General features: G+C 50.8%; 109 protein-coding genes and 1 pseudogene (1 of these 110 running past the window's edge). 94 read left to right on the plus strand and 16 right to left on the minus strand.

Features of this window, described 5'->3' with window-relative positions; translation table 11 throughout:
- From DG046_RS02690 to DG046_RS02710, 5 genes are all read left to right on the plus strand, one after another.
- Positions 1-209 (plus strand): transposase (locus DG046_RS02690; protein ID WP_199909569.1); only part of this gene is annotated, 209 nt, incomplete at its 5' end.
- A 214-nt stretch (positions 210-423) separates the two neighbouring features.
- Positions 424-1,128: an S-layer homology domain-containing protein gene (locus DG046_RS02695; RefSeq protein WP_108831048.1), complete on the plus strand. Its 705-nt coding sequence runs from the start codon at positions 424-426 to the stop codon at positions 1,126-1,128.
- 48 nt (positions 1,129-1,176) lie between these two features.
- The gene (locus DG046_RS02700) at positions 1,177-2,367 is read left to right on the plus strand and encodes an SHOCT domain-containing protein (RefSeq protein WP_108831049.1); all 1,191 of its coding nucleotides are present in this window, start codon (positions 1,177-1,179) and stop codon (positions 2,365-2,367) included.
- Positions 2,368-2,376: 9 nt separating this feature from the next.
- Entirely contained in the window at positions 2,377-3,831 is a 1,455-nt protein-coding gene (locus DG046_RS02705; RefSeq protein ID WP_108831050.1) for a PDDEXK family nuclease, read from the plus strand.
- Positions 3,832-3,924: 93 nt separating this feature from the next.
- Positions 3,925-4,170, plus strand: a complete 246-nt coding sequence (locus tag DG046_RS02710; RefSeq protein WP_108831051.1) for a hypothetical protein — start codon at positions 3,925-3,927, stop codon at positions 4,168-4,170.
- A 72-nt stretch (positions 4,171-4,242) separates the two neighbouring features.
- On the opposite strand, the gene DG046_RS02715 is transcribed toward DG046_RS02710, so the two are convergent.
- The 4 genes from DG046_RS02715 to DG046_RS02730 are packed head-to-tail and all read right to left on the minus strand — an operon-like array spanning position 4,243 to position 7,783.
- Positions 4,243-4,875, minus strand: coding sequence for a response regulator transcription factor (locus tag DG046_RS02715; protein ID WP_108831052.1), 633 nt, complete (start codon positions 4,873-4,875; stop codon positions 4,243-4,245).
- Complete coding sequence (locus tag DG046_RS02720) at positions 4,865-5,131, minus strand: sensor histidine kinase (protein ID WP_108831053.1); 267 nt, start codon at positions 5,129-5,131, stop codon at positions 4,865-4,867. Before DG046_RS02720 ends, DG046_RS02715 begins: the two co-directional genes overlap by 11 nt.
- On the minus strand, positions 5,107-6,126 hold the full coding sequence (locus tag DG046_RS02725) for an ATP-binding protein (protein ID WP_108831054.1): 1,020 nt from the start codon (positions 6,124-6,126) through the stop codon (positions 5,107-5,109). Before DG046_RS02725 ends, DG046_RS02720 begins: the two co-directional genes overlap by 25 nt.
- Positions 6,119-7,783 (minus strand): histidine kinase N-terminal 7TM domain-containing protein, encoded by a 1,665-nt coding sequence (locus DG046_RS02730; protein ID WP_108831055.1) that lies wholly within the window; start codon positions 7,781-7,783, stop codon positions 6,119-6,121. The genes DG046_RS02725 and DG046_RS02730 overlap by 8 nt, the downstream gene beginning before the upstream one ends.
- Positions 7,784-8,045: 262 nt before the next feature.
- On the opposite strand from DG046_RS02730, the gene DG046_RS02735 reads away from it, so the two are divergent.
- The 4 genes from DG046_RS02735 (at position 8,046) to DG046_RS02750 (ending at position 12,784) form a co-directional block, all read left to right on the plus strand.
- A complete protein-coding gene (locus DG046_RS02735; RefSeq protein ID WP_108831056.1) occupies positions 8,046-9,791 on the plus strand; it encodes an ABC transporter ATP-binding protein in 1,746 nt (581 codons plus the stop codon).
- On the plus strand, positions 9,788-11,509 hold the full coding sequence (locus DG046_RS02740; RefSeq protein WP_108831057.1) for an ABC transporter ATP-binding protein: 1,722 nt from the start codon (positions 9,788-9,790) through the stop codon (positions 11,507-11,509). The genes DG046_RS02735 and DG046_RS02740 overlap by 4 nt, the downstream gene beginning before the upstream one ends.
- 9 nt (positions 11,510-11,518) lie before the next feature.
- The gene (locus DG046_RS02745) at positions 11,519-12,508 is read left to right on the plus strand and encodes a helix-turn-helix domain-containing protein (RefSeq protein ID WP_108831058.1); all 990 of its coding nucleotides are present in this window, start codon (positions 11,519-11,521) and stop codon (positions 12,506-12,508) included.
- A 90-nt stretch (positions 12,509-12,598) separates the two neighbouring features.
- Positions 12,599-12,784: a hypothetical protein gene (locus DG046_RS02750; protein WP_108831059.1), complete on the plus strand. Its 186-nt coding sequence runs from the start codon at positions 12,599-12,601 to the stop codon at positions 12,782-12,784.
- A gap of 182 nt (positions 12,785-12,966) precedes the next feature.
- Here the strand turns inward: DG046_RS02750 and DG046_RS02755 are convergent, their stop codons facing one another.
- Entirely contained in the window at positions 12,967-13,896 is a 930-nt protein-coding gene (locus DG046_RS02755; RefSeq protein WP_108831060.1) for a DMT family transporter, read from the minus strand.
- Between the two features lie 289 nt (positions 13,897-14,185).
- Here DG046_RS02755 and DG046_RS02760 point away from each other — a divergent pair, with 289 nt between their 5' ends.
- The 33 genes from DG046_RS02760 to DG046_RS02925 all read left to right on the plus strand — a co-directional run bounded on the left by DG046_RS02760 (position 14,186) and on the right by DG046_RS02925 (position 53,531).
- Positions 14,186-15,277 carry an ABC transporter substrate-binding protein gene (locus tag DG046_RS02760; RefSeq protein WP_108831061.1) on the plus strand — a complete coding sequence of 364 codons (1,092 nt, stop codon included), beginning with the start codon at positions 14,186-14,188 and terminating at the stop codon, positions 15,275-15,277.
- A gap of 54 nt (positions 15,278-15,331) precedes the next feature.
- Positions 15,332-16,174 carry an ABC transporter permease gene (locus DG046_RS02765; RefSeq protein WP_108831062.1) on the plus strand — a complete coding sequence of 281 codons (843 nt, stop codon included), beginning with the start codon at positions 15,332-15,334 and terminating at the stop codon, positions 16,172-16,174.
- A complete protein-coding gene (locus DG046_RS02770; protein ID WP_108831063.1) occupies positions 16,171-16,950 on the plus strand; it encodes an ABC transporter permease in 780 nt (259 codons plus the stop codon). The genes DG046_RS02765 and DG046_RS02770 overlap by 4 nt, the downstream gene beginning before the upstream one ends.
- A gap of 1 nt (position 16,951) precedes the next feature.
- A complete protein-coding gene (locus tag DG046_RS02775; RefSeq protein ID WP_108831064.1) occupies positions 16,952-17,956 on the plus strand; it encodes an ABC transporter ATP-binding protein in 1,005 nt (334 codons plus the stop codon).
- A gap of 3 nt (positions 17,957-17,959) precedes the next feature.
- A complete protein-coding gene (locus tag DG046_RS02780) occupies positions 17,960-18,769 on the plus strand; it encodes a metallophosphoesterase (protein ID WP_108831065.1) in 810 nt (269 codons plus the stop codon).
- A gap of 65 nt (positions 18,770-18,834) precedes the next feature.
- On the plus strand, positions 18,835-19,128 hold the full coding sequence (gene rpsF, locus DG046_RS02785; RefSeq protein WP_417878203.1) for a 30S ribosomal protein S6: 294 nt from the start codon (positions 18,835-18,837) through the stop codon (positions 19,126-19,128).
- 20 nt (positions 19,129-19,148) lie between these two features.
- Positions 19,149-19,643: a single-stranded DNA-binding protein gene (locus tag DG046_RS02790; protein WP_108831067.1), complete on the plus strand. Its 495-nt coding sequence runs from the start codon at positions 19,149-19,151 to the stop codon at positions 19,641-19,643.
- Between the two features lie 21 nt (positions 19,644-19,664).
- Positions 19,665-19,889: a 30S ribosomal protein S18 gene (rpsR, locus tag DG046_RS02795; RefSeq protein ID WP_108831068.1), complete on the plus strand. Its 225-nt coding sequence runs from the start codon at positions 19,665-19,667 to the stop codon at positions 19,887-19,889.
- A 322-nt stretch (positions 19,890-20,211) separates the two neighbouring features.
- Positions 20,212-26,766, plus strand: coding sequence for an S-layer homology domain-containing protein (locus DG046_RS02800; RefSeq protein WP_108831069.1), 6,555 nt, complete (start codon positions 20,212-20,214; stop codon positions 26,764-26,766).
- A 143-nt stretch (positions 26,767-26,909) separates the two neighbouring features.
- A complete protein-coding gene (locus DG046_RS02805; protein WP_108831070.1) occupies positions 26,910-27,830 on the plus strand; it encodes a DUF2232 domain-containing protein in 921 nt (306 codons plus the stop codon).
- A 3-nt stretch (positions 27,831-27,833) separates the two neighbouring features.
- Positions 27,834-29,834: a DHH family phosphoesterase gene (locus tag DG046_RS02810; RefSeq protein WP_108831071.1), complete on the plus strand. Its 2,001-nt coding sequence runs from the start codon at positions 27,834-27,836 to the stop codon at positions 29,832-29,834.
- Complete coding sequence (gene rplI, locus DG046_RS02815) at positions 29,831-30,277, plus strand: 50S ribosomal protein L9 (RefSeq protein ID WP_108831072.1); 447 nt, start codon at positions 29,831-29,833, stop codon at positions 30,275-30,277. The genes DG046_RS02810 and rplI overlap by 4 nt, the downstream gene beginning before the upstream one ends.
- Positions 30,277-31,605 carry a replicative DNA helicase gene (dnaB, locus tag DG046_RS02820; protein ID WP_108831073.1) on the plus strand — a complete coding sequence of 443 codons (1,329 nt, stop codon included), beginning with the start codon at positions 30,277-30,279 and terminating at the stop codon, positions 31,603-31,605. Before rplI ends, dnaB begins: the two co-directional genes overlap by 1 nt.
- Positions 31,606-31,616: 11 nt before the next feature.
- A complete protein-coding gene (locus DG046_RS02825; protein WP_108831074.1) occupies positions 31,617-32,435 on the plus strand; it encodes an undecaprenyl-diphosphate phosphatase in 819 nt (272 codons plus the stop codon).
- Positions 32,436-32,640: 205 nt separating this feature from the next.
- Complete coding sequence (locus DG046_RS02830) at positions 32,641-33,423, plus strand: copper amine oxidase N-terminal domain-containing protein (protein WP_108831075.1); 783 nt, start codon at positions 32,641-32,643, stop codon at positions 33,421-33,423.
- A 297-nt stretch (positions 33,424-33,720) separates the two neighbouring features.
- The gene (locus DG046_RS02835; protein WP_108831076.1) at positions 33,721-33,945 is read left to right on the plus strand and encodes a FeoA family protein; all 225 of its coding nucleotides are present in this window, start codon (positions 33,721-33,723) and stop codon (positions 33,943-33,945) included.
- Between the two features lie 8 nt (positions 33,946-33,953).
- Positions 33,954-34,202 carry a FeoA family protein gene (locus DG046_RS02840; protein ID WP_108831077.1) on the plus strand — a complete coding sequence of 83 codons (249 nt, stop codon included), beginning with the start codon at positions 33,954-33,956 and terminating at the stop codon, positions 34,200-34,202.
- Positions 34,199-36,304: a ferrous iron transport protein B gene (gene feoB / locus DG046_RS02845; RefSeq protein WP_108831078.1), complete on the plus strand. Its 2,106-nt coding sequence runs from the start codon at positions 34,199-34,201 to the stop codon at positions 36,302-36,304. Before DG046_RS02840 ends, feoB begins: the two co-directional genes overlap by 4 nt.
- A gap of 9 nt (positions 36,305-36,313) precedes the next feature.
- Positions 36,314-36,463: a FeoB-associated Cys-rich membrane protein gene (locus DG046_RS02850; RefSeq protein WP_108831079.1), complete on the plus strand. Its 150-nt coding sequence runs from the start codon at positions 36,314-36,316 to the stop codon at positions 36,461-36,463.
- Between the two features lie 228 nt (positions 36,464-36,691).
- On the plus strand, positions 36,692-36,859 hold the full coding sequence (locus DG046_RS02855; protein WP_108831080.1) for a DUF362 domain-containing protein: 168 nt from the start codon (positions 36,692-36,694) through the stop codon (positions 36,857-36,859).
- Positions 36,860-37,159: 300 nt separating this feature from the next.
- On the plus strand, positions 37,160-38,449 hold the full coding sequence (gene serS / locus DG046_RS02860) for a serine--tRNA ligase (protein ID WP_108831081.1): 1,290 nt from the start codon (positions 37,160-37,162) through the stop codon (positions 38,447-38,449).
- A 170-nt stretch (positions 38,450-38,619) separates the two neighbouring features.
- Positions 38,620-39,309 (plus strand): hypothetical protein, encoded by a 690-nt coding sequence (locus tag DG046_RS02865; protein ID WP_108831082.1) that lies wholly within the window; start codon positions 38,620-38,622, stop codon positions 39,307-39,309.
- A 337-nt stretch (positions 39,310-39,646) separates the two neighbouring features.
- On the plus strand, positions 39,647-42,367 hold the full coding sequence (locus DG046_RS02870) for a cation-translocating P-type ATPase (protein ID WP_108831083.1): 2,721 nt from the start codon (positions 39,647-39,649) through the stop codon (positions 42,365-42,367).
- A gap of 472 nt (positions 42,368-42,839) precedes the next feature.
- Positions 42,840-43,382, plus strand: coding sequence for a type I restriction-modification system subunit M N-terminal domain-containing protein (locus tag DG046_RS02875; RefSeq protein WP_234411449.1), 543 nt, complete (start codon positions 42,840-42,842; stop codon positions 43,380-43,382).
- Between the two features lie 269 nt (positions 43,383-43,651).
- On the plus strand, positions 43,652-44,245 hold the full coding sequence (locus DG046_RS02880) for a TetR/AcrR family transcriptional regulator (protein ID WP_019133556.1): 594 nt from the start codon (positions 43,652-43,654) through the stop codon (positions 44,243-44,245).
- Positions 44,246-44,318: 73 nt separating this feature from the next.
- Positions 44,319-46,037 (plus strand): ABC transporter ATP-binding protein, encoded by a 1,719-nt coding sequence (locus DG046_RS02885; protein ID WP_108831084.1) that lies wholly within the window; start codon positions 44,319-44,321, stop codon positions 46,035-46,037.
- Complete coding sequence (locus DG046_RS02890; RefSeq protein ID WP_108831085.1) at positions 46,030-47,766, plus strand: ABC transporter ATP-binding protein; 1,737 nt, start codon at positions 46,030-46,032, stop codon at positions 47,764-47,766. The genes DG046_RS02885 and DG046_RS02890 overlap by 8 nt, the downstream gene beginning before the upstream one ends.
- Positions 47,767-47,831: 65 nt before the next feature.
- Positions 47,832-48,440 carry an MptD family putative ECF transporter S component gene (locus DG046_RS02895; protein ID WP_108831086.1) on the plus strand — a complete coding sequence of 203 codons (609 nt, stop codon included), beginning with the start codon at positions 47,832-47,834 and terminating at the stop codon, positions 48,438-48,440.
- Positions 48,441-48,777: 337 nt separating this feature from the next.
- Positions 48,778-49,794, plus strand: a complete 1,017-nt coding sequence (gene fni, locus DG046_RS02905; RefSeq protein ID WP_108831172.1) for a type 2 isopentenyl-diphosphate Delta-isomerase — start codon at positions 48,778-48,780, stop codon at positions 49,792-49,794.
- 9 nt (positions 49,795-49,803) lie between these two features.
- Positions 49,804-50,727, plus strand: a complete 924-nt coding sequence (gene trxB / locus DG046_RS02910) for a thioredoxin-disulfide reductase (RefSeq protein WP_108831087.1) — start codon at positions 49,804-49,806, stop codon at positions 50,725-50,727.
- A gap of 244 nt (positions 50,728-50,971) precedes the next feature.
- Positions 50,972-51,670, plus strand: a complete 699-nt coding sequence (locus tag DG046_RS02915; protein ID WP_108831088.1) for a DUF5058 family protein — start codon at positions 50,972-50,974, stop codon at positions 51,668-51,670.
- A gap of 11 nt (positions 51,671-51,681) precedes the next feature.
- Positions 51,682-52,353 carry a hypothetical protein gene (locus DG046_RS02920; RefSeq protein WP_108831089.1) on the plus strand — a complete coding sequence of 224 codons (672 nt, stop codon included), beginning with the start codon at positions 51,682-51,684 and terminating at the stop codon, positions 52,351-52,353.
- Positions 52,353-53,531 carry a M20 metallopeptidase family protein gene (locus tag DG046_RS02925; protein WP_108831090.1) on the plus strand — a complete coding sequence of 393 codons (1,179 nt, stop codon included), beginning with the start codon at positions 52,353-52,355 and terminating at the stop codon, positions 53,529-53,531. Before DG046_RS02920 ends, DG046_RS02925 begins: the two co-directional genes overlap by 1 nt.
- A 113-nt stretch (positions 53,532-53,644) precedes the next feature.
- Here the strand turns inward: DG046_RS02925 and DG046_RS02930 are convergent, their stop codons facing one another.
- Entirely contained in the window at positions 53,645-54,352 is a 708-nt protein-coding gene (locus DG046_RS02930; protein ID WP_108831091.1) for an endolytic transglycosylase MltG, read from the minus strand.
- Between the two features lie 83 nt (positions 54,353-54,435).
- On the opposite strand from DG046_RS02930, the gene DG046_RS02935 reads away from it, so the two are divergent.
- The 13 genes from DG046_RS02935 (at position 54,436) to yihA (ending at position 71,943) form a co-directional block, all read left to right on the plus strand.
- Positions 54,436-55,371 (plus strand): RluA family pseudouridine synthase, encoded by a 936-nt coding sequence (locus tag DG046_RS02935; RefSeq protein ID WP_108831092.1) that lies wholly within the window; start codon positions 54,436-54,438, stop codon positions 55,369-55,371.
- On the plus strand, positions 55,364-56,218 hold the full coding sequence (locus DG046_RS02940) for an ROK family protein (protein WP_108831093.1): 855 nt from the start codon (positions 55,364-55,366) through the stop codon (positions 56,216-56,218). Before DG046_RS02935 ends, DG046_RS02940 begins: the two co-directional genes overlap by 8 nt.
- A complete protein-coding gene (locus DG046_RS02945; protein WP_159082037.1) occupies positions 56,205-58,649 on the plus strand; it encodes a PD-(D/E)XK nuclease family protein in 2,445 nt (814 codons plus the stop codon). The genes DG046_RS02940 and DG046_RS02945 overlap by 14 nt, the downstream gene beginning before the upstream one ends.
- Entirely contained in the window at positions 58,639-61,452 is a 2,814-nt protein-coding gene (locus tag DG046_RS02950) for a UvrD-helicase domain-containing protein (RefSeq protein ID WP_159082038.1), read from the plus strand. The genes DG046_RS02945 and DG046_RS02950 overlap by 11 nt, the downstream gene beginning before the upstream one ends.
- A gap of 65 nt (positions 61,453-61,517) precedes the next feature.
- Entirely contained in the window at positions 61,518-64,088 is a 2,571-nt protein-coding gene (locus tag DG046_RS02955) for a heavy metal translocating P-type ATPase (protein WP_108831096.1), read from the plus strand.
- A gap of 40 nt (positions 64,089-64,128) precedes the next feature.
- A complete protein-coding gene (locus tag DG046_RS02960; protein WP_108831097.1) occupies positions 64,129-64,338 on the plus strand; it encodes a YdbC family protein in 210 nt (69 codons plus the stop codon).
- Positions 64,339-64,349: 11 nt separating this feature from the next.
- The gene (locus DG046_RS02965) at positions 64,350-65,264 is read left to right on the plus strand and encodes a lactate/malate family dehydrogenase (RefSeq protein ID WP_108831098.1); all 915 of its coding nucleotides are present in this window, start codon (positions 64,350-64,352) and stop codon (positions 65,262-65,264) included.
- Between the two features lie 5 nt (positions 65,265-65,269).
- A complete protein-coding gene (locus DG046_RS02970; RefSeq protein WP_108831099.1) occupies positions 65,270-65,653 on the plus strand; it encodes a hypothetical protein in 384 nt (127 codons plus the stop codon).
- A 110-nt stretch (positions 65,654-65,763) separates the two neighbouring features.
- Positions 65,764-67,098 (plus strand): trigger factor, encoded by a 1,335-nt coding sequence (tig, locus tag DG046_RS02975; protein ID WP_108831100.1) that lies wholly within the window; start codon positions 65,764-65,766, stop codon positions 67,096-67,098.
- Between the two features lie 34 nt (positions 67,099-67,132).
- On the plus strand, positions 67,133-67,717 hold the full coding sequence (clpP, locus tag DG046_RS02980) for an ATP-dependent Clp endopeptidase proteolytic subunit ClpP (RefSeq protein WP_108831101.1): 585 nt from the start codon (positions 67,133-67,135) through the stop codon (positions 67,715-67,717).
- An 11-nt stretch (positions 67,718-67,728) separates the two neighbouring features.
- Entirely contained in the window at positions 67,729-68,985 is a 1,257-nt protein-coding gene (clpX, locus tag DG046_RS02985) for an ATP-dependent Clp protease ATP-binding subunit ClpX (protein ID WP_108831102.1), read from the plus strand.
- 44 nt (positions 68,986-69,029) lie between these two features.
- Positions 69,030-71,360 carry an endopeptidase La gene (gene lon / locus DG046_RS02990; RefSeq protein WP_108831103.1) on the plus strand — a complete coding sequence of 777 codons (2,331 nt, stop codon included), beginning with the start codon at positions 69,030-69,032 and terminating at the stop codon, positions 71,358-71,360.
- Positions 71,341-71,943, plus strand: a complete 603-nt coding sequence (gene yihA / locus DG046_RS02995) for a ribosome biogenesis GTP-binding protein YihA/YsxC (protein ID WP_108831104.1) — start codon at positions 71,341-71,343, stop codon at positions 71,941-71,943. Before lon ends, yihA begins: the two co-directional genes overlap by 20 nt.
- Before the next feature lie 90 nt (positions 71,944-72,033).
- On the opposite strand, the gene rd is transcribed toward yihA, so the two are convergent.
- Positions 72,034-72,195 (minus strand): rubredoxin, encoded by a 162-nt coding sequence (rd, locus tag DG046_RS03000; protein WP_108831105.1) that lies wholly within the window; start codon positions 72,193-72,195, stop codon positions 72,034-72,036.
- A gap of 189 nt (positions 72,196-72,384) precedes the next feature.
- On the opposite strand from rd, the gene DG046_RS03005 reads away from it, so the two are divergent.
- The 13 genes and pseudogenes from DG046_RS03005 (at position 72,385) to DG046_RS03070 (ending at position 82,731) form a co-directional block, all read left to right on the plus strand.
- Positions 72,385-72,780, plus strand: a complete 396-nt coding sequence (locus DG046_RS03005; RefSeq protein ID WP_108831106.1) for an ATP-binding protein — start codon at positions 72,385-72,387, stop codon at positions 72,778-72,780.
- Between the two features lie 111 nt (positions 72,781-72,891).
- On the plus strand, positions 72,892-74,712 hold the full coding sequence (typA, locus tag DG046_RS03010; RefSeq protein ID WP_108831107.1) for a translational GTPase TypA: 1,821 nt from the start codon (positions 72,892-72,894) through the stop codon (positions 74,710-74,712).
- A gap of 13 nt (positions 74,713-74,725) precedes the next feature.
- On the plus strand, positions 74,726-75,190 hold the full coding sequence (locus DG046_RS03015; protein WP_108831108.1) for a YbaK/EbsC family protein: 465 nt from the start codon (positions 74,726-74,728) through the stop codon (positions 75,188-75,190).
- A gap of 71 nt (positions 75,191-75,261) precedes the next feature.
- Positions 75,262-75,543, plus strand: coding sequence for a hypothetical protein (locus DG046_RS03020; protein ID WP_108831109.1), 282 nt, complete (start codon positions 75,262-75,264; stop codon positions 75,541-75,543).
- 84 nt (positions 75,544-75,627) lie between these two features.
- Positions 75,628-76,200: a hypothetical protein gene (locus DG046_RS03025; RefSeq protein ID WP_108831110.1), complete on the plus strand. Its 573-nt coding sequence runs from the start codon at positions 75,628-75,630 to the stop codon at positions 76,198-76,200.
- The gene (locus DG046_RS03030) at positions 76,197-77,003 is read left to right on the plus strand and encodes a CvfB family protein (RefSeq protein ID WP_108831111.1); all 807 of its coding nucleotides are present in this window, start codon (positions 76,197-76,199) and stop codon (positions 77,001-77,003) included. The genes DG046_RS03025 and DG046_RS03030 overlap by 4 nt, the downstream gene beginning before the upstream one ends.
- Positions 77,003-78,277: a class I SAM-dependent RNA methyltransferase gene (locus tag DG046_RS03035; protein WP_108831112.1), complete on the plus strand. Its 1,275-nt coding sequence runs from the start codon at positions 77,003-77,005 to the stop codon at positions 78,275-78,277. The genes DG046_RS03030 and DG046_RS03035 overlap by 1 nt, the downstream gene beginning before the upstream one ends.
- 73 nt (positions 78,278-78,350) lie before the next feature.
- Entirely contained in the window at positions 78,351-78,920 is a 570-nt protein-coding gene (gene lepB / locus DG046_RS03040) for a signal peptidase I (RefSeq protein WP_108831113.1), read from the plus strand.
- Between the two features lie 72 nt (positions 78,921-78,992).
- Positions 78,993-79,283, plus strand: a complete 291-nt coding sequence (locus DG046_RS03045) for a hypothetical protein (RefSeq protein ID WP_002846220.1) — start codon at positions 78,993-78,995, stop codon at positions 79,281-79,283.
- Between the two features lie 357 nt (positions 79,284-79,640).
- Positions 79,641-80,589: pseudogene (locus tag DG046_RS09795) on the plus strand (IS3 family transposase); the annotation flags it as partial.
- A 398-nt stretch (positions 80,590-80,987) separates the two neighbouring features.
- Positions 80,988-81,467 carry a Csac_0668 family 2Fe-2S cluster-binding (seleno)protein gene (locus DG046_RS03055; RefSeq protein WP_108831115.1) on the plus strand — a complete coding sequence of 160 codons (480 nt, stop codon included), beginning with the start codon at positions 80,988-80,990 and terminating at the stop codon, positions 81,465-81,467.
- 283 nt (positions 81,468-81,750) lie between these two features.
- Positions 81,751-81,939 (plus strand): hypothetical protein, encoded by a 189-nt coding sequence (locus DG046_RS03065; RefSeq protein WP_108831116.1) that lies wholly within the window; start codon positions 81,751-81,753, stop codon positions 81,937-81,939.
- A 45-nt stretch (positions 81,940-81,984) separates the two neighbouring features.
- On the plus strand, positions 81,985-82,731 hold the full coding sequence (locus tag DG046_RS03070; protein ID WP_108831117.1) for a hypothetical protein: 747 nt from the start codon (positions 81,985-81,987) through the stop codon (positions 82,729-82,731).
- 95 nt (positions 82,732-82,826) lie between these two features.
- Here the strand turns inward: DG046_RS03070 and DG046_RS03075 are convergent, their stop codons facing one another.
- From DG046_RS03075 to nadA, 4 genes are read right to left on the minus strand one after another with little or no spacing between them, the layout of a single operon-like run.
- Positions 82,827-83,630 carry an aspartate dehydrogenase domain-containing protein gene (locus DG046_RS03075; protein WP_108831118.1) on the minus strand — a complete coding sequence of 268 codons (804 nt, stop codon included), beginning with the start codon at positions 83,628-83,630 and terminating at the stop codon, positions 82,827-82,829.
- Positions 83,627-84,163: a transcription repressor NadR gene (locus DG046_RS03080; protein ID WP_108831119.1), complete on the minus strand. Its 537-nt coding sequence runs from the start codon at positions 84,161-84,163 to the stop codon at positions 83,627-83,629. Before DG046_RS03080 ends, DG046_RS03075 begins: the two co-directional genes overlap by 4 nt.
- Positions 84,150-85,013: a carboxylating nicotinate-nucleotide diphosphorylase gene (gene nadC, locus DG046_RS03085; RefSeq protein WP_108831120.1), complete on the minus strand. Its 864-nt coding sequence runs from the start codon at positions 85,011-85,013 to the stop codon at positions 84,150-84,152. The genes DG046_RS03080 and nadC overlap by 14 nt, the downstream gene beginning before the upstream one ends.
- Positions 85,014-85,026: 13 nt before the next feature.
- Positions 85,027-85,926 (minus strand): quinolinate synthase NadA, encoded by a 900-nt coding sequence (nadA, locus tag DG046_RS03090; protein WP_108831121.1) that lies wholly within the window; start codon positions 85,924-85,926, stop codon positions 85,027-85,029.
- A gap of 151 nt (positions 85,927-86,077) precedes the next feature.
- Between nadA and DG046_RS03095 the strand changes: the two genes are divergently transcribed.
- The 7 genes from DG046_RS03095 (at position 86,078) to DG046_RS03125 (ending at position 91,101) form a co-directional block, all read left to right on the plus strand.
- Positions 86,078-86,398, plus strand: a complete 321-nt coding sequence (locus DG046_RS03095) for a rhodanese-like domain-containing protein (protein WP_108831122.1) — start codon at positions 86,078-86,080, stop codon at positions 86,396-86,398.
- Positions 86,399-86,478: 80 nt separating this feature from the next.
- Positions 86,479-86,658: a rubredoxin gene (locus DG046_RS03100; RefSeq protein WP_417878209.1), complete on the plus strand. Its 180-nt coding sequence runs from the start codon at positions 86,479-86,481 to the stop codon at positions 86,656-86,658.
- A gap of 40 nt (positions 86,659-86,698) precedes the next feature.
- A complete protein-coding gene (locus tag DG046_RS03105; RefSeq protein WP_108831123.1) occupies positions 86,699-87,658 on the plus strand; it encodes an NADH:flavin oxidoreductase in 960 nt (319 codons plus the stop codon).
- A 101-nt stretch (positions 87,659-87,759) separates the two neighbouring features.
- A complete protein-coding gene (locus DG046_RS03110; RefSeq protein WP_108831124.1) occupies positions 87,760-88,029 on the plus strand; it encodes an ACT domain-containing protein in 270 nt (89 codons plus the stop codon).
- 14 nt (positions 88,030-88,043) lie between these two features.
- Positions 88,044-89,399, plus strand: coding sequence for a PFL family protein (locus tag DG046_RS03115; RefSeq protein ID WP_108831125.1), 1,356 nt, complete (start codon positions 88,044-88,046; stop codon positions 89,397-89,399).
- A 14-nt stretch (positions 89,400-89,413) separates the two neighbouring features.
- Positions 89,414-90,466 carry an inorganic phosphate transporter gene (locus tag DG046_RS03120; protein WP_108831126.1) on the plus strand — a complete coding sequence of 351 codons (1,053 nt, stop codon included), beginning with the start codon at positions 89,414-89,416 and terminating at the stop codon, positions 90,464-90,466.
- 8 nt (positions 90,467-90,474) lie between these two features.
- Complete coding sequence (locus DG046_RS03125; RefSeq protein WP_108831127.1) at positions 90,475-91,101, plus strand: DUF47 domain-containing protein; 627 nt, start codon at positions 90,475-90,477, stop codon at positions 91,099-91,101.
- Positions 91,102-91,136: 35 nt separating this feature from the next.
- On the opposite strand, the gene DG046_RS03130 is transcribed toward DG046_RS03125, so the two are convergent.
- Positions 91,137-92,999, minus strand: a complete 1,863-nt coding sequence (locus DG046_RS03130; RefSeq protein WP_108831128.1) for an ATP-dependent helicase — start codon at positions 92,997-92,999, stop codon at positions 91,137-91,139.
- A 103-nt stretch (positions 93,000-93,102) separates the two neighbouring features.
- Between DG046_RS03130 and DG046_RS03135 the strand changes: the two genes are divergently transcribed.
- The 6 genes from DG046_RS03135 to DG046_RS03160 all read left to right on the plus strand — a co-directional run bounded on the left by DG046_RS03135 (position 93,103) and on the right by DG046_RS03160 (position 98,929).
- Entirely contained in the window at positions 93,103-93,642 is a 540-nt protein-coding gene (locus DG046_RS03135; protein WP_108831174.1) for a phosphatase PAP2 family protein, read from the plus strand.
- Positions 93,643-93,660: 18 nt separating this feature from the next.
- On the plus strand, positions 93,661-94,464 hold the full coding sequence (locus tag DG046_RS03140; protein WP_108831129.1) for a nitroreductase family protein: 804 nt from the start codon (positions 93,661-93,663) through the stop codon (positions 94,462-94,464).
- A gap of 122 nt (positions 94,465-94,586) precedes the next feature.
- Positions 94,587-96,653: a heavy metal translocating P-type ATPase gene (locus DG046_RS03145; protein ID WP_108831130.1), complete on the plus strand. Its 2,067-nt coding sequence runs from the start codon at positions 94,587-94,589 to the stop codon at positions 96,651-96,653.
- 29 nt (positions 96,654-96,682) lie between these two features.
- Positions 96,683-97,576: a tetratricopeptide repeat protein gene (locus tag DG046_RS03150; protein ID WP_108831131.1), complete on the plus strand. Its 894-nt coding sequence runs from the start codon at positions 96,683-96,685 to the stop codon at positions 97,574-97,576.
- Complete coding sequence (gene map / locus DG046_RS03155; RefSeq protein WP_108831132.1) at positions 97,573-98,325, plus strand: type I methionyl aminopeptidase; 753 nt, start codon at positions 97,573-97,575, stop codon at positions 98,323-98,325. The genes DG046_RS03150 and map overlap by 4 nt, the downstream gene beginning before the upstream one ends.
- Position 98,326: 1 nt before the next feature.
- Complete coding sequence (locus DG046_RS03160; protein ID WP_108831133.1) at positions 98,327-98,929, plus strand: peptidylprolyl isomerase; 603 nt, start codon at positions 98,327-98,329, stop codon at positions 98,927-98,929.
- A 53-nt stretch (positions 98,930-98,982) separates the two neighbouring features.
- Here the strand turns inward: DG046_RS03160 and DG046_RS03165 are convergent, their stop codons facing one another.
- The 3 genes from DG046_RS03165 to DG046_RS03175 are packed head-to-tail and all read right to left on the minus strand — an operon-like array spanning position 98,983 to position 102,178.
- Positions 98,983-99,855 carry a DMT family transporter gene (locus DG046_RS03165; RefSeq protein ID WP_108831134.1) on the minus strand — a complete coding sequence of 291 codons (873 nt, stop codon included), beginning with the start codon at positions 99,853-99,855 and terminating at the stop codon, positions 98,983-98,985.
- A gap of 12 nt (positions 99,856-99,867) precedes the next feature.
- Positions 99,868-101,469 (minus strand): hypothetical protein, encoded by a 1,602-nt coding sequence (locus DG046_RS03170; protein WP_108831135.1) that lies wholly within the window; start codon positions 101,467-101,469, stop codon positions 99,868-99,870.
- The gene (locus DG046_RS03175) at positions 101,456-102,178 is read right to left on the minus strand and encodes an ABC transporter ATP-binding protein (protein ID WP_108831136.1); all 723 of its coding nucleotides are present in this window, start codon (positions 102,176-102,178) and stop codon (positions 101,456-101,458) included. Before DG046_RS03175 ends, DG046_RS03170 begins: the two co-directional genes overlap by 14 nt.
- Positions 102,179-102,314: 136 nt before the next feature.
- Between DG046_RS03175 and DG046_RS03180 the strand changes: the two genes are divergently transcribed.
- The 9 genes from DG046_RS03180 to DG046_RS03220 all read left to right on the plus strand — a co-directional run bounded on the left by DG046_RS03180 (position 102,315) and on the right by DG046_RS03220 (position 110,305).
- Entirely contained in the window at positions 102,315-102,902 is a 588-nt protein-coding gene (locus DG046_RS03180; protein ID WP_108831137.1) for a thymidine kinase, read from the plus strand.
- Positions 102,899-103,819 carry a carbohydrate kinase family protein gene (locus DG046_RS03185; RefSeq protein WP_108831138.1) on the plus strand — a complete coding sequence of 307 codons (921 nt, stop codon included), beginning with the start codon at positions 102,899-102,901 and terminating at the stop codon, positions 103,817-103,819. Before DG046_RS03180 ends, DG046_RS03185 begins: the two co-directional genes overlap by 4 nt.
- Positions 103,806-104,735 carry a pseudouridine-5'-phosphate glycosidase gene (locus tag DG046_RS03190; protein ID WP_199909570.1) on the plus strand — a complete coding sequence of 310 codons (930 nt, stop codon included), beginning with the start codon at positions 103,806-103,808 and terminating at the stop codon, positions 104,733-104,735. The genes DG046_RS03185 and DG046_RS03190 overlap by 14 nt, the downstream gene beginning before the upstream one ends.
- Positions 104,736-104,854: 119 nt before the next feature.
- The gene (locus tag DG046_RS03195) at positions 104,855-105,394 is read left to right on the plus strand and encodes a helix-turn-helix domain-containing protein (RefSeq protein WP_108831139.1); all 540 of its coding nucleotides are present in this window, start codon (positions 104,855-104,857) and stop codon (positions 105,392-105,394) included.
- A 13-nt stretch (positions 105,395-105,407) separates the two neighbouring features.
- Positions 105,408-106,442 carry a spermidine/putrescine ABC transporter ATP-binding protein gene (gene potA, locus DG046_RS03200; RefSeq protein WP_108831140.1) on the plus strand — a complete coding sequence of 345 codons (1,035 nt, stop codon included), beginning with the start codon at positions 105,408-105,410 and terminating at the stop codon, positions 106,440-106,442.
- On the plus strand, positions 106,439-107,272 hold the full coding sequence (locus tag DG046_RS03205) for an ABC transporter permease (RefSeq protein ID WP_108831141.1): 834 nt from the start codon (positions 106,439-106,441) through the stop codon (positions 107,270-107,272). Before potA ends, DG046_RS03205 begins: the two co-directional genes overlap by 4 nt.
- Before the next feature lie 25 nt (positions 107,273-107,297).
- The gene (locus tag DG046_RS03210; protein ID WP_108831176.1) at positions 107,298-108,041 is read left to right on the plus strand and encodes an ABC transporter permease; all 744 of its coding nucleotides are present in this window, start codon (positions 107,298-107,300) and stop codon (positions 108,039-108,041) included.
- A gap of 1 nt (position 108,042) precedes the next feature.
- A complete protein-coding gene (locus tag DG046_RS03215; protein ID WP_108831142.1) occupies positions 108,043-109,080 on the plus strand; it encodes an ABC transporter substrate-binding protein in 1,038 nt (345 codons plus the stop codon).
- 31 nt (positions 109,081-109,111) lie between these two features.
- On the plus strand, positions 109,112-110,305 hold the full coding sequence (locus DG046_RS03220) for an NAD(P)/FAD-dependent oxidoreductase (RefSeq protein ID WP_159082039.1): 1,194 nt from the start codon (positions 109,112-109,114) through the stop codon (positions 110,303-110,305).
- A gap of 54 nt (positions 110,306-110,359) precedes the next feature.
- On the opposite strand, the gene DG046_RS03225 is transcribed toward DG046_RS03220, so the two are convergent.
- Positions 110,360-110,830, minus strand: coding sequence for a hypothetical protein (locus DG046_RS03225; protein ID WP_108831144.1), 471 nt, complete (start codon positions 110,828-110,830; stop codon positions 110,360-110,362).
- A gap of 124 nt (positions 110,831-110,954) precedes the next feature.
- Between DG046_RS03225 and DG046_RS03230 the strand changes: the two genes are divergently transcribed.
- From DG046_RS03230 to DG046_RS03245, 4 genes are all read left to right on the plus strand, one after another.
- A complete protein-coding gene (locus DG046_RS03230; RefSeq protein ID WP_108831145.1) occupies positions 110,955-111,983 on the plus strand; it encodes a hypothetical protein in 1,029 nt (342 codons plus the stop codon).
- A 110-nt stretch (positions 111,984-112,093) separates the two neighbouring features.
- A complete protein-coding gene (locus tag DG046_RS03235; protein WP_108831146.1) occupies positions 112,094-113,188 on the plus strand; it encodes a BMP family lipoprotein in 1,095 nt (364 codons plus the stop codon).
- A 100-nt stretch (positions 113,189-113,288) separates the two neighbouring features.
- On the plus strand, positions 113,289-114,818 hold the full coding sequence (locus DG046_RS03240) for an ABC transporter ATP-binding protein (RefSeq protein WP_108831147.1): 1,530 nt from the start codon (positions 113,289-113,291) through the stop codon (positions 114,816-114,818).
- Positions 114,811-115,343, plus strand: the start of a protein-coding gene (locus DG046_RS03245) for an ABC transporter permease (RefSeq protein WP_394800654.1). The gene runs 580 nt beyond the window's last position; the window shows 533 of its 1,113 coding nt (coding positions 1-533); it begins with the start codon at positions 114,811-114,813; its stop codon lies beyond the right edge, outside the window. The genes DG046_RS03240 and DG046_RS03245 overlap by 8 nt, the downstream gene beginning before the upstream one ends.

The following is a 115,343-nucleotide window of genomic DNA, read 5'->3' on the forward strand; positions in this document are numbered from 1 at the left end:
AAGGCGGACAAAGGGAGTGGCGCTACTGCTTACGGGCCTACACCAACTGGTTTGAGGAGATCACCAACAGCTTTGATTACCCGTGGAGTAACGGCTACGTGGAAGGAACGCACAACAAGATCAAGACGGTGAAGCGTGTGGCCTTTGGGATGCAAAACTTTCATCATTTCCGAACAAAACTGCTTTTTGTCTGTTCAAAAGATCGGTGATAGATGGCATTTGGGAAAACAAAAAGGAGCCTAGTTTTCACTAGACTCCCCAATGGTTGACATAGAACCCTTTTTTTGTGCCCTTTTTTCAAATGTCGTGGAAAATTTTTCGAAAAGCCCTTATGTCATACTTCCAGGTGATGGATGCTTTACAACGATAGACTAAACTAAAGCTATCAAGAGATTCAATTGATGAAGAAGAAAGGAGTCCTCTATGAAAAAGAGACGCATTGCCCTTCTCCTTGTGGCGGCCTTGATCTGCATGCCGTTCGTTTCAACGAATGTTTATGCCGGCCGGGGCAACATTATGCCCGATGGGGAAGAGTACCTGCCCTTTATCGACGTGGACGAGGATAGTTGGTACAGCTTCTACGTCCAATGCGCTTACCACGAGGGAATTATTAACGGGCGAACGAAAACCACCTTTGACCCCGAAGGCTACGTGACCATGGGGGAAGTGGCCACCATGGCGGCGAAACTGCACGATCGATTAATGGAACGATATACCGACTTTGAAGCGAATCGCACCTCGCCGTGGTACGGGCAATACCTGCGCTACTGTTACGACAACGGAATTTACAGAAATCCGAAAGTCGCACAAGGCCAAGTCACGCTCGATGCCTGCGAAAATTGGAAGGCACCGGCGAAGCGAAGGGACGTCGCGGGCATGTTTGCCTACGTGGATCAGCGGCCGGGGCGGGGGTTTTTAAATCCCGACGTGCCCTTAACGGACATTCCCGATGTGGACAGAAGCACGCCCCACCATCAAGAGATCCTGAGGATGTACCGCATGGGGGTGGCTGTCGGCGACGAATGGATGCGCTTTAACCCCGACGGAAAGATCCGCCGCAACGAAGCGGTGGCATTGGCCGTGCGCCTTTTGTATGACGACGCCAGAGTGGAACTGCCGAAAGGATAAGACGATCACCTGAAAGTAAGAGAGACATGAAAGAAAAAGGAGGACATCATGGGATTTGTTAAAGCATTTACCGGCGCTTTAGGCGGAAGCTTCGCCGATCAGTGGAAAGATTTTTACATGGTGCCAGAAGGCATTCCTGCCACGGCAGCGATTTTTGCCGCCGAAGCCAAGGGAATCAACCACGGCCGCGGCGAAAACACCAAGGGAAGCGACAACATTATTACCTCGGGCAGCAAGATCATCGTGCCCGAAGGGACGGCCCTCATTACCATGAAAGACGGCGCCATTACAGGCATTGTCGCCGAGCCCGGCGGATTCATCTACGAAACCGACGATCCAAACGCCCAAAGCATTTTCACCACGGAAGATCCCGTGGGCAGCCTGATTCAGTCCACCTGGGAAAAAATTCAATTCGGCGGCCAAGCCGGCGCCCAACAATTGGCCTTCTACGTCAATTTAAAGGAGATTCCCAACAATCGCTTCGGCACACAAAGTGAAATTTATTGGGATGACGCCTTTTTCGGCACCCAAGTCGGCGCAGTGACCCGAGGCACCTACACCTTGCAGATCGTGGATCCCTTGCTCTTCGTGAAAAATTTCGTGCCGCAAAAATTCTTGATCCAAAACGCGCCGGTCTTCGATTTCGGCGACATGGACAACGACGCGGCGGAACAGCTCTTTAACGAAGTGGTTGGCTCCCTCTCCGCCGCCTTCTCCAACTACACCAACGATCCCTCCAAGGGCAATCGCATGAGCCGCATTCAAGGGGATCAAATGGGCTTCGCCAAGAGCCTCACCGACGCCGTGGAAGAAGGCTATCAATGGAAGACGGGCCGCGGCCTGCAAATTGTGAAGACCGCCATCCTGGCCATGGAATACGACGAAGACACCAAGGCCATGATGAAAGATGTGAAGCGTGCCGATGCCCTCTCCGGGGCCCGAGGCAATTCCTTTATGCAACAATCCGTGGCCCGCGGCATGCAGGCGGCGGGAGAAAACGGCGGCGGCGCCAACATGGCCTTTATGGGCATGGGTATGGGCGCGGCAGGGAATGTTATGGGCGCGACACAGCAGCCGGTGAATCAACAGGCAGGCGTTCAAAATGCGGCCAACCAAGCTCCGCCGGCGCAGGACGCTGATCCCACGGAAAAGCTCATTCAAATGAAAAAATTGCTGGACGCCGGCGTCATTACCGAGGATGAATTCAACAAAATCAAATCCGAACTATTGGGACTTTAGAGGTGGATTATGGCTGATGAAAAGATGAACACCGCCCTTGCGGAAGAAGACAAAGCCAACGGCCAAATCAAATGCCCGAAATGCGGCGCCACGGACATTCAGACCAACACGAAAACCGGAAAGCTGCGCTGCAATTTCTGTCGCCACGAATTTGAACTGATTCGCGCGGCGGACGATGCGGCCATCGAGACCTTAAAGGGAAGCACCGTAAGCGGCGGCGCCAAAGACATCGACGCCGATGCCGAGGATGTCATCACCTTAAAATGCGAAAGCTGCGGCGCGGAAGTCGTCGTGGATACGGCCTCCTCCACTCAGGCCCGCTGCCACTGGTGCCGCAACACCCTTTCCATTAACGATGTCATTCCAAACGGCGCCGTGCCCGACGTGCTCCTGCCCTTCAGCATCTCCAAGGCAGAGGCCCAGAAGGAAATCGAGGCATTCGTCGGCGAGCGAAGAAAATTCGCCCATCCGAAATTTTCAAGGGAATTTACCACGGAAAATATCTGCGGCGTTTACCTTCCCTATATGCTGGTGGATGTGAACGGCCACATGAATCTGTCCGGGGAAGGCGAAATCGAAACCAACAGCTACATGGTCAAAGACGACGACGGGGAACACAGGGAATACGATGTGGACACCTACCACGTGGAGCGGGACTTCGACATTACCATCGACGATCTTCCCATCGAATCCAGCAGCGACAAATTGGATTACAAATCCAAGACCAAGACCACCAACATCATTAATTCCATTTTGCCCTTCGACACGGAAAATTGCGTGGCCTACAATGCCAATTACCTTCGGGGCTATACCTCGGAGAAGCGGGACACAAACATCGGAAGCTTGAAAGACATTACCGACGTGCAAAGCGCCGACGTAGCCCGCCTGGCCATTGTGGACACCTTAAAGGACTACGACCGGGGCGTGCACTGGAAACAGGAAGATTTCACCGTGAAAGGCGACGCGTGGAAGGCGGCCTATTTGCCCGTGTGGCTTTACAGCTACATGCAGATCAAGGGAAAGAAGCAGCTCCTCCACTACGTGGCCGTCAACGCCAGAACCAAAGAGACCATGGGAAGCGTGCCCATTAACTACGGCAAACTCTCTCTCGTCTCCCTTCTCGTGGAAATCGCGAGCTTCTTTGCCGCCGTCGTCCTGCGAATTATTTTAGCCATGGATTTCTTCGACGGCACGAAGATTCAAGAGGGCCGGGACATTGTCTGGTTCCTGCTTTTGGGCGGCTTTATCTACTTCTTCAGCATGGTAAAAAAATACAGAAATCAAGACGCCCGCCATACCTACGAATTCGAAACGAAGAGCGAAGTCTCCAATTTGGATTGCGTGGATGAGTTCCTGCACTCGGAACACGGCGTGACCACGAGCCGCATCGCGAAGGAAAACTACATGGACTTAAAAGGCGACGACGTGAAAAAGATCATGAAAGAGAAGAAGAAAAAGAAGTAAATCTCCCGTGCGACCAGAAAGAGATAAACCGCGTAGGCCGAAAGGAGAAAACCAAGAAAAAGACGCATTGCAGAAAACGCCGCGGCGGAAGTGATGGACCGGCTGAAGAAGATGAGCCTGTTGGATGAGGGTTATTACGCTACGGACGTTCTGCCCGAGACGGCAAATTACAACAATCACGGGGAGGAAGGCTTCCGCGTCACCCTGCGCAAAGACAATCCCGTGGATAAAAACCTCACCGATCACGTACGCCATTTCTTTATTAACAAAACCGGCACGGCGATTTTAGAATACGATCCGGTTACCGACGGCTACAAAGAAGTGCTGGGCGTCAATTAACCGGCGAAAGAGCTCGCAGAGGCGGGCTCTTTTTTTGCGGGCACAAAAAAACCGCGGAGGATATCCGCGGCTTCACTGTTCACTTTCGTCGATGACAAAGCCCGTAATGCGCGCCTGAATGGCCAGCTGGGTGCGGCTGGTAAAGCTCGTCTTGTCCATCAGGTGCATGACGTGGGTCTTCACCGTGTTCAGAGAGATCTCCAATTTGCTCGCGATCTCGTCGTTTCCGGCGCCGGTGGTCAAAAGGCGCAGCACCTGAATTTCCCGAGGCGTGAACTCCGTGGATTTCGCCAGGCCCAGTTGAATCACCGGGGTTTGTTCAGGATAAATGGATTCCCCGGCCAGGGTGCGGCCGATTACCTCGAGGATGCCGGCCTCCGAGGCTTCCTTGTACCAAAAACTGTCGATGCCTATGGCCTTTGCCCGATCCATCCAGGAAACTTCCGGCATGCTGGTGACGGCGACGATTTTTATCTCCGGCCTCAGCTTCTTTATTTTTTCCGCCGCGTCCAATCCGTTGGAGCCGTCTTGCATGAGAATGTCCATAATCACCAAATCCAAGTCCCCGTTCAGGACGTAGGTGTCGGCAAACATGGCCGTGTCCACGGAATACACCACCTCGTAATCGGGACTTTTGTCCAGAATAAGGCGAAAAAGCTCGCGGGAGACGAATTGATCGTCGACGATCATGAGTTTATACGTCACGAAAACCTCCTTTCGTCCAGGATAAATCCAATTCAAAGAACGACTCTCTTCGAACGGCCAGACTGCCGTCGTAATAGGCCAGGCGTTGGCGCATGTTTTTCAAGCCGCCCTTTTCCTCCACCGGGCCCGTGGGCAAGTCGCCGTCGTTTTTAATGCAGCAGGTAAATGTGGGCCCTTGATCTTTCAGCGTGATCCAAATCTTTTTGGCGTGGCCGTGGCGAATGGCGTTATTTAACGCCTCGTGGACCAATTCCACCAAGACCGCCTGATCTTCCTTGCTTTCGGGGACCTCGCCTTCCACCATGACGTGCACGCCGATGGCCCCGCCGTGGTAATAAACTTGTCCCAGGCCGAGGCAACTTTCACAGGCTCCTCCTTTTCGTCGAAAAGAAGAAGGCATTCCCCCCACAGGGTCTCCAACCGGCGGCGATCCTCCGGCGTCTTCTCCGCCTTTTCCAAATAGCGCCTGAAATAAATCAGTGCCTGGCCCAGGCGGTCGTGAATTTTTATTTTGGCCTGTAAAGTTTCCTTTAGCCTCGTGTATTCGCCGATTTTTTCCCGGTACACCTTTAATTCGGCGTTCATCCGCTGATTGGCCCGGGTAATTTTTTCGATTTCCTCGTACAGAGCCCACTCCAGGGTAATGTCGTAGGCCAAGGTTTCTTTCACCAAGCCGTGGTGGATGATTTTAATCTGCCACACCTTGGAATTGCTTTCGACGATCAAAGGCTCCCGCTGCAAAATTTTTGTCCGAGGCTTAATGCGATTGGCTTCGATGTCTCTGGCGCAGAGCAAGTCGTTGACGAGCTTTTTTCCGAAGACCTGATAGCTGATTTCCTGCATTTGGCGGTTCACCAACAGAGGCGTGCCGTCAAGTTTCGAAAAGCAAATCCCGTCGGGAAGATTGTCCACGCTTTCTTTTACGGAGTTTTCCCCCAGCTGTTCCTTTTTTAGGATGGAAAGTTTTCGCGCCAGGGCGCCTTCAAAAAGGAGCAAAAGCAGGAGATAGGCGATGAAGCCGAAAAGGGGCATGGACAGAAAATACGTGGCCACGTGCATGTGCCCGGTGCCCAGCTCCGCCACCACTTGGGCGGGAAGAAGTGCGGCCGCGACCAAGAGGGCGCTCAGAAGAACGAGGCCCGATACGCGCAAGGTGAGGATCGCCTCCACGGAAAGATCCAGGGCGATGAGAAGGATCACGAGGCTTGCGATAAATAACGGGGCGAGGCCGGCTGTGGAAAGATTAAGCATCGATCATCACCGCCTTACTGATGGAGAAGCGCCGAATGCAGAGCATCTCTTCAAATTCCTCCGTAAAGGCGACGCCTTTCGGGGGAAGCACCTCGAGGATTTCTCTTTTCAGGGAGATCTTCTCCTCGGTTTCCACGTAGATGGAAAGCAGAAGATCCTCGTCGTCTTCCTTAAAGTGAATAAATAGCGCCGAGAGAAAATGGAGATGGGCCTCCAAGATGATTTGAAAAGCGGCGTAAAGACTCAGACCGAGAGCGGCATCCACTACGCCCTCCACCGTCCAGGTGTCGGAGGTAATCACGCCTTTCAGCCGCAGGTAGTCCAGGGATTCGTCGAAGGCCAGGCGCACCTCGGAAAGGGTAAGGCTCTTTTTGTTCCTGGCAAGCAAAAATAAATTGGAGAAGCGCTTAATGTATACATTCAGTAGGCAGGCGCCCTTTAAGGCGTCTTCATAGGCCCCCTTCTCCTCGGGCAGCGCGGCCATAATGGTTTTCAGCTGAGCGAATTGGGGCTTGAGATGTTCGTTAATGGCGGCGCGAATCTCCTTCTGCTCTTCCACCTTGGCCATTTCTTCCCTTAATTTGTTATTGGCCATGAGCAATTCGTTTTCGTTGAGCATTTCCTCGTTGACGGAGAGAAGCTGTGCCTTCAGGCGGTTGAAATCCGTGAGATCCACAAACCAAAAACAGCTGCCCCCATGAATGGGCGAACTCTCGAGGAGCGTGTTTTCGTCCACGGCGATGGCGCGGCTTTCGGCCCGCATCACTGCATCGGCGCTGACCTCCGGGCCCTTGTTTGGCTTCACGACCATGTTCCCTTTTAAATCCATCATGCCCATATTCAGTGACGAGAGACTTAGAAACGTGTCGTAGCCGCGATTGGAAGCGATGAGCCGCGTAAAGACCAAGGATTCGATAAAGAGAATCACCGTGAGGCTGTTAAACTCCGCACTTTGAAAGGCGATCTTCACATAGTGAAAAGAGGGCGCATCCGCAATGTAGTACATGGTGTAGATAAAACAAAGGGCCAAAACCCCCACCGGGGCGGCGATGGATCGCAGGCGCTTTTGTGCCAAGGACCGCTTCGAGGTAATGATCAAAGTCAGGGCGGCGAGAAGGAGGATGTAGCCGTTGACGAGAAGATACGCCGGGCCGTACTGTTTAAAGCCCGAGGCGTGGGCGTAGGGAACGAAGACGAGGCCGTGGAGATCGTTGGTCAAAATCAAAAGAATCAACGATGCGGTGGGAATCCAAAAGAGATACCAGCGCCTGTCGATGGCCTCTCGCTCCGATTTGCCCACGTAGAGGGACGTGAAAAAGACCAAATGGACCGTGGTGAGAATGAAAAAGTAGTATATGTAGCGAATCCAATGAACGGCCGTGGAAGATACGATAAGGATTTCGTATTTCACCGTGCGCGTCGCCAAATAGCCGATAAGCAAAAGGGAGATCAGCTTAAATCGCCGGGCCACGTCGGCGCGGAGCACGCGATTTTCCATATTTTTCGCCCAGAGAAGAAAGACAAGGGCGTAGAGGAAAAACACCAAGGTCTTCCCCGTAAAAGGCAATGCATCACGGGCCTCTGCCAATTGAACGGCCGCGGCCGCGGCAATTAAAAGAATCGAGAAGATATAGGTCGTGATCTCTTTTCGGTACATGGGGAACTCCTTCTGAGGCGGCACGGGGGCCGCGCATCTTTTAAAACACTTTGGTTCTTTATTATTATATCAAGAAAAATCGCCCCATGGGCTTCATTTCCGCGGCAACTGGCCGGGCCGGCTTCGCATCGCCGGGCGTGCGTGGATTTCGTTATACGAAATGAATAATTTCGCTTTTATGAATAGACAGGGAGAAAGAAAATCGCTACACTGTGTTTAAAAGATAAAGGATAAACACTATCATTAATGAAAGGAGATCTGTTTGAACACCTATCGAAAATTATTTTCTTACATACCGGAGAAGCGAAGTAACGGCTTTTTATCGGCCGCCTTTTCCGTGATCGCCGTGTGCTGTCATTTATTCGGCTATTACTGTCTGTGGCTCGCCCTAAAGGCCATTTTCATTCAACAGGATTTCAGCGCGGGCAGCGATTACGCCCTTCGCGTGGTAGCGGCATTTGTCGCTTACGGGATTCTCTATTTTCTCGGCACATGGATGAGCCACTTGGCGGCCTTTCGCTTGGAGACCCGCCTGAGGGAAAAGGGCATCGATCATCTCTTGACGGCGTCCAATACTTTTTACGACAAAAACCAATCGGGGCGCGTGCGCAAAATCATCGACGACAATGTGGAGCAGACCCATATGGCCGTGGCCCATTTGATTCCCGATCAGACCGTGGCCATTTTAACGCCCATTCTTATGTTTGTCGTCATCGGCCTGGTGGATTTGCGGCTGGCTGGCTTTTTCGGCGTCATCGTCCTCTTGTCGGGCTTCCTCTGCTTCAAAATGATGGGGGAAAAAGAGTTTATGAGCGCCTATATGGAGCAGCTGGATCTGTTAAATGCCGAAGCCGTGGAATACGTGCGGGGCATGCAGGTGGTGAAGCTGTTTGCCGCGCCCATCGTGAGCTTTAAGCGCCTGTACGGTACCATCAACGATTACGCCGACATGGTTTATAACTACTCCATGTCCTGCCGCATTCCCTATGTCACCTTTCAGTGGTTATTGAATTTATTTATCGTGGCGCCTGTTTTCTACGCAGTCTACCGCGTAGGGGCGGGAGACGCCGGGGGCCTGTGGGCGGCAAAGGCCTTGTTCTTCGCGCTGTTTATGGGCATGTTCTTTGCCAACATTATGAAGATTATGTATGTGTCCATGTATCACGTGCAGGCCAATCGCGCCGTGGATACATTGGAGGTCCTGTTTAAAGAGATGGAGGAAAAGAAAATGGTCTTCGGAAAGGAAAGAGACTTCGGCGACGGATCCATTTCCTTTAGCCATGTGGACTTTTCTTATGAGGACGAAAAAATTCTCTCCGACTTCTCCCTCCACTTGAATGCGGGAAAAGTTTACGCCTTTGTCGGTCCTTCCGGCGGCGGCAAATCCACCATCGCCAAGCTCGTCTCCGGGCTCTATCCGGTGAATAAAGGCGCAGTGATCATCGGCGAGAAGCCCATAAACGCCTACGACAAAGAAGCGGTCATGGAAACGGTGGGCATGGTGTTTCAACAGGCGAAGCTTTTTGAGGGCCTGTCCATTTACGATAATGTGAAACTTGCAGGCCCCGAGGCATCCCCGGAAGAAGTGCATCGGGCCCTGGCCTTAGCCCGCTGCGAAGAATTCAAGGAGAAATTTTCCGCAGGCTACGACACCGTCATCGGCGCCGAGGGCGTGAAGCTTTCAGGCGGCGAGTGCCAACGGGTCGCCATCGCCCGACTGTTTTTAAAAGATCCGAAGATCCTCATTTTGGATGAAGCCTCAGCGGCGGCGGATCCCGAAAACGAATACGAGATCCAAAAGGCCTTTTCCAACTTAATGAAGGGCCGCACCACAATTATGATCGCCCACCGCGTGAGCAGCATTCGCGGCGTGGACGAGATTCTCTTTATCGAAGGTGGAAAGGTCATCGAACGAGGCAATCACGACGCCCTTATGAAAGAGGATGGCCGCTACGCCCGGTTTGTCAACTTGTATCACGAGGCCAATGAATGGAGGATCGACGGATGAAAAAGTATTTACAAAAAACCTACGCCCTCACGGAACGGGGAGCCGACGGTCTGTGGCGGGCGACGGTCTACGGCTTTTTAAAAAACATCACCTACATGCTCCCCATGTTTCTCTTAATGTATGCCACCAACGGCCTCTTGGGCTTTGGAAGTTTCAATACAGCTTACGGGACTCTGGGCTTTGTGCTTATCGGCGTAGTCATGTTTCTGGTCATCAATAAGGAGTACCACACCACCTTTAACGAAACCTACAAAGAATCGGCGAATCTGCGCATGGAAATCGCCGAGGGAATCAGGCAATTGCCCCTGTCCTCCTTTAATAAAAAGGACTTAACCGATGTCTCCCAAACCATGATGAAGGATGTGGAGGCCATCGAACACGCCCTGTCTCACTCCGTGCCGACCTACTACGCCTACCTTGCCACGGTGGCGGTGATCGGCATCATGCTTCTCATCGGCCAACCCCTTCTGGGGCTCGCCGTCTTGGCGCCCATTGTGCTTAGCATTTTTCTCGCCCATCTGTCGCAAAAAATGCAAAAACGAGCGACGAAAAAGTATTATCTTCGTCAGCGCAAGTCCTCGAAAGCCTTTCAGGAACTTATCGATCTTCACGAGGAGATTCAGTCCTACCATTTAAGCGAGACAAAGAAAAGTGAGGCGACGCGACTGGTGCGGCGAAACGAAGCCGTGCACATTCACACGGAGCTAGGTCAGGCTCTTCCCGTCACCTTTTCCGGCGCAATTAGCTTTTTGTCTCTGGGCTTTGCCATGGTGGCGGGCACCCGGCTTCTGCAAAGCGGCACCATTAACGTGCTCTACTTTGCCGGCTATGTCTTTGCGGCGGCCCGCCTGATCGACGCCACCACCGCCTTCACCATGGCCCACGCGGAAATCGCCTACATTTCAAGTAGCGTCGATAAAATCAAAAGCTTGGTGGATGCGCCGGAACAAACGGGAAGCCCGACGGCCCTCACCGGCTTTGACATCGCCGGGGAAGATGTCTGCTTCGCCTACGATAAGAAAAAGAACGTCATCGATGGCATCGCCTTTGAAGCGAAGCAAAACACGGTAACGGCATTGGTGGGCCCCTCCGGCTGCGGCAAATCCACCTTGCTCCGCTTGGTGAGCCGCCTCTACGATTACGATTCCGGACACATGACGCTGGACGGCAAAGAGCTGTCGGCCATTCAAACGGAGGATCTGTTTAAGCACGTGTCCATGGTCTTTCAAGACGTACTCCTCTTCAACGGCTCCGTCTTCGATAACATTCGCATCGGCAAATACGATGCCGCGGAAGAAGAAATTTACGAAGCGGCGAAACGTGCCGGCTGCGACGATTTCGTAAAGCAATTGCCTGAGGGCTACGACACAATTATCGGCGAAAACGGCTCCCGCCTTTCCGGCGGCCAGCGGCAGCGAATCTCCATCGCCCGCGCCTTTTTGAAAGATGCGGAGATCATTCTTTTGGATGAAATCGCCGCGTCCTTGGATGTGGAAAACGAAAAATACATTCAGGAATCCTTGAATCGGCTGATAAAAAACAAAACGGTGATGATTATTTCCCACCGCATGAAATCCATCGAAGGGGTGGATCAGATCATCGTGATGAACGGCGGAAAGATCGAAGCCTGTGGACGCCACGAGGCCCTTTTGAAAGAAAGCCCCACCTACCGCACCATGATCGAAAGCTTCGAGCGCTCCGATGCCTATGTCTATTAGGAGAATGCCATGACGAATTTAGAAGATTGGGTGGAAGGCATTGAGTCTTGGGGCTTTCGCGTCGTGGATTACGACGCGGACACCATGTATTTTGAAGGCGTTGATAGCGATGAGGACACCATGGTCACCTATCGCATCGCCCCCGGCGTCTTCGTCGATTACATCAACATAAAGAGCCGCTATCGCTCGGAAAATGCCGCTCACAGCGGCAGGCGGGGCTATCGCATAGCCTATTGCAGCAGCGGAAACTACTACACCCACATTAACGGAAGCAAAGTGTTAATCACCTCGGCGGAAGTTTTTGTGGGTAAAGCGATTCCCGAAGCCAAGGCTTCCTACGGTACGCAAGAGGGCATCGTCGCTTTTAATATCGTGGTGGCACCCGATGAAATCGAGGGACGCACGTTTTTGGCGGATCTGTCCCGAGATTTTGTCGAAGCGGTAAAAGAGGTCAAGGACATGGGTTTTACGGTGAAGCGAAAAGATGCTCTGGACGAAGCCCGCGGCTTAATCGACGCATTGGCAAAAGCGGATCGCGCCGGCATCGGTCTCATGGCCTTTCGACTTCTCTCCACCATTTCCAAGGAGCAAGTGAGCGCCAATCGCAAGCGCTATTTTCAAGAGACGGAGGATGAATTTGTTGCTGAAATCGAGCAGTACTTACGGGAGAATTTAAAGGAGCCCGTGACCTTAGACCGCCTGGAAGAAGTCTTTGGTTGTTCCAAATCCACGATCATCAACAAATTCATCCGCACTTACCAATACACTCCCATGAAATACCTGGCGAATTTGCGCATGATGGAAGCGGAGCGGCAATTAATCGACACCAACGCCTCCATGACCTACATCGCCGAGTCCGTAGGCTACGACAACCCGTCGAATTTTTCCCGGGCCTTTAAGCAGTTTACGGGATTATCTCCGTCGGCTTACAGAAAATGCTTCGGCCAATCGAAAAATGACACAAAAAAAGCCAAGCCAACGTCCAGAGTGATCCCATAAAGTATTCCGCATTCGAGTGCGAATTTCTCATTGACAAATCTGCAATAAATATATAAATTAAAAACACAATTGTTCAGTAAAGGAGGAATTATGAACCGGAGAAGTCGAATTTGTCTTTATACCATCGCCTTGTCCTACATTCTCTTGCAATTGGTAAGACTATGGCTCGAGTATTTCAGTGCTTCAATGGGCGGCATTCCTTCTTATTTTGCGCTGCCCCTTGTGCCCGTCGGATTGGGCTTAATCTCATGCCTGTTGGGTGAGATAAAAGAATAAGTTGTCTAAAGGCGTCATCAGCCTTGTGCGGAACATTATTGCGGCGTCGCATTCCACGAAAGCCTTTAAAGGATCCATTGATAGTCAATCCTCAATGGATCCTATTTTATAATGAGAGAACACGATTCGACTGATGTCACAAAGGTTGATAGACAAATAAAAAAGGAAGACGGCTGTCTTCCTTAATCCTCTTCGCGGACGCGCTCCCGAAGGGGTTTTTGTTTTTTGGGTTTCTTTTTTTCCGGTAGAGAGAGCAAAAGCACGGAGCCGAAAATCATCAGCATGCCGACGAGGTCGGTGGTTTTAAAGGTCAGATGATAGAGCACCATGGCGACGATGGTGGAAAACACAGCTTCGGACAGGGCGAAGATGCTGGATTTCTGCGCGCCGGTGTAGCGGGCCCCTTCCAGAAAGGTCCAGAAAGGGATCAGAGTGCCGCCGATAATGGTGTAGAGCACGCAGAGGGTGGCGGTTGCATCCCAGGTAGGTGCGGTAAAATCCGGCCGCGTCAACAAAGTGAGAACAATGCCGCCCAAGAGCATGGAGGGCCCAATAATTTCCATGGAGCGATAGGTTTTGGAGAGGCCCGTGGGCGCCAGGTTGAAATTCATAAATCCTACGGCGGAAATCAACCCCCAAATAATCGCCTGACTATTCACCTTTAAATTCGACGGGTCGCCGCCAGTGACCATAAGAAAGAGCCCGAGGCTGCACAGTGCCAGGGTGGGATAAACGATGGGCTTGGGCCAGGTCCGCTCTTTGATGGCTACGACGAAGATGACGAAAAACATCCCCGTGTATTGAATCAAGGTCGTCGTCGGCGCATTGGAATAGGAGATGGCGGTGAAGTAGCCGTATTGCATGCATAAAATCCCGCCGATGGAGTAGAGAAGAAAGGCGGGGATATTTTCTCGCTTGCGCACTACGCGAAAGGCGTAGCGGCCGCTGTGGTATAAGTCGTTAATAAAGAGGACGATGCCTACGATAATCAGACGCACGGCGACGAGAACATCCGGCGTAAAGCCCTTGTATTGAAAAATATACGCGCCCACATTACCGTTAAGAGCCCACATAAATGTGGACAAAAAAATTAAAAGCATACCCTTGAGCATATTAGCATGACCCCTTTCTTGATGCGTTGTTTCACAGGTTAAACGGCAACGTCGACGTTGAAACAAGTGAAACACTATGTCTATTATGGGGGCCGCGTTTGAGGAAAGTCAAGGCGAAAGGCCGATGTATACAAAGATAAGCCAGAGGTGAATTTTTCAAGAATGAAAAGGAAGAAAACGGAAACTTTACAAGGGCTAACGGGGATTTAATAAGGATTTGCTTTTCCTATAATTTACATGGTTTATGCTATGGGGGATGAAAAATTTACAAATGCACAAGGAGGATGCAATGATTCGACGAATGAAATGGTTGGTTGTGGCTTTGGGCCTGCTGCTGCTCGCGGGCTGCGCAAAAGAATCCACGGCCACGGACGCTTTGGATTTAAGTAAGATTACAGTGGAAGAGCTGGAAAAGAAGGCGAAGGAAGAAGGACAAGTCCACTCCGTGGGCATGCCCGATGCCTGGGCCAACTGGAAGGAAACCTGGGAAGATATTGAAAAGACCTACGGCATCAGCCACTCGGATACGGATATGTCCTCGGCGGAAGAGCTTGCAAAGTTTGCCGCGGAAAAAACCAATGCTTCGGCAGACATCGGGGATGTGGGCATCGCCTTCGGTCCCGTAGCCGAAGAACAAGGCCTGTCCTTAAAGTACAAGACCTCTTACTGGGACGACATTCCCGAATGGGCGAAGGACGACGACGGCGACTGGCTCTTGGCCTACACGGGACAAATGTGTTTCATTACGGACAAACAAAATCTGCCTGAAGGGGTTGAGCCGCCGAAGACCTTCGACGATATTTTAAACGGCAATTATGTGTTGACCATCGGCGATATGGAAACGGCCAATCAAAGTCAATTCGCACTCTTAAATGCCGCTGTCACCTATGGCGGGGACGAAAAGAACCTCAAGCCCGGCCTGGACTTTTTCAAGAAGCTCGCCGAGCAAGGCCGCCTGAAGACCACCGACGCATCTCTGGCCAATTTGGAAACCGGGGAAGTGCAAGTGGGCATGTTGTGGGACTTTAACGCCCTGAACTACGCCGATGCCGTGGATCGGGACCGCTTCGTGATTACCGTGCCGCCGGTGACGGTCATGACCGGCTACACCACCATCATCAATCGCTACGCCGCCAATCCCTACTCCGCCGCTTTGGCCCGGGAATTTATTCTCTCCGACGAAGGACAGGATAATTTGGCCAAAGGCTACGCACGGCCCATTCGCGAAAATGCCAAGATTTCCGACGAAGCCAAGAAAAAACTCCTGCCTCCCTCGGCCTACAAGGACATTTACAAGGTCAAAGACAGCAAGGCCTGGGAAGAAAGCACCAAGCAACTGGCTCAGCTGTGGCAAGAAAACGTCATGGCTTATATGAAGTAGATACAGCACAACTTCGGGCCTTCGGGCCCCTTTTTATTTCGAAAGGAGATGTTTATGAAACGACGGCTGCCCTTTCACCTGGCCATGATTCTCTTTGCCCTTATCGCCGTGGCCGTATTGATCTTTCCCTCGGCGAATATGGTCCTTATGAGCTTTAAGTCTCCGGGGAGCGGATGGACCTTGGCCAATTACCGAGAGATCCTCACCGGGTCCATGTACACCGCGGCCATTAAAAACTCCGTGGGAATTTCCCTCTTTTCAAGTGTCGTGGCCATTGTCTTTACCACGGTGACCACCTACGCCATCGTGAGTCATTCGAAAAAGCTCAGAGAAACCTTCGTGGTCATCGCGAACATGACCTCAAACTTCGCCGGCATTCCCCTGGCCTTCGCCTACATTATTCTCCTGGGATCCTCGGGCGTGCTCCTCATTTTCGGCCGCCGCGCCGGCATCGACTGGCTCGCGAATTACAATCTCTATTCCCCCTGGGGCCTTTGCATCGTGTACCTCTATTTTCAACTGCCCATGGGCATCATCCTCCTTCTGCCCATTTACGACGCCCTTGACAAGGGATGGCGGGAATCGGCGGAGCTTTTAGGGGCGAGCAGCTTTCAATTCTGGCGGCGCATCGGTCTGCCCGTGCTCATGCCCTCCATCGTCGGCGTCTTCGCCATGATGTTTGCCAACGCCATGGGCGCCTACGCTTCTGCCGAGGCTTTGACGGGCACCGGGGTGAACCTCCTCTCCATACGCATCGCCAACACGGTGACCGGGGATATTTTCGCCCGGCCGGAAATCGGCGCGGCCTTGTCCGTATTGCTGGCGCTGATTCTTCTCATCAACATGATTTTGGGCGACAAACTGGCCAAGCGGGCCGAGAAAGTGAGTAAAGGATGAAAAAATTTGCAAAAAACGCCGCCATCGTCCTCATGCTTCTGTACCTTTTCGTGCCCCTGTTGGCCACATTGCTCTACGCCACCTCCACGGACTGGTCTTCCACCATGCTCCCCAGAGGCGCCACCCTCGCCTGGTTCGGGAAGCTACTTACGAATAAAACTTTTCTCCGCGCCTTGGGACGCACCTGCATTCTGTCGCTTATCGCCGTAAGCGTTGGCGCCGCGATCATCGTGCCGAGCATCTTTGCCATCCACGTCTACTACCCGCGCCTGGAAAAGGTGGCGGAAGCCATGGTCATCGCATGCTACGCCTTTCCCGGCGTCATCCTAGCATTCGCTTTGATGAACACCTATGCCGCCTTGGGCATCCCCATGCTCACCGTGGTGGTGGGATCCTACATCCTCTTCATCTATCCCATGATTCGCCAGGGCACCTTAAACAGCCTTCGGGCCATCGGCGCACAGACCCTGATGGAGTCAGCGGAAATCCTCGGGGCGACTCCCTGGACGACCTTCAGAAAAGTTATCCTGCCGACGATTATGCCCGGGGTGTTTTCCGCCTGCCTCTTCAGTTTTTCCACCCTCTTCGGCGAATTTGTCATCATTAATTTGGTGGTGGGATCGAAATTTGAAACGGTGCAAATCTTTTTGAGAAAATCCCTCTCCGTCAACGGGCACATGGCCTCGGCCATTGTCATTCTCTACTTTATCGTCATCAGCGCCATCACCTTCGGCGCCCTGGGCCTTACGAGAAAACAGAAAGGATACGAGGCGTAATATGAGTTTTATCGAAATCAACAATTTAAGAAAATCCTTCGGTAACACGGAAGTGCTACACGGATTGAATTTAAGAATCGCCCGCGGTCAATTGGCCACCCTCCTGGGCCCCTCCGGCTGCGGAAAATCCACCCTGCTCAGGGCCATCGCCGGATTAAATTCCATCGACGAAGGCGAAATCATTATCGACGGCAGGCGCGTCGACGGCCTGGCGCCGAAAGATCGCGGCCTGGGCATGGTCTTTCAACACTACGCCCTTTTTCCCAATATGAATGTGCTGGACAATGTAAAATTCGGCCTGGAAATGAAAGGCGTGGACAAAACGACCCGGGATGCGGAAGCGAAAAAGATGATCGATTTGGTGGGCCTCACGGGAAAAGAAGAAGCCTATCCGGCCAATCTCTCCGGCGGGCAGCAACAGCGGGTGGCCCTGGCCAGGAGTTTGGTCACGAGACCGAACGTCCTTCTCTTGGACGAGCCCTTAAGCGCCTTGGACGCGCAGATTCGCGTGCAGCTACGGGGGCTCATTAAGTCCCTTCAGGCGGAACTGGGCATTACGGTGATCCTCGTCACCCACGATCAGGAAGAGGCCATGAGCATGAGCGATTACATTTTCGTCATGAATCAGGGCCACATCGTGCAGGAAGGCTCGCCCACCTACATCTACCGCCATCCTCAATCGGAATTCGCCACCCGCTTTATCGGCGACTACAATCTCTTTACGAAAGAAGAAGCGGCCTCCATGGGCGCCGTCGATCATGCGGATTACAGCTACGTGGCCATTCGCCCGGAAGTGCTCTCCTTAGAAGCCATGGACGACGCCTACGCCTACGAAGGCAAAGTCATTCGCACCTCCATGCGGGGCTCCATCTACCGCCTGTATATCGAAGTGGACGGGGGAAAGGTGTTGAAACTGGACCAGCTGAACCGAAGCGCCAATATGCGACGCGTCGGCGACAAGGTGACGGTGTACATGCCGAAATCGGAAATCATCGGGATGGTGTAAGCCATGAAACTGCTGCAACTCACCGATCTGCACTTCGGCTCCTTTCCCTTTAAGGGAGAAGACAAGCGCACGGAAGCCCTGGTGCGGAACTTAGTCAAGGCCACGGAGCCGGACCTCATCGTCCTCACCGGGGACATTCACTGGTCATTGGAATCGGGAAGCCTCACGATTTTATCCGGCGTACTGGACTTTTTCGACAGCCTGCGCGTTCCCGTGGCCATCACCTGGGGCAATCACGACAGCGAAAGCGTCTATAATCGCCGGGTGCTGAAGGAGCTCGTGTACCACATGAAACACCACGTGGAAAAGCTGGGCCTCGCCTCTGTGGAAGGGCGGGAGCTCTACTATTTCGACGCGGGAAACTACCGCCTGTACTTTTTAGACAGCGGCGACTACGACGAGGACCACAACTACGCCTACGTCTACGAAGAGCAGATTCGAGACCTCATCGCCCTAGACGGCGGGGAAGAAAAAGAAGGCCTCTTGTTTATGCACATTCCCGTGGTGGAATTCGACGACGCGAAAAAAGCGGGCCTGGCCGTGGGACACAAAGACGAAACCGTCTGCGCCCCGGTGAAAAACACGGGCCTGGTGGACGCTTTGTTAAACGAAAGCACCGTCCGCCATATTTTCGTGGGCCACGATCACGACAACGACTTTACCGCCAATTGGCGGGGAATGAACCTCTACTACGGCCGCATCACAGGCTACAACGCCTACGGCGACTTGCCCCGGGGGGCGCGGCTCATCGAGCTTACGGAGGCAGGCGTTGAAAGCCGAATTGTGGAAGAAGGCCTTGACACGGAGCTTTAATCTCACTTATAATGGATCAGATAGTTATCCTTGCTCGATTAATCGAGCCGTCAGTCCACAAGGAGGTGACAGACTTGAACAATTATGAAGTAATCCTTATGTTCTATCCCGACGCCGAATCTGAAAGACGTGTAAAACAATACGAACGTTTAAAAGGCATCATTGCTGATGCAGGCGTCATTAAATCGGAAGACGAATGGGGCACGCGCAAGCTGGCCTATGAAATCGAAGATTACAAAGAAGCATTCTATGTGCTCGTCGAATTCGATGCAGAACCCGGCGTAATCAAAGAATTCAGCCGTATTGCAAGTATTTCCGATACGGTCATGCGTCACATGGTCGTCCGCGTAGATGAATAAGAAACGGGATTGGTGATATCGTGAATTTAGTTGTACTTTACGGGAGACTGACGAGAGATCCGGAGCTTCGCTACAGCCAAAACGGCATGGCAAACACCTTTGCCACCATCGCCGTGGATCGCGGCATGAGTCGCGAAAAGCGCCAGGAAGCGGAAGCGGCCGGCCGGCCCACCGCCGATTTTATCGGCATTAAAGCCTTTGGAACCACAGCCGAACTTTTAGGCAATTACTTCCACAAAGGCAATCGCATCGCCGTGGAAGGTCGAATTTCCACGGGCAGCTACGAAAAAAACGGCGAACGCGTCTATACCACCGACGTCATCGTCAACCGCGTCCACTTTATCGAAAGTGCGAAAGAAGCGGGCAATGCACAAGGTGGCCAAAACATGGCGCCGCCGACGAATATGGCTTATCAATCGAACAATCAAGCTCAAGCGAGCAGTCCTTCCGGCTTCGGTCCGAAATCCGACGACGAAGGGTATTACCCGATCGACAACAATGATATCCCATTTTAACCAAGGTTAAGGGGTGAGAACATGCAAAGAAGATATCGTTCCAGAAAAAAGGTCTGCATTTACTGTGCAGATAAGGAAAAACAAATCGACTATAAAGATACGCAAACATTAAAGCGCTTTATTTCCGACCGCGGGAAGATCCTTCCCCGTCGCGTGACCGGCGCCTGCGCCAAACACCAACGGAAGATTACCACGGCCATTAAGCGCGCCAGACAAGTGGCACTTCTGCCTTACAGCGCAGACTAATCACATTTTAAATACACACAGCTCCCGCTTCGGCGGGAGTTTTTTATTGAAAAAATTCAGTCGTCAAGGCATCTTCATTTGATAAAAAGAAAACATCCTTCAATTGTTAACCGGAGTTATTTCGGGATGAAAAATTGAAAATCAGCTGTTTGTACGGGAAGTATGGAATTAAAAAGAACCCTAGATTACGCAAATTTTTAAAAGAAAAAGCTTGACCGGAAAAAAGCCATCGAATATTCTATAAATGATATTAGATATCAAATAAAGAGAATCGGAGTTTGTTCGATACCTCGGTATCATTCATAATTAACAGGAGGATAGAATGAAGAGAAGACAAAAAATAAGCTTGGCGATGGCTTTGTTGACGGTCATGGGCTCAGCTCAACCGATTTTCGCTTTTACGCCGGCGAAAGAGGAAACAAAGAAGGCGATTGTATCAAAGGCGGATGCCATTTTAACCAATCCTGCCATTCAAAAGCATTTGTTAGGCACCGATTACTTGGCGCCGAAACACAACTCTACTTATACGCCGGGCATCGATCTCGGCGACTACGAAGATGTGGAAGGCAAGGGAAAGCTTTACAGCAAGGATTCCTATATTTTAACGCCGGACCAAATCATCGAAACACCTTGGTACGAAATTTATAATTTGGTGGCTCGGGCCAAAGGAAGTATAAATAGCCTAGATGAAGCGAAAGCACAACGTTTACTCGGCGAACTGGATACGATTCTACAAATCTATGCTTTAAATAGCGACACGAAACTAAAAGAGGACGGCGACTATCAAGGCAATTACAAGCTTGTCGACGTTCAATTAGTGGACAGCGACGGGCAAACGAATATCTACAAAGATTTAGGTACGGAAAAAGCGGATGCAAAGGATCTCTTCCAAGAAATGGAAGTGACCAAATGGGGCAATGAACTGGAAGTGCTTTTTGTCGCCAATAAAAACAAAGTATCTAAAATCAATAGTATGGTAATGAAGAGCGTAGCGGGAAAAGAAATTCGCGTTTCCCTCGGCTCCGGTTACCCGCAAGATCCGACGAAGACGAACTTAGTCGCCATCCCCATTCCTGCTGAATTAGACGGCTCGCAACTCGTCGTCGAAAGCATGAGTTATGTGGACAATCAAGGTGCCACAAAGCGAACGGGGCCTTTCGGTATTAAAATTGACTACAATACCATGACTAAATCAGCGGATAATTACAGCCGTTACGAGAAAAAGACGAAGACGAGAATTAAATATTGGATTAAGCGCGGTGAAATTTTAATCGGTAAGTATTTGGATGCCGATGTGCCGAAGGATCAAGAACGGATTAAAACGGTGCGGAAAAGCATTGAAAAGCTTAACCAATTGCGCAATTCCGAGACGCCGTCGATGACGGAAGCTTTAAACATCGCTCAGCCGATTTACGAAATCGAAAATACATTTACATTGCTTGAAATTTTAAATGAGCGTATTTATGAAGCCATGGACGATTTAGATTCGGGCACCATTTACAATGATAAAAAGTATACCAAGGAAAGCTTGGAAGCTTTTAGAAACTATCTCGAGAAAACGGAACAAGAAGCAGGCGATATGGATGTGCCGGAATTGGTTTCCAAGATCAGTGAGGTGCAAACTGCAAGCCAAAATAATATTCTAAAATACAATACGGAAGCCTTACAAAAACTTGTAGATCAGGCGGAAAAGTACAAGGCGGAATATTATGAAGAAGAATCCTTTGCCAAGTTTAATGTAGTAAAGATTCAAGCGAAAAAGTGGATTAAAGATAATGCGACCTATTCGCCGAGCTTAGATGAAACACAGGATCATATAAGGGCATTGGAGCGGGCGATCAATGAACTGCAAGCGAAACCCGGCGTGCAACCGCCTGAGATTAAAGAGGATGAGCCGGACCGGCAGGGAAAAGCAATGTATGCGATTCCCGCCACTTGCAAAGATCCTGCAATCCAAAAGTGTTTGGCAGGTCCTGTAAAATATATTCCCTCGGAAAAGAAATACATTTTCTCCTTTAAGAAAGATGGAGATAACTTTGTAGCAGGTATCGATTACTATGATGGTAATTTTGCAGTAAAACCGGGTAACGTACTTAAAACATCGGAAACAATTGATGACCAACCGGTCGTGGAAGAAGTTGCATTCGTCGATCCGGGAACCGGCCTTGGCGTATACACGAACATAAAATACTATGATGGAAATCGGATGGGTATACAGGACAAAAATTCCGTCCAATTTGTACTGGATACAAGCAAGCAACAATTGATCGGTGGCGAAGAAGACAAGCCGTCTACAGAACCTTATGATGTTACCGTTGAGTACCAAAACCAAAACGGCGTAGGCAAGACCCATATGGAAAGCTTGGTATCGGAAAAAGCGACGTATGATCCGGTACAAAAGACCCTTACTTTCTACGCTAGTCCTGAAATGGACGGCAAGAAAGTAAAGTCTTTCCTTGAAAATATTAATTACGCTCCGAAGGGAACGTATATACCGGCGGATATTACGAAGAAAGTGGAATATGGTTTAGTATCCGAAAAGGCGGATGTGGATGGAGTAGCTGCTGAAAAAGCGGATGTTCCCATGGCATTTGTCTTAAAGTATGACATCGATTCCAAAGAGAAAATTGCAGTTAACACCGACGTGGTCATTGGTCATAGTGACAAGCAAACGCAAAAAACCGGCGACACCATTTACCTTCACGTAAAAGGCGGAAAAGTGAAGACGACGAAAGAAGAATTAAAAGAATTGCAACTGGCGTTGCAAAACCGCATCAGTGATTTAAAAACCAATCACGGCATGGTTTCTAAAATTCTTCCCGAAGAAATCGACGTCTTCGACCACGTCGATCGCGGCGGCTCCGAAGAAAAAGTTGTTACAAAGAAAGTTAAAATTAACGACGCCATAAAAGAGGCACTCGGCCGCGCAGAAACAATGGATACGAAAGATCCCGAAAAGATCAAAGCGTGCATAAAAGAATTAGATGATCTCTCCCTTTCAATTTTGCCTTGGGTCAGCTTTATAAATGCAGTGGACGGCGAATCGCAAAATCTTGAAAAGTATAAGGCGGACACTCATTTCATCCAATCGACGGTGGAAAAGGCGGAAAACGAATGGAAAGAAATAAAAGAAAAAACCACGGCCGCTATTTCCCGCGAGGATATTCGTACGTATTCCCAAACCCTTACTTCTCTCTATGACGGATTACGTTTAGATCCGGCACCCTTGGAAAAGCTCATAAAAGACGGGGAAGAAAAGATTCAATCGGGCAAATATCAAGATGCCGGCGTCAAGGCACTTAAAGAAACAATCGACGGCTACAAAGAGCCGGACATCAGCTATCAACCTTATCCGGACGGCCCGAAAATTGATTATAAGGGTAACTCCAACTCGAAAGGGGCGAAAGCCTACCTCGCCGACATTAAGGCGCCGAAGTCTACTTATGAGAAAGATCCAAGTGACACGACGAAAAACGGCACCAATTTGGATACGTCGGTTTACGATAGTTGGGTTTATCGCGTAGATGCCGGGATCAAGGCATTAAAACTGAAAGAAGCCGGCGATTTAAGTAAGGCGGCCTTAGAAGAGGCCATTGAAAGGGCTGAAAAGGCGCTGGAAAAGAACAAGTCGAAAGAGGCAAAGGACACGTTGCGTGCGGCTATCGCCGAAGCGGAAAAGGCAAAAGGCTTTACAGAACAAGATAAAATCGATGAAGCGGTCGCAAAGTTAAATGCCGCTGTAAAAACTTACGATGCATCGAACGATGTCTTTAAAACCGAAGCCTTACAAGCTGAAATCGACAAGGCGAAAAAGCTTTTAGATGCAACGAAGAAAGAAGAAGAAGTCAATGAAAAGCTGGCCATTGCAATTCAAACGGCGGAAAAAGGCTTGAAGGCAGACAGCCAAGAAAAAGTCGATGCTGCTTTAAAGGCCTTACAAGCCGCCGTGGGAGAATTCCAAGCTTCACCCGATCGAGCGGATCCGAACGTGCAGATTGAAGCGACGAAGACCGTCAACATTCAGCTGTATAAAGAAAATAAAGATGAGCCATCCATGGCCAACAGTGCCCTTTGGAATCAAGGGAAGCTCACCAAAGAGAACGGCAAATGGTATTTGGAAATGCAGTGGGTCGACATGACTGCAGGTGAGGACAATCAAGTGACCGGTGCCATTACGGATCTTTCCTATGCTGTAAATGGTGAAATGAAAAAAGCCCAAGTCTTAGCAAAACGTGATGTTACTGTGGGCTCCAATAAGTATGAGTCGCCGACTCGTGTAAAAATCGAAGTGGCGGAAAATCAACAATTTGTTCCCGTTAAGGTATCTTACAAGACATCCCTCGGACCTCAAGAACACTCTCCGGAAGCGCGCATCGCCATCGATTGGCAATCGGCGACCGACGGCTTTAACGAAAACACCTACAAAGTGGACAAGGGGCAATTAATCGATGCCGTCAAACTTTATGAGATGTTGGCGAAGGCCGCACAGGGCGTCAATCAAGATTTAATTAACGGCCTAAAGACAAATCTTGAAAAGGCAAATGCAGTGATCAAAAACGGGGACGCGACCATTCAAGAGGTCAAAGACGTTTACAGCGACTTGGATAAAGCGGGTAGCGCCGTGAAATTTGCCGATGAAATTTACCGCGTGCATCTAACACAATTAAAGGCCAATCTCAAGGAATTTAAGGGCGAAACAGGCAAGTACACGGCGGATTCATTGGCAAAATACGAAAGTATTATTGCCCAAGGGGAAAAGGCATTAAGAGATGCCAAGACCTACGATGAAATTAAAGCGGCCTACGACGCCATAAAATCCATCGACGAGAATCTACGCTACGACACCTCGGCCCTAGAGGCAAAAGTCGAGGAAGCTTCCGCCATGATGAATGGCAAATACACGCAAGACAGCAAAGATAATTTAGATGCTAAAATTAAGGATGCGAAAAAGTGGATTGAGGAAGCAAAAGAAAAAGGCATTAAAGCCGGTTATAAAGTGGAAGCACTTTCCAAAAATTTAGACGCCGCCATGAAAGCCATGGTAAAAGAAGCCGAAGCGCCGGAAAAAGCGGATAAGACGAAGCTTCTTGAATTAATTCGCGAATGTGAAGGGATGGATCTCAGCAAGTATACCGATGAAAGCAAGGATGAATTTGCGAAGAAATTAAACGAAGCGAAAACCGTAGCCAATAATGATGAGGCGACGAAGGAAAATGTCGCCGACGCTCTCAATAATTTGAAGGCGGCAAAAGACGGCCTTGTAGAAAAACAAGCACCGAAGGAACAAGTGACGGTTACATTTATAAGCGACAAGGGAACGACGCCTGCTTCCGTTACCGTGGATAAAGGCATGGCGATTTCCGCTCCCGCCGGTTTTGAAGAGAACGCTTCAAAAGTCAAGGAAGGCGATGCGACCTATGTTTTCAAAGGCTGGTTCGACGGCAATGAAAAATACGACTTTACTAAACCTGTCGACGGCAACAAAACGTTAATCGCTCGTTGGGAACAAGTGGAAGCGCCTGCCGATCAAGAAGCAGTTTACCAAGTCGAGTTTTCTTGGAAAAAGACAAACAGCGATGACGACGCCATGATGGGGACGGTCTTTAAACACCCCGCCCACTTGATCGTCAAGGGCGACAAAGCATTTTTCAGAGTAGAGCTGCAAGATGCATCGCCCACCGTTTATGTTACGGAAATGGCGTTTAAGGGTAAAATCTTGACACCTGTAAAGACGGAAGATGTAAGTGTAAACGGTCAAGTGGAAAAGAAACCGGTGCTGTTCGATATTCCCGTGGCGATTGACGCGATAGATAAAACCTTTAGGTTAACGGTAACCGTTGGAGCAAAGGGAATGCCAGGGAAAGCATCGGCAGACTTTGTCGTCGATGGTGGCGGAAAAATCTCGGCACAACCTGCGCCTCAAGTGGACAAGAAGGCACTGAACCAACTGATCGCCGAATGTGAAGCGCTGGATTTAAGCCGATATGAAGAAAAGGGCAAGCGTGACTTTATAGCGGCACTAAAAGAGGCAAAGGCTGTTTCGGAAAAGAACACCGCCACCAAAGAGGATGCGGAACTGGCACTTACGAAGCTGCAACAGGCAAAAGGGGCTTTAGTGCAAAAGAAAACGCCGAAACCGGACGAAAAACCTGATACGCCGAAGCCCGATGTGAAGCCGGATACGCCAAAACCTGATGTGAAGCCGGGTCATTCCGGAGGCAGGTGGCACTTCTCTCCGGTTCCGTCGAAATCTGAAGGGAAACAAACGGAACCCGAAAAGAAAAAAGAAATGCCGGAAAAGAGACAAAAGAATGCGGAATCACCGAAAACTTCCGAAGCAAACTTTAGCGACACTGTAAACCACTGGGCAAAAGAGCCTATTAACTATGTTGTCAGCAAAGGGTACTTTAAAGGCGTAGGTGGCAATCGCTTTGCTCCCGAGAGGTCCATTACCCGTGCAGATTTCGTCACCGTCTTGGGGCGTATGGCGGGTATTGACCAAAGCAAGTTTACGAAGAATGTATTTAAAGACGTTAGCGGAGGCTACTACGGAGCCCATGTCAATTGGGCTGCGGAAAACGGCATTGTGCAAGGCGTCGGCAATGGTAAATTTGCTCCCAAGCGACCCATCACCCGCGAGGAAATGGCCGTTATGATGGATAAGTTCTTACGAGTAACGAACAAACAGCTTTCCGAAAAAGAAAGCAAGGTCTTTACTGATGACGGAACCATTGCTCCTTGGGCGAAGGAGTCTGTTCGTACAATGGCGAAAAAGGGCATTGTCAAAGGAATGGAAGACGGTTCGTTTAGACCGAAATCCGGATTTACCCGTGCCCAGGTAGCACAAGTTCTCTACAATTTGGATCACAATAAATAGACTTCAAAGACCTCCAATCGAAAAAAATAGGTTTCAAGTGCTCGAGAGCCTTGAGGCCTATTTTTGTGTTCGAAAGAGGAGAATGGCCGCGAATGGCGTAATTAGCGAAAATATGGTAAAATAGCGTGATATGAGGTGATAGATTGTATCGGAAAATTCAGGGCTTGCGCGTGCTCAAGCTTCTTTTATATTCTGTTTTGCTGGTCATGGGCGGGCTCTTTGTGCCTATTTTATTTGCCTTTATACCGGCCATGTTTTTATCGGAGATGCGCTTTCAGGGCGTGCTTCCCATTTCCGGGGTCTTCGTCGGCGCCTGCGCCTTAATCGGCCTGTTGACGGATCCCCTGTTGGGTCTCACCATCTTAACGGTGATGGGCCCCTTGATTTTAATTTTAGATTACTGTATGCGCACGGATCGTTCCGTGGACACGACCATGGCTTTGGGAACCTTGCTTTTTCTCGTGAGCTTGGGATTTATCATGTACCGCACAGGAACCTATCAGGCCATCGAATCCGGCGAGCTCATGAAAAACTTCAGCGCCGTTCAGGGAGAGATTCTGCAAAAGGCCTCTCTTACGGAAGCGGAACAGGCGCGCCTGGCCATGACCTTTAAGACGACCATGAATCGGGCCATGGATCTTTTGCCCGCGTTCTTCCTGCTTTCGGGCCTGGTCGTCGTGTATTTGTCCTATCGCATCAGCGGGCGCAACATGCGCATCGGCGGCGAAAAGGTGATCTGTCCGGGTCCCTTCTTTCTTATGCACCTGCCTCGGGTGCCGGTCTTGATTTCCGTGGGCCTTTTGGGGACGGCCTTGGCCATGAATTACTTCATGGCTTTGGGCATCGAGCCCTATATTTTAAACGGGCTGGTGGTCGTGGTGAGCCTCTTGGCCTGCCAGGGCATGAGCATCGTAAACTTTTACCTGCTCCGCTTCGTGCCTTCGCCGTTTTTACGTGGGCTCATCATGTTCTTTGTCTTGGTGGTGCCTGTGGGTCAGATGGGCCTTGCGGCTCTGGGGCTTATCGATCAATTCATCGACGTGCGGAGCATAGAGGGAGCGTAGGCCATGAACGAGTCATTTACACTGAAAAACTTTTACTTCTATTTAATTGTCATCGCCTTTCTCACGGTGGCGGTCTTTCCCTATAATCCGGTTTTGGGAACCATCGGCGTCATTGCCTGGGTGCTTACGGCTTCCTATGCTTACCGCAGCGTGAAAAAATACAATGGCATTGTTAACGACCAATTCAACAATTTGCACAAGGATTTCGAAAAGATCACGGAGCGCACGATTTTTTCCATGCCCTTTCCTCTGGTGGTCACGGATCGGGAGGGAACCATCGTCTGGCACAACAGCCTTTTCGGCGAGCTCTTCGACGCGGAGATTTTAAAGGGAAAATCCCTGCCCGCATACATCGAGGATTTGGCAGACGAGGAGACCGGCTTAAAGGCCGTTGAAAATGGCACGGAAGTTGAGATCAAAGAGCAGCCCTACCGGGCCTACAACAGCGTGGTGGATTTTCAGAAAAACGGCAAGGAAGATGTGCTTTCCCTTTTCTATTTCGTGGACCACAGTCAGTACCGGCACATGGAACGCCTTTACGAAGACGAAGGCGGCGTGGTGCTCGTCGTGGAAGTGGACAATTTCGACGAAGTGGTGGATGGGGCGCCTACATCGAAAAAGCCGCTGTTAATCGCGGAAATCGACCATCGCATTAACGAATATTTCCGCTCTCAAAACGCCTTGGTGCGCAAATTTCAAGAGGACATGTACCTGGTGGTCCTGCGGAAGGTGGACATTCTGCCCATTGTAGAGCAGAAGTTCGACATTTTGGACAAGATTCGTGAAATCGACGTGGAAAACACGGTAAGCGTCACCATTTCCGCCGGCGTCAGCCGCCCGGGGCTGTCCTTTATCGAAGCTTACAAAGAGGCGGACACCTGCCTGGACGTGGCCTTGGGCCGGGGCGGAGACCAAGTGGTCTTAAAAAATGACGAAACCTACACCTATTTCGGCGGCAAGTCCAAAGCCGTTGAAAAGCGAAACAAGGTGAAGGCCCGTGTCTTGGGCATCGCCCTCAGGCAACTCATCGATAAGTCCAATCGGGTCTTCGTCATGGGGCACAAGAACGCTGACATGGATGCCATCGGCGCCGCCGTGGGCGTCATGCGCGCCGTGCTCAATCAAAACAAAGAGGGCTACATCGTTTTGGACGATGTGAATCCTTCCATCGAGGTTTTGATCAAGGTCATGAAGCGGGAAGAGCCGGAGCTCTTCAAGCGAATTGTTTCCGGGGAATATGCCGAGGAGGCCATTCGCCAAGGGGATTTGGTGATCCTCGTGGACAATCACAAGCCTTCTTTTACGGAACACCCGCCCCTTTTGGAGCGCACCTCCAATGTGGTGGTCATCGACCATCACCGCAGGGGCAGCGAGTTTGTGGCGGATCCCGTGCTTTCCTATGTGGAGCCCTACGCCTCGTCCACCTGCGAGCTTATTACGGAAATGCTCACCTATATGTACGACGACACGGAGCTTACCAATTTCGAAGCCAACGCCCTGATGAGCGGCGTGGTAGTGGATACGAAAAACTTTACCTTTAAAACCGGCGTGCGCACCTTCGAGGCCGCATCGGTCTTGAAGCGGGCCGGCGCCGACATGAGTCAGGTACGCTACTTCTTCGAAGACGACTACGATACCATCGTCTCTCGGGCGGAAGTGGTGCACAATGCCCGGATCATCTTCGACAACATCGCTATTTCAAGGCTGGAAGAGGACATGCCCAATTCCGTGCTCGTCAGTGCCCAGGCGGCAGACGAGCTCTTGGGAATTCACGGCATTAAGGCTTCTTTCGTCTTGACGAAGAAGAAAGAAGTGATCCACATTTCCGCCCGAAGCTTCGGCGACATCAGCGTGCAGCTTATTTTGGAACAATTAGGCGGCGGCGGCCACTTAAACATGGCCGGTGCCCAAGTAAAGAGCGATGACATGGACGCTGTGGAAAAGCAATTAACCGACGCCATTGCCGATTATTTAGAAAAAGATAAAGGAGAGAAAGAACAATGAAAGTGATCTTATTAAAGAACGTGGACAAATTAGGAAAAGAAGGAGACTTGGTAGAAGCCAAGAGCGGTTACGCGAGAAATTTCCTCTTGCCGAACAAGGCCGCCATCGAAGCCACGCCTGAAAACATGAAAAACTGGAAGGAAATGAAGGCGAAAGAAGCCGCCGACGAAGCGGCCCGCGTGGAAGAAGCCGAAGCCCGAAAGAAAGAGCTCGAATCGAAAGTCGTGGACTTAAAGGCCAAGGGCGGCGCCAACGGCAAGCTTTTCGGCGCCATTACGGCAAAAGACATCGCCGATCGCATGAACGCGATTTTCGGCGTGAAGATCGACAAGAAAAAAATCGTCCTCTCGGAAAACATTAAGACCACAGGCAAACACAAAGTCACCGTCAAACTCCACGGCGACATTACCGCCGACGTGGATGTGGTCATCGACGCGGAATAATGGCCGAAAGGGTAGAGGGGCGGATGCCGCCCTACGACGAACAGGCCGAGGCGTCGGTTTTAGGCGCCATGCTTCTGGACAAAAGCGCCATTACCACGGCGGTGGAAATCATTCACGCCGAGGACTTTTATTACGATAGCCACAAGGCCATCTTCGAAGGGATTTTGCGCCTCTACAACAAAAATGAGCCCGCCGACATGATCACCCTGTCCGATTTTCTGAAAAAAAACGGGCAGCTGGAGGCCGTCGGCGGCTATACTTATTTAGGCAGGCTCACCTCCGGCGCCGGCGCCGTGAGCAATACGGAAGCCTACGCCAACATCATTAAAGAAAAATCCACTCTGCGGGCCTTGATCCGCGCGGGGAGCGAAATCGTAGAGGACAGCTACCGGGACGACGACGAGGTCGGAGCCATTATCGAAAAGGCGGAGAAATCCATTTTCGACATTACCCAGGATAATCAGCGCGGCGGCCTCATGAACATGGAAAATGTCATGGTCACCACCTTCGAAGTGATGCAGAAGCGCTCGGAAAACAAGGGCGGCCTCACGGGCCTGACCACGGGCTTTATTGATTTGGACCGAAAGACCTCCGGCATGCAAAAGGCGGACTTGGTCCTTCTCGCCGCCCGTCCCTCCATGGGAAAGACCGCCCTTATGGTCAACATCGCCACCAACGCCGCCTTAAAGGCCAATGCCACCGTGGCCATGTTCTCCTTGGAAATGAGCCGCAATCAACTGTCCCAGCGGATCTTATCGTCGTTGAGCCACGTGGATCTCATGAAAATTATTTCCGGGGACTTAACCACGGAGGAATGGTCCAAGGTCATCGAGACCATGACCTATATGAACGAAATGGCCATCTACATCGACGACACGGCGGGGATTACCCCCCTCGAAGTCAAGGCCAAATGCCGCCGACTGAAGGCGGAAAAGGGATTGGATCTCGTGGTCATCGACTATTTGCAGCTCATGGAAGTGGGCGGCCGCGCCGAAAGCAGGCAACAGGAAATCTCCGCCATCTCCCGTCAACTCAAGGGGATCGCCAAGGAACTGGACGTGCCGGTTATCGCCCTGTCCCAGCTGTCCCGTGCGCCGGAAATGCGCGCCGATCACCGGCCCATCTTATCGGACCTTCGGGAATCCGGGGCCATCGAGCAGGATGCGGACATCGTCATGTTCCTGTATCGGGACGAATACTACAATCCCGACACGGAAAAACAGGGTTTGGGCGAGCTGATTATCGCCAAGCACCGAAACGGCCCCACGGGCACGGTGGAACTCCTGTTTAAGGGCGAATACACGAAATTTGTGAACCTGCAAGCATAATCGGAGGAACTATGGATATAATAAAAGTTATTTTACTGGGGATCGTGGAAGGGGTGACGGAATTTCTTCCCATCTCCAGCACGGGCCACTTGATTCTGGCCCACGAATTTATCGGCCTTCAGCCGCAGAGCTTTCAAAACGCCTTCGACGTCTGCATTCAGCTGGGCGCCATTTTGGCCGTGGTGGTTCTGTACTTTTCAAAGCTTTGGCCCTTTCAGCGGGAAGAGGGAAAAGTCGTGGCGGAAAAAGACACCCTCGTGCTGTGGCTCAAGGTTATCGTCGGGGTGATCCCTTCGGCGGTGTTGGGCTTTTTGTTCGACGACTTTATCGACGAACACCTCTTTAAGCCTCAAGTAGTTGCGGCCACCCTGCTCATCTACGGGATTTTCATTCTCGTCATCGAAAATCGAAACGAAAAGAAGCATGTAAAGGCGAAAGTGGGAAGAGTAGAAAACATTCCTTACGCCATGGCCTTTGCCATCGGCCTCTTTCAATGCTTGGCCATGGTGCCCGGCACGAGCCGAAGCGCCGCCACCATTTTAGGGGCCCTGCTTCTCGGCGCGAGCCGCGGGGCGGCGGCGGAATTTTCATTCTTCCTCGCCATTCCCACCATGTTCGGCGCCACCTTATTGAAAATCGTGAAAAACGGGCTGGCCTTCAGCGCCTACCAATGGTTTTTAATCGCCCTGGGTGCCGTGGTGAGCTTCGTCGTGGCCGTGGTGGTCATTCAAAAATTCATGGACTACATCAGAAAGCGCGACTTCAGAATCTTCGGTACCTATCGCATCCTTCTGGGTCTCATCGTCTTTCTGTACTTTACATTCTTATAAAAGCGCGCGGGTCAACCGCGTGTTTTTTATTGGCGAGAATAGGCTCTTTACTTCTATAACTGAAATAGCAAACGAGCGAATGACACGCCCTTGAAAAAAACATAGTATAATGTATACTATCTTATAAATAGGAAAGGACTGAGCGCTGTTGTCGACGCCGAACATTGTTGTAATGTAGCGTTGAATTAAAAAAGGAGGAGATCCTATGGCAAAGAAAAGAAAAATCACTTTAGTTATGATCTTGTGTTTGATGTTCGCGCCTTATTCATCTTATGCGCAGGGACCGAAGGAGATTACCGTGTATATTAACGGGTTTAATCAAAACGCAAGCCAGTACGGCGTCGAGGAAATAGCTCCGGTTCGGAAGGGGCGAACCTTTTTACCTCTCGAGCAGTTGGAGCAATCTCTTTCCTATTCTGTAACGGTGGATTCGGACAAACAATCTGTCCTTATTAAGAAAGACGGGGTACAGGTAACCATGAAACTTGGCGAGAAGAATTACCGCGTGCAAGGGAAAACAAAAACCATGGATACGGCGCCCTTTGCTGAAAAGAACCGGATCTATGTTCCTGCGCGTTTTGTGCAAGAGGCTTTCGGGGCAAAAGTTGAATGGGACGGTAAGAACCGCGTCGTCATCATTGCCGGAAATAGGGGAGAAGAGGAGTCGAAAGACTCCTATACCGAACTGAGCAAAGTGGGTTTGAAAGCGATCGTACCCGAAGCATTTGATATGGTGGATTTCCACGGACAGTACATTGTTTCTTGGAAGGAATTTATGGGTCAGTATTCAGAGACACCGGCGACGTTGTTTACGATAAAAAAGACTTCAGAGCCATTGGAGAGTGTCGGCGACCGACTATTGGATTATCGAAATGGAAACTATGTATTTGCCGAGTTTGCAAAAGACAGACAATATAGCCGGGCCATCGATGAAGCCATCGAAGGAATGCTCGCAAGTGTAAGGTCCATAGAAAGAAAAGATGATTAAATTTAGGAGTCCGGCAGATGCCGGGCTTCTTTCGTTTTAAAATGATAAGTGAAAAAAGAGGATGAAATCGAAGCGTACAGAGGCAGCAGTATAGAAAAAGGAGGAAAGCAGATTCTGCGGCGAAAGGGCTTTTGTGCCGCCGTTTTAGCGGAAATTTCCATTGAGAATATTTCTTATTCTCTTGAAAAGAAAGGGGCCGGGTGTTATAATTTCATTAATGAGATAAATTTTCATTGGAGGGCAAGTGCCTTTTTCTTTTGGTTCTTGACTGATAACCGTTATTATAAGGAGATACATATGAATTTAATCGTTGCGCCGAAAAACGTGGACCTGAAGGTGCTGAGGGTGCGTGATCAAAAATTGGACAAGAGCCAAATTACCCATTTGCAGAACATGGGCTTTGTGGAAGGCGCCAATTGCCGCGTCGTGTCGGACGTGCAGGGCTCGGTGATCGTCGTCATCAAGGGCGTGCGCGTCGGCTTGGGCAAAGATTTGGCTGAATGTATTCGAGTGACAGTGTGAGGTGTAGGATGAATTTAAATGAAGCGTCGGTAGACAAGTACTACGTAGTGAAGAAAATCAACGGGCAGGGCCCCTTGAAGCGCCGCATTATGGACATGGGCATTACGAAAAACACCGTGTTGTTCGTAAGAAAATTTGCGCCATTGGGCGATCCCATTCAATTGACCGTCCGCGGTTACGAATTGAGCCTGAGAAAGGCTGATGCGGAGCTTGTTGAAGTTGAAGAAACTCAAGGACCGAAGGAGGAAGAGGCGTGAGAATTGCATTAGCGGGCAACCCGAACAGCGGGAAGACGACCTTGTTTAATGCCTTGACCGGCTCCCACCAATTTGTCGGGAACTGGCCGGGCGTTACCGTCGAAAAAAAAGAAGGGCAGTACAAAAAAGACACGAGCGTTACCATTACGGACCTTCCCGGTATTTACAGTCTGAGCCCTTACACACTGGAAGAAGTGGTCAGCCGGAAGTATTTATTAAACGAAAAACCGGAAGTCATCATTAATATTATCGACGGGGTAAATTTAGAGCGAAACCTGTACTTAACCACCCAATTGTTGGATCTGGACATCCCCGTGGTCGTCGCCGTGAACCGCATGGACGTGGTTCGCAACAAAGGCGATGTCATCGATCGCTCGGGCCTCGAGGAGGCACTGGGTGCGCCGGTGGTAGAAATTTCCGCCTTAAAGAAGGAAAATCTCGACGGCTTAATGGAAATGGCGAAAAAAGTTCACGCCGAGGCCGCCGAAAACCACGTCTACTACGACGATCATTTGGAAGAAGCGGCGAAGGCCATTTACGACATCGCTCCTTCCGTCGCCGCCATGAAGGCAAAACGCTTCTATGCGTTGAAGCTCATCGAAGGCGACCAAAAGCTCGAATTGAATCTGAGCGCCGATGAAGAAAAGAAGATTGCCGGCGTGATTTCGGAGCTGGAAGAGTATTACGAAGACGACGGCGAAGGCATTATGACGGAAATGCGCTACAATGCCATTGCCGGCATTGTCCAAGGAAATTACAAGCAAGGTAAGCGGGGCATGAGCACCAGCGACAAAATCGACGCCGTGGTCACCAACCGCGTCTTGGCCCTGCCCATCTTCGTTCTCATTATGACCGGTATCTATTACATCAGTGCCAGACTTGTCGGCGGCCCCGTTACCGACTGGGTCAACGACACCTTGCTGGGCACCTATGTTGCCGACGCCATCAACAATGTGATTTCCTCAATGGATACGGCACCGTGGCTTGAATCCCTCGTTATGGACGGGATCGTTGCCGGGGTCAGCGCCGTCTTAGGCTTCTTGCCCTTGATCGCCACCCTGTATTTCTTCCTGGCAATTATGGAAGATGTGGGCTACATGTCCCGTATCGCTTTTATCTTAGACAGAATCTTTAGAAAATTCGGCCTTTCCGGCAAGAGTTTCATTCCGATCCTTATCGGGACCGGCTGCTCCGTTCCAGGCGTCATGGCCACCCGTACCATTGAAAACGAAAACGACCGCCGCATGACCGTCGTCGTCGCAAGCTTCATGCCTTGCGGGGCGAAAGTGAACCTCATCGGCCTCTTCGTCGCCTCTTTCGGCTTCTGGTACTTCTTGCCCATCGCCTACTTCTCCGGCATCATAGCCGTTATTCTCTCCGGCTTAATGCTGAAGAAAACCTCGATCTTCCAAGGGGATCCGGCACCTTTCGTTATGGAACTTCCGGAATACCACATTCCCTCGGCGGAAAATGTATTTAAGAGCGTATGGAACCGCTGCAAAGCCTTCGTTAAAAAGGCCGGGACCATTATTCTCGTAGCCAGCGTCGTCATCTGGTTCTTGCAAAACATTTCCGTTCACGGTGAATTCGTGGAATTTGCAGAAAACCACGACAGCATTCTCGCTGCACTGGGTAAAGTCATTGCACCCATCTTCGTTCCCTTGGGATTCGGCAATTGGCAAGCTACCGTGGCCAGCATCACCGGCCTCGTAGCCAAAGAAGCCGTGGTCTCTACCTACGGCATCATCAACGGCGTCGCCGAAGGCGCCGGCTTAAACGCCTTCGTCGCCACACAATTTACCTTCCTCGGCGCATTGGCATTTATGCTCTTTAACCAATTAAACGTTCCTTGCTTCGCCGCCATCGGTGCCATTCGCGAGGAAATGCAATCGAAATTCTGGACCGCCTTCGCCCTGATTTATCAAACGGGCTTCGCTTACGCCATCGCCCTCATCGTCTTCCAAATCGGACAACTCATCGCCGGCGGATCCTTCACTGTATGGACCGGCGTGGCCTTCGTCCTTCTGGCAGCGATGATTTGGGCCATCGTAAGAAAACCTCGCGTCAAGGACGTACCCATCGGTCACGAACAATTAAACTAAGGAGGTATTATGGGTACGATTATTGTACTGGTTGTCGTCTGCTTGGCCATCTTCGGCGCTGTCCGCTCCATGCGCAAGTCCCATGAAGAAGGCGGATGCTGCGGCTGCTCCCAATGTGGGACGGCAAGTTGTGATCATGAACACGATCACAGCCACTAATAGTAAATGATAAAAAGGATGCTTCGGCATCCTTTTTTCTTCCCTTTACACTGCAAAATTCAAACTGATTTACTATGATATGTGAAAAATCGTCGGAAAAGATTGTATTTTTTTCAATTAGGCCTTGAAATCCTCTGTGATAATGATATAATGACTTCAGAAAGAAAACATAATGTGTTTAGGTATTAGCACGCTGCACATACCTGACAGAATCTAGGAGGTTTACTTATGGCACATAAAATTACTGACGCATGCATCGCTTGTGGCGCTTGCAAACCCGAATGTCCCGTTGACTGCATCTCCGAAGGTGGCGTTTACTCCATCGACGAAAATGCTTGCATCGACTGCGGTTCCTGCGCAGCTGTATGCCCCACCGGCGCTGCACAACCCGAATAAAAATCGGATCTAAAAAAAGACGTTCTCCGCAAGGACGTCTTTTTTTAATGGAAAAATTTGTGAACTACCTTTTTTCCCACAGCTGTGATATACTACCATCAACGATATAGGGCGACGATGAGGAGCAGTAGAAGATGTAACCCGAAAGAGAGCCTGCGGTTGGTGCGAGCAGGCGGGAGCAATCTTTGAATCCGCCTTTGAGCCCGGCAATGAAGTGAACCGGAAACGGTTAATTTGGGTGGCAACGCGGGTCCGTCTCGTCCCATAGGGGATGAGGCGGCTTTTTTAATGGAGGTAATTATGTTAGACATTCGTATGATTCGTGAAAACCCCGACTTGGTAAAAGAAAATATTAAAAAGAAATTCCAAGAAGACAAACTTCCCCTCGTCGACGAAGTCCTCGAGCTGGATGTCGCCAATCGGGCAGCCAAAACCGAAGGCGACGAGCTGCGCGCCAAGCGCAACGCTCTGTCGAAATCCATCGGCGGCCTGATGAAAGACGGCAAAAAAGACGAAGCGGAAAAAGTAAAGGCCGAAGTCAAGGCCATTAACGACCGCATCGAAGAATTGGAGCTGGAAGAAGGCAAAAAATCCGAACGCATTCGCGAAATCATGCTGGTCATTCCCCAAATCATCGACGACACTGTGCCCATCGGCAAGGACGACACGGAAAATGTGGAGTTGGAACGTTTCGGCGAGCCCGTGGTTCCCGATTACGACGTGCCCTACCACGTGGACATTATGGAATCCGTGTCGGGCATCGACTTGGACAGCTCGAGAAAAACCTCGGGCAGCGGCTTCTACTACCTGCGCGGCGACATCGCCCGTCTGCACTCCGCCATTTTATCCTACGCCCGGGACTTTATGATCGACAAAGGCTATATCTACCACATTCCGCCTTTCATGATTCGCGGCGACGTGGTCAGCGGCGTCATGAGCTTCGCCGAAATGGAAAACATGATGTACAAAATCGAAGGCGAAGATCTGTACCTTATCGGCACCAGCGAACACTCCATGATTGGCAAGTACATCGACTCAATTACGGAAGAAGCCACCTTGCCCCACAAGCTCACCAGCTATTCTCCCTGCTTCAGAAAAGAAGTGGGCGCCCACGGCATCGAAGAGCGCGGCGTCTACCGGATTCACCAATTCGAAAAGCAAGAAATGATCATCATCTGCAAGCCCGAAGACAGCAAAGATTTCTACAACGAACTCTGGCAAAACACCGTGGAATTTTTCCGCACCATGGATATTCCCGTGCGTACCCTGGAATGCTGCTCCGGCGACTTGGCCGACCTGAAGGTCAAGAGCTGCGACGTGGAAGCCTGGTCGCCCCGTCAACAAAAATACTTTGAAGTGGGCAGCTGCTCCAATTTAGGCGACGCCCAAGCCCGCCGCTTAAACATCCGCATCCGCGGAGAAGACGGCAAGCTCTACCTGGCCCACACGCTGAACAACACCGTCGTCGCACCGCCGAGAATGCTCATCGCCTTCTTGGAAAACCACTACCAAGAAGACGGATCCATCTTTATTCCGGAAGTGCTGCGTCCCTACATGGGCTTCAAGGAAAAAATCGAAAAGATAGACTGATTAAAAACTGCAGGAAAGGATTAGAGCCCCTTTCTCGTTGCGAAAAGGCCCCGTTGATTCGGGGTCTTTTTATGTATGAAAGATTGTTTTAATAAAAATGCAATGGTGTTGAAATACTCTCCTCCGAAGGATGTGATAGAATTCAATAAAATCATCTTGAGGGGGAAAAAATGGGCCATAAAGAAATTGACTATGAATATTCTTTAGAAGATAAAGACTTGATCTTAACTGAAATTGATAGAATTGTTGATCGAAGTATCTGGTACAAGTTAGATCCTTTTTATAAAATTGAGGGAATAAATAGACGATTTGAGCTGGAAGATTTCTATTTTAGCAATTACCTAGACGCCCATCGTGAAAAGGTTCTTCGAATATTTTTACAATTATGTTTGACACATGAGTGCTTAATCGAAGATATGACGCTTTATCCTGACAAAATCGATCCTAGAATGGAAGACTACGATTATGTCTATATTGACGACATGGAGATTGAGCATTTAGCATTTTTAATTCGAAACATCGAGCCTTGTGGTGAGTTTTTCTGCACGAGGTTTTACTTTTGGGACTATGATTCTGTCATAGAGATAAACTCTTTGAAGTCAATTTATATCTTCACCGAGTCTAGAGAGTTTCTTGATACGCTAGAGAAGTTAGCGACAGCGGAAGGCTTGTACTTGTGTGAAGAACATTACAATGTCGAGGCGGGCATTAAATTAAACGAATTAATGGATAGACTATTAGGAGAGGACGAGAGTGAAGTATCGCCTGAGAACGCTGACGAATCATCTGACACAGTGCCTGCCTATAATTTAAAAAATATTCAAACGGCTGTTGATAGAATAAATAACGATAACGATTAAAGCATTTGGACTATTGAAGATCCGCAATGCTACGGGAGACAAAGAAGTTTTTGCTTCTAGCCTAGAGATGCCTCCACGATGTTTTTTCCGTTATGATGACGTTGCCTCCGACAACTTGAAGTCGGCGTGAAGGGAGTCGTGGACACGGCGGTCGACTTTATTTCAGTGATTTTCATTGACCTTACCCATCTCAATTTGGTATACTACTCTTCGAAGCAAAGGGGAGTAACAATTATTCTTGGTCGTCAATCCGGCGTACGCCCGGCCAAGGATCCTATACAGGCTGTGAGACTTTTGTCCGTGGGACAGGAGTCTTTTTTTATAAGAGGAGGTTTTTATGGATTGGTACAAAATGAGTGCCCGAGAGGTTCTCGACGAACTGTCGGCCGACGACAAGAAGGGGCTCGCCCCGGAAGATGCCGAAAAGCGTCTGGGCAAATACGGGACCAATGAATTGCAGGAAGAGGAAGGCAAGTCTTTCGCTAAAAAACTGGCGGAACAATTCCTAGATCCCATGATCATCATACTTTTAATCGCCGCGATTATCTCCGGCGCCGTGGGCGAAATGGTGGACTCCGTCATTATTCTCGCCATCGTCATCGTGAACGCCGTGTTGAGCATCGTGCAGGAAGGCAAGGCGGAAGAAGCCATTGCCGCCTTAAAGAAAATGAGCTCTCCCACGGTGAAGGTGATCCGCGGCGGGCGCCCCGTGGAAATCGACTCCGTGCGCGTCGTGCCCGGGGATTTGGTCGTATTGGAAACCGGCGACATCGTGCCGGCGGACATGCGCCTGATTGAAAGCACCAATTTAAAAATCGACGAATCCTCCCTCACCGGGGAGTCCGTCTCCGTTGAAAAAGATGCCACGGTCACCGTGGAAGAAGATGCGGGCATCGGCGATAGAGAAAACTACGCCTACTCCGCCTCCATCGTCACCTACGGACGGGGCAAGGGCATCGTCACCGCCACGGGAGAAGACACGGAGATCGGTAAAATCGCCACCACCCTCTCCACCATGGAAGAGGAACAGACGCCCCTGCAAAAGAAGCTGGCGGGCCTTTCCAAGACCTTGGGGCTTTTGGTCGTCGCCGTCTGTGCCGTGGTCTTTATCGTGGGCAAACTCTACGGCCACGACACCCTGCGCATGTTTATGACGTCGGTATCCTTGGCCGTCGCCGCCATCCCCGAAGGGCTCCCCGCCATCGTCACCATCGTCCTTTCCATGGGCATGGGCAATATGGCCAAGCGCCACGCCATTGTGAAGCGGCTTCTGGCCGTGGAAACCTTGGGGACCATTACCTATATTTGCTCGGACAAGACGGGTACGCTGACTCAAAACGAAATGACCGTCACGAAAGTTTATTTGGACGGTAAAGTCATGGACGTTTCCGGTACGGGCTACGCGCCGGAAGGGGAGTTGTCCTATGAGGGTGCCAAACTCTCCGTGGATGATGTCAAGGGATTAAAAACCCTCTCTTCCATCGCCACCTTGACCAACGATGCGGACTTAATCGAAGAAAACGGAACGTACAGCATTTTAGGCGATCCCACGGAAGGGGCACTCATTACCCTGGCGGGCAAGCTCGGCGTGAAGGAAGAAGCCCTGGAAGAAGAATTTCCCCGCATCGGCGAAATCCCCTTCGATTCCGACCGGAAGATGATGTCCACCTTCCACGAAAATTTCTTCGACAACAAAGTGTCCTCCTTTACCAAGGGCGCGCCGGACGTGGTCTTGAAAAACTGTAAGTATCTGTTTAAAGACGGAGAGATCGTGGAGCTCACCGAAGCCGACCGAAAGGCGATCTTGGAGCAAAACAACGCCTTTGCCCAAGAAGCCCTGCGCGTTCTGGCCTTTGCCTTTAGAAACTACGACGCCATGCCCGCGGATCCCTCCACGGAAGAAAACGAAAAAGACATGGTCTTTGTGGGCCTTACCGGCATGATCGATCCGGCGCGTCCGGAAGTGAAGGCCGCCATTAAAGAATGCCGAAACGCCGGAATCGTTCCCGTGATGATTACCGGCGACTACCTCCTGACCGCCAAAGCCATTGCCGAAGAGCTGGGCATTTTGCGTGAAGGAGATAAGGCCATGATGGGGGAAGAGCTAAACGACAAGACCCCGGAAGAAATTCGCGAAATCGTAAAGACCACCCGCGTCTTTGCCCGCGTATCCCCTGAAAACAAAGTACAAATCGTCACGGCTCTTAAAGAAAACGGAGAAATCGCCGCCATGACCGGCGACGGCGTCAACGACGCCCCGGCCATTAAAAAAGCCGACATCGGCATCGCCATGGGCATTACCGGCACCGACGTGGCGAAAAATACGGCGGATGTCATCTTAACCGACGACAACTTCGCCACCATCGTCAACGCCGTAGAGGAAGGGCGAATCATCTACGCCAATATTAAAAAATTCGTCACCTTCCTCTTAAGCTGCAACATCGGCGAAGTCCTCGTGGTCTTCCTCTCCATCATCATGAACCTGCCCACGCCCTTCTTGCCCATTCAGCTTTTGTGGCTGAACTTAGTCACCGACTCCTTCCCGGCACTGGCCCTTGGGGTGGAAAAAGGCGAAGAAGAAACCATGTACGAACCGCCGCGTGATCCGAAAGAACCGATTTTGGACAGAAACATTACCATCACCATCATCATCCAGTCCCTCGCCATTACGGCGGCAACCCTTGGCGTGTACTACTACGCCCTCACCACCCATGGCATGGACGGCGACGGCCTCGTCTATTCACGCACCATGGCCTTCTCCACCTTGGTCTTCAGCGAACTGTTCCGCTCCTTCTCCTCGAGAAGCATCGACGATACCCTCTTTAAAATGGGTTTCTTCACCAACAAGCGCCTGAACCAAGCCGTGCTCCTGTCCTTGGCTCTGGTCCTCGTGGTTCTCTACGTTCCCTTCTTGGAAGAGCTCTTCCACATGACGGACCTGAACATGGTGGACTGGGCCATCGTTCTCATCTCCGCCCTGATCCCCTTGGTCATCGGCGAAATCCAAAAAATGATTCGCTTCAAACAAACCCACCCTGTGGATATGGAAGATAAATAAGAAAGCCGCCTTCGGGCGGTTTTTTTAATGCTTATCTCCCGAACTCAAAACCTTCTTTCATCTTGCAAAGATAGAGTTATAAAATTTGGTATAATGCTTTTGGAGGACTGTACATAGTAGAAGAATCACCTGAGATGGATGATGTCTTTCCAATGATAGATTATGGAAAAAACAAAAGATGAAAAATGAATAAACCGGACCTACAAAATGCTATAAATATAACTCTACATGTCATGACAAAGTAGGATGGGATGAGAGTATAGGCATAGAAGTACCGGGCAAAATTTGCAGGTAGTTTAAATGCGATGTACTGGAGATTTTGGAATATCGAGTACAGGGTAATTAATTAAAGGAGATGTGAAATGGCAAAAAATAAAGATAAAACTGAGGAATTGTCCTTAGAATCAGTTCTATGGAATTGCAGAGTATCATTAAGAGGATATGGAAGTACTGAAAAAATAGAGACGCTGTAATAGGATTAGTTTTCTTAAAGTTTGCAGGAGATAAGTTTGAAACAAGAAGAAAACAAATTGAAGAAGAACATCCTGATTTATTCATGCTAAGAGAGATGCCGGCCACTTATCATGCTGACAATGTTTATTATCTAAATGAAACATCCAGATGGAGTTACATAGTTAAAAATGCATCGGCAGATGATATAGCAATAAAAATAGATACAGCAATGAAAGACATAGAGGAGGACAATCCTTCCCTAAAAGGAACTTTGCCTCAAAATTTGTACGCTAATTTAGGAGCTCCGGCAAGTAAAATTAAAAGTCTAATCGATGAGATAAATAAGATAAATGGAGATAGATTCCATGAAGAAGATTTGATCGGAAGAGTCTACGAATATTTTTTACAAATATATGCAGCATCAGGAACAAAGGAAGACGGTGAATTTTATACACCTTCAAGCGGTGTAAGACTATTGACTGAGCTAATCGAACCATATGACGGAGTTGTATATGAGAACAAAACACCATATTTGATACATTTTAACGGCATCGCCGCTTAGGGTACGAACCTAATACTAAGGGGTACGAAAATTTAGTATGTGGTACGAAAATCAAAAAGCTCACAGCGATGTTCATCCTAAAATTAAACTAAGAAGCATTACGCGTTACAAGAATCTTGTTCTGTCTAGCAGGGTTCTTTTTTTATGCAACATTAGGTGAATTGCCATTACCGCATAAAATTCTTGACAAATAAGTTAGTCTATGGTAATTTCTCCTTACCGAGATTAATCTCGGTAAGGAGAGGAAAATGATGGTCAAGGAGAGGAAAATGATGGTCAGAGAACGATTAGATCCGGAAATGCGTAAAGAAGACATTCAAAAGGCTGCTATGGCACTCTTTTCTTCTAAGGGCTTTAACAATACGACGATGGATGATGTTCGTGAAAAATCCGGTTTATCAGCCGGCGGATTATACTACTACTACAAAAATACGGCAGAAATCCTCTACGACATTATGGACAGAGGAAGCAGGATGCGTGAAGCGACGGTAACAAACACGGTTCAACATATGGGGAACAAGCTTACACCACATATCTTGGCTGAAGTTGTCGTCGATAAAATGTTGGCGAATAATCCTTTTACGCCTATCTATGTCATGTTTCTTGGTGAGATTAAGAAAAATGAACAGCTTAACGCATTATATGAAAAACTCAAGAGGGATTCGATTACTTACTTTAAGCATTTTATGAATGGGTACGACTGCGGATTGCTTACTGATGATGACTATGAATTTGTAACGAATCTCATCAATGCAAGCTTGTTATCCTGTGAAATTTTAGATACGCGTGAAAATTTTCTAAAGAACAGACAGCACTTGGTATCCATGCTTGAAGGTTATTTTACTCGTTCGACTTCTCAGTAAGCGGAAGTTTCCGGACTCTAAAATCTTCCATCAATTTCCGCATTTCATTCATTTATTAAGGAGGTTTTTTGATATGAACTTATTGAAAAAGTACATCGCCAAAAATAAGACCGACTACTTTTTCTCGGTTCTTTTTGCCGTTTTGGGTGTACTGGCAGGACTTTTTACCTATGTGCTCTTGAGCAAAATGATCATTGCCCTCATTGCAGGGAATACAGATTTTGCTTTTTATACTAAAGGAGTCCTCAGTATTCTCGCGCTGCTGTGCGCAAAAGAAGTTTTTATGGGTATTTCCACCACGATTTCTCATACGGCGACCTATGGTGCTTTGTGTGAAATCAGGCGAGATATCATGGACAAACTTTTCAAAATGCCGTTAGGAAACATTTTGAATTTAAGCACAGGAAAGCTAAAAGATGTCATCGTGAATCAAGTTGATAGCATGGAGACAACCCTGGCTCACCTGATTCCTGAAATGACCGCTAATATTGTTGGCCCGGTTTTACTTCTTGTTTACATGTTTGTACTCGATTGGCGCGTTTCGCTCTTGGCACTGGTTCCTCTTGTGATCGGCATGTTTTTTATGGCCGGCCCGATGAAGCGCATGCCTAAAATGTTTCCCAAAGCAGTCAAAATTGGTCAAGACATGAACAACTCAATTGTGGAATATATCAACGGCATCGAAGTCATTAAGTCTTTTAATCAAGGCGATACATCCTATAAAAAATACAGCGATAATGTTTATGCCAAAGCAGATTATTACTGCAAGTGGATGGGCTTGAACAACAACGATTATGCGGTGAGCATGTCGCTTGCACCGATGGGTATTTTAACTATCATTCCGTTTGGCCTTTTCTTCTGTATGCAAGGTAGCCTAAGCGGCGCTCATCTTTTGATGTTGATTATTTTATCGTTTGGCACAATCTCAAATATCATGCAGGTGATGTCTTATGAGGACGATATGGGGCGCATCAAAACCATTGCCGGTGAGATTGAAAAAGTTCTCAACTCAAAAGAGTTATCCCACGCAACCGGTACACAAAACATTTCACGCTATGACATCACTTTCGATCACGTGAATTTCTCTTACGATGACAACAAACAGGTTATCAAGGATGTCAATCTGTACATCAATGAAGGTAGTGTCAATGCACTCGTCGGGTATTCTGGCTCAGGGAAATCGACCGTTGCAAAGCTCCTCGCCGGATTTTGGGATACCGATAGTGGCACCATAACAATTGGTGGCATAGCTCTCAAGGATATGCCTTTAGAACAGCTTTCGGATGCTATTTCTTATGTATCTCAAGACAATTATTTGTTTGATATTTCCATCAAAGATAATATTCGCATCGGCAAAAAAAATGCAACGGATGAGGAAATTATAGAAATCGCTAAAAAATCGGGCTGCCACGATTTCATTATGAAGCTCTCACAAGGCTATGAAACGGTTGCCGGAGAAGGTGGCGGGCATCTCTCCGGCGGTGAGCGCCAACGCATCTCTATTGCACGCGCCATGCTCAAAGATGCACCGATTGTCATTTTGGATGAAGCCACTTCCTATATCGATCCAGAAAATGAAGCTATTTTGCAAGATGCCATCGCCACATTGGTAAAAGGCAAAACGCTCATTATTATCGCCCATCGACTGAAAACCATTGCAGATGTGGATCAAATATTTGTTATCCATGATGGATATGTTGAAAATCACGGAACACACGATAAACTATTAAAAGATTCTCCGGTTTACCAAGAATTGTGGAGTGCGGCCATGCGAGGTGAAGAAAATGATTAATACATTTAAGAAGTTATGGAAATTTGCAGAGCGTGAGCAAGGAATGATTCGCTCCTCGGTGATCTGGAGTTTTTTGGGCGCGATTTTTAACGTTTTTCAATTTATGGCCATCTATTTGGTCATTGCGGCGATTATAAAGCAGGAAATTACGTGGCAGACGATTGGTATGTGCAGCGCATTCTTATTGCTTTCCTTACTGGGCATCATTATTTCTAAGAAAAATTCCATGCTTAAGCAAACGCATGCCGGCTATTTTACAGCCGCAAATAAACGTATCGCTATGGGAGGAAAAATCAAAAAAGTGCCAATGGGCTTTTTCAATGATTTTAGCTTAGGAAATTTAACGGCCATTGCGACGACAAAGTTGGACAGTCTCGAAACTTGGGTGCCCACACTTTTTATTATGGTATTCGGCGGTCTGCTTGTTACCGTGGTATTTATCCTGTCCCTTTTTATGCTGCATTGGAAAATTGCACTCATTGCTATCGCTGGGTCTTTGATTTTCTTGGCGGCGGCCGCTTTAATGCAGCAAAGATCTAAAAAGAGTTCGGATCGAGTTTCTGTTGTACAAAACGATCTCACGAAAGAAGTACTGGCAACCTTGCAAGGTATGCAGATCATCAAGTCCTATAACTTGGGCGGGCCAAATAACAACAAGTTGGATCAAAGTTTTGAAGAAACAAAAAAATCGATGTTGAGCCTTGAAAAGGCCGTTACACCTTACACGGTACTGCTGAAAATCATCATTGCGATCACGATTTCGGTTATGATTGCCACAGCACTTTCATGCTACTTTTCGGGAGAGCTTGCTTTGGATTATACCATCATGACGCTGGTTGCCAGTTTTGTGATTTTTAACAGTTTATTGGCTTCTGGTAGTGCTATGGCCATGCTTAGAACCATTGACAACGCGATGGATTCTTATGATTACGTCAATCAAATGCAAGATATGCCGGAAGGTCATATCAATGATGCACTTCAGCAACACGATATTGAATTTAAAAATGTTTCCTTTGCCTATGGCGAAAAGCCAATCTTAAATAATGTGTCTTGCTATGTCCCCGAAAGATCAATGACGGCTATCGTAGGGCCGTCTGGTTCAGGGAAAACAACTTTTTGCAATTTGATCTCTCGCTTTTGGGATGTCAATTCAGGAGAGATTCGCCTTGGAGGAAAGAACATAAAAGATTACTCCCTCGAAAATCTCATGAATCATATTTCGATGGTCTTCCAAGATGTCTATCTTTTTGCCGATACGATTGAAAACAACATTAAATTCGGATGCCCAAATGCCACCCGCGATGATGTGATTGCGGCGGCAAAAAAGGCTCAGTGCCATGACTTTATTTCTGCCTTGCCCGATGGCTATCAGAGCATGATCGGAGAAGGTGGAACAAGTCTTTCCGGCGGAGAAAAACAGCGCATTTCCATTGCCAGGGCAATGCTGAAAGATGCACCGATTATCATCTTTGATGAAGCTACTGCAAATGTTGATCCGGAAAACGAAGACAAGCTGAAAGCAGCTATTGAAGCCCTTACTCAAAACAAAACCGTCATCATGATCGCGCACCGCTTGAAGACGATCCGTAATGCAAACCGGATTTTGGTACTGAACAAAGCAGGGATTGAGCAGTGCGGTACACATGATGAATTGATGCTGCAAGGAGGTCTTTATCGAGATCTTATCGAATCGAGAAGCAAGGCGGAAAGCTGGAGATTCGCAAATTAAAGTTTGGAACTAACAACAACATCTTCGACAAAAAAATGAATGTGCCTGATGTTGTCGAAAATTAAATGTTCAGAAAGGAATTTTATGATGAAAAACTAAAAAATATTGTACAGATCGCCGTATTGGCAGTAATTGGCTGTGTTGTCTCCTTTGGAATCAGTATGCTGACGGGACTTTTAGGCATGGCTGCCCTCTACATTTCAGCCGGGTTTGCCGCTTTTGTGATCGGACCGACCTTTGTGATTGCGGCTCGAAAAGTACAAAAGCGTGGCACAGCGCTTCTCTTTTGGGCTGTGCTTGGGTTGGTATATGCAATTTTAGGTTATGGGATCATGATTCCGATTACTCTGATTGCAGGGATTGTCTGCGAGCTGATTATCGGAAAGTACGATAATAGCAAACGCATCGCCATTGCTTTTAGTGTTGTCATGTTTACCGATTCGATGCACAGTATTCTTTTAACAAAAATTTTAGGCGTCGAAGGTTTAGTAAAATATATGTCATCTACCTTTTCTCCAGAACAAGCAGCACAAATGGTTGCCGCCTATACAAATGAAGTGATTTTGATAGCTGCTGCCGTTAATGTTGTGCTGTGCTTGTTAGCCGGATTTTTCGGAGTATTCATCAACAATAAGTTCTTTGAGAAAAGCACTCAGCAGAGCAAGCTCAAATAAGATGAGCCGATCATTTTCCCGCTTTATAAAAACGGATATCCTCCTCAATGGAGCGAAGAAATTTTTGATATGGTTTTAGAACAGGCAGAAAATTATAAAAATTAAATAAAAGGCTATGAGCACTCAAACTCATAGCCTTTTTCATTGTCTAAAGATTTTCTGAATCAGTTTTTCTAAACCGCCAATCCAAAGCCGCCTTCGGGCGGTTTTTTCATGGGGAGAAAAGCGTCGCACATCCTCGGAAAATTTTAGGTGATAAATAGTATAAATTTCTTTGAGGCCACATGGATTTGATGGTATGATAGATTCATCATAGTAAGTAAAGGCTGGGATGAAAGTGAGAAAATACAGAAAAAGAGAGCATGTCGAAAATTATCTGAAGACGGACTACCGAGGGGATCCGCTTTTCAACGATATGTACCTGCCCCATATTTCGCTGCCGGAACTTTCCGTCGACGAAATTGACACGTCTACCACGTATTTGGGCAAGAAGATTCATTTTCCCCTCATGATCAACGCCATTACCGGCGGCACGGAGTTTGCGGAAAACATCAATGCGGATTTGGCTCAGCTCGCCAAGCGCTTCGATCTCCCCATGGCTGTGGGCAGTGAAACCATCGCTATGGAAGATGAGGAAGCCGTGGAAAGTTTTGAAATCGTGCGGGAAATTATCGGCGACGAGGGCATCGTCCTCGGGAACATGAATGGCAATCTCTCTGTGGACGAGGCGAAGAAGGCCGTGGAGATTATTCGCGCCGACGCCCTTCAGATCCATTTAAATCCGGCGCAGGAGCTGGCCATGGAAGAGGGCGACCGGGATTTTCGCGGCACGGCGGAGCGGATTCGCGCCGCAAACGAGGCCCTGGACGTGCCGGTTTTGGTGAAGGAAGTGGGCTTCGGCATGGACGCTTCCGTTATCGAGCGGCTCTACGATTTGGGCATTCGCCACGTGGATATTTCCGGCTACGGCGGCACGAATTTCTTTGAAGTGGAAAATCTCCGCTACTTTAATTCGGACATGACGGAGCTTTACGGATGGGGGATTCCCACGGCCTACGCCCTTCACGAAGCCGTGGCACTGGGTAAGAAGGATCTCCACATCACCGCGTCCGGCGGCATACGAAACGGCCTGGATCTGGTGAAGTGCTTGATTCTCGGCGCCGACATGTGCGCCATTAGTGGCGAGATTTTGAGATACATCGTACACGGCGGCGTGGACTACGCCTCGGTGTATTTGGATGATTTGATCAACAAGGTAAAAATCGTCATGGTCCTGGTTGGAGCGAAGAATATCGACGAATTAAGACAGGTGAAGTGGAAAGCCACGGGCCGTCTTTTGGAATTATTGAAATAAGAGGGAATTATGTACGATCTGATGATTATCGGCGGCGGCCCGGCCGGGCTCACCGCCGCCATTTACGCGAGCCGCGCCCACTTGAACACGGTGATCTTCGAGCCTGAGATGGACGGCGGCCAAATGAGCCTCACCATGTCACTGGAAAATTTCCCCGGGGCACTTCCGGAGGACACGGGCATGGACATCGGCATGCGCATGGCGAAGCAAGCGGCCTCTTTCGGCGCCGCCACCATTCGCGAGCGGGTGGTTTCCGTTGAGTCAGCGGGCGAGAGGAGAATCGTGAAGACGGAGAGCGGCAGCTACGAAGGCAAATACGTCCTCGTGGCCACGGGCTCCAAGCCCAATCGCCTGGGCGTTCCCGGGGAAGACAAATTCGTCTCCCGCGGCATCAGCTACTGCGCCACCTGCGACGGTGCCTTCTACCAAAACGGCGACGTCTACGTCATCGGCGGCGGCAATTCCGCCGTGGAAGAGGCGCTTTATATGGCCAATTTAGGGGCGAAGGTCACCATCGCTCACCGCAGAGACAGCTTCCGCGCCGAGCGCTTCTTGGCGGAAAAGGCCCTGGCCCACGAAAATATTTCCGTCATGTGGAACACGGAGCTGAAGGAAGTCTTAGGGGATGCCATGGCCGACGGCCTCGTCCTCTACAACAACAAAACCGACGAGACTTTCACGGTGAAAAAAGGCGACCGACCCATGGGAATTTTCATCTACGTGGGCGTGAAGCCGCAAACGGAATTTTTGGAAGGCCTTCTGGAATTGAACAGGGGCTATGTGAAAGTAGACGAAAACCAAATGTCCGCTGTCGACGGCATCTACGCCGCCGGCGACATCGTGGACAAAAACTTCCGCCAGGTCATTAACGCCTGCGGAGAAGGCTGCGTCGCCGCCATGGCCGTGGCCAAGCGCATCGTCCAATACGATTAAATTAAATTAATTTTTGAAACAGTTATGCAAAATCTCGCATAGCTGTTTTTTTGTGGAATTAAATATTTTTAACCAGACCAAATAAATAAGTACAAATTCAATCCACCATAAACCATTTAAAAGCAAAAATTCTCGAGAAAAACATATTTTACAATAAAAAAGTCAAAATACGGGTTGACAAGATCGGGGGGGGGTGATACAGTCAATGTGTAAGAGATACTAAATACAAGAAAAGGAGGGCTTTATGAACTCTTACTTAACGTACGCAAATGATCCTATACTCTGGCTATTATCTTTACCGTTGGTGGCAATTGTAGGTGCGTTAGCTATTAGCTATAGCACCAAGGTAAAAAAAGTAAGTCCCTTAGTGAATTTAACACCCGAGGATCAAAAGAAGGCATTCCGAACAGGCGCAATTTCCGCCATCGGCCCGGCATTAGGCGTATTTGTCGTCATGCTTGGACTTATTTCCAAAATAGGCGGCCCTCTGGCATGGCAAAGACTCTCTGTCATCGGTGCGGCCCATACTGAATTAACGGCGGCTGAAATGGCGGCACAAGCCATGGGCACGACTTTGGATTCTCCCGATTATAGTTTGGTCAATTACGCAAACGCTTGCTGGGTCATGGCATTAAATGGCTGCGGCTGGTTGTTAGTAGTAAGTTTATTGACGGACAAATTGGACAGCATCTCCTTCAAGTTGACCAAAGGGGATACGAAAATCACGAGTATTATTTCGATTTCCGGCATGTGCGGTGCTATGGGTTTCTTGGCGGTCAGCAATGCGATCACTTCAAGTGAGAATATGGTCGCCGCAGTTGTAGCGGGTATCTCCATGATTCTTTTAAACAAGTTGGGTGAGAAAGTTCCTGCATTGATGGAATTTAACCTGGGCTTCGCTTTGATCATCGGCATGATCGCAGGAAGTATTTTCCGTTCATAGGGAGGGTTCATATGACTGATAAATTAAACATCGATCGAGAATACGACGCGCAGTATACACAACCGGTTATTAAATTAGGTCGAATATTAAACTTACTCGGCGTACTATTTTCCTTTTTGCCAGCCTTATACATTTCCATTCGATACAGTGCTTTTCCCGGAATGGCAAACATTTTAAAAGGCTGGGCGCTGATTGCGGCAATTTTCGGTTCATACTACATAATTGAACCGATCTCCTACTTCCCCGTCTTGGGACTTCCCGGAACCTTTATGGGCTTCATTTCCGGCAACTTAGGTAATATGCGGGTGCCTTGCTCGGCCCTAGCCCAAGCGGCTGTAAAGGTCGAGCCCGGCACGAAGAAGGCGGAACTTGTTTCGACACTCGGGATTGCAGGTTCGATTATTACGAACTTAATCGTCACGGTCTTGGCTGCAGTTGCGGGAAGTTATATTATTTCCGTCTTGCCGGATTCGGTATTAGCTGCTTTTGACTTTATCGCACCTTCTATTTTCGGTTCGATGTATGCCATGTTCGCGATTAAGGATTTAAAGAGTGGGATCTTTGCGCTTGTCTTAACCGTCATTATGCTTAAAGCCGGTTTGCCGACTTTCGTCATTGTTCCGGCGGCAGTCTTTGCGACGATCTTCTTTGGTATTAAAACGAGGAAAAAGGAGGAAAAGTAATGAAGAAATTGGAATTCGATCGAAAAAAAGCAGAAGAAAATCTGATTAAATTCAGAAGAGACCTCCATCAAATTCCCGAAATCGGCTTTGATTTGGAAAAAACCGTGAAGTATGTCTGCTCTGTACTGGACGAGCATGGAATTTCCTATGAGGTAATCGTGGACGGCTCTGCTGTTGTTGCTCTCATTGATAGCGGCAGTCCCGGTAAAACCATCGGTTTGAGAGCGGATATGGACGCACTGCCGATTAAAGAGGAAACGGACCTACCCTTTAAATCTGAAAATGGCAATATGCACGCCTGCGGGCACGATTGCCATACGGCGATATTGTTGACGACGGGGATCGTTTTAAACGAAAACAAGGATAAATGGGCCGGCAAGGTGAAACTACTTTTCCAACCTTCCGAAGAAAAAGACGGCGGCGCCAAACCGATGATCGATGCGGGATGCTTAAATGAACCGAAGGTCGATTATATTCTGGGTCAACACGTCGGCGTTCTCTCCGGTGAAATCGAAATCGGTCAAATGGGATTTGTTCCGGGGCCTATGATGGCGTCCTTAGACGAATTTACCATCGACTTCATTGGACAAGGCGGACACGGCGCCTATCCTCACGACACCATCGACCCGATTCCCATGGCAGCATCGGCGGTCCTTGCACTTCAAGCCTTCATGGCTCGCCGAGTAAACGCTTTGGATTCCGCGGTATTTACCATCGGACAAATTCACGGTGGAAGCCAGTACAATATTGTTCCGAACAAGGTAACCATTAACGGAACCGTTCGCTGCTTAAACGAATCAGTGCGAAAATTAATCGCCGAAGGCTGTGAAAGAATCTGCAAGAGCACGGCGGAAAGCTATGGTGGCAAAGCGGAAATTAATTACAAGTTTGGCTACCCTGCCTTAATTAACGACGTAGAACTTACTCAAAAACTAATCGACCTCAGCCAGGAAGCCTTTGGGGAAGACAGCGTCAAGTGCATGAAAAAGGCGAGCATGGGAAGCGAAGATTTCGCCTATTTCGCTCAAGAAGCACCGGCCTGTTTTACTTTCTTAAACACCTCAAAAGAATGTGACGGTGTCATCTATCCGAATCATAATCCCAAATTTATGGTCGACGAAGACATTTTAATCAAAGGCGTCGATTACTTTGTAACAGCCGTTGGAAATTTGTCTTGAACGAAGAAAGCGTCCGAAAAGCGGAAGCCATTCAATTACATGTCATCTCCGAATAGTATGATAACTGCATGAAAAAGCCGCTCGATGATTTCCATCGGGCGGCTTTTTCGCGCTTATTGTTGTGCCGGTTGTGCCGGTTGCTCACCTTGGGGTGCGGGATTTTCCTGTTCGCTCTGGCTCATTAAAATGTTCAAAAGTTCCGTGGCCGTAAGGGGCGCGTGAATTTGGTAGCCCCCCGGTTTAATCTTGGGCACGGCGCCGGCGTCGCGAATCATTTGAAGGAAGGTGGCTCTGTCCGCCACTAAATCTTCTTTCATGATTACATCGGCGATCATTTCGTCGTTGGCACCTTCGGGAATTTCGATGGTGATGGTGCGGGTGGCCTTTTGCAAGCCGTTTTCCGTGAGTAGTTTCAAAATGGTTTCGGGACTGGCGCCTTCGGGAATTTCGTAGCTTCCCGCCGTAATGTAGCGGGCCATGCCGGAGCGCTTGGCCTTATTGCTGAAGGCCGTGGCATCGTTAATGAGGCCCACTTCCTTTAAGCGCTTGGCCACGGAATCCGGATCCGTCGTTTCTATTTTAAGTAAGGTGGTTTTTTCCGATGCATCTTTGGCGGCGCTGGAGATCTGGCCGATTTGTTCCTTTGAGGAGCGAATTTCCTCGGTAATGGTGGTGTCTTTTCTCTCTTCCGGCGTCATCATGGAAAACAAGTGGTTCATGCGCCACTTTATGATGAACAGCAGGACGAGAACCACCAGTATGACGACGACAAAGCGCAAAAAGTTTACGAATACTTTCGAAACTCTTCCGTTAGATTTCATGCTGTTTTCCCTTTCCTGTCGATTTCGATATAATTATAATAAGGTTATTATATCACAGGAACGTGAAAGAAAGAGAGGCTCTCGTGATCTCTAATAAAATTGACACAAACGACGCCGGCATGCGCTTGGATCGCTATTTAAAAAAGTTGCTTCCCAATGCCAAGGCGTCGCTGATTTATAAATCCATTCGAAAGAAAAGCATTACGGTCAACGGTAAAAAGGCCAAGGAGGAAGATGTCTTGGCCCTCGGAGATACGGTGGAAATCTATTTTTCCGACGAGACGCTGGCGAAGTTTTCCAAGGCGCCGAAGTCCGTGAAGGGAAAGTTTCCCGCCATCGTCTTCGAATCGGAAGATTTCATTATTATGGACAAGCCCGTGGGCGTGTTGAGCCACGGCACGGGCAAGGCCTATGAGCGGAACATGGTGGACGATATGTTGGCCTATTTGATCCACACGAAGAGCTACAACCCTCGGGCGGAAAAGACCTTCGTCCCCTCCATTTGCAATCGCCTGGACCGAAACACCAGCGGTCTGATCTTGGGGGCGAAGACGGCGGCGGGCCTCCGGGCGGCCAACGCATGGCTTCGTAACCGGGAAGTGGAGAAGTATTACATGACCATTGTGGAAGGAGAGTTGAAGGAAGAACGGAAGGTGGAAAATCGCCTGACAAAGGACGGGGATAAGAACCGGGTCGTGGAAGGCGACGATGGGAAGGATGCCGTGGGCATCTACCGGCCCATAAAGACCACGGGGGATTACACCCTGGTGGAGGCGGAGCTCATTACCGGGCGCACCCATCAGATTCGCCAGCAGTTGGCATCCATTGGTCATCCCGTTCTCGGGGACAGAAAATACGGCCACGCCTCCCGCCGCTTCGGCGAATTGCACCACCAATTGCTTCACGCCTACAAATTGGTCTTTCCCGAAACCGAGGACTTCCCCGAAGTGTCCGGCAAGGTGTTTACGTCCGAGCCCAAGGGAAAATTTCAGCGCATCAGGGAGAGCCTCCATGTATGATTTAGGCTTGGACATCGGCGGCACCACCATGAAGCTCGGCGTTTTTCGCGGCGGGGAACTGATTCGCACAGACCGCGCCCCGACGCCGAAGGATCCCGACAAAGTAGTAGATGAAATCGCCCGCATGACGGCGCCCTTTGATTACGAAGCTTTCGGCATCGCCACGGCGGGCACCGTGGACAGAGAAAATAAGGCCCTTTCCGATTTAGGCGGAAATATTTCGGGTTGGCAGGGCTATCCCCTGGGCGAGGCTCTGGCGGATAAGGGCATTCGCCTGGATAGTTTGGAAAACGACATTAACTGCGCCCTCGTGGGAGAGATGGAAAATCGCCGGGACGATCACGTCCTCTACGTGGGCATGGGTACGGGCATCGGCGGCGCTTTTTACAGCGGCGGCGAATTGTATTTAGGAAGCCGCGGATCCGCCATGGAGATCGGACACATCATCGTAGAGAAAGGCGGCGTTCTTTGCGCCTGCGGCCAAAGAGGCTGCGCCGAAGGCTATTTCAGCGCAAGGGCTTTTCACGCCCTCATGAAGGCGGCGGGCTACGAACGGGGCGACGATTTTCTGGCATCGAATGAAGCCTCGGCGCAGGCTTTTATCGAAGGCGCGGCGGATTACCTCATCGGCCTTGAAAATGTGTTAAACCCCTCGGCCATTTTAATCGGCGGCGGCATGATTACCTACGCCCCGAGTATTGTGGCGCGCTTAAAGGCGGCCATGCTCCGCCGGGGCAACACCAATGTCCGCGCCCCCTTGGAAGCCGCCCGTTTGGGAAACGACGGCGGCATGGTGGGGGCTATGCTTCTTGCGAAAAAAGAAAGGAGAGGTCGTGAAAATCATTGAGAAGCCCATGGGAAGCGGCGTGGAGTCTTTGGTGGATGAAGTGGATTTCAAGGGCGCCACTTTTATTATGCCCAATCGCAAGTGGATCGCGCGGAGCAAAGAAATTTTATCGCGGGGCGTGGGATTTTTAGGCGTCAACTTTTTCACCTTCGACGACCTTATGGAGGAGCTGGCCATGACCCGTCCCCGCAATCTGTGGCGGGCGGCCTACGTTTTTCGAAAGCGGTTGGAAGAAGGGGATACGGCATTCGCACCGCTCAGGGACATGGAAAAAATTCGCCGCCTCTTTCAGTGGTGCGACGATGTGAAGTATTTGGGCCTTGAGGAAAAGGACCTGCCCTACAGCTGGCGGGGGGATGTGCGTGGTTTCCTTTCCGCCTACGAATCCGCCGTGGAGGCGGCGGACTGCGTCACGGAAGGTGAAGTTTTTAAAGAGGCCATGGCGGCGGAGGTGGATTCCGAGCGTAAGTATATTTTTGTGGGATTCTCTCATTACAAGGAACGCCATCGCCTGCTCTTAAAAAAATTGGACGCCGCGGCCCACGTGGTGGAGGTCAGCCCCTTCGAGGAGAAAATAGAACCGGAAGCTGTGGCCCTGTATCAAACGGTAAACGGGGAGCGGGCATTTCGCCACATGGTGAAAAAAGCGGCATCGGCTCTCGCGGAAAATCCCGCGGCAAGGATCGGCGTGGCCATGAATAGAGAAGAGGATCGGGCGGCGATGAGGGCCCACTTTGCCTTGGCGAAGATTCCGGCGGCGGGCTCCGCCTACGTCCTCGGCGAGGACACTCTTCACCAATTGCGCCTCTTGTGGCGGCGGGGAGAAGACGGGCCTTCCGCCTGCGCCTTTTTGCGGGGAGATTTGGCGGAAGTGGAAGATGCCCATGAGTTGGCGGCGGCCATAGAGACCTTGGGCGTGAAGGATCTTTCTGAAATCGACGAAAGCTCCCTGCCCTACTACTTATTTCCCGAGACAAAGGAGCTGTTGATTCGATACAAAGCCCTTTTAAGGACATGGAAGCATGATAACGAAGGCAGCTGGAGCGATTTCGCCCGTCGCACGGAAGAAGCGGCGGAAGCGTTCGGCGAGGGGTTGGCAAAAATGATCGCCGACGCCCTGGCCGAGGCGGAAGGAGACTACGGCAGAATTTCCGGCCGCGAGTTTGAATCCATCCTTTGCGGCTTTTTGGAAAAAGAAGCTGCCCCCGGCGTGGAAATTTTGTCTTTAGACGAGGCCTACGGCGGCGATTACGACCTTCTCTTCGTGTCCTCACTCGATGGGGGATTTATTCCCGCCAAGAAGGAGGACAGCTTAATGAATCGGGCCATCGCGAAATCCGTCATGGAAGTCGGGCTCTACGTGAATTTTTTTCAGGGCGAAGAGATGACCGATCGATTGAATTACTTAATGGCCTCGTCGAAAAAATCCCTGCTCTACAAAGTGGGGGACGGGGAGGAGGCGCAGGTATTTACGGAATTAAAAAAGAATTTCCCCGTGGAAGATTTGGATAAAACCGGGGAAGCTTACGAAAAAAATTGGGACCTGATTGCGGAAGAGAGCGTGTTTTCCGAGGAAGCGGCGGAGGTTTTAGCCGATGAACTGAGAGAAAAGGGTCTTTCGCCTTCGGCCATCGACGGCTATTTGCGCTGCCCCTTCAGCTACTTTGCCGATCGCATCTTAAAAAGCGCGCCGGAAGAAGAAGACGGCCGCCCGGCCATGGCCAAGGGAAGCATTTACCACGAAGCGCTGGCACTTTATTTTTCCGGGAGACTTTCGAAAGACGCACTGGATGCCTTTGTGGAAGCGGCCTACGACGAAAACCTGGCCCCCTTGAAGCCCGACTACCTTTGGGCTTGGGAGAAGAAGACCATGGCCCGGGCCCTTCTCGCCGCCATTGAAGGGGAGGAAGAACGCCTGAATGATGAAAAGAAAAACGGCGCCTTTCATCCCGCAGCCTTTGAGACATCTTTCACCTATCCCTTTAAGGATGTGGAGATCCACGGCGTCATCGACCGTGTGGACAGGAATGAATCGGGCGACGAAATCCTCATCGACTACAAGTCCGGCGGTCTCCCCGCATACGAAAACATGGCGGCCTACAAGGTGATGCAGATCGCCCTTTACGCCCTGGCTCGTCGGCACATGGGCAATCGGCCGGCGTCGTTGGAATATGTGTCCGTAGAAAACGGGAATGTGTCCATTATGGCCCGGGACACGACGCGGGCCGGCGTGTACAGTCGCCTGAGAAATGAAAGAAAGTACGACGGCGAGGCCTTCGATGATTTTCTAAACGAGGCGGAGGTCGCACTTGGCGATGTCCTCGCCGCCATCAAACGTGGCGATTTCAACAGAGCGCCCATGGATGAAAATGTGTGTAAGTATTGTTCCTACGGGGATCTGTGCAGAAGGGAGGCGTCGGATGCCATTTGATAAAGAGCAACGGGAAGCCATAATGTCCTACGACCGCTCCGTCTTTCTCACCGCCGGCGCCGGCGCGGGGAAGACCAAAGTACTCACCGAGCGGGTGAAGGAGATTCTGCCGAATACCGACGAAAATGTTCTGGCCATTACCTTCACCAATCGGGCCGCCGAGGAAATGGCAGCCCGCATGGCGGCGAGCCTCACGGAAGAGGAGACGGACCGCTTGGTGGTCAAGACCATCGACGGCTTTTGCCGCTACCTGCTCTCCATTTACGCCGTGGAGGCGGACACCTTCGGCGGCATGGTTCAGCTGGCGGAAGGCGAGACCGACGCCCTTTTGGAGAAGAGCTACGAAAAGGTGGCGAAGGATATTTTTTCCGACGAGGATTTTATTTCCTTCCTCGAAACATCGGGCACCACGGCGAACAATTTTAAATATGAACTCTTAAAAAGCTACGACGCCCTTCGCACCCGGGGTGCCCTTGGGGATTTTCGCCCCCGGCAAGTAACGGGCGCCGACCCCCTGAAAGATTACGTGGATTTTCTGCCCGCCCTTTGCGGCGCACTAAAGACCAAATCATCGAAGCTGGCCAAGTATTTGGACGCTGAGGATCTCGAGGCATTAAAAAACAGAAGTGATGAGGAACAGCGGGCCTTTCTTCTGGCCATGCCCGACGGCTCCTCGCTGAAAATGGACGAAGACATAAAAGAGCGGAACGAAGCATTAAAAAATCGCCTGCTTTTACGTGAAGAGGAGAAAAATCATCCCACTATCGAAGCCATCGGCCGCGCCCTAAAACTCCTCGATGAAGCCTATCAAAAAGAAAAGCGAACTATGGGCGTCGTGGATTTCAGCGATCTCCTGGAAATGGCCACGGCCCTTTTGGAATCGGGAAAGATTTCCTGCGCCTACGATCACATTCTCGTCGACGAATTTCAGGACACGAATCCCCTGCAGATTCGTATGCTCCGCGCCTTAAAGGGCGACGGGAAACTTTTTGTCGTCGGCGACAGAAAGCAATCCATCTACGGCTTTCGCGGCGCCGATGTGGCCGTGGGAGACGATTTTCGCGGCGAGGCCTTAAACGAGGGCACGGAAGCCATGGCCCTTTTGAACAATTACCGATCCCACAAAGATCTCGTGGCCGCCGTGGGGGATCTCTTCGCCGAAAAAATTCCCGATTACGAGCCTATTACGGGCCACGGCGAAGGGGAATGGGCCCTTAAGGGCGTGGATCTCACCGGCGAGGAGGTGGCGGAAGAGGCCATAAAAAAAGAAGCCCTGTGGATTGCGGAAGACATTCAAAAACATCCGTCGGAATCCCGGGCTCTGCTCTTGTGGCGGAAGAAATTTATGGGGATCTACGAATCCGTATTTCGGGACTACGGCATTTCCTACGTAAACCGCAGTGCCGAGGGTTTTTTCCGCGCCCGGGAAGTGCGGGATTTAATGCTCGCCGTGGAAGCGAAGATCACCGGCGATTTTTCCCCGGCCTTTTTGCGCACGCCCTTTATCGGGGCGAATCAGGAAGATGTCTATCATGCGATGAAGGGATCGCCATGCAGAGAAAGTGTTCGCGAGCGTGTGGTGCGCATGGAAAAGTTTTTCGGCGAAATGGGCCCCGTATCCTCCGCCTATGAATTTCTCTTAGCCATTGTGGAAGAAAGCGGCTTTCGCGCCTATGCCTTTAATGAGGGCGGGGAGCAGGCCGCGGCCAATGTGGATCAGCTCCTCGCCATGGCCAAGGAATACGACGAGGAGGGCGTGCACTTGGAAGGATTTCTCCACGGCCTCCGCGAAACGGAAGCCACGGAAGAGGTGGGAGCGGCCACATTCGGCGGCGACTATGCCGTGGAGATCCTTACCATGCACAAGGCCAAGGGCCTGGAATACGACACGGTGTACTTGGGCCATCTCTTCGCCAAGCCTCGCCCCGAAGGCGGCTTGTGGAATTACAGCGAGGAAAGAGGCGTGGGCATAAAAAATCCTGCGGCGCCGTCGATTTACGAAATGAACCGGGCCGCTTCTGCGGAAAAGGCGCGGGAAGAAAATCTGCGCCTCCTCTACGTGGCCATGACCCGCGCCAAGAGCCACGTCTATTTGCTGAGATCAAAAGAAGGAGAAGGGCTTCAAAGCTATTTGTCTGAGATAGATTTTGTGGAAGAGACTCCTGCCCCCGTGGCCGCACCTGCCCATGCAGCGGCTGCACCGCAAAAAGCGCCCGCTCAGGCACCTGCCGTGGCGCGGACGAAGCCCGTAGTCTCCGCAAGCCGCCTCTTAAAGGGACGGGCCGTTTTCGACGACGGCAAAGACAGCCCGAAGAGCGAGAAGGATTACCTGCAGCTGGGGATTTTGTTTCACCACTACGCCCAGCGCGCCCGCAAGCCCCATGGGCCGCTTCGGGATAAACTTTTGGCCCGCGCAAAGGCCTGCGGCGTGGCCGACGAACTGGATGTGGCCATAACAAATTATGACGCCACTTTCGACCGCGGCGAAATCCTCGCCACGGAAGTGCCCTTTCGCGCGGAATTCGACGGCGTGATCCTGGAAGGCTTTTACGATCAGCTGCGCCAATTGCCTGAGGGCATCGCCATCGTGGATTATAAAACCGGGGCGCGAGGGGCTCGGACCGGCGCCATGGACACCTACCGCCTGCAGCTGGGCCTTTACGGCACGGCCTACGAAAAAATCACCGGCACCTTCCCGAAGCTTTATCTTTTTACCACGGCGGACGGTATTTGGACGGAGGTGGAACTCACGAAGCAGGAGAAAAAAGAGATCGCCGCCCTGCTTCATCCCGCCATCGGTTGACATAATCCCACTCAATTGGTAGGATATAAACAGTAAGTAATAACGACTATTTGAGAGGAGGTCCTATGGAACGAAAATATCGCGTGGAAGGCATGACCTGCTCCGCCTGTTCCGCTGCCGTGGAACGCGAGGTAGGAAAAGTCGACGGCGTAAAAAATGTGGCCGTGAATCTCCTCACCAATTCCATGAAAGTGGAGGGCGAGGAAGGCATCGAATCGGCGGTGTTGGAAGCCGTGGATCGAGCGGGTTATAAAGGCTTTTTAGAAGGCGAAGAAAAAAAGAGTGAAACCATTGAGGCGGATCCTTTCTCCGAGGAACTTGAGATAAAGCGCAGGCGCCTTATTACCTCGGCGATCTTTCTGATTCCCCTCTTGTATATCTCCATGGGCTCCATGATGGGCGCGCCGGTGCCCGGCATTTTACAAGGCCACGAGAATCTGTTGATTTTTGCCCTGGTGCAATTTATGCTCACCACAGTCATCTTATTTCTCAACCGCCACTACTACGTCAACGGCGGAAAATCCATGGCGCGGAAGCACCCGAATATGGACGCCTTAATCGCCATGGGCTCCGGCGCGGCTTATATCTACGGGATCTACGTGATCTTTCAATTGGCCTACGGCTTCGGCCACGGGGATATGGCCCGCATCGCCGCCTACGGCCACGAGCTCTACTTCGAATCGGCGGCCACCATCGTGGTCTTAATCGACTTGGGGAAATATTTGGAAGCCAAAGCGAAACACAAGACCTCCGGGGCCATTCGATCCCTCATGGATCTCACGCCGGAAGTGGCCACGGTCATTAAAGACGGCGTGGAAAGAGAAATTCCCGTGGAAGCCATTGAAATCGGCGACAGAATTTTGCTGAAGCCCGGCGAAAATGTGCCGGTGGACGGCGTGGTGGTGGAAGGCATTTCCTCCGTGGACGAATCTGCCCTTAGCGGCGAGCCCATTCCCGTGGAAAAAACCGCGGGGAGCGACCTTATGGCCGCCACGACAAACGGCCAGGGCCGCCTGATTATGGAAGCGAAGCGTGTAGGCGAAGACACCACCATCGCAAAAATTATCGCCCTCGTGGACGACGCCAACGCCACGAAAGCGCCGATCTCGAAAATTGCCGACAAAGTGGCAGGGATCTTCGTCCCCATTGTCATCGCCATCGCCTTGGCTACCGGCGGCATTTGGCTGGCTCTCGGAGCGGAACCCGCCTTCGCCTTGAAACTCGCCATCTCCGTACTGGTCATCAGCTGCCCCTGTGCACTGGGTCTCGCGACCCCCGTGGCCATTATGGTCGGTACGGGCAAAGGCGCCAAGGCCGGTGTGCTCTACAAAAGCGCCGAAAGCCTGGAAGTATTGCACCACGTGGAAACGGTGATCTTCGACAAGACCGGCACCATCACGAGGGGCAAGCCCTACGTCACCGACGTGGTGGCCGCGGGCATTTCGGCGGAAGAGCTTTTTGCCACGGCCTACGCCCTGGAAAAGCCCTCGGAGCATCCCTTGGCGGAAGGCGTGATTCGCGCCTACGAAGATAAATACGGAACAGAAAATAAATTAAGCCTCGAACATTTTGAAGCTATTCCCGGACGTGGATTGAAGGCCACCTTAAACGGCCAGGTCTATTACGGCGGCAACGAAGCCTTAATGGACTCCGTCGGCGCGGATCTTTCCGTGATCCGTGGGCAACTGGAGGTCCTTCTCGCCGAGGGGAAGACGCCACTGTTTTTCGCGAAAGACGATGAATTTATCGGCCTTATCGCGGCGAAGGATTTGGTGAAGGCCAATTCGAAAACGGCCCTTGAAAAACTCCACGCCGCCGGGAAAAAGCTGGTCATGCTCACCGGCGACAACGAAAAGACGGCGAAGGTCATTGCGAAGGACTTGGCCGTCGACCGCGTCCACGCCGGTGTGCTCCCCGACGAAAAAGAAGCCTTTGTGCGTCAGTATCAGGAAGCGGGGAAAGTGGCCATGGTCGGCGACGGCATCAACGACGCTCCGGCCCTCGCCAGAAGCGACGTGGGCATCGCCATCGGTGCCGGCACGGACATCGCCATGGAAAGCGCCGACGTGGTCTTAATGCACAGCGATTTAATGGATGTGGTAAGCGCCATGGATCTTTCCAAGGCCACGATTCGAAACATCAAGGAAAATCTCTTCTGGGCCTTTTTCTACAATGTGATCTGCATTCCCGTGGCGGCCGGGCTTTTCTACAAGCCCTTCGGCCTCACCCTGAGCCCCATGATCGCGGCACTGGCCATGAGCTTCAGCTCCGTTTTTGTCGTGACCAACGCCCTGAGATTAAATTTCCTTTCATTAGAAAAGGCGGAAAGGGAAAATAAAGAGGAATCCGCCGAGTCAATCAACTTTGCGGAAATTCCCTCTGTAAAATCGAAAGCACATGGGTATAATAAAAAAGAGGAGGCACAAAAAATGGATAAGAAAATTTTAAAAATCGACGGCATGAGCTGCAATCATTGCGTCGGACGTGTCGACAAAGCGTTAAACGAACTTGACGGCGTGAAGGCGTCGGTAACCTTGGATCCCCAGGAAGCCGTCGTGGAAGGCGAAAAGCTGGACAGCGCCTTATTAAAAAAAGCAGTGGAAGATGCAGGCTATACAGTCACAGCGGTTGAGTAGATGAAAGCGCCGACGGCGCTTTTTTCTGTTAGGAGGAATTGTGGCAGAATTTAGATTTGAAATCGTGGAGCACCTCGGCGTCTTGTCCGAAGCGCCCAACGGTTGGAAAAAAGAATTAAATCGCGTATCCTACAACGGCGCCGATCCGAAATTCGATCTGCGCTCCTGGAACGAGGATCACACGAAAATGAGCAAGGGCATTACCTTGTCTGTGGACGAATTTGAAGCATTGAGAGAATTGATTAAGTAAGGAAGTGGACCATGGCTAAACTGGGAATTATCGGCGCAGGCCACGTAGGCGAGATCGTCGCCTACACGCGAGCACTGCGCGGCGGATTTACGCATATTACACTGCACGACATTGACGACAAGCGCCTTGACGGCGTGGTCAGCGATTTGGAAGACGCACAGGGATTTTATCCCCACAACACCCGCTTTATCGCAGGCACCATCGAGGACGTGGCGGCAAGCGACATGATCGTCGTCTGCGCCGGGCGCATTCCCGAAGACGGCCAACGGCGAAACGAATACGCCGGCAACTACGCGGATGTGAAGGACTACATTCCGAAGGTCATGGCGGCGGGCTTTAAAGGCATTTTCGTCGTGGTCACCAATCCCTGCGACGCCATCGCCTACCGCGTGTGGGAACTTTCCGGCCTCGACGCTGCCCGCGTCATCGGAAGCGGCACGGCATTGGATTCGGAACGAAGCCGCACCATTTTGGCACGAGAATTTAACGTGAGCCCGAACAATGTGCACAGCATGATGCTGGGCGAACACGGGGACAGCCAATTTTTGCCCTACTCCCAAGTGACGGTCAACGACATTCCCCTGAAGCGGTATTTGGAAGAACACGACCTCACATTGGACCGGTCGGAAATTGAAAAATCCGTGGTCTATCGCGGCCACCGCGCCTTCTTCGGCAAAGGCTCCACCCAATACGGCATCGCCAACACGGTGAACACCATTTTAGACGCCGTGCTTTACGACGAAAATAAGATCCTGCAAGTCTCCGCCCTTCACAATGGCGAATACGGCGTAGAAGACGTGTACGTCTCCACGCCCTGCGTCATCGGCAAAGACGGCATCGAAGAAATCGTCGAGCTGGAATTAACCGATGAAGAGCGAAAGAAATACACCGACAGCGCCGAAATGATCCGCAGCTACCTGGTATGAGGGAATTGAAAAACGCCTTTCGCCGCTTTATGGCCAATCGCTACGGTTGGGACGAGCTGAACACCCTGTTGTTCGTGGCGTCCTTTCTCTTGCGTCTGGCGGGGAGCTACTACGGCAATGGTTATTGGTCCCGGGGCGCCCTCGTGCTCCTGTTTATGGTGATTTTTCGCGCCTACTCCCGGGAGCGGGGCAAGCGCCGAAAAGAAAACGGGGCCTTTCTAAACGCCATTCGCCCGGTGAGGCGTCTTATGAGGCGGCTGAAGGATGTGCGCCATTATCGCTACATCCACTGCCCCTCTTGCAACAAAACCGCCCGCCTGCCTCGAGGCGCGGGCAAAGTAAAAGTCACCTGTCCCTACTGCCATTTTGTCTATGAACGCAGAGTCTAGGGGCCAAAGGGCGGGAAATTCGGCGGCTCGTCGCGATTTTTTGCCCGAAACTGTTGATTTTAATGCCCTTATGGTATAATGCTTTAGATATAAATTATGGAGGGATAAGGATGACAGAGATCAAAAAGCAAGAAAAGAATAAAGTTTATTTCGACCTGACGGTTCCCCACGAGGAAATCAAAGAAGCGGAGTCGAGAGTTTATAAACGCAACAAAAATTACTTCAACGTACCGGGATTCCGCAAGGGCCACGCGCCGAAGAAAATCATCGAACAATTCTACGGCAGCGGTATTTTCTTTGAAGATGCGCTCAACGAAGTGCTTCCGAAGATCTACCAAGATGCTCTGGAAGAATTGGAACTCGAAGTCATCGACCAACCGGAAATCGACATCGACGAAGAAAACTTCGATCGCAGCAAGGATTTAATCGTCGAAGTCAGCGTTGAAATTAAGCCGGAAGTGGTTTTAGGCGACTACAAGGGCCTTGAAATCGAAGCCGTTCCCGACGAAGTTTCCGACGAAATGATCGAAAACGAAATCGACAAGCAACGCCACTTAAACGCGCGCCACATTAATATCGACGACCGCGCCGCCGAAGACGGCGACAAAGTCAATATCGACTTCGAAGGCAAAGTCGACGGCGAAGCCTTTGAAGGCGGAAGCGCCGAAGACCAAGAACTGGAACTCGGCAGCGGCAGCTTTATCCCGGGCTTTGAAGAAGGCATCGTCGGCCATGAAATCGGCGAAACCTTCGACATCGATGTAAGCTTCCCGGAAGATTACTTTAACGAAGACTTAAAGGGCAAAGATGCCGTCTTTACCATTACCTTAAATTCCATCGCCGTGGAAGAATTGCCGGAAGTGGACGATGAGTTCATTAAAGACATTTCCGAATTCGACACCGTGGACGAATACAAGGCGGATCTGAAGAAACAAAAGACCGAAGAAGTTGAAGCCAACGCGAAAAACATCCGCATGGACCGCGCACTGGAAGCCGCTGCGGCAAATGCCAAAGTGGACGTGCCGGAAGTTATGGTCAACAACGCCATCGACGAACAAATCCGCAACATGGACAACAACATGCGCAGCCAAGGCCTGCAACTGGAACAATACCTGCAAATGCTTGGCCAAAGCTTAGACGACTTCAAAGATTCCATGCGTCCCGACGCGGAAAAAGAAGTGTTGAAATCCTTGGTTCTTGAAGCCATCGTCGAAGCGGAAAAATTCGAAATCACCGACGACGAAGTGGAAGCTTACGCCAGAGAAATGTCCGAACGCTACTTCAAAGGCGACGAAGACAAACAGGAAGAAATGATCAAGACCATGATGGAATCCAACAAGGACCTCATGAAGTCTGACTTGGAACGCAAAAAAGCCGTGGAACTTCTCGTGGACAATGCGAAAGAAGTGGAAGGCTTAAATAAAGACGAAAGCGAAGAAGCATAAGAGGCTGCACGAGCCTCGAAAAGGAGGCATAAGTATGGCACTGGTACCCATGGTCGTGGAACAAACCAATCGCGGCGAAAGAAGCTACGATATTTATTCCCGACTCTTAAAAGACCGGATTATCTTTTTAACCGGCGAAGTAAACGATCAAATGGCGGATTTAATCGTCGCCCAATTGCTGTTTTTGGAATCGGAAGATCCGGACAAGGACATTCAAATCTATATTAACTCCCCCGGCGGTTCCGTGAGCGCGGGCTTTGCCATCTACGACACGATGCAATACATTAAGCCCGACGTCTCCACCATCTGCGTGGGCCTCGCCGCATCCATGGGCGCGTTTCTGCTCCTGGCCGGCGAAAAGGGCAAGCGCTACGCCCTTCCCAATGCGGACATTATGATCCACCAACCCCTGGGCGGCGCCCAAGGCCAGGCATCGGACATTCAAATTCACGCGGAAAAAATCTTAAAGACCCGCAAGCAATTAAACGCCATTATCGCCGAGCGCACCGGCCAAACCCTGAAAAAGGTGGAAAAGGACACGGATCGCGACTTCTTTATGTCGGCGGAAGAGGCGAAAGCTTACGGTATCATCGACGATGTGATCGTCAAACGTAAATAGTTAGGAGCATCATGACAGAAGAAAAAAAAGATCAGCGCTGCTCGTTTTGCGGCAAGTCCAAAGATCAGGTACAAAAACTGATCCAAGGACCCGACGCCTATATTTGCGACGAATGCATTCACTTGTGCGAAGATATTTTAAGACAGGAAATGGCGCCGAAAGAGGCGGTTGCTTCCGACCACCTGCCCACGCCGGCGGAAATTAAGGCGACCCTAGACGACTACGTCATTCGCCAGGAAAGCGCCAAGCGCGCCCTGGCCGTGGCCGTTTACAATCACTACAAGCGCATTCGCACCCAAGAAGCCGGCATTGGCGACGACAGTGTTGAAATTCAGAAGAGCAATATTTTAATGGTGGGCCCCACGGGCAGCGGCAAAACCCTCTTGGCGCAAACCATGGCCCGCATCCTGGATGTGCCCTTTGCCATCGCCGATGCCACCTCCCTTACCGAGGCGGGCTACGTCGGCGAAGATGTGGAAAATATTATTCTGAAGCTGATTCAGGCGGCGGATTACGACATCGAAGCGGCCGAAAGAGGCATCATCTATGTGGACGAAATCGACAAGATCGCCCGCAAATCGGAAAATGTCTCCATTACCCGCGACGTGAGCGGCGAAGGGGTGCAACAGGCCCTTTTAAAACTCATCGAAGGCACGGAGGCCAATGTTCCGCCCCAAGGGGGCAGAAAGCATCCGAATCAGGAATTTATTCAAGTGGATACGTCCAATATCCTCTTCATCTTAGGCGGCGCCTTCGATTCGTTGGATAAAATCATCGAAGCCCGCTTAGGAAAAGGCGGCATCGGCTTCGGCACGGAAATCAAACGGAGCAAGCACGACGAGATCAACCTTCTTGAAGAACTGGAAGGGGAAGATCTCTTAAAGTACGGCTTGATCCCGGAATTTATCGGCCGTTTGCCCGTCACCGTCACCTTGGAGGAGCTGGACAAAGACGCGTTGGTTCACATTTTGACCCAACCGAAAAACGCCATCGTGAAACAGTACAAGGCCCTCTTCGCCGTGGACGGCGTGGAACTGGAATTCGAAGATGACGCTTTAGACGCCATTGCGGAAAAAGCCATCAAGAAGAAATCCGGCGCCCGCGGCCTGAGAGGTACCATCGAAGAGATCATGATGGACACCATGTTCGAAATTCCTTCCATGGACGACGTGAAACGCGTCGTCGTCACCAAGGCCAGCGTCGAAGGAGACGAAGACCCGATCATGGAAAGAGACGAGCCCTTGAAAAAGATCTCGTCGGATCAATAAGCGAAAGGCTCACCCAGGTGGGCCTTTTTATATAAGGAGAAACTATGGCAATAAAAACGGAAAACGGAAATTTTCCCCTTTTGGCCCTAAGGGATATGGTCATTTTGCCCCATGTCATCACCCATTTTGACGCGGCGAGAAAGCCGTCGGTGGCGGCCATCGAGCGGGCGGACGGATCCGACGGCTATATCTTTGTGGTGACACAGAGAGATCCTGAAGTGGAAGAGCCCGAAGCCGAAGATCTTTACGAGACGGGCACCATTTGTAAAATCAATCAGATCCTGCGCCTGCCCGGCGGCATCGTACGGGTGCTCGTGAAAGGCGTGGCCCGGGGCGTGATTCAGTCGGTGGACACCACAGGCAAGTGGATGGAAGCCGATGTGGTGCGCTACGACGATATCGAAGAAACTATGGAGCCGGAGCTCGAGGCACTTTTGCGCCTCACGGAAGACGACCTGGACGAGTACATCGAAAAGAACAACAAGATCTACCCGGGCCTTTTGGATTCGGTGATTAACTACGACTCGCCCCAGGCCTTCGCCGACACCGTGGCGGGCTACGTCAATATGAAGGCGGAAGACGCCCAAAGCATTCTCGATGCCATGGACGTGAAGGAGCGGCTCACCCGTCTGCACAGCATTTTAATGCGGGAAAATGAGCTCTTGCGTATTTCCAACGCCATCGACGACAAGGTGAAACATTCCATTAACGAAAATCAAAAGGAATACTTCCTGAAAGAGCAGATGCGCGTCATTCAAAAGGAACTCACCGGGGAAGAAGAAGAGGAAGTGGCGGAATATCGCCGCCGCCTGGAAGAGAAGGCCCTTCCCGAAGCGGTGCGGGAAAAGGCGGAGAAAGAGCTCAAGAAGCTGGAGCGCATGAACGCCGCCTCGCCGGAGTACGCGGGCCAGACCAATTACCTGGACTGGATTTTGGACCTGCCCTGGTGCGACGAAGCGGAAGAAGAACACAGTTTAAAAGAAGCCCGCAAGATTTTAGACGAGGCCCACTACGGCTTAAAGGACATTAAAGAGCGGATTTTGGAATTTATCGCCCTGAGGAAGAAATCCCCGGACGCCAAGTCGCCGATCCTCTGCCTCGTCGGCCCGCCGGGCGTGGGCAAGACCAGCATCGCCGCCTCCGTGGCGGAAGCGCTGAATAAGCCCTATGTGCGCATGAGTTTGGGCGGTATGACCGACGAAAACGAAATTCGCGGCCACCGCAGAACCTATGTGGGCGCCATGCCCGGCCGCGTCATCAGTCTGATGAAAGAGGCGAAGAAAAACAATCCCCTCTTCCTTCTCGATGAAATCGACAAAGTGGGCAACGACTACCGAGGCGATCCGGCGTCGGGTCTCTTGGAAGTCCTGGATCCGGCGCAAAACAACAGCTTCACCGACCGGTTTTTGGAAATTCCCTTCGACCTGTCGAAAGTCTTTTTCATCACCACGGCCAACACCACCAAAACCATTCCGGCGCCCCTTTTGGACCGCATGGAGATCATCACCATCGGCGGCTACACCCCCGAGGAGAAAAAGGAAATCGCCAAGCGCCATCTGTGGCCCAAGCATTTAAAGGATGTGGGATACAGCGCCGAGGACATGACCATTTCCGACAATGCCATCGACACCATGATCGAAAACTACACGAAAGAAGCCGGCGTCCGCATGTTGGACAAGGAGCTGGCGAAAATCGTGCGCAAGGTGAATTTGGAATTTTTGGAAACGGGCAAGAAAAGGGCTCACATTACCAATCGCAATCTGAACAAATATCTGGGCGAGAAAAAGGCCCTGGAAAAGGACATCGAAGAGGAAGACCTCATCGGCTACGTCAACGGCCTGGCCTGGACGGCGGTGGGCGGCGTGCTTTTGGGCATCGAAGTGAATATCGTGCCGGGCAAAGGCAAGATTCAACTCACCGGCCAACTGGGCAATGTCATGAGGGAATCGGCGCAGGCGGCCCTCACCTATATTTGGAGCGTGGAAGAAAAATTAGGCCTTCCCGAAGACTTTAAGGACAAACACGACATCCACATTCACGTCCCCGACGGCGCCACGCCGAAAGACGGCCCCTCCGCAGGCATTGCCATGACCACGGCCCTGTACTCCGCCATGGCGAAAATTCCCGTGAATCGCTTCGTGGCCATGACCGGCGAAGTGACCCTACGCGGCCGCGTGCTTCCCATCGGCGGGCTCAAGGAGAAGCTTCTCGCCGCGCAACGGGCCGGCGTGAAAACCGTCCTCGTGCCCAAGGCGAATCTCAGGGACTTAAAGGACATGGATTCTCCCTCCATTAAGAAACTCAACGTCATCGGCGTGGAGCACATGGATGAAGTATTGAAAGAGGCGATGGTACGTGAAGATACGTCAGTGTGAACTTGAAAAAGTTGCCGTAAAAAAAGAGCAGTACCCGGCGGCGGACCTGCCGGAGTTTGCATTTTGCGGCCGCTCCAATGTGGGTAAGAGCAGCTTCACCAACGCCATGTTGGGAAGAAAAAACCTGGCCCGCACCAGCGGCAAGCCGGGAAAGACCCGCACCATTAATTTTTATCGCATCAACGATGCCTTGCGCCTCGTGGATCTGCCGGGCTACGGCTACGCCGTGGCGTCGAAAAAAGAACAAGACGCCTGGGCCAAGACCATTAACGAATACCTTGAGAGCCGCGACAATTTGGCGGAGCTGATCCTCCTCGTGGACATGCGCCACGAACCCACGGCCAAGGACAAGGAAATGTACGCCTGGATATTGGAAAACGGCTTTGCCGGCCTCGTCGTTGCCACAAAGGCCGACAAATTGTCGAAAAATCAGCGGCAGAAAGCCTTCGCCACCATTAAAAAGGCATTGAACGTGCCCTACGACGACCTCATCGTCCCATACAGCGCCGTCACCAAAGAAAACGTGGACGTGCTGTGGGAGATTTTAGACGACATGGCGGCCTATTACAGAAAAAAAGACTGAAAAAAATCCATTGGGCGCGGGCTCAATGGATTTTCTGTATATAAGGTAAATAAAAAAAGGCGCGGCATAAGCCGCGCCCTTTATATGCGATTATTCAGCCTTTTCGAAGTCGTCTTTGCTGGCGCCGCAGAGGGGGCATTCCCAATCAGCGGGGAGATCAGCAAAAGCGGTACCGGGCTTTACACCGTTGTCCGGGTCGCCTTCGGCGGGGTCGTAAATGTAACCACATACTTGGCATTCATATTTGTCCATGTGTTGAACTCCTTTCAATTGTTAACTTGTCAACTGCTTATATTATACCCGGGGAATGGAAAAAGTAACAGAGGAAATGAAAAATTCAAAAAAGAAAAGAAAAGCATAAGGGAAAGCCGAGAAAATCCCTTTCGCACCGGTTTTTTTCGGAACCTTCTTGGGTAAAAAGAAAACATAGGGGTGAAAGAAATGAGAGAAGTGCGTACCTATGAAGGGGCCGTGGCCAGCGACATGGAGGCTCTGCGCGGATTTATCGCCGAGACCATGGAGGCCATCGCGGCATATATTCCCAATCGGGATCTACAATATAATATTCGCCTGATCATCGACGAGCTCATGGTAAACGGCGCCGATCACGGGAACGCATGGAACCGGGACAAGCAGGTCTTTTTGCGCATCGACATGGAGCCCGATCGGATGCGCATCGCCGTGCGGGACGAAGGGGAAGGCTTTTACTATTCCGCGGAAGATTTTGAGTGCACCACCGACAGTTGCTGCGGCCGAGGCCTTTTCATCGTGGAATCCATTTGTCGCTCTGTGGAATACAAGGGCAATTCCATTCACTGTTTAATGGATTTGGTTTAAAACATGGGTAAGCGCCTTTCGCGAAAGGGAAAAATGCTGTATAATAGATAAGTTGAAGGATTGGGCAACCGATCCTATTTTTATGGCGGCTTTTGCCGAGAAAGGAAGTTTATGGAACAGAGAGATATTCGAAATATAGCCATCATTGCCCACGTCGATCACGGAAAGACCACATTGGTCGACGTGCTCCTCAGGCAATCCGGCGTGTTCCGTGACAATCAAGTGGTAGCGGAGCGAGTCATGGATTCCGGCGACATCGAAAAGGAACGGGGCATTACGATTCTGTCGAAAAACACGGCGATTCAATACGGGGACACGAAGATCAATATTATCGACACGCCGGGCCACGCGGATTTCGGCGGCGAAGTAGAACGGGTGTTGAAAATGGTCTCCGGCGTGGTCTTGTTGGTGGATGCCTTCGAAGGCCCCATGCCTCAAACGAAATTCGTTTTGAAAAAAGCATTCGAACTGGGCCTGGACGTCATCGTCTGCATTAATAAAGTGGATCGCCCCGGCGCCCGCCCGGAAGAAGTGGAAAACGAAGTGTTGGATCTGTTTATCGAATTGGGCGCCGACGAAGATGTGTTGGATTCGCCCTTTATCTACGCGTCGGCGAAGGAAGGTTGGGCTTCGGAATCCGCCGATGTGACAGGTGAAAACATGAAGCCCCTTTTCGAAGCCATTATTAAACACATCGAGCCGCCGATGATGGACGTGGACAAGCCCGCGCAGCTCTTAATCTCCACCATCGACTACAACGAATACGTGGGCCGCATCGGCATCGGCCGCATCGAAAACGGCGCCATTAAAAAGGGCGACAGCATGGTGCTTTTAAATGCCGCCGATCCGAACAAACGTGAATCGGTAAAGATCAACAAGATCTACGAATTCGAAGGCCTGGATCGCGTGGAAAAAGACGGCTCTTCCGCCGGCAACATTGTGGCCGTGACGGGGATCGAAGACATTAATATCGGCGACACCATTGCGGATCCGGAAAAGGGCGAAGCCCTGGAATTCGTGAAGATCTCCGAGCCCACCCTGTCCATGACCTTCTCCGTCAACGACTCGCCCTTTGCGGGTAGAGAAGGGGAATTCGTCACCTCCCGGCAACTCAGAACTCGCCTGTACCGTGAACTTGAAACGGATGTGAGTTTAAAGGTGGAAGACACGGACAGCACCGATGCCTTTAAGGTCAGCGGCCGCGGCGAATTGCACCTTTCCGTCTTAATCGAAAACCTGCGCCGGGAAGGCTATGAATTCCAAGTCTCCAAGCCGGAAGTGCTCTACAAAACTGTTGACGGCAAGCGCTATGAGCCCATGGAAAAAGTCACCATCGACGTGAATCAGGAATTCATCGGCTCCATTATCGAAAAGCTGGGCCGCAGAAAAGGCGAGCTCTTAACCATGCAAGAGCCGGTCGGCGGCTATTCCCGCCTGGTCTTCCGCATTCCCGCCCGTGGCCTCATCGGCTACCGTCAGGAATTTATTACGGACACCAAGGGCAACGGCATTATGAACTCCCAGTTCGAGGACTATGCCCCCTACAAGGGCGACATTCCTCGCCGCAAAACCGGCTCCATTATCTCCTTCGACACGGGCACCGCATCGGCCTACGGCTTGCACAATGCCCAAGACCGCGGGGATCTCTTCGTGGAACCGGGGGAAGAAGTGTACGCCGGCATGGTGGTGGGCTCCTCGCCCAAGGGGCTGGATCTGGAAGTCAGCGTCACCAAGACGAAGAAGCAGACCAATGTGCGGGCCTCGGGCAGCGACGAAGCCCTGCGCCTCTCGCCGATTCGGGATTTGAGTCTGGAAGAAGCCATCGAGTTTATCGAAGAAGACGAACTCATCGAAATTACACCCCAGTCCTTCAGAATCAGAAAGACGATTTTGGATTCCAACAAGCGTTACAAAGCGAACAAAAACAAGTAACAGGAGGGAAATCATGTCCAAGGAAAAAGCTTATGCCTATTTAGAAGAAAAGGGTCTCACGGAACACTTTATCGAAACGGAAGAATCCACCGCCACCGTTGAAATGGCCGCCGCCGTTTTGGGCGTGACGGAAGGGGAAATCGCCAAGTCCCTCACCTTCAGAAACGCGGAAAAAGAACCGATTTTAATCGTTATGGCCGGAGACAAGCGGGTGGACAACAAAAAGTTTAAGGCCGCCTTCCAAACCAAGGCGAAAATGCTCTCCGCCGAAGAAGTTGCCGAAGAAATCGGCCACGAAGTCGGCGGCGTCACCCCCTTCGGCGTGAATCCCGGCGTGAAGATCTACCTGGACGAAAGCTTAAAGGCCTACGATGTGGTCTATCCCGCCTGCGGATCCGAATACGCCGTGGCAAAATTTTCCGTGGACGAATTGATCCATGCCGTGGATGGGGAAGGCTTCGTCGACGTGTCGAAATAGCTTAGGCTTTCCCGCCTCTTTGCCATGGCTTGGATATTGTCTGCTATACTGGTGAAAAAGGAGGGGAGTCCATGGAAATGACAAGTATGGTTCAGGATGTCGCGGATCGAAAAAAAGAGAAGAAGCGTAGAAAGCGCCGGCGCCGGCGGGTGCGTCGCTTGATTTTTCTCGCCCTTGTCTTGGCCGTGCTCGCCAAGTTCGGCTTTCTCGACGGCTTTATCTACGATCCCCAAGGTCAGTTGCAAGAAGCCATGGGCCGCATCGCGTCCTTGGGCCGCACCATCGTGGATCATCTCCCGGCCATTCGCCTGTGGATCGCAGACAAATTAAATTACATCGCACAGTTTATGTAAGGCTTCGGCTTCGGCCGGAGCTTTTTCCATGTCCGCCGTTTGCTTTTAAAGGGCGCCTGTGGGAAAATAAAATCAGGAGGCATTATGTTTGGATTTAAGAAAAAACCGAAGACTTTATACGGAAAAATCGTCGAAGATCCCCGGGTGGACATCGGCGACGACGGCAGCTACGAATGGGCCGTACTGAATAAAGAAATTACACCGACGCCGGTGAATACCGACGCCTTGGACGTGGGCATCATGGAATACTTCGGCCGGGAGGCCTTTGCCTTGGAACACATCGACCGCTTTTTTGAAAAGAACCGGGCCCTGGAGGCCGTAGGTCATTTCGAGCAGTGGCTCTTTGCTCTGGATCAAATGGAGCGGCCCTTTTTAGGTCTGAGCATCCTGCTTATGCGGGACAGCGAAGTGATCGAAGCGAAAAAATTCGGCATCTACCTGACTCGCTACACGGATCTCTCCCACAAGACCCAGGCGCGGGCCATCGTGGAAAATTTGGGCCGCCACGACGCCTTCAGCTACTACGCCCTGGACGCTCTCTTAAAGAGCGAAGGCGGCAGCTACGCCTTTTACGAATTGGGTTCCACCTTAGAGGGCAGGGCCCACGACATTTACGATCACATGGCTAAGGAGCTCTTGGAGAAAGGGAAAAAATGAAATTAGGAAAAGTACAACAGTTAAAACTCGTGGAAAAGGGAAAATACCTTTGGGCCACCGACGGCGAAAGGGAAGTGCCCATTCACGGCGAATTGCGGGGAAAAGACGGAGAGATGCGTGACGTATTTTTGTATCGTGAAAACAACGGACAGATCGCCGGTATGCTTGAGGCACCCTTCATCCAAGTGGGCGAAGTGGCCAAGCTGAAAGTAGTGGCCAAATCGAAAATCGGCTACTTCGTCGGCATTAACGCGCCGAAGGATATTCTCCTGCCCTTCTCCGAAGCCACGGAGCGCATCGCAGAGGGAGAAAAATACCTCTTTACCATGTACGTGGACAAGTCCGAACGCCTGGCCGTGTCCATGGAAATTAAAGACGCATTGAAATCCAACAGTCCCTACAAAAAAGGGGATCGGGTTACGGGCACGGTGTACCACGTGGGTAATAGCGGCATTCTCGTCGCCGTAGACGACACCTACGACGGGCGCATCCCCAAGCAAGAGATGAAAGGAATCTACCACGCCGGAGACACGGTGGAGGTGCGGGTGGCCAATGTTCTCGACGACGGCAAGCTCACCCTGTCTTTGCGGGATTTCGCCCATGTGCAAATGCTTCAGGATTCTGACGTGCTTCTGGGCCTTATGGATGAAATGGGGGGAAAACTCCCCGTCGGCGACAAATCGGATCCCGAGGAGATCAAGCGGCTCACGGGTCTCACGAAAAAAGCTTTTAAGCGGGCCGTGGGCAAGCTTTATAAAGAAGGCAAGGCCGTTCCCGGACCCACGGAAACGAGAAGGAAGTAATGGAGGTTTTCGATAAGGTGCGCCTCGCAATTACGGACTACGACTATCGGGGCCGAGGCATGGGCAAAGCCGACGGCGCCGTGGTCTTTTTAGACGGCGGGGAAATCGGCGACGTGGTGGATGTGACCATCGTGAAAAAGAAGAAGCGCTTTTTCGAAGGAGAAATTCTCTCTTACGAGAAAAAATCCCCTTACCGCGTGAAAAATCCCTGTCCCTACACGAACTGCAATGGCTGCGCCTTTTTGTCCCTGGACCGAAAAGAGGAGCTGAATTGGAAGCGGCGGCGGGTGGCCGATGCCTTATCCCGCATCGGCGATGTGGCTGTGGCCGTGGATCCCGTCACTACGCGTGGCGAGAGCACGGGCTACCGCAACCACATGCAGTTTCACGTGAAAGACAGGAAGCTTACCCTCTACGGCAAAGGCGGCGAAGTTATTTCCATAAAAAGATGCCTGATGCAGACGGAAAAAGCCAACGCCATCCTCGCCGCCATGCAGGGGGAAAAGTGGCTGGATGAGGTGGCCCTCGTGGGCATTCGCACCACCCGTCGGGGCGAGAGCATGGTGATTTTGTCCGGACCCAAGGACATGAAGGACAACCTCCTTCACGGCGCCGTGGCCTTTGCCGTGGAAGTCGGGGTGGACAGCCTGTACTACACGAAAAATACCAATCCCCGCTTCCACTACGGCAGGAAAATGGAACACCTCTACGGGAAGAAAGAGATCACCGAGACCCTGGCCGGCTACGACTACGGCATCTTCGGCTCCAATTTCTTTCAGGTGAATCCCATGGGCGCCGAGGCCATCATCGAAAAAGTGGTGAGCGCCGTGGAGCCAGGCAAAAACATCGTGGAACTTTACGCCGGCATCGGCACCATCACCCTGCCCTTAAGCGAACAAGCCGAGGCCGTCGTGGCCAACGAATACGCTCAGACATCCGTGGATTACGCGCGGAAGACGGCGGAAGATAACGGCGTGACGAACGTGCGCTACATCGCCGGGGCGGCGGAGAAGATCATGCCCCGCATCGCCGAAGAAGAGAAGGTGGACGTCCTCGTCGTGGATCCACCGCGGGCGGGGCTCGATCCCATGGTCGTCGAAAGTACCATTGAAGCGAATCCCGAGACCATGATCTACGTGAGCTGCAATCCATCCACCTTGGCGCGAGATCTGGCTCTGTTAAAAGAACAATTTCGCATCGAATCCATCACCCCCATCGACATGTTCCCCCATACGGCTGCGGTGGAGTGCGTGGCGGTATTGAGGAGAAAATAAAGGGTCACTCGAATGTGTGAACTATTTTGTGACAGTTAAAAAGCGAAACGAAGCCATAGTAGGGAGACGAATAATGAAAAAAATGTTTTACACTACTAATAATACGAATATAGCAAGAAATCTAAGAGAGTGGGCTTTATGCATAGTAGTAGCGTTCTTGTTGGCCCTATTCATAAGAACCTTTATTTTTCAAACTGTGCGTGTTGACGGAAGTTCTATGTATCCGACCTTTGAAGATCGAGACTTATTAATTGTCAAAAAATACGAAAATATCATCAACCCTAATAAATACACGAGGGGAGACATTATTATTTTCTCTCCTCCAACTAAAGATAATAAAAAATTATACATTAAAAGAGTAATAGGCTTACCGGGTGATAAGATAAGCATAGAAGAAGGCAAGATATACATTAACGACACACCTCTAAATGAAGCATACATCGAAGATGGTTTGTACACGGAGGCAATTCATTTAGCCGGGCCTCATACTATTTCGGATGATGAACTGTTTGTCGTTGGCGACAATAGACAACCTGGAGGAAGCATTGACAGTAGGACTTTTGGCGACGTTCCTTTTAAGAATGTCGTAGGTAAAGTGAGTTATCGAGTGTTCCCCTTAAGAAAAACAAGACATTTTAATTAAATACTATTTAAAAAAACAATTATCCCCATCGACATGTTTCCCCATAGGTTGGCGGTGGAGACGGTAGCTCTGTTGTCCAAACTAAATACAGAACATCATTTAGATATAGAAATAGGGGAAGATGAATTATCTGAAATTGACTTTTCAAAAGACGCAACTTATGGAGAAATTAAAAAGTATGTGTTAGATAAATACGGACTAAAAGTTTCAAGCCTATATATTGCACAAATAAAAAGGAAACATGGTCTAATAGAGAGAGAAAATTATAATTTTAGTAAGAAAGAAAATCAAAGAGTGCCAAATTGCCCAGAAGAAAAAGAAAAAGCAATCGAAGATGCTTTAGAGCATTTTGGAATGATTTAAATAATATCTAAGATTGAAAATTTTAAAATTAAGACTTAAAAACTTTAAGATTAAAAAGATATGTACTTCTTATATAACCTAAGAAGATTAATTGAAAATCAGGGGAACGATGATGGTAAAATAAAAAATTTTAACAACTAAAGAAGAATTAGGCATTATTGCCAAAGAGGTTTTTATGAAGTTAAAAATACTGAAAAAGACTTGTTAGAATTGAAAATTTTAGATCATTGTGCAGGGTTTCGTGTCATAATAGTGATAGAGGCAAATAGTTATGTAAATATAAAGAGTTCAAGACTTCTACCAAAGTTTAAAACTCAAAAAATAAATAGTTGGTGTGCTGCTTAGAGTAACCATTTTGATAATGTGGATGCGAAACAAAAAGAGATAATCAGACTTCGTAAAAAATTGAAACAGGTTGAAATGGAGAATGATATTTTAAAGCAAGCTGCACTACTGTTAGGCAAAAAATAGACCTCATTATCTCGAACCGAGATAAATATAGCATTAGTGCAATGTGTAGACTACTTGGGGTCACAAGAAGTTTAGTCTATTATCATTTGAACAAAGAAAAAGATGTGAAATTAGATGAAGATGAAAAACTAATAGAAGAAATAAAAGAAATATTCAGAAGAAGTAGAAACAACTATGGAACACGCAAAATAAAAAAAAACTAGGGAAAATTGGATATAAAATATCGAGAAGAAAAATAGGCCGAATAATGAAGAAAAATGGCCTAGTCTCAAACTATACAGTAGCACAATATAAAGTAATAAGATCCAAATGCAACGAAGAAGACATCCCTAACCTTTTAAATAGATAATTTGACAATAGAGACTATTTAGAAGCAATAGTAAGCGACCTAACATATGTAAGAGTAGGAAAAACATGGAATTATATATGTTTAATAATAGACTTAAACAGCCGTGAAATAATAGGATACTCATCAGGTAAAAACAAAGATGCAAATCTAGTAGCAGAAGCATTTTACTCAATAAGGCAGCCACTAAATCGTATAAAAATATTTCACACAGACAGAGGAAGAGAATTTAAAAATATAAAAATAGAAGAAATATTAAAGGTATTTGAGATAAAAAGATCGCTAAGTAAAAAAGGAAGCCCATATGATAACGCAGTAAGCGAAGCAGTCAATAAAGTAATGAAGACAGAATTCATATATCAGGAGAACTTTACTAATTTCCAAGAACTTAATCTAAAATTAGCAGAATACGTATATTGGTATAATAACCTAAGAATTCATGGATCTTTAGGATATAAAACACCAGTAGAATATAGAAAAGCAGAATAAAAAGCTCTGGAAGTTTCATAAATTAAATAAAATATATGAACAGACTGTCAAGGGCAAATTTCAATGAAATTTGGGCGAAGCCTTTACCCTTGATTGTCTGAGAATATATTTTATAATCTAAAGAAACTTTCAAGCTTGATAATGTTCGGTTATAAATTGTCTAAAAAAGGGTTGCCATTCCATGTATTTGGGTTCATTAGAAGAATGCCGAGCAATGGGTAACATGACGCTGATGTGTTTATACACAAAAAAGCTACACGTGCGTTGGCTGACAACAGGGAGCTAAGTAAATTAACACCAGCTAAAATGTTTGACGCTATTAATAAATGACAAGTATATGAAATTGGTTTGACCTAGTTTAAAAAAGAAATTATAATGAAAATATGGAGGCTAAGAATATGAAGATTAATAATGAATGTTGTTGTGGATGCAAAACAGAAAAGCCGAATCAAATTAAAGACAATTGTCCTGTATGTAATAATGAAGGGATTTCCGTTAGTAAAGTAACTGTTGAACATCTAGTGGTAGATGATTATCGTAATGCTGTTAACGGAGATCAATATAAGATTTGCATGAACGAGGACTGCGACGTTGTTTACTATAACTTAGATAATGAAATAAAATTCTTGAAAGACCAAGTTAGAGTTCCTATCTGGTTTAAGAAAGATGCAGATCCTAAGTATGCTTGTTATTGTAGCGAAGTCACAGAAAATCAGGTAATTGAAGCAGTTGTAAAGCATGGCGCGAAATCCGTAAAAGAAGTAAATGCCATCACTGGGGCAATGAAAAATCCTAATTGTAAAGAAAACAATCCGTTGGGAGTTTGTTGTCATAAGATTATTCAGGAAGCTATCGATAAAGGCTTGAAAATGAAATAATTACAGTCGATATGTTCCTACAAACGAGAGCCAATCTTTGATATGTTTCCATCTACGAGCGTGGATATGTTCCCCATAACCATAGGGGTTGAGTGTGTAGCGGTATTGAAGAGAAAATAAAGAAGCGATCGAGTAAGAAAAGCAAAAGACTTACTCGATTTTTTATTGGATTGCTCTAATTAAAAGCCGGAAGCGTTGTCAAAACTGATTGCGGGGTATATACCATTTATAAAGAAAGTGTTCTTGTAATCATTACTCTTGTTCAAAAAGGAGGCGCGGGATTATGAATTTTGCACCGGTAGGAATTTTGCTCGTCGTTGAATTGATCATCGCCTTTATCGTCATCGTCGGCGCTATCAGCTTGGCGAGCTACATCGTTGTTCGTGTGTGCTATAAGGCGAAGAGCGACGCCTTGAAAAAGCATCCGGCCTTGGAGCGGGAGGAAAAAAATCAGTCTACTCCACGGGATTAAAGGCGTGATCCGGAGAAGGGCAGAGGGATAAAAAAGGTGATTTCCATGAAGATTAAATTTAAGAAAAAACGCCTTTTAAAAAGGCGCGGGATCTCGATTGTATGCGTTCTTTCGATGACCCTCTTTTCGGTCGCTTGTCAGAAAGCGGAAGAGACTGAAAGTCCGTCGCGAAATCAGTATAAACGAATTGAAAAAGCCACGGACACCGATTATCCGCCGCTTTCTTTCAATGAAATGGCAAACAGCTCCGATCTGGTCGTGGCAGCAGACTTTCTGGGTTTTACGAAGCCCTTTAAAGTGTCGCCTTATGGCGGCGGTGATATAGCCGTTTACAGAGACGCCGTCTTTAAAGTGAAGAAGGTCTATAAGGGAGAAGTGAAAGAGGGTAAAACGGTGACCGTGCGAATCCCCGGCGGAGAAGTCGTCGACGATGAGAGACAAACCATCTACGCGGAGCCGACGGAAGCGGATTGGATGTATAACGACGAGAATGAGAAAGTCCTGTTTCTCGCTCGCCCGAGGGCGGATCGATACAAGACGCGGGAGGATTACTATATATTTGTGACCGGTCCCAACGGCATGTACGATCTGCGGGACAACACTCTTTTCGGGCTTTTCCACGAGGATGTCACCTTCGATGCAAAAGCCCTCGATTCCATCGATCCCGCCGTGGATCCGGCGGCAGAAGAAAAGGCGGAAATGGATGAACGGCTTCGGGAAAAATCCATGACGCGGGAAGAGTACGACGCGTTCTTTGAGCAAATGGATCAATACGGGGTAAAGGAGCCCTAGGTTTCCATGGCGCAAGAAGCGGACGAAGGGGCGCAACAAGCCCTGCTATTTCATCGCAACAAAAAACCGCCTTGACGGCGGCTTTTTGTTTTTCATTAGAAGTATTGAACGGGGGAGGCCAGGTTTTTCAACAGGGCCGCCACGCTCCATGCGGCGGTGACGCTGGATTTCGGGTTCTTGGGATCGGGCTTGGAGGTGATTTCCACCACGGCCTTGGCCTTTTCGTTTTCCACGGTGACCCGATGGGTGTTGCCGGGGCTTTCAGGATCGCTTACGATGCGTACCTTGGTGGCGTCGGCCCCCGAAGTGGTGAGGCCCGTGGCCACGGCCACATTGGTGTTTTTCGGAAAGCCTTTTATGGCCTCGGTGGCGCTTCCCTCGAATGCCACGACTTTTTTGTCCGCGGGAAGCGCTTCGCCATTTAGGTAGGGGGCGCCGTTTAAGCTCTTCGGCGCTTTCGTGCTTTGAATTTCCGATTGCACCCCGCCCATAAGGGTGAAGGTGCGCATTAAATCGAAGCCGCCGATGGCACCGGAGGTGATGTGTACTTTCCGGCCCGCTTTTTTTGCCGCCGATTCGATGCTGTCGTACAAGGCGGTATCGGCCAAGGCGCCGACGGAGGTAATGACCACGTCTTTGCCGGCCTCGAGCAGGGGCACGATATATTCTTTTACGGCACCGACGCCGGCGATTTCCACGACGATGTCCGTGTCGTCGGCGAGGAGGGCGTCGAAATTTTCGTAAAGGGGAATGGTTTCGCCCTTTGCCGTAATGCTTTTTTCCTCGAGCACTTGATCGAAAATTCCCACGAGGCGATAGTCTTCCTTTAATTTGTCTAAAATAGCGTCCACGAGAATGTGGCCCAGGGCGCCGTAGCCGATGACGGCGATGTTTTTCATGCTTCCTCCTTTGAAGGTTCTTCGGGCACTAAAAAGCCCGCTTCGGCCAAAGCCGCTTCTACTTCGTTTAAGGTTTCTTCGTCTTTGGCAAAAACCGTGTGGAAGTGGTAGCCGTCGGTAATGTTGTTAAGTGGGGTGCTGACGCTGTGGTAGATGTCGTCCATAAAGTGCTTCACGTCTTTGCGGGACTGAACATTTAATGTGGCGGCGATTTTTCCGTAAACGCGATGCTCCACATAGACGTCCTCCACAATGGCGCCTAAATCCACGATGAGATTCAGCTCTTTGGTGATTTCGTCGTCTCGGTGATGGGACTTAAAGGTGCGGCGAAAGCCCTTGGGCGCGTCCATGTAGTAGCCGCGGTTGGTGGAGTGGATGGGAATGTTTTTCGCCCGAAGCAGGCTGATGTCTTGGACGATGACCTGCCTGGAGACGGAAAAAGTTTTTGCCAGACTGTCGCCGGAAATGGGCTCGGCGGATTCCCGAAGGGCTTTTTCGATTTCGTAGAGCCGCGTTTCCTTATCGAGAACCATCGGGTGTCAGTCCTTTCATGGAAAAATCCAGCACCGGCGCCGAGTGGGTGAGGGCGCCGGAGGAGATGATGTCGGCGCCTAAGTCTTTGTATTTGGAAATGTTGTTTAGGTCCATATTGCCGGAAAGTTCCACCAGGGCGCGCCCGTCGATGAATTCGACGGCTTTTTTTATTTCGTCGGCGCTCATATTGTCCAGCATAATAATGTCCGCGCCGGCCTCCACGGCTTCTTTCACCATGGCCATATCCTCCACCTCCACTTCGATCTTTCGAACGAAGGAGGCGTAGGCCTTGGTCCGCTTAATGGCTTCTGTGACGGAGCCCGCGGCACCGATGTGATTGTCCTTGAGCATGACGCCGTCGGTGAGATTGAAGCGGTGGTTTTCGCCGCCGCCGCAGCGGACGGCGTACTTGGCGAAGATCCGAAAGTTCGGCGTGGTCTTTCGCGTGTCCACGATTTTCGTCTCGCTCCCCGCCAGGGCATCGACCATTTTTCTTGTGTAGGTGGCGATGCCGCTCATGCGCTGAAGGAAGTTCAGTGCCACTCGCTCCGCCGTCAAGAGGGCGCGAATGGGGCCTGTGATCGTGGCGATTAAATCGCCTTTTGATACAATATCGCCGTCTTCGAAATACCACTCCACGGCGGTTCGCTCGTCGAAGAGGCGGAAGGTGCGCTCAAAAACCGGGGCGCCTGCGAGCACGCCGTCGGCCTTGGCAAAAAGCTTCACCGAGCCCCTTTCGTCGGCGTCCACCAAAGCGTTGGTTGAAATGTCTTCCTCGTTTACGTCTTCTTTTAGGGCGGCCAAAATGGCGTCGTCCATTAAAAAAGGCGCCAAAGTCAATTTGCCCATAAAGCTCCTTTCCTTATTTGCTTGCGATGGCGAGCATGCGGTCCAAGGGAACCTTGGCTTTTTCGATTAAATCCGCGTCTAGAATCACTTCATTGTCGCCGGTTTCCAAGACGTGAATGATCTTGTCCACGGTGACCATTTTCATGCCGGCGCAAATCATGTCCGGGAAAATAAATTCCTTGTCGGGATAAAGTCTGTTTAATTCCCAGGCGATGCCTTCTTCCGTGAGAATAATGTTTTTGTCCTTATTCAAATCGCCGACGGCACTTAAAATGCCCTTGGTGCTTCCCGTGTAATCGGCCAGCTCGAGCACTTCCGCCTTGCATTCCGGGTGGCAGAACACGGCGGCGTCCGGGTGTTCCTTCTTCAGGGCGCGGACCATGTCTGCAGTTAAGCTGTCGTGGACCGGGCAGCAGCCGGCGTTGTTAATAAAGTGCTTGTCCGGGAAAGCCCCTTCCGTGTTGTGGCCTAAATTTCCGTCGGGAATAAAGAAAATGTTCTTTGCGTCGATGGCGCTTACCACTTTTGCCGCGTTAGAAGAGGTGAGGCAGTAGTCCGAATGGGCCTTCACTTCGGCGGTGGAGTTGACGTAAGAGACCACGGCGAGGTCGTCGTATTTTTCTCTCATTTCCTTAATGGCATCCACATCCACCATGTGAGCCATGGGGCAGTCGGCGTCGGGATCGGGAAGGTAGACGGTTTTTTCCGGATTTAAAATCTTTACCGTCTCTCCCATAAATTCCACGCCGGCCATAACGATGGTCTTCGCGTCAATGCCCGTGGCGATTTTCGCCAGGGTAAAGGAGTCGCCGACGTGATCGGCAATTTCCTGAACGGCGCCGTCCACATAGTAGTGGGCCAGAATGACGGCGTCCTTTTCTTTTTTTAAGCGTGCGAGGGTGTCCTTTTCCAATTCAGTCTTCCTTTCTTCTGTGTAATCGTGAATCTTACATAGAATACCACAAGTATTGGCAGATGACAACACCGCTGTCTTGTCAGTAAAGAAAATTGAGTCCGAAGGCGATTCGGGCTATAATGAAAGCAACACGAAAAGGAGGCGCGGCATGAACAGTTTACGAGATCTATTCGGCGCAAAGAAAACGCCGTCGATACCGGCGAAGGATTTAAAGGACAGGTCAACGAAATTTATTTTAGACGTGCGGGAGCCCGACGAAATCGCCACGGGAAAAATTCCCGGCGCCTACACCATCCCCTTGGGAGATTTAAGTGCGCGGGAAGGGGAACTCCCCAAAGACGAGACGATTTATGTCGTCTGTCGCTCCGGCAATCGCAGTCAAAAGGCCTGCGAGTACCTTGAAAGCAAGGGCTATGACTGCGTCAATGTTGCAGGCGGCATGTTGGCCTACAAGGGACCGGTGGAATAAGACGACGCGTCGGGGAAATTTGAAAAAAATTTTTGAAGCGTGTAAAAGCGGGTATAAGGGAAACAGAATAGGAGGAAGTTATGGAAAAAGACATGAGTAAATACCGCTGCAAACCCTGCGGCTATGTGTACGATCCGGCGAAAGGTGTGCCGGAATACGGCATCGAACCGGGAATCCCCTTTTCCGAATTGCCCGACGACTGGACTTGCCCTCGTTGCGGCACCAGCAAGTGGATGTTTGTAAAAGTCGAAGAAGATTAAAGCGCTCGAAAGAGTGCTTTTTTCATAAGCGGGAGGAATCATGAGAAAAATTCACGAGATCGTTCACGTGGGCGTGGACATTCACAGTCGATTGGTCATGCCGCCCATGGTGACGGAGGCCTCGGTCGAAGGAGAGATCAGCGAAAAAACCCTGGCCTATTACAAAAAAATGGCGGCGAATAAACAATTCGATCTCTTCATCATCGAACACAGCTACGTCGCAGAAGACGGCAAGGCCAGCCTGAAGCAAATGAGTTTGGCCGACGACGAAAAAATCGGCGGGCACGAAAAATTAGTCGAGGCCATAAAAAGTGTGCGTCCCGATGCCGCCGTGTTTTTGCAATTAAATCACGCCGGCATCAAGACGCGGGGAGACATTATCGGCACAGACCCCATGGGCCCCTCGGTGCGACCTTGGGATAAAATGTGCCGGGCCATGACCTTAGACGACATGGCGCGGGTAAAAGAGGATTTCGTCGCGGCGGCTATGCGCGCGAAGGAAGCGGGCTACGACGGCGCGGAACTTCACGTGGCTCACGGCTACTTGCTGAACCAATTCCTTTCGCCCCTGACCAACTTCCGCGACGATGCCTACGGCGAAGATCGGGTGAAATACCCTCTGGAAGTATTTCGGGCCATGAAGGAAGCCTTAGGCGACTTCCCCCTGGCCGTGCGCATCGGCGGCATCGAAACCATCGCGGGCGGCACCACCGTGGATGACGGCGTCCGCGCCGCAAAAGCCTTCGACGCCGCAGGCGCCGCCTTCTTAGACATGACCGGCGGCATGACCGGCTACAATCGCCCCGGCCACAGGGAAGCCGGCTGGTTTCAAGATTTGAGCCGCGCCGTGAAAGGCGAAACCACGGCCCCGGTGCTTTTAACCGGCGGCATCACCACCTACGACGAGGCGGAAAAATTACTGGCAGAAGATGCGGCGGATCTTTTCGGCATCGGCCGCGCCTTTTTAAAAGACCCGAATTGGGAGACGGATAAGCTCTAAGAGAAGCTGCGGTAGGAGCCGCGGCTTTTTTTGCGGCGAAATCCCCTAAACCACGGGTCATTGTCTATGTTATAATGGTCTCAATACAAAGGAGGGATTGGATGAAAGCTGTTGTCAGTGTTTTAGGTAAGGATCAGGTAGGGATTGTCTCCCGCGTTACGACGCTTTTGGCGGAACACGGTTTTAATATTTTGGACATTAGTCAAACCATCGTCAGCTCTTATTTCACCATGATTCTCGTGGTGGAACATGCCGACGAAAATTTTGCCCTGGAAAGCGTGGTCGGCGATTACGAAGCCCTGGGCAAATCCATGGGTTTGGACATTCGTATGCAGCACGAGGCGCTTTTTAGCCGCATGCACCATATTTAGAAAGGACGTCTCTTTTGGATAATTCTTCGATTCTCGAAACAATTCACATGCTGGAGCATGAGAATTTAGATATACGAACGGCGACCTTGGGGATTTCCCTTATGGATTGCATTTCCGACGACGTGGACGTGGTATGTAAGCGGGTTTACGACAAGATCACCACTTTAGGTGCCGATCTGGTGGATGAAGCCAATGCCGTGGGCGCGAAATACGGGGTAAGCGTGGTCAACAAGCGCATTTCCGTGACGCCGGCCTCTTTGGTTTTGCCTCGGGGCACGAAAGAGGATTTCGTCAAGCTCGCCAAAGCCATGGACGATGCGGCCATTAAAATCGGCGTGGACTTTATCGGCGGCTTCTCCGCTTTGGTTCACAGCGGCATGACGGAAAGCGAACGGGCGTTAATCGAGGCCATCCCCGAAGCTTTGGCCACGACGGAAAAGGTGTGTTCCTCGGTGAATGTGGGCTCCTCGAAGTCGGGCCTCAATATGGATGCCGTGGCTTTGATGGGAAAAGTGATTAAGGATGCGGCCTATTTAAGTCGCGACGCGGATTCCATCGGTTGCGCGAAGCTCGTGGTCTTCGCCAATGCCGTGGAAGACAATCCCTTTATGGCCGGCGCTTTCCACGGCACGGGCCTGGGGGATCACGTGCTTCACGTGGGCATTTCCGGTCCCGGCGTGGTCAAGACGGCCCTGGAAAAATTCCGCGGCGCGCCTTTCGACGAAGTGGCTCAGTGCATCAGCGAAATGACCTTTAAGATTACCCGCATGGGGGAATTGGTGGGCAAGGAAATCGCCAAGCGTTTGGACACGCCCTTCGGCACCATCGACCTGTCTCTCGCGCCGACGCCGGCGGTGGGCGACAGTGTGGCGCGGATTTTGGAAGAAATCGGCGTGGGCACCGTGGGCGGCCACGGCACGACGGCGGCTTTGGCCATGTTAAACGACGCGGTGAAAAAAGGCGGAATCAACGCCTCCGCTCACGTGGGCGGCTTAAGCGGCGCCTTTATTCCCGTATCGGAAGATGAGGGCATGATTTCCGCCGCCGCATCGGGGGCTTTGGCTTTCGACAAATTGGAAGCCATGACCTGCGTCTGCTCCGTGGGACTGGACATGATCGCCATTCCGGGAGACACGCCGGCTGAAACCTTATCGGCTATGATCGCCGACGAGTCCATGATCGGCGTCATTAACCACAAGACCACGGCGGTGCGCCTGATTCCCGTTTACGGAAAAGATGTGGGCGATAACGCCACCTTCGGCGGCCTTTTAGGGGAAGCGCCCATTCTTCCCGTGCACAAAAACGACTGTGCGGCTTTCGCCGTGCGGGGCGGCTTTATTCCCGCGCCGATTCACAGCTTTAAGAATTAAATCGAAGGGACCAAATGACTGTTACGATACAAGAATTTGTCTCCATGATGACGCAAAATCCCGCCATTTTCCTTACGACCCTGCTGGTTTTGGCGGTGGTTTTCGTCAACGGCTGGACCGATGCGCCCAATGCCATCGCCACTGCCGTCTCCACGCGGAGCATCGAGCCGCAAAAAGCTATTTATCTGGCGACGCTCTTTAATTTTCTCGGGGTCTTTCTTATGACGGCCCTAAACGCCAATGTGGCGGAGACGATTTACAATATGGTGGACTTTAACGGCAATACCAACGAAGCCTTAATCGCCCTGGCCGCGGCTCAGGTGAGCATTGTCCTATGGGCCACGGCGGCTTGGTATTTCGGGATTCCCACGTCGGAATCCCACGCCCTGATCGCCGGGCTTTCAGGCTCGGCCATCGCCCTGCACGGAGGCCTCGCCGGGATCAACGGAGCGGAATGGATGAAAAACATCTACGGTCTCGTCCTTTCCACGGTGGTGGGTTTTCTTATGGGCTATGTGGTGGTGGAGATTATTAAGCGGCTCTTGGCCGGCTCCGACCGGCGCAGCACCAAGACCTTTTTCAAAAACGGGCAGATCGTTTCGGCGGCGGCCATGGCCTTTATGCACGGCGCCCAAGACGGGCAAAAGTTTATGGGCGTCTTTATGCTGGCCTTCAGCCTGGCTGCCGGCACCGGCGGTACGGGGCATTTTGTGATCCCCTCCTGGCTCATGATTTTAATTTCTCTGGTTATCGGCCTGGGAACGAGCTTAGGGGGCCTGAGAATCATTAAATCCGTGGGCATGAATATGGTGAAGCTTGAAACCTACGAAGGCTTCGCTGCCGATATCGGCGCCGTCGTGAGCTTGCTCGTGGCATCCGTGGCCGGCTTTCCCGTGTCCACCACCCACACAAAGACCACGGCCATTATGGGCGTGGGGGCATCGAAGCACATTAAAAACGTGAATTGGTCCGTGGTAAGCGAAATGGGCCTGGCGTGGATATTGACCTTTCCCGGTTGCGGGTTGATCGGATTTATCGTCACCTATTTGCTTATTCATCTGATTTAGGAGAAGTTATGAAAGAAAGAAAGTTCGATTACTTCCGAAAATTCAGCGACATGGCTCAAAAGGCATCGCTGGCGGCGGATCTTTTGCAGACCACCTTGGGTGCCTACGACGCGGCGAAACTGCGAGAGGCGACCGACGCCATGAAGCACATCGAAAACGACTGCGATCAGATCATGCACGACATAATGAATCGCCTGGCCGTAGAGTTTTTGCCGCCCATCGAGCGGGAAGACATTATCGAGATCACGGACAAGCTGGACACGGTGGTGGATTCCATCGAGGAAATTTTGCTGAGCCTGTATATGTACCGGGTGCGCGAACTCATTCCCGAGACCTTGGAATTTGTGGATCTTATCGTCGAAAGCACGGCCATGCTCGAGGAAGTGGTGTTGGAATTCAGCAATTTCAAACGCTCCAACGAGGTGAAGGAAAAGATCATCCGCATCAATTCCCTGGAAGGGGAAGGGGACACTCTGTACTTAAATTCCATGCGTTCCCTCTTCGACTATACCGGCGAATTCGATTCCAGAAAGACGATTATCTGGAAGGAAATGCTGCAGGTCTTGGAAAATTGCCTGGACAGCATCGAAGAATGTGCCAATGAATTTGAAACGGCCATGTTGAAAAACGGTTAAATAAAAATTGCCCTCTCGTCTGTGAGAGGGCTTTTCTAATGCTCGCCTCGGGCGCTTACGATGGCGTCTTTCGCCCAGGTAAAAAATTCCGAGGGAGGGGCGGATTCTCGGTCCACGTGGCGGGGCCTTAAGAGGTAGAGCCGATTCTTCGCCCGGGTCATGCCCACGTAAAAGAGGCGGCGCTCTTCTTCCAAAAGTCGCGTCTCTTCCGCGGGATCCACTGCCGTCTTCGGCAGGGATGGAATGGCATCGGCGTTTAAATCCATAATAAACACGGCGTCAAACTCCAGCCCCTTGGCGCCGTGAAGGGTGGATAAAACCAGACCCTTCTCCCCGGCGCGGGAACCCTGCATGAGTCGGTCCAAGGTCTTGAGCCGGCCGATGAAGCTGTGGTAATCGTCGGTGTTTTTGGCGATGTACTTGGCGTAGTAGAGAATGCGCATGGACGTGGTCTTCGAGGAGCCGAAGGTGGCGGCGTGGCTCGCGATGTATTGTTCGTATTCCAAGTCCTTTTGAATAAAGCGAAAGGCTTCGGCGGGGGCCAAGGTTTTTAAGTGCTGAAAATCCCGCTTCAGGGCCTTTACATCCCGGGCCACGTAATCGGGGAGCTTTAAATCCGAAAGGGCGTCGAAGACCGAAGCGCCCACGCCTTTTTTCTCCAAGGCCTCGATCATTTTCTTCGACAAATAGCCGCGAATCTTGTAATAGAATGTGGAAAAGGCGGCGAGATCGGCGGGGTTTTGACTGAACTCGTAAATGGTCATTAAATCCTGAAGCACCCAGTGGCGGAAAAAGCGGCTCTTTCGCTCCTTGGCGGCGAAGGCGATGTTCTCCCGCTCCAAAAATTCCACGAGGCCGATGGAAGAGACGTGGTTTCGGTAGAGAACGGCCACGTCTTTCAGATCGTGTTTTTCGATTTCCGAGGCGATAAAGGCGTATTGCTTGTCTAAATTATTGAGCTCCACTGCGCGCACCTCCGGCCCCGGGCCTTTCACCGCGATGGGCGTCTTTTGGTAGCGGGCCTTGTTTTGCTCGATGAATTTTGAGGAGAGGGAAATGATCTTTTCCTGTGAGCGGAAATTTCGGGACAAATAGTACAGGCTCAAGTCGTCGTAGCGTTCGTTCAGGTGAAGGAGCTCGCGAAAATCCGCCCCGCGAAAGCCGTAGATGGACTGATCGTCGTCGGCGACGATAAAGAGATTGTTCTTGGGCTTTGCGATGGCTTCGATAATGGCCAGCTGGCCCTTGGAGGTGTCCTGGCCCTCGTCCACCTGAATGTAGTCGTAGGTGGCGCGCACGGCACGGAGAAGCCCCGGGTCCTGTTTAAAGATCTCCGGTACAAGGGTAATCATATCATCGAAGTCGATCCACTGCCTGTCCCGCTTCAGGCCTTCGTAGGCGGTATAAAACTTCAGAAAAAGCGGCGTGGCGGCTTCTTTGTTGTATTCCTTCGGATCCAGGACTTTGTTTTTCACGTAGCTGATCTCCCGAAGGAGGGTCTCCACCTGCTCTTCGTTGGGGCTTTTGTGCATGATCTCTTTCCAAAGATCCGTGGCGATGCGCCATTTGCTCAGGGCGCGATTGGATTCGATCAAGGTGTAGCTCGTGCCTCGGCGTCGCTCGTCGTTTTTCAGGACAGAGTAGCAGAAGCTGTGGATCGTGGAAAAAGACGGGGCAGGGCCCTCCGCGAAAAGGTTTTTGTAGCGAAGGCCCAGATCCCTGGCCGAGGCCTTTGAAAAAGTAATGGTAAGAATTTTTTTTCGATCCACGCCTTCGTCCATGAGCCGTTTCGTTCGGCTCAACAACATGGTGGTCTTGCCGCTACCGGGCACGGCCAAAACCAAGGCGGGGCCCTCGCCGTGGCCCATGGCTTTTAATTGTTCGTCCGTTAATTTCATAGTCACCTCCGTGAGAGTATATCACGACTTGTGGGAATTGTCCTTTTCAAGACGAGAAGCTTGGTATATAATGGGGGAAGTAGGTATGTACAGGATGGTGAAGATGAAAAATCCGTTTAAAGCGTTTGACGATTATTTTCTCGATCGTATAAACAAGAAATTGAAAAACAAGTATTTTGATTTCTTCTTTTACAACTATACGAACATAGCGGGCCCGGGGTTTCTCGGAATCCTATCGGTTTTTATGTTGGTGATCGGAAAACGTTGGATCGGAAGTGCCGCTACGGAAATGGTATTGGCCCTTGTGATCTCCACGATCGTCGCGCAGATTTTAAAGCGCATCATCAGCCGGAGTCGCCCTTATTGGGTGAGTAAGAATTTAAACACCTACGGCATCGACCTGAGGGATTATTCTTTTCCTTCGGGGCATACCACTGCGGCCTTTACGGTGGCGACGACATTTTCTCTGTATTATCCGAAAATGGCTGCGCTTTTTATTGTGATGGCGTTTTTAGTGGCTGTATCCAGAACCTATTTAGCCGTACACTATCCCACCGACGTCTTGGCGGGTGTGATCATCGGCATCATCGTCGGTTACGTGGTACATATGTATGTTTACGACAACCTGCTAAACTGGTTGTAAGATGAGGAGGAAGATAATATGGTAATGACGAATTTCCTGCAAAAGAGAAGAACGGTGCGCGAATTTGATCCGGCGAAGTTGTCGGCCATGGAAATGGACTGGTTGAAAGACACTCTGGCAAAAATTGAAAAACAATCGGAAGCCAGCAGCGTGAGCTTCGCCCTCTACGAAAACGGCCAAGCCATTGCCGAAGCATTAAAAGGCAAAGCCGGTTATAGTGGCGTCATGATCGAAGCGCCCTACTACATCGCTCTGCGCGCAAAAAGCCACGAAAAGGCCGAATTGATTCGCACGGGCTACTATCTTGAAATGCTGAACACGGAACTCATCGAAAAGAATTTAGGTACTTGCTGGATTACCACGGCCCACGTGGACAAGGACTTAAAGAAATCCCTGTTCGGCGAAGGCGGCGAATTTGTCGACTACATTATCGGCTTCGGTAAAGCTGAAAAACAAGACGTATTCGAAGAAGATCGGGTCAGCCCCCGTCTCAGCGTCGACAAGATCGTATTCAAAGATCGCATCGGTTCCCCTGCATCCCTTACGGATCTGGAAAACTACGGTCTGTTTGACGTATTCTCGTCCATCCGCTTTGCACCGAGCCACGTCAATGCACAACCCTGGCGTTTCCTCTTAAAAGATGACGGCAATATCGACCTGTATCTGGACAAGAGCAAAGGCGAAAAGAGCTACGTGGACATCGGCGTCGTTATGTTCTACTACGAAGCCATGTTGAAGAGCACGGGCACGGAAAAAACCTGGACCTTAATCGAAGGGGCCGACGTCGACGGTTTGGAACCGGTCGCTACGATTTCTCTGTAATAGAAACAATCCAATCAGAATAGGGAAGGAGCGTCGAGAGGCGCTTCTTTTTTTGTTGACATGAAAAAGGGAAGCAGGTACACTATACATGAGCAAGTAAACATGTAAATGGAGGTAAATATATGCGTACCTATGAATTAAAAAATTTAAATTGCGCCAATTGCGCGGCGAAAATCGAAGCCCGTGTCGGCGACTTGCCTCAGGTCGCCGAAGCCAAGCTGGATTTTATTTCCAAGCGTTTGGTGGTAGACGGCGGGATCTCAACACAAGAGCTGCAACAACTGGTGGACAGCATCGAGGACGGCGTCGTGGTCGTGGAAAAAAATGCAGGCGAAAAGGGCCATCACGAAGACGGTGAAGGGGAGGAAGGCGATCTGAAAAAAGAAATCTTCGCCATCGCAAGTGCCGTTATGGCCGCCCTTTTGGTGCAATTTGTCTATAAAGGCCGTTTTCAAACGGCTTTATGGGGGATTCTTTTAATCGCCGCGGGCTTTGATATTTTTAAAAGCGCCGTGAAGGGCATAAAAAACGGCGAAGTCTTCGACGAAAATTTTTTAATGAGCGTGGCCTCTGTCGCCGCCTTTTACATCGGCGAACACGGGGAAGCCCTGGGCGTCCTCTTGTTCTACCGCCTTGGCGAAGCCCTGCAGGACTACGCCCTGGATCGCGCCACGGAATCCGTGGAGAGTCTATTGGCCCGCGATGAAGACACGGCCCATGTGGAAAAGGACGGTGCCGTCGTTGAAGTGGCGGCGGAAGATGTCGCCGTCGGTGATACGATTATCCTGCGCGCGGGAGACACCTTGGCCGCCGACGGTGAAGTGATGGAAGGAGAAGGCCATATCTCTAATCAACACATGACCGGCGAATCCGCGCCCATTTATGCGAAAGAAGGGGCGGACATGATGGCCGGTGCCATCGCTTTAGACGGCGCCTTTAAAGTGCGGGTGACGAAAGTGGCCGGGGAATCCACCATGGCGAAAATCCAAGGCCTCGTCGCCGACGCCCGATTAAACAAGGGCAAGACCGAAGCTTGGATCACCCGCTTCGCCTCCATTTACACGCCGGTGGTGGTGGCCTTGGCCGTACTCGTTGCCGTCCTGCCGCCCCTGGCATTTTCCGGAGATTGGAACACGTGGATCTACAAGGCCTGCGCCTTTTTAATTATCTCCTGTCCCTGCGCCTTGGTGCTTTCCGTACCCTTGACCATGTTTGCCGGCGTGGGCCGCGCCTCGAAAGACGGCATGTTTATTAAAGGCTCCACGTCTCTCGAGGCCTTGGCCGAAGCCGATGCCATCGCCTTCGACAAGACCGGCACCCTCACCGACGGCAAATTTACCTTGGCTCAAGTGGATGTATTAAAAGGCACGGAGGCGGATCTCCTCGCCTTGGCTGCCACGGCGGAACAATACTCCAATCATCCCATCGGCCGCTCCATTTTAGAAAAAGCGACGCCCGTGGGAAATCCCGCCGACTACCGGGAGCTTTCGGGCAAGGGCATCAGCTGCACCGTGGAGGGAAAAGCGGTGGCCGTGGGAAACGAAGCCATGCTTCGTGAACTGGGCGTGGAAAATTCCCTCGACGGCATTCCCATGACCTCCGTCTACGTCGTGGAAGAAGGCGAACTTCTGGGCCGCATCGCCTTTGCCGATTCTGTGAAGCCCGGCGTGAAAGAGGCGCTGAAAAAATTAAAGGGCTTCTTAAAAACCTATCTCTTCTCCGGCGACAAAAAAGAATTGGTCCAAGCCGTGGGAAGTGAACTGGGCATCGACGAAAGCGTCGGCGGCCTCCTTCCCGGCGAAAAGGTGGAGGCACTGGATCGGGCCCTGGCGCGAAAAGAAAAAGTCGTCTACGTGGGCGACGGCATAAACGACGCCCCGGTTCTCGCCAAAAGCGATGTGGGCATCGCCATGGGCACCGGCGGATCGGACATGGCCATCGAAACTGCCGACGTGGTCATCTTAGGCGACGACATTGGCCGCATTCCCTTCCTCTTCGATTTATCCAAACAAACCAGGAAAATCTGCTACGGCAACATCGCCTTTGCTCTCATCGTAAAAGTCCTCGTCGTGGTATTAAACATGCTGGGCATCGGAAATTTGTGGCTCGCCGTCTTTGCCGACGTGGGCGTATCCTTGATCTGCGTGATTATCGCCATGAGCCTTTTGAAATACAAGGGGCGAAGCTAACTGTGGTATAATACCATCGGGAGGCGACGATGGTAGATAAATGGAAAAATTATCAGATTTTAGCGAGAGATTTTCTCGATGCAGGCGACAATAAAGAAGCCTTAAATGCCTATTTAAAGGCGGTGGACTTTGCGCCGAGCAAGGAAGAATTGGCCAATGTGTATTTTGCCATTGCGGATCTCTATTGGCAGGAAGACAAGAGGACGCAGGCGGCGAAGTATTACCGCAAGATTCAGCGCCTGGGCGAATACGCCGGCGCGGAATACGGCTTAGGGGTTTTCGCCCAAGAAGAAGGCGACATCGTGGATGCGGTGGGCCATTTCGAATACGCCCTGATGATCGATCCCGATTACGAAAGCGCCTGCTACGAATTGGCGCTCTTAAACGATCGAATCGGCTACAAAGACCGGGCCCTGGAACTTTTCGAGCGCTGCGCCGAATTGGTTCCCGACAACGGCGTGGTCTATTCCGACATGGCTTCCATTTACGAAGAGCGAAAAGAGTACAAAAAAGCCCTGGTCCTCGCCGAAAAAGCCGTGGCCCTGTCCCCGGCGTACAGCATCGGCTATTACAATCTGGGCGTCATCTACCAAAAGACCTTTAAAAACGAAAAGGCCCTGGCCGCCTACGAAGATGCCTTGGCCCTCGACGAAACCTATGCGCCGACTTATTTAAATATGTCGGCCATTTACTTGCGCATGAAAGCGCCGGAAAAAGCCATCGCCATCTTAACCGAAGGCATCGACAAAAACCTAAACAGCGTAAATTTATACTACAATCGCTCGTGCAGCCACATGCGCTTGGGAGATAAAGAAGCGGCGATCCGCGATTTAAAGCGGGCCATCGCCATCAATCCCCACGCGAAGCTGTGGGCATCGAGGGATGTGGATTTAAAAGACATCGTCCGGGAGGTAGAAGATTGATTATTATAAAGACGGAAAAAGAAATCGAAAAAATGCAAACAGCGGCGGATCTTTTGATCCAAGTGCACCGCGCCCTCCGCGAAGAAGTGAAGCCCGGGGTAAGCACCTTGGAACTGGACCGCTTCGTTGAAAAATTTATCACCGACCGAGGCGGCTACCCGGAACAAAAGGGCTATCAGGGCTTTCCCTTCAGCATTTGCGCCTCGGTGAACGACGAAATTTGCCACGGCTTCCCGAGCGAGCGTAAGTTGAAAGACGGCGACCTCCTGACCATCGACATGGTGGTCAATGTGGACGGCTACCTGGCCGATTCCGCCTGGAGCTACGCCGTGGGAAATTTAAGCGACGAAGGCAAAAAGCTCATGACCGTCACCAAGGAATGCCTCTATAAAGCCATCGACATCGTAAAGCCCGGCACGCGCCTCGGCGACATCGGACACGTGATTCAAAGCCACGCCGAAGCCAACGGCTTTTCCGTGGTGCGGGATTTCGTGGGCCACGGCATCGGCAAAAATATGCACGAAGATCCCCAAGTCCTTCACTACGGCAAGCCCAATCGGGGCATGCGCCTGGAAGAAGGCATGGTATTTACCATCGAGCCCATGATCAATGCCGGCGACTGGCCCATTGCCATGGATAAAAACGGCTGGACCGCCCGCACCCGCGACGGCTCCCTGTCCTGCCAATACGAACACACCCTGGCGGTGACCAAAGACGGCGTCATCGTCCTCACAGAACAAGGAGACTGATATGTTAAAACAATTAGAAGCGTCGAAAACCGGCGATACCATGGTGAAACTCATCACCACCCTCGGCGACATTACCTTGCGCCTCTTTCCCGACGCGGCGCCGAAAGCCGTGGAAAACTTCACCACCCTCGTGGACCGGGGCTACTACGACGGCATTATTTTTCACCGCGTCATCGACGACTTCATGATTCAAGGCGGCGACCCCACGGGCACCGGCCGCGGCGGCGAAAGCATTTGGGGCAAGGGCTTCGAAGACGAATGCACCCCCGAATACAGAAACCTCGTCGGCGCCCTTTCCATGGCCAACGCAGGCCCCCACACCAACGGCAGCCAATTCTTCATCGTTCAGGGCCCGGCCGTGAGCGACGACATTCTCCGCCAAATGGAAGATGCCGGCGAACGATACGGCTACACCGCCGATGTCATCGACGGCTACAAAAACGTCGGCGGCGCCTTCTGGCTCGACGGCAAACACACCGTCTTCGGCCAAGTGGCGGAAGGCATGGATGTGGTGCACGCCATCGCAAAAGTGGAAAAAAATTCCATGGACAAACCCTTGGAAGATGTGGTCATCCAACGGGCAAACACCTTTATCTGCGAATAAAAAACCGGACCCGAAGGTCCGGCGAAGCAAACGGCAGAGGCTGTTTGCTTTTTTTATTGCAGTTGTTTCTTTTTTCGGCTCTCCATAAGGATGGGAACCGTGAGGCCAATGACGATACAGATGATCCCCGCCACTTTATGGGGCGAGAGGGTTTCGCCCAATAGGGTCACGCCCATAATGGTGGCGCACATGGGGTTTAGAGCGCAGAACATGCCGGCCCGCTCCGGGGTGGTGTGGCGTTGAGCCACGGGCTGGAGGGTAAAGCCGAAGCCGGTGCAGACGACGGCCAACACGAGGACGACGCCCCACTCCACATGGTTTTCGGGCCAGCGGGGCGTTTCTGCGAGGAAGGCGGCGAGGGTGGAGAGGATAAAGATCCACAGTATCTGCAGAAAACCCAGCTGAAAGGGATCGTCTTCTTCGGCGAAGCGAGAGGTGAGGAGAATGACCACGGCATAGCTTAGCGCCGCCGACAGGGCGAAGATTTCGCCGCGGGTCAAAGCGACCCCGCCGGGGGTGTAGGTTAAAAAGCCGACGCCTATAACGGTAATGATCACGCCGAGGATGGCGGAATTTTTAGGCAAGGTGCGGGTGGTGATGGCGATTAACAGGGGCACGAGGACGATGGAGGTGTTTTCCAAAAAGGACACGGTGGAGGAGGGGGACGTCTTTAGGGCCATAAATTCAAAGGCCATAAGGGCAAAGAAGACCACGCCTAAGATCGTGCCGTGAAGAAGGGTGCTCTTTGTCATGGGATAAAGCCGCTTGTGAAACAAAAGGGCCAAGAGGAGGACGGCGACGAAGAAGCGGACGGCCAAGAGATTAAACACATCAAGGCCCTCCATGCCGATCTTAATAAAGTAGTAGCTCGTGGCCCGAGCGATAATGACGGCGGCGAGAAGTATGGATGCGTTTTTTTCGCTCATAATCGCCTCTTTCTACTGATGGTAGACGGTCATGTCCCGAGTAAGGAGATAGAGGATGACATTGCTCGCTACAAAGATGATCGTGAGAAGGGCGGCGTAGAGAAGGGGCGCCTTGGTCATGACGCCGACGCCGATTAAGATCACGGCGCAGCTCACAAGAAGGCTTCCCAGGCCGGAGAAGAGGGATTGCTTCGTGTTTTTCGCCAGCTCTTGGGGATTGGTCCAATTGTAATTGGCGAATTTCCAATCGAAAAACAGGGAGATGCCGTTGATTAACAGGGCGTAGGCCAAGGGACCCAGGAGATAAAAGGGCAGATAGGCCGTATCCGGGCGCAGATTAACGATGACGAGAAGCCAAGTGATCACATAGGCCGGGACGATCAGGCTTGCGGCCATAAAAAGCTTCCCGAGAAAGACCGACTGCCCTTTTAAAGGCAAGGTGTAGGTGTTGTAGGCGCTGATGCCCTCCATGGAAAAGCCGAAACCGGAAAGATTCATCATGCCGGCGAGGCCGGTGAGAATTAAAAACAGGGCGGCGTCGGCGGAGACGAAGGACTGGCTTTTTAAAAAGTCGAGAAACATTTCTTTCACGGCGGGCACGAAGAGAATGGCCGCGAGGATCACGGGAAGCACCGTGCCGAAGAAGGTGTTGAAGGCCACGGCGCTGTTGGAGAAAAAGAGCTGCCGTTCTTTTCGAATGATGGCGGCGTATTTTCTGCGCACCTTGTAGTCGCCCTTTTTCACCGCCTTCGCCGTGCCGCGGGGGGCCAAGCTTTCGCCGATGGTATAAAAGTTTTTCGCCGTGTAGTTGAGAAAGGCCCAATACACGAGTCCCGTCACGAGAAGAAAGACGAGGATGAGCCAGAGATGGTGATTCAGGGCGAAAGAAACGGGGCGAGCCGCAGCGGGGAGACGGTTGTAAAAGCCCAAGAGGACGACGAGGTCTTTAAAGTCGCGGGCCAGCTCCGTGTAAAAGCCCACCATAAAGGCGACGAAGAGGAGAAAGCCGAAAAAGCTCTTCACGCCCTTTGACAATTGAAGGCGGCTTCCGCCTTTTGCCGAGAAAATGCGCAGAAAACACCCCAAACATTCGCCCAATTGATTGGCGCAGAAAAATACGACGAGGACGAGAATGGCCTTGATCAACGAGCCCGTGGCCACGTAAGTAAGAACCATGGATGGCAGAGTAAAGGCCAAGACCAAGGGCAGACTGAACACGGCAGGGCCCGTGTTTTTCGAAATAAGGATGAGCCGCGTATCCACGGGCAGGCTCCACAAGGTGGATTGATCGAAGTCGTTGAAGTAGATGTTACGAATTTGAATGAAGGCGATGATCAGGCTGGCGAGAAAAAATACCAGGGCCATCATATCCATGGCGGAAAGAATCCCGGCTTCCGTCAAGACCTCCGCCACGGAGAAGCTGCCGGCGGCACCTTTTTTCGGATCCAGAATCGCCATGGAGGCGAAAAGGGGCAAGAGCCCGCCGATCCAAAAGTAGCCCCAAAGGGAGAGGAGGTAGATAAAAATGCCGAAGCCTTTTTTCTTTTTTCCTTGGGTAAATTGATTGAAGGTGCGCTTCCTTTCCAGCCGATTTAAAAGCTTAAGCTTGTTCATGGTCCTGCATCCTTTCCATGAACAGATCCTCTAAGCTGCCTTTTTGAAGCACTTCTTCCGTGGGCCCGAAGAAGACGAGATGGCCCTCGCGAATAATGGCTACCTTGTTGCACAGCTTTTCCGCCACCTCCAAGACGTGGGTGGAGAAGAGAATCGTCGTGGATTTTTCAGCCGCCATTTTCTTAAACGTCTCTCGAATGGATTTCGTGGCCATGGGATCCAGACCCACGAAGGGCTCGTCAAGAACGATGAGCTTGGGGTCGTGGATCAAAGCGGCGATGAGGGCAAGCTTTTGCTGCATGCCGTGGCTGTAATTGTCGATGCTCTCGCCTAAGCGGTCGCGAATGGCGAAAAGATCCGCGTAGTATTCGATGCGGTCTCGGCGTGTTTCGTAATTCAGCTCAAAAATATCGGCGATGAAATTTAAGTATTCGATGCCCCGCATAAATTTATAAAGCTCCGGATTGTCCGGCACGTAGCTGTAAAGTTTTTTAGCCTCGAGAGGTTCCTTTTCGATGTCGTGGCCGCCGATGAGAATCTTTCCGCCGTCGAAAGGGATGAGCCCCAGGGCGGATTTTATGGTGGTGGTTTTTCCGGCGCCGTTGGATCCGATAAAGGCGCAAATGTCGCCGGGATCCAATTCAAAACTCACGTCGTGAAGAATTTGTTTCTTGCCGTAGTATTTAATTAAATTCTGAATTTGAAGCATAGAACCTCCTTTAATTGCGAACAATTTTCCATTATTAGAATATAGTACGGGGCGCGGGATTGCAAGAAAAGAGGGGAGGCGGGCGGTGATTTTATCGACAAAATTTGTGTTATAATTTTCTTTTAAGGAGGAAGAAATGCATCAGTACAGGGGACGATTAATTTTGCACACGGGAAGCATGTTTTCGGGAAAGACGTCGAGCTTGGAGCGGGAAGTGAAGCGCTTTCGCATCGCCGGCTACAACACGCTGGTCTTAAAGCCCACGCTGGATACCCGCTTCATCCACTCCGCCATTACGAGCCACGACAACACGTCGCTTGAAGCCGTGGTGGTGGAAGACATCGCCGGTGTGCTGGAGGCGGCGGCGGAGCACAGGGCCGACGTGGTAGCCATCGACGAAGTACAGTTTTTAGGCGGCGCGACCGATGAAATTCTCTCGGCCTTCGATACCCTTCTAGACGAGGGAAAGACCGTGGTCTGCGCGGGCCTCGACATGGATTACGAAGCCCATCCCTTTGAAATCGTAAAAGAAATTATGGCCGTGGCCGATTACGTGGAAAAGCACCACGCCGTCTGCGCCCACTGCGGCAGCGACGCCTGGGTGAGCCACCGCACGTCGGGCGAAGGGGGCCGGGTAGTCATCGGCGCCACGGAAAGTTACGAACCGCTATGCCGCGCCTGTTTTAAGCGGATACAAAATCGCGGCGAAAGGGGGAGAAAATGAGTGAGAAAAAAGTTGCGGTCTTCGGCGGCTGCAATGTGGATATTAGCGGAAGGCCCTACGAGCATTTGGATCTTTACGATTCCAATCCCGGCGCCGTGGAATTAAGTCCCGGCGGCGTGGGACGAAACATTGCCGCCACCATCGCCCGCTTGGGTATCGAGACGGCGCTCATCACGGCCTTCGGCGACGACGACAAGAAGGCCATGATCCTGGCCCGCGCGCCGGAAAAATTATCCTTCGACGAGGCCTTCACCTTCGAAGGAGCCTCTACGGGAAGCTATTTGGTGCTCTTGGATGAGGCGGGGGAAATGCACGCGGCGGTAAACGACATGGCGGTCATGGAAGAGCTGACGCCCGAAAAAATAAAGGCGCGACAGGAAGTGGCCGAGGCGGCGGATTTCGTCGTGGTGGATGCCAATTTGCGTCAGGACACCTTGGCGGAGATTTTCTCCTGGAAGATCAAGGCCGTGGTAGACGGGGTAAGCGCCGTGAAGGTAAAAAAAGTTGCCCCTTTTCTTAATCGGATTCATGTGTTAAAATGTAACATTCTGGAAGCGCAGGTGTTGAGCGGCCGGGGAAGCGACGATGTCGCCACCCAGGGCGCCGCTTTACGAAGCATGGGCGTGGAGTATGTGGTGATTACGGCGGGAGCCGACGGAGCCTACTTGTTTAAAGACGAGGAGGTGCTCCACTACACCACGAGCCCCATGACCATTCGGGGAGCCACCGGCGCCGGGGATGCCTTTTGCGCCATGTTGACGGCAGAGATGGCGAAGGGTAAAACGATTGACCATGCCGTCGTCGGCGCCATGGCCGCATCACGCATGGTGCTGAAGAGCGATCAAAGTGAACTTCCTTTCTTTGATGCAAAAGAATGGGAAAAAGAGAAAAAGGAGATTCATTATGAAGGAAAATAATTTAAAAAAGTACATGGACATCGCCCCGGAAGTACAAAAGGCATTGGATGAAAACAAGCCCGTGGTGGCCCTGGAATCCACCATCATTTCCCACGGCATGCCCTATCCGAAAAATGTTGAAATGGCCAAGCACTGCGAAGCCATTTTAAGAGACGCCGGCGTCACCCCGGCCACCACGGCCATTATCGGCGGCCGCATAAAGGTGGGCCTTTCCGAAGAAGAAATCGAATTTATGGCCACCTCCGACGACATCGTGAAGAGCTCTACGAGGGATTACGCCCACATCGTCGCTGAAGGGAAAAACGGAGCCACCACCGTGGCCACCTCGGTCTTGACGGCGCGCCTCGCAGGCATCCCCATTCTCGTCACCGGCGGCATCGGCGGCGTGCACCGCGGCGCGGAAACCACCATGGATATTTCCCGCGACCTGCAGGAAATTGCGAACACGGACATCGCCGTGGTCTGCGCCGGTTGCAAATCCATTTTGGACATCGGCCTCACCCTGGAATATTTGGAAACCTTCGGCGTGCCGGTCATCGGCTACGAAACGGAAGAAATGCCCGCCTTCTTTACCCGCCGAAGCGGCCACAAACTGGATTACCGCTACGACGATCCCGCGGCCATTGCAAAGCTGATGAAGACGAAATGGGATTTAGGCATCGACGGCGGCATCGTCGTGGCCAATCCCATTCCCGAAGCCGACGCCATGGACGAAGACACCATTAACGCCGCCATCGAAAAAGCCCTGCTCGATGCGGAAAAAGAAGGCATCTTCGGCAAAGCCTCTACGCCCTTCTTGCTTCAAAGAGTGCTTGAAGTTACCGGAGGCAGCAGTTTGGAAGCGAACATCGCCCTCGTTTACAACAACACGAAACTGGGCGCGGCCATCGCCAAAGCATACAGCGAAAACAAGTAAAACGAAATTGCCCGCAGCCTGCGGGCTTTTTTATTGGGCAAATCTATTGACCGAGGCGAGAGCGGCGTTTATAATACGATTACTGTTTAGTAAATTAAGATTAAAGTTTAGTGGTGATTATGAGCATCGGACAAAAAATTCGTCGCCTGAGACAAGTGCAGCAGCTTACCCAAGAGGAGTTGGCTCAACGAAGCGAGCTCACCAAGGGATTTATTTCCCAGGTAGAGCGGGATCTCACCAGTCCTTCTGTGGCGACATTTATGGACATATTGGAAGCATTGGGCGTCTCGCCGGAGGCTTTTTTCAAGGACGAGAATGAAACGCAAATCGTCTTTTCCGAAGAAGACGCCTTTACCTTTGACGACGAGGTTGCGGGCTACGGCGTGGATTACATCGTGCCCAACGCCCAGAAAAACGCCATGGAGCCCACCTTGTGGCGCATCGCGCCCATGGGTTCGTCGAAAGTTCTCGGCCCTTTTGAGGGCGAATTTTTCGCCTACGTCCTCTCCGGACGATTGGATTTCTGCCGAGGCGACGATGTGTTTTCCGTGGAAGAAAAAGATACGATTTACGCGCCGGGGGATGCGCCCTGTTTTTTCAGGAACCTTTCATCCGAGGAAGCGACGGTCCTTTGGGTGAGTAACCCGCCGAATTTTTAGGAGGTGACAGGGGATGCAATTAATTGAAATTAAGAACATGAAGAAATCTTTCGACGATACGCAGGTTTTGGACGGCATCGATTTAAGCGTGAGAGACGGAGAGTTTTTAACCCTTCTCGGGCCCAGCGGCTGCGGAAAGACCACGCTTTTGAGGATCATCGCGGGCTTCGAAACCCCCGACGAAGGGGAGCTTTTGTTTAACGGTAAGGACATGCTCCGCATCAAGCATTACGAGCGGCCGGTGAACACGGTGTTTCAAAAATACGCCCTGTTTCCCCATTTAAACGTCTACGATAATGTGGCCTTCGGCTTAAAGCTGAAGAAATTGCCGAAGGCCACCATCGACAGCCGCGTGACGGAGATGCTGGAATTGGTGAATCTGCCCCACGTGGCCAAGCGAAACATTCAGTCCCTTTCCGGGGGCCAACAGCAGCGCATCGCCATCGCCCGGGCCCTGGTCAACGACCCGAAGATCCTCCTCTTGGACGAGCCCTTGGGCGCCCTGGACTTGAAGCTCAGAAAGCAGATGCAGTTTGAGCTGAAGCGGATTCAGGAGCAGGTGGGCATTACCTTTATCTACGTCACCCACGATCAGGAAGAGGCCCTGAGCATGAGCGACACGGTGGTGGTCATGCGAGACGGCGCCATTCAGCAGATCGGCACGCCTACGGACATTTACAACGAGCCGGAAAATGCCTTCGTGGCCAATTTTATCGGCGAGAGCAATATTATTCGGGGTCGCTTCGTAAAGGATAAATTGATTTCCTTTTACGGCAGGGAATTTCAGTGCGTGGATACGGGCTTCGGAGAAAATTCGCCGGTGCAAATCGTCATTCGGCCGGAGGATGTGGAACTGAAAGCCGGCCGCGATGATCTGCTTCAGGGCACGGTAACATCCATCGTGTTTAAAGGCGTGCACTACGAAATGATTTTGGACGTCCACGGCGAGAAGTGGATGGTGCAGTCCACCGTGGCGCGGGAGCCCGGCGCGGTGGTGGGCATTTACGTAGAACCGGATAATTTCCACGTCATGGAGGACGAGGCATGAGGCGCTACGCATCGGCCTATATTTTCTGGGCCATTTTATTTATCGTCCTGCCCCTGATCTTGGTTTTAATCATGAGCTTTAACGGCGCGGGCACCATGAACATGGGGGAATACCGCTTTTCTACGGAGCAATTCGCCCGTTTCTTTCAGCCCCTTTACCTGCGGATTTTGTGGCGCTCTGTGGTCTTGGCCACTTTGTCCACGGCGGCCTGCCTCATGGTGGGCTATCCGGCGGCCTACGCCATATCGAGCACCAAGCCCAAGACGAGTTCCATGTTGATTCTCCTCTTCGTCATTCCCATGTGGATGAATTTTCTCCTGAGGACCTACGCCTGGATCACCCTCCTCGGGCGAAACGGCGTCTTAAATAAAGCCTTTCACCTGATCGGCCTGGGCCCCTTCGACATGATGTACAATCAAGGCGCCATTTTAATGGGGATGATCTACAATTTCCTTCCCTTTATGGTGCTTCCCATTTACACGATTTTACAGAAAATGGACCGCTCCTATTTGGAAGCGGCGCAGGATTTGGGGGCGAGTCCGGCCACGGCCTTTTTGAAAGTCACCTTGCCCCTGTCTTTGCCGGGCATTTACAGCGGCATCTTAATGTGCTTTATTCCGGCTCTGTCCACCTTCGTCATTTCCTCCCTGCTCGGGGGAAACAAGTATTACTTGGTAGGCAATATTATCGAGCAGCAATTCAGGCTCACGGGCAATTGGGCCTTCGGCTCCGCCATCGCCGTGGTGCTTATCGTTATTTTGATCGTCATGTTATTTGTCTTCCGCCTCGTCGGCGAGAAGCGGCCGAAAGGAGGCAGCCGTGGGAAATAAAATCAGAAACGCCTATTTGGGTCTCATGCTTTTGTTTTTGTATCTGCCCATCGCCGTGCTCATCGTCTTCAGTTTCAACGACACGAAACTTCGCGGCGTGTGGGCGGGCTTTACCACCCATTGGTACACGGATCTGTTTTCCGATCCCATCATCTTAAAGAGCTTCTACACCACGGTCTTGGTGGCCGTCGTGGCCACGGTCATATCCACCGTGGTGGGCACCCTTTCCGCCATCGGCATCCGCGCCTTTTCCAAGCGCAGCCAGGCCGTAATTTTAAACATCAACTACCTGCCCGTCTTAAACCCCGACATCGTCACCGCAGTGGCCCTTATGAGCCTCTTCGGCTTTTTGGCCATGGAGCAGGGCTTACTCACCATGATCCTGTCCCACATCGTCTTCTGCCTGCCCTATGTGATTCTCTCCGTCTTGCCGAAATTGGATCAGCTGGACAACAATATCGTGGAGGCGGCCTACGACTTAGGCGCCAAGACGCCGGAGGTGCTGCGCTACGTCATCGTGCCCCAAATCAAACCGGGCATCGCCACCGGCGCACTCATGGCCTTCACCCTGTCCATCGACGATTTCATTATTTCCTTTTTCACCACGGGCCAGGGCGTGAGCAATCTTTCCATCGCCCTGTACTCCATGGCGAAAACCGGGATCAATCCCTCCATGAACGCATTGTCCACCCTGCTCTTTGTGGCGGTGCTGGCCCTCTTGCTCCTCTTAAACAAGCGGGACATCGATCTGGTGGATTTCGAGGTGTAATATGAAGCGATTATCTATTCTACTTTTAATTTCGATCCTGTTTCTTACGGCCTGCGGCAAGACGGGGGACAAGGAAGAAACCCTTCACGTCTACAACTGGGGCGATTACGTGGACATGGATACGATCCGCCAATTCGAAAAAGAAACGGGGATCAAGGTCATCTACGACACCTTCGCCTCCAACGAAGACCTGTACGTGAAGCTGAAAAAATCCAACGATCCCTACGACGTCATCGTGCCCTCGGAATACATGATCGAGCGCATGATTCGCGAAGACATGCTCCTGCCCCTGGACTACGATCAAATCCCCAATATGAAAAAGCTGGACAAGCGGATTCTGGACATGGATTACGATCCCGGAAACAAATACAGCATGCCCTATTTCTGGGGCACACTGGGTATTGTGGTAAACACCGATTACGTGAAAGAGCCCATCGATTCCTGGAGCGCCTTGTGGGATAAAAAGTATAAAAACGAAATCATTATGTACAATTCCCAGCGGGATTCCATCGCCATTGCCCTGAAATATTTGGGCTATTCCATGAACAGCCGCTCCATGAAGGAGCTGGAAGAGGCGAAGGAAGCTTTAATCGCGCAAAAGCCCCTGGTCTACGCCTATCTGGCCGACGAAGGGCGGGATGTTATGAGTCAGGGCGACGCGTCTTTATCCGTCATGTACTCCGGGGATGCGGCCATGATGCGTCAAGAAAATAAATCCTTGGAATACATTATCCCGAAAGAGGGTACAAATATATGGTATGATTCCTTTGCTGTTCCGAAGCAATCGAAAAATCCGAAGGGAGCCATGGCTTTTATCAATTTCATGTCCCGGCCGGACATCGCCGCGAAAAATGCGGAGCACAATGTGGGCTATGCCACGCCCATTCCCGAAGCCATCGGCCTGTTGCCTAAGGAACTCAGGGAAGATCCCGTGGCCTATCCGGATTTGGACAGCCTGCCTCCCTTGGAGGTGTATCGGGATCTACACGATTTTGTAGAAGTTTATGATAGAATATGGACGGAAGTCACGGCAAGGTAGTAAGGCAATTATTGAAGGAGGACGAATCGATTTGAAAACATACAATTACTTGATCGTAGGCGGTGGCATCGCCGGCGTCACGGCGGCCAAAGAGATTCGAAAACACGACAAGGAAGGAAGCATCCTTCTTTTGGGAGACGAGAAAGTACGTCCCTATTTTCGGATTCAACTCACGGCAATTTTAGGGGACGACGCCCCCGAAATTCCCTATTTAGATAAAGAAGGCTGGGAAGAAAAACTCGCCCTGGACGTGAAGCTCGGCGCCGAAGTCGTGGCCGTGGATTTCGATGCCATGACCGTTACCTTGGCCGGCGGCGAAAAAATTCAAGGGGAAAAAATCCTCTTGGCAAACGGCAGCCATTCCAGCGTGCCGCCCTTTAAAAATAATGCGTTAAAGGGCATCTTTACCCTGAGAAACTGGGCCGATCTCATGACCATTCAAAGCTATATTAACGGCTTTGAAGACACGAAACACATCGCCGTCATCGGCGGCGGTCTTCTCGGACTCGAAGCGGCAAACAGCCTGAAAAAAAGCGGCCACGTCGTCGCCATTATTAACCGCAGCGAATACCTGCTCTCCAAGCAATTGGACCGTGAGCTGGGCATGATGCTCAACGAAGAAATGAAAGATTTGGGCTTTATGGTCTTTAACGAAAAAAACACCAAGGCCTTTATCGGCGAAGACGAAGTGCGTGGCATCGAATTCGACGACGCCACGGCGGCGGACTTCGACATGGTCCTGATCTCCGCCGGCGTGCGCCCCAACACGGAACTGTTTGAGGACACGGGCCTTGAAGTCAACAAAGGCGTCATCGTGGACAGCCACCTCATGACCAACAAGGCCAATGTATGGGCCGCAGGAGACGTGGCGGAAGTGGAAGGCCGCGTCATGGGTATTTGGCCCGCCTCCCGCGCCATGGGCAAAGTGGCCGGCGCCAACATGGCCGGCGGCGACGAAACCTACGAAAACCCGAAGGCCCACACGAAATTGGATTTAGACACGATCCAAATCTTCTCCGCGGGTATAATCGGCGAAGGCGACGTCTATTTCTACGACGACGGCGACATTCACCATCGCCTTTATGTACAAGACGGCAGAGTGACCGGCGCCGTTCTCTACGGCGACACGAGCACCATGAGCACCTACCGCAAACTGGTGGAAGCCCACGCGCCCATCGAAGAAGCTCTGGACGGAGCCTACCCCTTCAAATCGGAAAAAGAATAAAAAAAATCCCCTTTCGGGGACTCAGCTCGGCGACGGCCGGGCTTTTTTCTTTGATCAGGATTTCATTTTCTTTTGCGGAATAAGGGCCGGCTTCAGTTGCAGGCGCGAGCCGATGCCGATGTAGACGAACACGTAAAAGACGGCATAAAATGCTTGCCACTGCGGGCCCTTGTCTGCGTAGTGCACGATGGCCATGGGTACGAAGATGATGGTGGCCACGGCGAAGAGAGACGCCAAAAAGAAATTTACCTTGGGCAAAAACACCGTGCTGTTTTTCTTTTTTATGTCGTAGGGCTTTTTGTTTTTACGAATGGCGGTGATTTCCTTACTGAAAATCGGCACGCCGACAAAGAGCACCGCGATCACCACGGCGATGCGAAGGAGCGCCGCGTTTTCCATGAGCTTGCCCGCTTCGTTGTAAACGGGAAAAAAGGGATGGATAAAGGCTAATACGATCATGGTGAGCATGGCCAGGTAGTCAACGGCTTTCAGTATATTTAAGAATTTGCTTTTTTCTATCGTCATGTCAACCTCCGCTTTTAGTATAGCATAGCCGCCTTTTCGTGAAAAGGTTTTTCAATTTATCGGTGATAATTGCGAAAGTATATGGTATGATAAGAAAAAATCAGTACGCATAAGGGGGATGACCATGCAGAAACAATTGAAAAATGGAATTATATTTGTTGTTTTTTTATTATTGTGCTTTCTACTGACGTTCACACCCCTGATGATGGACAAAGTGGATTTGTCGTCGGAAGAGGAAAAAAATGCCGCTTTCGACGGATTGATCTTCGACGATCCCACGCGCATCGACAATCTGCAAGTGACTCGCCGCATTGAAAAGGGGCCGAAGATCTTGTATCGCTACGATGTGAAATTCCAATATCAGGGAAAGGATACCAGCGTGCGCCTCTTGGGCGTGCCCGTGCGAAACGTGTATCTGCCCAAAGGCGCCAACGGCTCCAAGAGCAAGGTGAAACTCAAGGGCGAATACGACAAGATCAACGGCGCGGTTTACGACAATCTGAAGATGAATACCGTGCTGGGTAAGGAGAAGCTCACGTTCCAACCCGCTTCGGAAATGCGCATCCCCTTAAGTGAAGAGGTGGAAGACTACGCCTTTACCGTGGTCACCGATCCCGCCACGGTGGTGTCCTACACGGGGCGAACCATGGCCGACATCGGCGTCTTCTTAACCAACGGGAAGGTGGATAAATTCTCCGACGCCCTGGGCATCGAAGACAAGGGCCTGCGCCCGGAAACCTCGACAAAGACACAGTCCGGCGTCTACATCAATACCTTGGAACTCATGGATCAAGGGGTCATGGGAAGAGCCCATGCGGTAAAAACCGTGGCCATCGCCCTCGCAATTCTTTCCGTCGTCGCGGGACTCGCGATCCTCTTGTTTGATCGACGGAAACTTTATCCCGTGGTTTACGGCGCCATGGTGCTCTTTGCCTTTGCCGTACCGGCCCTTCGCTTAAAGGCGCCGACCAACGCAGGCATTTTCATCGCCATGCCCGTGGCGGCCTTTGTCGCCTACCTGCTCTTTAAGCTCATGACGCGGAGCAGTTTGAAATTAAAGGCGTTGGATTTCAGGCAAGCCCTGGGGATGGCCCTGATCGTCTTTGTGCTGGCCACCTACATCTTCGCCGTACCCAAAGGATTCTATTTATAAGATAAAGGAGCGTACCCGGCGGTGCGCTCTTTTTATCGGAAAACCTTCTCTCGTTGAATTTTTGTATGAAGCATATTATAATAAAGTCAGATCAAATAAAGGGGGAAATTATGAAAAAAAGATCGCTACTACTTGCAGTGATGATGCTGTCCATTTTCGTGCTTACGGCATGCGGCGGCGCATCCGACAACAAAGCAGCTAACGATAATAAAGCTGCCAACAATGCAGCTGCCGACGCCGGCGACAAAAAAGACGGCGAAAAATTAAAAGTCGGTTTCGTAACCGACGAAGGCGGCATCAACGACCAATCCTTTAACCAAGGCGTATGGGAAGGTCTGCAAAAAGTCCACGACGACTTCGGTTTCGAGGTATCCTACCAAGAATCCAAAGAAGCCAACGACTACGCGCCCAATATCGAAACCTTGCTTGAAGCAGGAAACGACGTCATCGTCGCCGCCGGCTTCAACTTAGGCGACGCCATGTTGGAAGCGGCAGAAGCCAATCCCGACGTACAATTCTTAATCGTAGACTACACCTACGAAAACGCACCGGACAACTTGGCAGGCATCCAATTTAAAGCCGAAGAACCGTCCTTCCTCGTCGGCTACATTGCCGGTCTTACCACCGAAACCAACAAAGTCGGTTTTGTCGGCGGTCAAGAATCCACGGTTATTCAAGTCTTTGAATACGGCTACAAGGCCGGTGTCGATCAAGCGGCTAAAGAAAAAGGCCAAAAGGTCGAAGTGGTCAGTCAATACGTCGGTAACTTCTCCGACGCAGCCAAGGGCAAGAGCATTGCAACCAATATGTATCAACAAGGTTGCGACGTTATCTTCCACGCATCCGGCGGCGCAGGCGACGGCGTAATCGAAGCGGCCAAAGACCAAGACAAATGGGTCATCGGCGTGGACCGCGACCAAAACGACATCGCTCCCGACAATGTACTCACTTCGGCTATGAAACGTGCCGACAGTGCCGTTTACAAAGTGCTCGAAAGCATGTCCAAGGGCGAAGACTTCCCCGGCGGCCAAAATCTGAGCTACGGTCTTAAGGACGGCGACACCGTCGACATCGCTCCCACCAGCGACAAGAACGTCAAACCGGAAATCCTCGACAAGATCAAGACGATTAAAGAAAAAATCGTTAAGGGCGAAATCAAGGTTCCGGCAACGGCAGAAGATTACAAAAACTTTGAAGCAAAATAAATTTGATCGCGAAAAAGAGGGCTCGGCCCTCTTTTTTTATGCCTTTTAAAAGCGACTGCCGATAGTGTATAATGAAGCCAATAGATGAAGGGGGAAAAGGATGGTTGAAAAGAAACTCGCGCCGGCAGTAGAGATGCGCGGGATAACGAAATTATTCGGCGATTTCAAGGCCAATGACGGCATCGATCTCGTCGTGGAAAAAGGCGAAATTCACGCCTTGCTCGGCGAAAACGGCGCCGGCAAGAGCACGCTGATGAATGTATTGTACGGCCTGTATAAGCCGACCTTCGGCGAAGTGAAGATCAACGGGGAAGCCGTGGATTTTCAGGGGCCGAAAGACGCCATCGGAAAGGGCCTGGGCATGGTGCATCAACACTTTATGCTCTTTCAACCCTTTACCGTCGTGGAAAATATTATTCTCGGCGAAGAGCCTACAAACGGCGTCGTCTTAGACAAGAAGACCGCCAGGGAAAAAGTGGTGGATCTTTCCAATCGCTACGGATTAAGAATCGATCCGGACGCCAAGATCGAAGATATTTCCGTGGGCATGCAGCAGCGGGTGGAAATCCTGAAGGCCCTCTATCGCGACGCGGAGATTTTAATTTTCGACGAGCCCACGGCCGTCTTGACGCCCCAGGAAATCGACGAGCTCATCGCCATTATTAAGGCCCTGGCAGCCGAAGGCAAGAGCATCATCATCATTACGCACAAGCTGAAAGAAATTAAAGCCCTGGCGGAAAAATGTACGATCATTCGCCGCGGACAGCGCATCGACACGGTGGATGTAGCAAACACCACGGAGGCCGATCTCGCCGAAATGATGGTGGGGCGGGCCATTAAATTTAATGTCAATAAAAAACCCGTGGAAGCCGGGGAAGTGGCCCTTCACATCGAAAACCTTCACGTCAAAGACGTGCGCGGCGTGGAAGTGGTGAAGGGACTGAATTTAGACGTCAGAAAAGGCGAAATTTTCGGCGTCGCCGGCGTGGACGGCAACGGCCAAAGCGAATTTTTAGAAGCCATTACGGGTCTTAGAAAAATCGAAGCAGGCAAAGTGGTCATCGAAGGAAAAGATGTCACCAATGCCACGCCGAAGGCCATTCGCGAAGCGGGCATGAACAATATTCCCGAAGACCGAAACAAGCGTGGCCTGGTGCAGGAATTTACCGTGGCGGAAAACATGGTGCTTCACAGCTACGGCGAAGCCCCCTACTCTTCCAGGGGCATTCTGCAGGAAGGGCCCATTACATCTCACGCGGATAAGTTAATGGAATCTTTCGACATTCGCCCGAGAAAGAGCCGCTATTTGGCCGGAGATCTTTCCGGCGGGAACCAGCAAAAAGTTATTCTCGCGAGGGAAATCGACGACGATCCCGATGTATTAATCGCCGCCCAGCCCACCCGGGGCCTGGACGTCGGCGCCATCGAAAACATTCACCAATTCTTGGTGCAACAGCGGGACAAGGGCCGCGCCGTGCTTTTAGTGAGCTTTGAACTCGACGAGGTTATGAGCCTTTCCGATCGCATCGGCATTATTTACGAAGGGGCCATTACAAAGACCTTTAATGAAGGGGAAGCGGATCAAAAGGAACTGGGCTACTACATGGCGGGAGGTGTGGACAGTGAATAAAAAAATGCTATATTATACCGGCATGTCCATCCTCTTGGGTTTGGTCGTCGGGGCCGTGATCTTCGCCCTGGTCGGCGTCAATCCTCTGGAAGCCTACAAGGTCATGATTTTAGGCGCTTTCGGCAAGCCGAAGTTCATCTCCTGGACCATTGTGGAAGCCGTCCCCATTATTTTAACGGGGATCGCCGTGGCCTTCGCCTTTCAAACGGGCATCTTTAACATCGGCGCGGAAGGCCAGTTCATTATGGGCAGCCTCGCCGCAGTCATCGCCGGCGTGGTGCTCCACTTGCCGCCGGTGATTCACGGCATCGTGGCCCTCTTGGTCGGCATTGTATTCGGCGCCCTGTGGGGCGGTCTCGTGGGCCTGTTTAAGGCGAAGCGCGGCGTCAACGAAGTTATCTCGTCCATTATGTTGAACTGGGTGGCCTTTTACTTGAGCAACTACATGCTCACCAAAGCTTTCTTGAGAAAGCCCGACAGCAACTATTCATTTAATATTCAGCCCTCGGCGAGCATCCGCATTTT

Source organism: Aedoeadaptatus coli (assembly GCF_900343085.1).
GTDB classification, from domain to species: Bacteria; Bacillota; Clostridia; order Tissierellales; family Peptoniphilaceae; genus Aedoeadaptatus; species Aedoeadaptatus coli.

What these genes read in the sequence shown, in the direction of transcription:
- DG046_RS03055 (WP_108831115.1), top strand. Translation starts at nt 80,988, where the DNA reads ATGAAGATTAATAATGAATGTTGTTGTGGATGCAAAACAGAAAAGCCG.
- DG046_RS03210 (WP_108831176.1), top strand. Translation starts at nt 107,298, where the DNA reads ATGCTTTTGTTTTTGTATCTGCCCATCGCCGTGCTCATCGTCTTCAGT.
- DG046_RS02950 (WP_159082038.1), top strand. Translation starts at nt 58,639, where the DNA reads ATGCCATTTGATAAAGAGCAACGGGAAGCCATAATGTCCTACGACCGC.
- DG046_RS03025 (WP_108831110.1), top strand. Translation starts at nt 75,628, where the DNA reads ATGTTTGGATTTAAGAAAAAACCGAAGACTTTATACGGAAAAATCGTC.
- DG046_RS02870 (WP_108831083.1), top strand. Translation starts at nt 39,647, where the DNA reads ATGGATTGGTACAAAATGAGTGCCCGAGAGGTTCTCGACGAACTGTCG.
- clpP (WP_108831101.1), top strand. Translation starts at nt 67,133, where the DNA reads ATGGCACTGGTACCCATGGTCGTGGAACAAACCAATCGCGGCGAAAGA.
- DG046_RS03230 (WP_108831145.1), top strand. Translation starts at nt 110,955, where the DNA reads ATGCAGAAACAATTGAAAAATGGAATTATATTTGTTGTTTTTTTATTA.
- DG046_RS03145 (WP_108831130.1), top strand. Translation starts at nt 94,587, where the DNA reads ATGCGTACCTATGAATTAAAAAATTTAAATTGCGCCAATTGCGCGGCG.
- DG046_RS02895 (WP_108831086.1), top strand. Translation starts at nt 47,832, where the DNA reads ATGTTCAGAAAGGAATTTTATGATGAAAAACTAAAAAATATTGTACAG.
- DG046_RS03185 (WP_108831138.1), top strand. Translation starts at nt 102,899, where the DNA reads ATGAGTGAGAAAAAAGTTGCGGTCTTCGGCGGCTGCAATGTGGATATT.
- DG046_RS03195 (WP_108831139.1), top strand. Translation starts at nt 104,855, where the DNA reads ATGAGCATCGGACAAAAAATTCGTCGCCTGAGACAAGTGCAGCAGCTT.
- DG046_RS02810 (WP_108831071.1), top strand. Translation starts at nt 27,834, where the DNA reads ATGAACGAGTCATTTACACTGAAAAACTTTTACTTCTATTTAATTGTC.
- DG046_RS02880 (WP_019133556.1), top strand. Translation starts at nt 43,652, where the DNA reads ATGATGGTCAGAGAACGATTAGATCCGGAAATGCGTAAAGAAGACATT.
- DG046_RS02830 (WP_108831075.1), top strand. Translation starts at nt 32,641, where the DNA reads ATGGCAAAGAAAAGAAAAATCACTTTAGTTATGATCTTGTGTTTGATG.
- DG046_RS02825 (WP_108831074.1), top strand. Translation starts at nt 31,617, where the DNA reads ATGGATATAATAAAAGTTATTTTACTGGGGATCGTGGAAGGGGTGACG.
- DG046_RS02850 (WP_108831079.1), top strand. Translation starts at nt 36,314, where the DNA reads ATGGGTACGATTATTGTACTGGTTGTCGTCTGCTTGGCCATCTTCGGC.
- DG046_RS02855 (WP_108831080.1), top strand. Translation starts at nt 36,692, where the DNA reads ATGGCACATAAAATTACTGACGCATGCATCGCTTGTGGCGCTTGCAAA.
- lon (WP_108831103.1), top strand. Translation starts at nt 69,030, where the DNA reads ATGGCAATAAAAACGGAAAACGGAAATTTTCCCCTTTTGGCCCTAAGG.
- clpX (WP_108831102.1), top strand. Translation starts at nt 67,729, where the DNA reads ATGACAGAAGAAAAAAAAGATCAGCGCTGCTCGTTTTGCGGCAAGTCC.
- DG046_RS03240 (WP_108831147.1), top strand. Translation starts at nt 113,289, where the DNA reads ATGGTTGAAAAGAAACTCGCGCCGGCAGTAGAGATGCGCGGGATAACG.
- DG046_RS03020 (WP_108831109.1), top strand. Translation starts at nt 75,262, where the DNA reads ATGGAAATGACAAGTATGGTTCAGGATGTCGCGGATCGAAAAAAAGAG.
- DG046_RS02890 (WP_108831085.1), top strand. Translation starts at nt 46,030, where the DNA reads ATGATTAATACATTTAAGAAGTTATGGAAATTTGCAGAGCGTGAGCAA.
- DG046_RS02750 (WP_108831059.1), top strand. Translation starts at nt 12,599, where the DNA reads ATGAACCGGAGAAGTCGAATTTGTCTTTATACCATCGCCTTGTCCTAC.
- DG046_RS02800 (WP_108831069.1), top strand. Translation starts at nt 20,212, where the DNA reads ATGAAGAGAAGACAAAAAATAAGCTTGGCGATGGCTTTGTTGACGGTC.
- DG046_RS03205 (WP_108831141.1), top strand. Translation starts at nt 106,439, where the DNA reads ATGAGGCGCTACGCATCGGCCTATATTTTCTGGGCCATTTTATTTATC.
- DG046_RS02745 (WP_108831058.1), top strand. Translation starts at nt 11,519, where the DNA reads ATGACGAATTTAGAAGATTGGGTGGAAGGCATTGAGTCTTGGGGCTTT.
- DG046_RS03120 (WP_108831126.1), top strand. Translation starts at nt 89,414, where the DNA reads ATGACTGTTACGATACAAGAATTTGTCTCCATGATGACGCAAAATCCC.
- DG046_RS02955 (WP_108831096.1), top strand. Translation starts at nt 61,518, where the DNA reads ATGGAACGAAAATATCGCGTGGAAGGCATGACCTGCTCCGCCTGTTCC.
- DG046_RS03105 (WP_108831123.1), top strand. Translation starts at nt 86,699, where the DNA reads ATGAGAAAAATTCACGAGATCGTTCACGTGGGCGTGGACATTCACAGT.
- typA (WP_108831107.1), top strand. Translation starts at nt 72,892, where the DNA reads ATGGAACAGAGAGATATTCGAAATATAGCCATCATTGCCCACGTCGAT.
- DG046_RS02930 (WP_108831091.1), bottom strand. Translation starts at nt 54,352, where the DNA reads ATGAAATCTAACGGAAGAGTTTCGAAAGTATTCGTAAACTTTTTGCGC.
- DG046_RS03235 (WP_108831146.1), top strand. Translation starts at nt 112,094, where the DNA reads ATGAAAAAAAGATCGCTACTACTTGCAGTGATGATGCTGTCCATTTTC.
- rpsR (WP_108831068.1), top strand. Translation starts at nt 19,665, where the DNA reads ATGCAAAGAAGATATCGTTCCAGAAAAAAGGTCTGCATTTACTGTGCA.
- DG046_RS02755 (WP_108831060.1), bottom strand. Translation starts at nt 13,896, where the DNA reads ATGCTCAAGGGTATGCTTTTAATTTTTTTGTCCACATTTATGTGGGCT.
- trxB (WP_108831087.1), top strand. Translation starts at nt 49,804, where the DNA reads ATGTACGATCTGATGATTATCGGCGGCGGCCCGGCCGGGCTCACCGCC.
- serS (WP_108831081.1), top strand. Translation starts at nt 37,160, where the DNA reads ATGTTAGACATTCGTATGATTCGTGAAAACCCCGACTTGGTAAAAGAA.
- rd (WP_108831105.1), bottom strand. Translation starts at nt 72,195, where the DNA reads ATGGACAAATATGAATGCCAAGTATGTGGTTACATTTACGACCCCGCC.
- DG046_RS02775 (WP_108831064.1), top strand. Translation starts at nt 16,952, where the DNA reads ATGAGTTTTATCGAAATCAACAATTTAAGAAAATCCTTCGGTAACACG.
- nadC (WP_108831120.1), bottom strand. Translation starts at nt 85,013, where the DNA reads ATGGGCAAATTGACTTTGGCGCCTTTTTTAATGGACGACGCCATTTTG.
- DG046_RS02915 (WP_108831088.1), top strand. Translation starts at nt 50,972, where the DNA reads ATGAACTCTTACTTAACGTACGCAAATGATCCTATACTCTGGCTATTA.
- DG046_RS03175 (WP_108831136.1), bottom strand. Translation starts at nt 102,178, where the DNA reads ATGCTTCAAATTCAGAATTTAATTAAATACTACGGCAAGAAACAAATT.
- DG046_RS03165 (WP_108831134.1), bottom strand. Translation starts at nt 99,855, where the DNA reads ATGAGCGAAAAAAACGCATCCATACTTCTCGCCGCCGTCATTATCGCT.
- DG046_RS03225 (WP_108831144.1), bottom strand. Translation starts at nt 110,830, where the DNA reads ATGACGATAGAAAAAAGCAAATTCTTAAATATACTGAAAGCCGTTGAC.
- DG046_RS02710 (WP_108831051.1), top strand. Translation starts at nt 3,925, where the DNA reads ATGGACCGGCTGAAGAAGATGAGCCTGTTGGATGAGGGTTATTACGCT.
- DG046_RS02770 (WP_108831063.1), top strand. Translation starts at nt 16,171, where the DNA reads ATGAAAAAATTTGCAAAAAACGCCGCCATCGTCCTCATGCTTCTGTAC.
- DG046_RS02765 (WP_108831062.1), top strand. Translation starts at nt 15,332, where the DNA reads ATGAAACGACGGCTGCCCTTTCACCTGGCCATGATTCTCTTTGCCCTT.
- DG046_RS03125 (WP_108831127.1), top strand. Translation starts at nt 90,475, where the DNA reads ATGAAAGAAAGAAAGTTCGATTACTTCCGAAAATTCAGCGACATGGCT.
- DG046_RS03070 (WP_108831117.1), top strand. Translation starts at nt 81,985, where the DNA reads ATGAAGATTAAATTTAAGAAAAAACGCCTTTTAAAAAGGCGCGGGATC.
- DG046_RS03035 (WP_108831112.1), top strand. Translation starts at nt 77,003, where the DNA reads ATGGAGGTTTTCGATAAGGTGCGCCTCGCAATTACGGACTACGACTAT.
- DG046_RS03065 (WP_108831116.1), top strand. Translation starts at nt 81,751, where the DNA reads ATGAATTTTGCACCGGTAGGAATTTTGCTCGTCGTTGAATTGATCATC.
- DG046_RS03005 (WP_108831106.1), top strand. Translation starts at nt 72,385, where the DNA reads ATGAGAGAAGTGCGTACCTATGAAGGGGCCGTGGCCAGCGACATGGAG.
- DG046_RS03095 (WP_108831122.1), top strand. Translation starts at nt 86,078, where the DNA reads ATGAACAGTTTACGAGATCTATTCGGCGCAAAGAAAACGCCGTCGATA.
- DG046_RS03110 (WP_108831124.1), top strand. Translation starts at nt 87,760, where the DNA reads ATGAAAGCTGTTGTCAGTGTTTTAGGTAAGGATCAGGTAGGGATTGTC.
- DG046_RS03080 (WP_108831119.1), bottom strand. Translation starts at nt 84,163, where the DNA reads ATGGTTCTCGATAAGGAAACGCGGCTCTACGAAATCGAAAAAGCCCTT.
- rplI (WP_108831072.1), top strand. Translation starts at nt 29,831, where the DNA reads ATGAAAGTGATCTTATTAAAGAACGTGGACAAATTAGGAAAAGAAGGA.
- DG046_RS03190 (WP_199909570.1), top strand. Translation starts at nt 103,806, where the DNA reads ATGAAGGAAAATAATTTAAAAAAGTACATGGACATCGCCCCGGAAGTA.
- DG046_RS02695 (WP_108831048.1), top strand. Translation starts at nt 424, where the DNA reads ATGAAAAAGAGACGCATTGCCCTTCTCCTTGTGGCGGCCTTGATCTGC.
- DG046_RS02920 (WP_108831089.1), top strand. Translation starts at nt 51,682, where the DNA reads ATGACTGATAAATTAAACATCGATCGAGAATACGACGCGCAGTATACA.
- DG046_RS02965 (WP_108831098.1), top strand. Translation starts at nt 64,350, where the DNA reads ATGGCTAAACTGGGAATTATCGGCGCAGGCCACGTAGGCGAGATCGTC.
- potA (WP_108831140.1), top strand. Translation starts at nt 105,408, where the DNA reads ATGCAATTAATTGAAATTAAGAACATGAAGAAATCTTTCGACGATACG.
- DG046_RS02700 (WP_108831049.1), top strand. Translation starts at nt 1,177, where the DNA reads ATGGGATTTGTTAAAGCATTTACCGGCGCTTTAGGCGGAAGCTTCGCC.
- DG046_RS03170 (WP_108831135.1), bottom strand. Translation starts at nt 101,469, where the DNA reads ATGAACAAGCTTAAGCTTTTAAATCGGCTGGAAAGGAAGCGCACCTTC.
- DG046_RS03015 (WP_108831108.1), top strand. Translation starts at nt 74,726, where the DNA reads ATGTCCAAGGAAAAAGCTTATGCCTATTTAGAAGAAAAGGGTCTCACG.
- DG046_RS03140 (WP_108831129.1), top strand. Translation starts at nt 93,661, where the DNA reads ATGGTAATGACGAATTTCCTGCAAAAGAGAAGAACGGTGCGCGAATTT.
- DG046_RS03150 (WP_108831131.1), top strand. Translation starts at nt 96,683, where the DNA reads ATGGTAGATAAATGGAAAAATTATCAGATTTTAGCGAGAGATTTTCTC.
- DG046_RS03180 (WP_108831137.1), top strand. Translation starts at nt 102,315, where the DNA reads ATGCATCAGTACAGGGGACGATTAATTTTGCACACGGGAAGCATGTTT.
- DG046_RS02835 (WP_108831076.1), top strand. Translation starts at nt 33,721, where the DNA reads ATGAATTTAATCGTTGCGCCGAAAAACGTGGACCTGAAGGTGCTGAGG.
- DG046_RS02840 (WP_108831077.1), top strand. Translation starts at nt 33,954, where the DNA reads ATGAATTTAAATGAAGCGTCGGTAGACAAGTACTACGTAGTGAAGAAA.
- DG046_RS03130 (WP_108831128.1), bottom strand. Translation starts at nt 92,999, where the DNA reads ATGAAATTAACGGACGAACAATTAAAAGCCATGGGCCACGGCGAGGGC.
- DG046_RS02925 (WP_108831090.1), top strand. Translation starts at nt 52,353, where the DNA reads ATGAAGAAATTGGAATTCGATCGAAAAAAAGCAGAAGAAAATCTGATT.
- DG046_RS03160 (WP_108831133.1), top strand. Translation starts at nt 98,327, where the DNA reads ATGTTAAAACAATTAGAAGCGTCGAAAACCGGCGATACCATGGTGAAA.
- DG046_RS03075 (WP_108831118.1), bottom strand. Translation starts at nt 83,630, where the DNA reads ATGAAAAACATCGCCGTCATCGGCTACGGCGCCCTGGGCCACATTCTC.
- lepB (WP_108831113.1), top strand. Translation starts at nt 78,351, where the DNA reads ATGAAAAAAATGTTTTACACTACTAATAATACGAATATAGCAAGAAAT.
- DG046_RS03135 (WP_108831174.1), top strand. Translation starts at nt 93,103, where the DNA reads ATGAAAAATCCGTTTAAAGCGTTTGACGATTATTTTCTCGATCGTATA.
- DG046_RS02780 (WP_108831065.1), top strand. Translation starts at nt 17,960, where the DNA reads ATGAAACTGCTGCAACTCACCGATCTGCACTTCGGCTCCTTTCCCTTT.
- DG046_RS02885 (WP_108831084.1), top strand. Translation starts at nt 44,319, where the DNA reads ATGAACTTATTGAAAAAGTACATCGCCAAAAATAAGACCGACTACTTT.
- DG046_RS02940 (WP_108831093.1), top strand. Translation starts at nt 55,364, where the DNA reads ATGTATGATTTAGGCTTGGACATCGGCGGCACCACCATGAAGCTCGGC.
- DG046_RS02725 (WP_108831054.1), bottom strand. Translation starts at nt 6,126, where the DNA reads ATGCTTAATCTTTCCACAGCCGGCCTCGCCCCGTTATTTATCGCAAGC.
- DG046_RS02705 (WP_108831050.1), top strand. Translation starts at nt 2,377, where the DNA reads ATGGCTGATGAAAAGATGAACACCGCCCTTGCGGAAGAAGACAAAGCC.
- DG046_RS03215 (WP_108831142.1), top strand. Translation starts at nt 108,043, where the DNA reads ATGAAGCGATTATCTATTCTACTTTTAATTTCGATCCTGTTTCTTACG.
- DG046_RS02740 (WP_108831057.1), top strand. Translation starts at nt 9,788, where the DNA reads ATGAAAAAGTATTTACAAAAAACCTACGCCCTCACGGAACGGGGAGCC.
- DG046_RS02760 (WP_108831061.1), top strand. Translation starts at nt 14,186, where the DNA reads ATGATTCGACGAATGAAATGGTTGGTTGTGGCTTTGGGCCTGCTGCTG.
- DG046_RS02730 (WP_108831055.1), bottom strand. Translation starts at nt 7,783, where the DNA reads ATGTACCGAAAAGAGATCACGACCTATATCTTCTCGATTCTTTTAATT.
- dnaB (WP_108831073.1), top strand. Translation starts at nt 30,277, where the DNA reads ATGGCCGAAAGGGTAGAGGGGCGGATGCCGCCCTACGACGAACAGGCC.
- tig (WP_108831100.1), top strand. Translation starts at nt 65,764, where the DNA reads ATGACAGAGATCAAAAAGCAAGAAAAGAATAAAGTTTATTTCGACCTG.
- DG046_RS03030 (WP_108831111.1), top strand. Translation starts at nt 76,197, where the DNA reads ATGAAATTAGGAAAAGTACAACAGTTAAAACTCGTGGAAAAGGGAAAA.
- DG046_RS03100 (WP_417878209.1), top strand. Translation starts at nt 86,479, where the DNA reads ATGGAAAAAGACATGAGTAAATACCGCTGCAAACCCTGCGGCTATGTG.
- DG046_RS02865 (WP_108831082.1), top strand. Translation starts at nt 38,620, where the DNA reads ATGGGCCATAAAGAAATTGACTATGAATATTCTTTAGAAGATAAAGAC.